The following is a 115,343-nucleotide window of genomic DNA, read 5'->3' as shown; positions in this document are numbered from 1 at the left end:
TCATCACAGATGCAGGGATCCGAAGCCTTGGCCTTACGGAGCGTCTGGAACAGACGCTGAAGCGAAGTTGCATCTCTTATCATATCTACGACAAAACCGTTGCCAATCCAACAACCGTCAATGTAGACGACGCTCTTCACATGTATCTGGATAATGACTGCCAGGCGATCATTGGTTTTGGCGGCGGTTCCAGTATGGACTGTGCCAAAGCCACAGCAGCCCGCATTGCCAAACCGCATCAGTCTCTTGCTCAGATGAAGGGAATCCTGAAAATCCACAAAAAGCTTCCTCTTCTCATCGCTATTCCTACAACTGCCGGAACCGGAAGTGAAACAACACTTGCAGCCGTGATCACAGATGCACAGACCCGGCACAAATATGCCATCAACGATTTTCCGCTGATCCCACGCTACGCAGTCCTTGATCCAAAGGTTACCTTAAGCCTTCCACCGTTTATCACAGCTACAACCGGAATGGATGCCCTGACCCATGCAGTGGAAGCGTACATCGGCAACTCCACCACGCCAGGCACAAGAAAAAATGCCCTGGATGCTGTCAGACTGATCTTCGAAAACCTGGATACCGCCTACACAGATGGCAATAATATTGAAGCAAGACGAAATATGCTCCGCGCTTCCTATTTCGCAGGCTGCGCCTTCACCAAATCTTACGTTGGATATGTCCACGCAATTGCACATTCCCTTGGTGGAAAATATAATGTTCCACACGGACTTGCCAATGCAGTGATCCTGCCTATGGTGCTGGAAACATACGGAGATTCCATCACTCACAAGCTCCGCAACCTGGCTGTAACTGCAGGTCTCTGCGACAAACATGAGGATGATAAAACTGCTGCACAGATGTTTATTGATGCTGTAAAAGATATGAAAAAACGCTTCGGTATCGGTGATCACATCCCTGAGATCCAGGAAACAGATATCCCGGAACTTGCTCATTATGCAGACAAAGAAGCCAATCCGCTGTACCCGGTTCCTGTGCTGATGGATGCCGGTGAACTTGAGACATTATATTATCGCCTGATGCCGCCAGTCAGTAATTCCTGAGTATCAACTCACACAACATTTTCAGAAAGGAGCTTCAATCCATGGAAAAAGAACAGATCACCCGGCTTTTAGATAAACAACGCCAGTACTTCTACTCCGGCGCAACTTTAAATCTTGATTTTCGTATCAGCGCCCTGAAACGTCTTCGTGCCTCCATCCGAAAACACGAGCATCAGATTCACGCTGCTCTGAAAAAAGATCTTGGAAAAAGCAATTTCGAGAGCTACATGTGCGAAACCGGTCTCGTGCTTTCTGAGATCACACATATGCTGAAAAACATCCGCTCCTATGCAAAAGAACAGACCGTTCCCACTCCTCTGGCACAGTTCCACTCCCGCAGTTTCCGCAAACCATCCCCATATGGCGTGGTCCTTATCATGAGTCCATGGAACTATCCGTTCCTTCTCACAATCGAGCCTCTGGTCGATGCCATTGCAGCCGGAAACACTGCCATTCTGAAACCAAGTGCTTACTCACCGGCTACAAGCGAAGTGATCCGCCTTCTGATCCACGAATGCTTTGATGAAAAATATGTTGCTACTGTCACAGGCGGACGCGCGGAAAACACCCATCTTCTCAGCCTGCATTTTGATTACATCTTCTTTACAGGAAGCCAGGCTGTAGGAAAAGATGTTATGCGAAAGGCTTCTGAATACCTTACCCCAGTTACTCTGGAGCTCGGCGGAAAAAGCCCCTGCATCGTGGATAAAACCGCTAATCTCCGCCTTGCAGCAAAACGTATCGTATTCGGCAAGTTCCTGAACTGCGGACAGACCTGCGTAGCACCGGACTATATCTACTGTGATCCGGAGATCAAAGATGCCCTGGTTGCAGAACTCCGCAGACAGATTACTCGTCAATATGGAAAAGAACCGCTCAAAAACCGGGACTATGGAAAGATCATCAATGAAAAGCATTTCGACCGTATCAACAGCCTCATTGACCCGTCCAAAACAGTGTGCGGCGGCAGCTCCGACCGTAAAACCCTCCAGATCGAACCAACGATCCTGGATAATGTAACCTTCGATGATCCGGTCATGCAGCAGGAGATCTTCGGCCCGGTACTCCCTGTCCTCACCTACGACTCTCTAGGAAGTGCTGTCACCAGGATCAACTCCATGCCCCATCCCCTGGCTCTCTACATCTTCACCAGCGACGAAAAAAACGCCCGGGAAGTAACTTCCCGGTGCGGTTTCGGCGGCGGCTGCATCAATGATGTTCTCATTCATCTCGCAACCAGCAATATGGGCTTCGGTGGCTTCGGAGAAAGTGGCATGGGTTCCTACCACGGAATCGACGGTTTCCGGACTTTCTCCCATTACAAGAGTATTGTAGATAAGAAAACATGGATTGATCTGCCTATGCGGTATCAGAAATATCGGAAGATCTATGAAACAATGGTTAGAATGTTTATGCGGTAACTATGTTCTTTCATATAAAAACTGCCAGAGTACAGTACCTGAAAATACTGTCCCCTGGCTTTTTTTTAATTACCGCTTCCTGTGCGGAAGTTTACTTTCTTCTGTATCTGATGAGCCATCCCATAACCATAAGTTCCATAAACGCCCGTATGCCAGCCCTTCGCCTGGCCTTCCGGATCGTAATGATAACTATGTCTGGTATATCCATCCCAGGCTCCGTCATCTGCTTGATAACGGGGCAGCATTCTTTTTGTGTCCTTTAAATTATTTTTTCTGTAATTTCAATACTTCCTCAATCGGTAATCCCGAGAACTTGGAAATATCTTCTGTAGAAAATCTTGGATTTTCCAACATTGACTGTGCGGTAAGCAAAGCCTGTTCCTGAAGACTTCTTGGAGCTGTCCAAGAGTCCGTTCCGAAATATACGACTACCGTTATGACTGGTATCAGCCGATCATTACTGTAAAATCCGGTAAGATATTCTCCGGAAGTAGGGGCCCGTTGATCGGCTTCTCTGTGTGATCTTTGGTGATTGTATCCTCGGTACCCACAGGTTTCATCACCTTTGATCTTGTTATGTAATCAGATGCTATTTTCTATCTGATTCACATACAGCGTAACATAGTTTTCCCTTTCTGAAAAGGATAATATTTCCCAACCTTATCAGAAAATGATCGGTATTATATAGATTCCAAGTGCTATAACAGTTGCAATTACAGTAGCAATTTTCCAGATATTATATTCTTTGTCCATTTTGGCTTTTTCTTCTGGTGATGGCTCTTCGATGGTTCCGATTTCTTCTTCAATGCTTGGTATCTTATTTTCATGTTTTCTTGTAAAGATCGCCCAGTAAATGATTGCTGCGACTGTTACGACTCCTGATGTGATAAGAGCTACTTTGTCTGCAAAGATCAGCATAAATGCGTAGATCACAATGGTAAAAATACAGCCAAATTTTCCGCCTGGAGCTACATATGGACGTTTCATATCCGGGCAGTGTTTCTTAAGTCCCAGATAAGCCAGACAGCCGATGATGTAGCAAAGCGCCAGTGAGATCAGTGATACGGATGCAATATAGTTGATGGATCCTGTTGCAATCAGGATAATGTTGATGATACCTACAACAAGAACTGCCATGTACGGTGTTTTGTATTTTGGATGTACTTTGCAGAGGAATGACGGCAATGATTTATCTTCAGCCATTGTGTAAATGTATCTGGCCGGTGCTGCAATTCCAGGGTTAATGGTGGAAAGGTCGCCGCCAAATGCAATACCGATGCAAAGAAGAATGATCGGAAAACCGACAAGTCCGGCTGCTTTCAAGCCTTCTGCATAAGGTGCATCAGCAACTGCAAGCAGATGATAATAGTTATGCGGTACAAGACCTACAAGAAACCACTGGAACAGTGCGTTGCACACAAATACAAGAAATACGGAAATTTTTAATGCTCGCGGCAGTGTATACTGCGGATATTTTGTCTCGGCTCCCATGGATACGCAGGTTTCAAAACCTGTGTAGCACCACCATACAAGACCGAAAATGTACATCATTTCTTTGAATGGCGGCAGGGAATCCATTGCAATGCCTCCGAAATATTCCAGATGGATCTTCGGAATCATGTACAGGAACCATGCAATGGCACAGCCCCAGAAAAAGAAGATAAATCCTGTCTGAGCTTTGCCTGACATCTCAATTCCCTTAAAGTTCAGTACCAGAAAAAACAGTACCAGGATAATGGCAATGATACGAGAATCCACGCCTTCCAGGTTGATTCCAAACTGTCCGAACAGTATCTTGAAATAGTTGGAAAATGCAAGTGTCTCACCAGCTCCGATACCAACAACGGAAATGATGTAATGCCAACCTGCAAGGTTAGCCCATACACGGTTCAGGCCACGTTTTGCATAGTTGTAAGTTCCTCCTGCACAAGGCAGTGCAGCTGACATCTCACCGTAAATCAGGCATGGCCAGACTGAGATCAGAAGTGCCAGAAATGTGATCACGATGATCCATGATCCTACGTGTCCGATCTGAGCTGATCCGCATGTAAAAAGTCCTACACCGACAACCGTTCCGATGGTCATGCTGATAGATTCTTTCAGGCCCAGGGCCCGGACTAACTGTGTTTCGTTTTTTTCCATAATGTTGCTCCTCCTTTGTTCCCTCGTGCTTCAATAATAAAGTCTTTTTATATGAAGAAAAGGAGCCCGGATTTTTTTCATTCCGTGCTCCTTTGCAACCGTTACTCTGCGTTTGAAAATTCAACGCCGCTTTTCTTTTTTTCAAGGATCTGTGTGATCAGATCAACGATATGTGCTGCCGCCTCTACCGGCGGCACTCCGTGCCTGCTGATGTTGGAAACAACTGTGTATTCCGATTCCAGCATATCCGGCCTTGCATGATAGGCAATGTAAGCTGACATGCTTTCTGAAGTGAGAAGTCCGGGCCGTTCTCCAATTAAAACACAGGTAACTTCTGCTCCCAGAAGAGGCCCTATCGTCCTTGCGGTATTAACTCTGCAGTACCGTACAAAAAATGGTGTTCCCACTGTGATACCTCTGTCTTCCAGACCCATTTTTATGGTAGGAAAAAGATCCGGGATATTGGCTGCGATAGATGGTGAACAGAGTCCGTCACCAAAATAAATCTGGACTTTTGGATTATGTACACAGTTTTCGGAGATCTTTTTCCGGGCATCCGGAAGAAAAATCCTTCCCCAGTCAGGCCGCAGCAGCATCTCGTGCTTGTCAGAACATTTTGTACGTACTTCAAAAACTCCCAGTTCTTTTACAACTTCCTCGGGTACTTCATTGAATACTGCATCATTGGCAGCTGCATGAGAAGCCAGAAAACGAAGCTGTGCTTCTGTTGTATATCTTGGACCGCAATGGCCGATTCCAATTCTTGCAGGAGTGGCATGTTTCATTTTCCACATTTCCTTGAGATTATGGGGATGATCTACCTGCATGTAATCCATAATATCTGTTGCTGTAATATCTCTTAAACATCCTGCTGCACTGCTCATATCCTGCACCTCCTGTTTATTCTATCTCATATCAAAAAACATGGACGGGTCTCCGGCATTTTTTCCCAGATGACCGTTTTCCCAGAATCCTCTTTTTTCCAACCATTCCCTGAATTCCGGAATGGGCTGTTTTTTCAGAAGCTGGCGTACACTTGCCACGTCGTGATAACTGGTAGACTGATACATCAGCATAATATCATCTGCCTGCGGAAGTCCCATTACATAATGGACACCTGCTGTTCCAAGAAGCGTAAGGATCGTCTCCGAATCGTTCTGGTCTGTTGGCATGTGGTTTGTATAGCAGACATCACATCCCATGGGAAGCCCGTGGAGATGTCCGCAGAACACATCTTCCAATGCTGCCCTTGTCAGCTGCTTGGTGTCATAGATGTATTCCGGTCCCATGAAACCTACTACTGTATTGATCAGAAATGGATGGTAATGTCTTGCCAGACCGTAGCACCTGCATTCCATTGTCTGCTGATCTGCTCCGAAAGCTGCGGAAGAGGAAAGCTCTGAACCCTGTCCTGTCTCAAAATACATTACATTCGGTCCTTTTGCATGGCCTCTGTCTTTAAAAAGTGCGTCTGCTTCTTCCAGCATGAAAGTCGTCACTCCAAATGCGGACAATGCTGCTTCTGATCCTGCAATGGACTGGAAACAGAGATCTGCACTTCCCTGTCCGGATCGTAATGCCTCCATCTGGGTTGTCACATGGGAAAGAACACATGTCTGAGTCGGAATCTCATATTTATCACGTATATCTCCAAGTACTTTCCAGATGGCCAGTGTGCTGTCCACGGTATCAATTGCCGGATTCAGACCGATCACTGCATCACCGGAACCGTAGCTTAAACCTTCCAGAGTACTTGCCGCAACGCCCTCTGCATCATCTACCGGGTGGTTTGGCTGAAGTCTTGCTGCCAGAACATTTTCACCTCCAATGGTTGTGTTGCAGGTAGCTGTGATATGAAGCTTGCTTCCTGCAAGGATCATATCCATATTTCCCATGATCTTGGAAATTCCGGCGATCACTTCACTTGTCATTCCTCTGGACGCCCGCAGGATCATTTCACTTGTTGTGCTGTCACTTAAGATCCACTCCCTCATTTCCTGGATGGTTTTTCCCTTGATTTCCGCATATACTTGCTCATCAATATCGTCCTGGATGATCCTTGTTACTGCATCTTCTTCATACGGGACAGAAGGATGATTCCGGATATCTGCCACTGTCAACTGTCCAAGAACTTCTTTTGCTGCAATTCGCTCCAACGTACTTCCGGCACATACACCGGCAAGTTCATCACCCGATTTTTTCTCGCTTGCTTTCGCAAGAAGTTCTTTTACATCTTTAAATTCATATGTCTGACCCAGCATTACTGTTTTTAATATCATTCTCAACACCTACCCGTTAAATATTAAAGTTTTTACAACTGCCGGAATTACAGTTCCTGATGCTACCGGCTCTCCCAGATCAATGAAGTCTCCACTTTCACAGTGGATCCCGTCAATACAGATAATATCCCGCTTTCCCTTCAGCCTGTGCCCCAGAGCCTGACCTACTGCTTTTCCGATGTCTTCTTCAAACACTACGATCAGCGGCTGCTTTTCCCTGCATTCTTTTTCATACTGGGAAACGATCTTCTCCGCGATTTCCTGTACCTGTTTAAAAGACGGGCATTTCAGACCTTTCATGGATATGGCTGTCTGGCGGTCTTCTGACTGTTTTTCCATGTAAAGCTGCATCTCTCTGTAAATGTTTTTGTCCAGATCCGGGATATCCTCCGGTCTTTCCAGCAACGGCCGGACTACCGGGATATTTTTCATTGGAAAAAGATCTGCCGTATATTCAATGGTACTGCCTGAAATATCCATGCTGTAATTTCCGGCTCCGATCACTGTAGCCCGCATGGTCTCTCTGGCATTTCTCACGTCCGCACTCTGAAATGAAGGATTTTTCCTGATGGCCTGAGCCAGGAGTATACCGATATCTCCATATCGGAAAACATCTTCCTCTTCCCCGAAACATGCTGCTACGCCTCCTGAAAAAGTAAGGATCTCCGGTTTCTTCCGGCAGCTGATCAGATGATTGGCTTTCATATGTTCCAGAAGATCCTGCTGTGTTTCGGATATTCCATTTATGCCTACTGACTGTGCCAGGATCTCTGCCATGGCATCTGTCAGAGTTCGTAAGCCTCTTTCTTCAGCTCGCTTTCCTTCTCTGATGTCAAGTTTCATTTTATCTGCCAGCCACCGGATCTTCGGTGCCACATATGTAAGAAACCCATCCTGTATCTGTACCAGCCTTCCGCCGATATCCAGACATGCGGTGTCAAGCATATGTCCGTTTTCAAAAAAACAGATGTTACTGGTTCCGCCTCCGATGTCCAGATTCGCCACAATACTTCCGGTATCCTTTGAAAGCTGTGCTGCACCTGAGCCTTTTCCCGCAAGAACAGATTCCAGATCTGCACCAGCCGTAGCAACTACGAAATCTCCTGCAATTCCTGAGATAGCTTTTACCACATCTTCCGCATTTTTCTTTCTGGAGGATTCACCTGTAATAATCACTGCACCTGTACTGAGATCTGAAGCCTTGATCCCTGCTTTTTTATATTCTCCGTCGATAATATCATGAACCTTTTCTCCGTCGATCTCATCTCTGGACAGAAGCGGTGTGAAATATACCTTGCTTCTGTAGAACACATCCTTCGATATCACTTTGATCTGCGGGATTCTGCCGAATCCGCCTGTATTCTGCAAGAGCATGCGGCTGAAAACCAACTGCGTGGTGGATGTTCCGATATCAATTCCTGCACTCAGGATTTCCTCTTCTTTCACAGTTTCACCTCCCTGATCTGTCCCAGAAAACCTTAACGCTGATCTTATACGTAAAAAGAGCACCAGCCTTAGGCTGATGCTCCGTTGCATATTCTCTGATTACTGTTCATTCATTTTTATGTCTTTCAAGAAAGTAACTGCATTATAGCATAGCATTTTCTAACCTGCAATTTGATTTTTTCACAAAATCAGAGAACATTTTTCATATTTTTTTGTAATATCATGACAAATTGTACTTTTTTATTAAATTATACTATTCCAGAAATATTTTCCGAATTTTCTCACTCTAGACCACGAATTGCATCCTTCATCTCTTTCACATAATCCTTGACTTTCGGCACACAGTCCTTGCCATAAGCTCCGCAAAGCTTTACAATGGCAGATCCTACGATGGCTCCGTCGGACTGGTCAGCCATCTTTTTTGCCTGCTCCGGAGTTGAGATTCCGAAGCCTACGGCACATGGGATGTCTTTCTGGGCTTTTACCAGCTTCACCATGGCTCCGATATCTGTGGTAATGTTGGTACGCATTCCTGTTACTCCAAGGGAAGATACGCAGTAAACAAAGCCTTCTGCTTCTTTGGCGATCATGGCGATTCTCTCATGGGAGGTCGGTGCGATCAGGGAGATCAGGTCAAGACCGTACTGTTTGCACACAACGTCGAACTCTTCTTTTTCCTCAAAAGGAACATCCGGAAGGATCAGTCCGTCCATTCCAGCTTCTGCTGCACGCTTGATGAAACGCTCTGTTCCGTAGGAAAATACTACGTTTGCGTAGGTCATGAATACCATTGGGATTTTTGTGTTTTTACGGATTTTTTCTACCATTGCAAAAACTTTATCTGTTGTCACGCCGCCTGCAAGTGCGCGGACATTGGCCTCCTGGATCACAGGCCCTTCTGCTGTGGGATCAGAGAACGGGATTCCAAGCTCGATCAGATCTGCTCCAGCTTCCTCCATTGCATAAACCAGCTGTTCTGTTATCTCCAGAGACGGATCTCCGCAGGTTAAAAAAGGAATAAATGCTTTTCCGTTTGCAAATGCTTCTGTAATTCTCTTATTCATGAATATCCTCCCCTCTGTAGCGTGCGATCGCCGCACAGTCCTTATCTCCACGTCCTGAAATAGTAACTACCATGATCTTGTCTTTTCCAAGCGTCGGTGCGATCTTTTTCGCATAGGCCACTGCGTGAGCACTTTCGATCGCAGGGATGATTCCTTCTGTTCTGGAAAGATACTCAAAAGCATCTACTGCCTCGTCGTCTGTTACAGGCACGTATTCTGCTCTTCCGATATCATAAAGGTGTGCATGCTCCGGTCCTACTCCCGGGTAATCCAGACCTGCGGAAATAGAGTATACCGGTGCGATCTGACCGTATTCATCCTGGCAGAAATAGGATTTCATGCCGTGGAAGATTCCAAGACGGCCGGTTGCAATGGTTGCTGCTGTCTCTGCTGTATTCACGCCACGTCCTGCTGCCTCACAGCCGATAAGACGAACATCTTTATCCTCAATGAAATTATAGAAGGTTCCGATGGCATTGGAGCCGCCGCCTACGCAGGCCAGAACAACATCCGGAAGTCTGCCCTCTTTTTCCAGCATCTGCTCTTTAATCTCCTTGGAGATCACTGCCTGGAAATCACGGACGATGGTCGGGAACGGATGTGGTCCCATAACAGATCCCAGTACATAGTGGGTATCTGAGATACGGTTTGTCCACTCACGCATTGTCTCGGAAACAGCATCTTTTAAGGTTGCTGTTCCACTTGTAACTGCATGGACTTTTGCTCCGAGGAGACGCATTTTATATACGTTCAGAGCCTGACGTTCCGTGTCTTCTTTTCCCATGAAAACCTCGCACTCCATACCCATTAAAGCTGCTGCGGTTGCAGTTGCAACACCATGCTGGCCGGCTCCTGTTTCTGCGATGACACGGGTCTTGCCCATTTTTTTTGCAAGAAGTACCTGTCCCAGAACGTTATTGATCTTGTGAGCTCCTGTGTGGTTTAAGTCTTCTCTTTTCAGATAGATCTTTGCTCCGCCAAGGTCTTCTGTCATATGTGCCGCATAGTAAAGACGGGATGGTCTTCCTGCATATTCATTGAGAAGCTCTGTGAGCTCACGGTTGAATTCCGGGTCGTTTTTGTAGTGGTTGTATGCTTCCTCAAGCTCCAGAACGGCGTTCATCAGTGTTTCCGGGATGTACTGTCCGCCATGGATGCCGAATCTTCCTTTTGACATGTTATATTTCCTCCTTTATATTCCTCACGGTCTGTACCGCTTTTAATATTTTATCCGGGTCTTTGTGACCGTCGGTTTCCACGCTGCTGCTTAAATCTACTGCCCAGGGGTGAAGCAGATGTATGGCTGATTCCAGATTTTCACAGCCCAGGCCTCCTGCCAGAAACCAGGGACGTTTGATCGCCGGTACCAGACTCCAGTCGAAAGTTTCTCCTGTTCCTCCTGCGCCCTGATCCAGAAGAATATAGTCTGCTTCCGAACGGATCGCTTTCTTTATATCTGCTTCTGTTTTTATGGAAAAAGCCTTTATCAGAAGCTGGTCTGTCATGGTCTTAAGCTGTCTTATATAATTCTCGTCTTCCTGTCCGTGAAGCTGTGCCAGTGCAATGGTTCCTTCGTTTAAAAGCTGTGCGGGAAGCTCCACCGGTGCATTGACGAATACGCCTACCGGCAAAATGCTCTCATCCAGTTCTTTCCGAAGAGCCTTCAGCCGGTCCACTGTGACGTTTCTCCTGCTTTTCGGGAATTCTACAATGAATCCACAGAAGTCCGGTTTAGCCTGGTTCACTGCCTGGATGTCTTCCGGGCGGGTGAGGCCACAGATCTTGATTCTGGTTCTGCGCCCATGTTTCAACTGTTGTTCTCTCATATTCAGCCAATCCTGCCCTTTCTGTCTGACCCTGCACCTTCCTGTTTCGTTACTGTTTGCTGCTGGTCAGCTCTGTTACTTATTTGCTCTATTCTTTCGTTTAACCTTTATACAAGTGCTCCGCCATTCAGCTTTTCCAGTGCCGCTTTCTTATCCGCGCTTCGCATCAGGGTCTCACCGATCAGGACTGCCCCTACCCGGTTTCTTTCCAGAATAGCGATATCTCCTGCGTTTTTGATTCCGCTTTCTGAAACGAACACTACATTATCCGGTGCCAGATTTCTCAGACGGATGCTGTTATTCATATCAACATTAAAGGTTTTCAGGTCACGGTTATTGACTCCAACGATCTTTGCACCTGCTTTTAATGCTCTTGCCACTTCTTCCTCGTCGTGGGCTTCCACCAGTGCATCCATTCCCAGAGCTTCTGCCAGCTCCCTGTATTCCAGGAGTTCCTGATCATTTAAGATGGCGCAGATCAGAAGCACTGCCGATGCGCCGAATGCTTTTGCCTGATAGATCATATACTTATCCACCGTAAAATCCTTTCGGAGTACCGGGATATCCACCGTTTCTGCGATCTCACGGAGATAAGCGTCGCTTCCCATAAAGTAAAATGGCTCCGTGAGACAGGAAATTGCAGATGCACCTGCTGCCTCGTATTCTTTCGCGATTTCCAGATATGGAAAATCCGGTGCGATCAGTCCTTTGGACGGGGAAGCTTTTTTTACTTCGCAGATGTAAGACATGCCCGTTTTTTTCAGTGCTTCCAGAAAGGAGGGCTGCTGCGGTGCTTTTTCTGCTAGGGCTTTCAGCTGATCCAGGGGAAACTGAAGTTTTTCCTTCCGGATACGTTCTCTTGTTTTTTCTGCGATTTCTTCCAGAATGTTTTTTTCGCTCATTCTTTGTTTCTCTCCTGACGCTATTATCTTTAAATCTCGTTACTTAATTTGATGAATTCCTCAAGTTTAGCTGCAGCAGCACCACTGTCGATCAGGTTTTCAGCCATCTTCACGCCATCTTCTATAGTCTTCGCTTTTCCTGCGATATAAAGTGCTGCGCCTGCGTTCATGCACACAGCCTGACGCTTCGCTCCTTTTTCAGTTCCGTTTACAATAGCTTTTGTAATCTCTGCGTTCTCTGCCGGTGTGCCGCCTGCCAGTTCTTCTTTGCTGCAGCGTGTGTAGCCGAACTGCTCCGGTGTGATCTCATAGGACTGGAACCATCCGTCCTTGATCTCGCATACAGAAGTCGATGCACTCATGGAAATCTCATCCAGCTTATCCTGTCCGAAAACTACCATTCCGCGGTTCACGCCAAGTTTCATCATAACCTGTGCAAGCGGCTCTACCAGAGACTGGTCAAAGACTCCCATCAGCTCCATATTTGCGCCAGCCGGATTGCTTAATGGTCCGAGAATGTTAAATACAGTACGGATTCCAAGCTCTTTACGGATCGGTGCCACATATTTCATTGCAATGTGATAATTCTGTGCGAAAAGGAAGCAGATATTGATCTTTTTCAGGAGCTCTGCACTCTTTTCCGGCGGAATGGTGATCTTTACGCCAAGTGCTTCCAGAACATCCGCTGCGCCGCTCTTGGAGGATGCTGCACGGTTTCCGTGTTTTGCTACCGGAACGCCGCCTGCTGCGATCACAAGAGAAGAGGTTGTGGAAATGTTAAAGGAGTTTGCTCCGTCACCACCGGTTCCTACGATCTCCAGAACATCCATATCGTGGAGAAGCTTGATACAGTGTGCTCTCATACCTGCTGCAGATGCAGTGATCTCATCAATAGTCTCTCCTTTCAGAGAAAGTGCAGTAAGGTAGGATGCCATCTGTACCGGTGTTGCCGCACCGTCCATGATCTCATTCATTACGGCTTCTGCTTCGTCATATGTAAGATCTTCTTTTTTTGAAAGCTTGATGATTGCTTCTTTGATCATTTTTGTTTCCTCCTGTTCTGTAACGATTCTGTCTTTTATGGATTGCCGTTCTCTGTCTTATCTTTCTCTGACAACTTTTATAAAGTTCTCGATCATTGTTTTTCCATCTGGTGTCATAACTGATTCCGGATGGAACTGTAATCCGAAGATCAGATATTCTTTATGTTCCAGTGCCATGACCTCGCCATCCTCAGACTCTGCCGTGACAATGAGCTCTTCTGGTAAGGTATCCCGGATTGCTGCCAGTGAGTGATATCTGGCTGCCGGAAAAGTTTCCGGAAGTCCTTCAAACATCCGGCTCTTTCCAACTTTATGTATTTCTTTCTGCTTTCCATGCATCAGCTCTTTTGCATAGGATACTGTCCCTCCAAAGGCTTCACAGATGGACTGATGTCCAAGGCAGATACCCAGGATCGGCAGCTTGTCTTTGAAATATTTTATGGATTCAATACAGATTCCTGCATCCTCCGGTCTTCCCGGACCAGGGGAAAGGATCAGTGCTTCCGGCTTCATGGCCTCCAGTTCTTTGATGGTCACTTCATCGTTTCTTACTACCTTGATATCCGGCTCCACAGAACCGATCAGCTGGTAAACATTATAGGAAAAGCTATCATAATTATCGATCAGTACTATCATTCCAGTCCCTCCTGTGCAGTTTCAATTGCCTGTACAACGGCTCTTGCCTTATTGCAGCATTCCTGAAATTCACTTTCCGGAACACTGTCTGCCACGATTCCGGCTCCTGACCGGATGCAGATCTCGCCGTTCTTTTTATAAACCAGGCGAATGGCAATACATGTATCCAGGTTTCCGGCAAAATCCAGATATCCGATAGCTCCACCGTAAATGCCTCGCTTGCTCTGTTCCAGTTCCTGGATGATCTGGCAGGCACGGAATTTCGGTGCTCCGGAAAGTGTTCCTGCCGGAAGAATGGCATCTACTCCATCTACAGCGTCTTTATCGTCCCGGATCCGGCCAGTGACTGTGGAACCGATATGCATAACATGGGAAAAACGCTCAATGCACATATATTTTTCTACGTTCACGGTACCGATCTTACTGATCTTTCCGATATCATTTCGACCAAGATCCACCAGCATGTTGTGCTCCGCACGTTCCTTCTCATCAGCCAGGAGTCCTTTTTCCAGTGCCAGGTCTTCTTCTTTTGTCTTGCCTCTTGGTCTTGTTCCTGCCAGCGGGAAGGTACTTAATTCTGTTCCTGCAAGCCTGGCAAGTGTTTCCGGGGAAGCTCCTGCAATCTCAATATCATCACTGGAAAAATAAAACATATACGGTGAAGGATTGGTAGCCCTGAGAACACGGTATGTATCAAAAAGACTTCCCTCCGCTTTCGCTCTCATCGGATTGGAGAGCACCACCTGGAAAATATCTCCTTCGTGGATGTAATGTTTCGCTTTCTCAACCATCTCACAGTATTTTGCTTTCGGAAACTGGGGTTCAATGGAAGATTTCAGCTTCAGTGACGGAAATTCATCCTGCTTTCCATTGCGGATCAGATCTGCCATCTCTTTTAATTTCGCTTCCGCTTTCTGGTAGGAGTTTTCCAGATCATCTGTCATCACTCCTGTAATGAGAAGCACCTTTTGTCTGTAATGGTCAAATGCAATTACCTGGTCAAAAAGCATCAGGTCCATATCACGGAAATCCTGTTCTGTCTCATCTGTAAGATTCAGCTTCGGCTCGCTGTACTTGATGTAGTCGTATGAAAAATATCCTACCAGACCGCCGGTGAAAGTAGGCATATCTTCCAGCACCGGGCTTTTATATTCTTTCAGGATCTTTCGGATGGCATCTCCCGGATGCTTCACCTGCTGTACGGTTTTCTCTTCAGTTCCGTTCTCGTGGATCTTTCGGATCTGAAGCTTTCCATCTGTACAGGTAATTTCCATGGACGGTTCATATCCCAGGAAGGAATACCGTCCCCATACCTCTGTCTGGCTGGCACTTTCCAGAAGATAACAATGTCTGCTGGCTGTGCGTAAGGTCCTCATCACTTCTACCGGTGTGTAGCGGTCGGAATACAGTTCTCTGCATACGGGGATGCGCCGGTATTCGCCTGACTGTGCAATAGTTTTAAGTTGTTCTAATGTTGGATACATATACAGGCCCTCCTGAGTTCTTATCATCTCACCTGCCGGAAGGAAACAGAACATAACGGAAAATTTACATACAAAAATCGCCCGTCTCCGGCAGAATCCAGTTCTGCCAGGGACGAGCGTCAAATTCAAAATCACCCGCGGTGCCACCCTGATTCACGGTTCGATCCGTGCACTTGGCGGAATACCTTCATATTCCCGGCAACTGACGTATGCCTTCACGTCACAGAATACTCGGTATCTACAACACCTTTCCCTGTGCCCTCAGCGGTCCATTTGATAAACTGCCTCTCGATCCGGCTCTCACCCTCCCGGACTCTCTGTGCGCGCATGAATATCTTTATCTCCGCTTCAACGGTTTAATGGTTTACTCGATTAAATTTTTTATATAAAATAGCATAGCTTTTCTGATATGTCAATACAAAAGTTGAAAAAAATGTTATTTTGTCCTATAATTATGTTAGTAAACTTGTCATAAAAATCACAAAAGAAAGGAGCCCTATCGTAAAAATACTATGGCTGAAAATAACAAAAACACCTGGCTGGACACACCTGATCCACAGGTTTTTATCAAAAATTCCGCAAGATTCAATGATTTGATGATGATGTACCGCTGTACTGTCCGTGAGGTACGCACCAAGCTGGAAGTCCTCAACGACGAATTCTCACTGGAATATAAACGTAACCCTATCTCCTTCATCAAGACAAGGATCAAAAAACCGGAAAGTATTTACAAAAAGCTCAAAAAACTCGGCTATGAGTTTACTGCGGAGAATATTCAGAATCAGCTGAATGATGTGGCCGGCATCCGTGTTGTCTGTGCCTTTATCGATGATATCTACACCATTGCAGACCTGATCACCAAACAGGATGACATTACCGTCATTCAGGTAAAGGACTATATCAAAAATCCAAAACCAAACGGCTACCGCAGCTATCACATGATCGTGGAGATTCCTGTGTTCTTCTCCAAGGGAAAAACTCCCATGCGTGCGGAGATTCAGATCCGTACCAATGGAATGGATTTCTGGGCTACTCTGGAACATCAGCTGCGTTACAAACAGAATATTGAAGAAATGGACGGTTATGAAGAGGTCAGCAATGAGCTGCTGAACTGCGCCCGCGCTGTGATCGATATGGATAACGAAATGCAGCGGATCAAAAACAAAATCGGACAGTTCCATGATATTTAAAACAGGTGAGGCTGTTACAGCCTCACCTGTTCTTTCTCACTGTTTTTTACCCTAAATGCCCGCGGTGTCATGTGATAATGTTCCTTAAATACCCGATGAAAATAACTGTTATTTTCATAGCCTACGGCTGCAATGATATCGCTGACAGGCAGATCTGTTTCACACATCAGCTCTACAGCTTTATTCAGTCTCTTTCTCTGAAGCAGCTCCTTGAAATTAAATCCTGTCGTTTTCTTGATCATTTTGCTTAAAACATGCATAGGCAGGTGAAGACGGCTACACAGCTCAGTCAAGGTAGCTGTCCGGTATTTCTGCTCAATGTAATCCAGCGTTGTCATGGAGATCATATTTTCATACTGATTGGGAAGTCTCATCTCTACATACTGCACAGATTCCACCAGATACATAAAGATCAGGCCCATTGTGGTCTGATTGATCCGTTCCCGGTCCTCCTCACCATTTACAAGGGAATAGATGATGTTTTCCAGAAGATTCTGAATCTGCAGCACCTCTGCAACTTTAAAGTGCAGATACTCTCCTCTCTCCTCATCCTGGCGGAGAACATTCACCAGAAAATCTGCCAGCATATTGTCATTGCCTGTCATGGAATAGGCTACGTCAAAAAACTCCGGAAGCACCATAAAATTGATTGCAATATCATTCTGACCCGCTTTCAGGATCTCATGCTTCGTAAACTGATTGAGAAAAAGCAGCTCACCTTTATTCACTACGACCCTTTTTCCATCGATGATATTAGTGAGGGAGCCCTCGCACACATACAGCACCTCCACAAAATTATGCCTGTGCGCCGGAAAATATACGAACCGGGTGTGAGTACGCACTGCAATCAGTCTGCCTTCCTTGAGCATCTTGCGACTGTCCACAGTAAAATCCCGGCCGGATGTATAGAGATCTTTGTCCACCTCTGCCTCTCCGTCCAGGATTCTCCTCTCTTCATCTGTAATTTTTCTCAGCTGATCCAGTAATGCCTGCTGCATGTATTTTGCTCCTTCATCTGTTCATGGTTTTCTGTTCTGCTGTCCTCATTTTAACACTGCAGCCATAAGAGTACAACCAGAATCAGAAGGCTGAGATTTTTTCGGAAACCTTCTATACACGAAATCCAAATATACGAAACAAGGCGGAGTCCGAAGACTCCGCCTGTTCTGAAAGGATTTATCATATGATTATACAGTCAATCTGAGGATTGATTAGTACAGTTTAGCCATCTCCTCGATGTTGCTTGTATCGAATTTCAGAGGTGCGCCAAGAACAACTTCTGTACCGCCGTCATCAGCATCTGTTACTGTGTAGTCACCAAGGTCACCAGCTGTGAACTTGTCATCTTTAGCACCTGTGATGTCACCGTTGATCAGAGAGATTGTTGTGTAAGCACTGAGTTTTCCAAGGCCCTGCATATCCCACAGATAGAAGTATGGGCAGGAATGAGAATCATCATCACCTGTGTACTCCTGCATCTCAGATGGAAGTCCAAGTCCTGTCAGCTTGCAGGAAGATCCGTTATCCTGAAGATATTTAGCTGCTGCTGCGATACCAACTGTTGTAGGTGCGCAGATAACTTTCAGATCTTTGTAGTTCTGAAGAAGAGCTGCTGTCTGGTCTGTGGATTTCTGCGGCTCATCATCACCGTATACAACGTCTACAAGCTCAAGCTTGCTGTATTTGTCATCGCCTTCCATGATGGTCTTCATTGCATCGATCCATGCATTCTGGTTAGCGGACTGAGATGTAGCGGAAAGGATAGCAAACTGTCCCTCACCACCGGAAATATCAAGAACTGCATCCATAAGTGCCTGAGCAACTTCTTTTGTACCAGCCTGGTTTACGAAAATCTCACGGCTGTCTTTGTTCGGAGCGGAGTCGAAGGAAGATACTTTGATTCCCTCATCCATAGCTTCCTCAAGCTTAGCCTGAAGAGCGTTAACATCGTTAGCGGAAATACAGATTGCATCAAAGTCCTGGGAAATCAGGTTGTCAAGAACCTTGATCTGTGCATCAGCTGTAGCTGTCTCAGGATAAACGACCTGAACTTCGCCGCCTTCAGCCTCTACTGTCTCCTGGAAAGATTTAGCTGCGATCTCGAAGAATGCGTTGCCGGCTGCTTTACCAACCAGAGCGATCTTTTTGCCTTCTGCGGAATTTCCAGCTGCTTCTGTCTTAGTATCTTCGGATTTGTCATCTGCTGCGAGAACCGGGCAAACTGTACCAAGAACCATTGCTCCACAAAGGATTGCGCTAATTACCTTTTTTTTCATTGTTGTTCCTCCCTATAAAAATATAATTTTTTTATATGCTGCTGCCTCCGCTACACCACTGGAGGCAGCTAACAATCGTATTGGGTTTCAAAAGTAATATTTAGTTTTTCTTCATTGCTACTGCTTTTTTCACATCGCCGATGATATTCGGGAGAGCTACTGCTGCTACCAGAAGTACACCAATAATGAGAAGGATTACCTGTGCATTTACGTTCTTCTGTCCAAGACCAACTCGTAAACATACGATGATGAATGCGGAAATGATACCGCCGGCCAGATTACCTTTACCACCTGTAGAGGAGATACCTCCGAATACTGCCATTGCGATGGCATCCATCTCAAATCCGTTACCGGTTGTTGTGTTTGCACCGTAAGAAGATGATACCAGGAACAGTGCACAAAGTCCGGACATAAGTCCCATAACTGTGTAGATGATGAAACGGATCTTCTCTACATGAACGCCTGCATAATAAGCTGCCACACGGTTTGTTCCGATCGCGTAGGTACGACGTCCGAATGTGCTCTTTCCAAGGAAAATTGCGAAGATCACACCAAGGATCAGTACCAGGAAAAGAATGTATGGAACATTTCCTACTTTTCCACCGATAGCACGGAAACCGTCTGTGTTTGTGATCGCGATACTTCCGCCGGCTCCAAGTGTTACCTCAGCAATACCACGGAAGATGATCTGTGTTGCCAGTGTTACGATCATTGGAGGAAGCTCTTTGAAGCGGGTAAGGATAAATCCGTTAACCGCACCGCAGAGGCCGCCAACAACCAGTGCTGTAAGTGCTACTACAATAAACGGAGCGTTTGTGTTGCAGACCATGCAGCTTAATGTTGCGGAGAGACACACGATCGCACCTACTGAAATATCAATTTCGCCTAATACCAGGATGTACGCCATCGGGAACATCATGAATACCTCTGCAAGGTAAACCGGCATCTGACGAAGGACACTCTTCAGATTATAAAACTCAGAAAATGATGCGCAGAAAATATTTACCAGGATAAAGAGAACGACCAGGATGCCTTCCCAACTGAATATGATGTGTTTCATCGGATTTTCCGGCACATTGTTAATACTTCTTCCAGATTTTCCAGCCATGATTTACATCTCCCTTCCCTTTAATGCGTTTTTGTCTGCGATTCTCTGCAGGATAACATTGATCACAACTACTACCAGGATGATAACACCCTTGATCATATTCTGCCACAGGGAACTGATACCTACAAGCGGAAGAGCTTTTGCGATCGTTGCAAGGATAATGGAACCAAGGAACGCACCAACTACTGTTCCACGTCCACCACTCATGCTTACACCACCGATAACACAGGCTGCGATAACATCCATCTCACCGCCGTACTGCATATCAGGCATTGCAGAAGCATAAACAGATACCTGAAGTGCTCCGCCAAGACCTGCGAGGAATCCCATGATCACATATACAAGAAGGTTGATATTCTTCGCATTGATACCGGAAACCTGAGCTGCACTTGCATTACTTCCTACTGCATAGATTCTTCGTCCTGTTCTTGTCCATTTCATAAAGAAGAAGAATACCACATAGCATACGATAATTACCCAGATAACCTTGTTGATTCCAAGGAAGTTGGTTGTTGCAAAATTTTTAAACTCACCAAGAGCTGCGGCACTTGCCCACTCACCACCGTGGGAAACAAGATAACCCATTGCTCTGTAGATGTACATAAAGCCCATGGTTGCAATGATTGGCGGTACGTTTGCTCTTGAGATCACAAGGCCTACAACAAGTCCGCAGGCAATACCGATTGCCATTGCAATGATGAAAGCAAGTAATGTGCTTGTGATATGTCCGTATTTCAGCAGCATACCGATTGACATACCGGAAAGTGCCAAGGTTGACATAATGGAAATATCGATTCCGCCTACCAGCATGACACATAACATACCAAGTGACATTACCATTGTTACTGCATTATTTTTCAACATCTCCATGAGGGACTTCGGCGTAAGGAATGACGGACTGATCACTGTGACAACTGCAAACAGCACGATCACGATAATTGCCAGCAGAGCCTCTCGGGAGCCTGTAATCTTCTTGATGACAGATTTCTTTTCCATTATTTAGTCCCCTTTCCGGTGCTCTTTTCCATGGACAGTTCAAGGATTCCTTCCTGTGTAGCCTCTCCTCTGTTCAGTTCACCTGTCTTACGGCCGTTGCACATAACGATAATACGGTCAGACATTCCAAGGATCTCAGGCATCTCGGAAGAGATAAGGATGATAGCATAGCCCTTCTTCGCAAGATCTCCCATGATCGCATAAATCTCGGCTTTCGCACCAACATCAACACCCTTTGTCGGCTCATCCATGATAACGACCTTCATTTCCTGAGCAAGCGCCTTGGCAACAACAACCTTCTGCTGGTTACCACCGGACAGTGAGCTTGCCGGCTGGAAGATATCAACAGCCTTGGTATCTACTTCCTCAAGAAGCTTCTTGGAAAGCTCTCTTTCTGCCTTCTCATCATTGAATCCGGATTTTGCATATTTGCTGATGATCGGAAGTGTTACGTTTCTTCCAAGTCCCCAGCTCATGACCAGACCCTGCTTCTGTCTGTCCTCTGGAAGAAGGATGATACCTTTTTCCATTGCTTCGGAAGGAGTCTTGATATAAACCTCTTTTCCCTCAAGGAAAACCTTTCCTTCGTCCGGACGGGTGATTCCACTGACAGCTTCCATAACCTCTGTACGTCCTGCACCAACCAGACCGGTAAGACCTACGATCTCGCCTGCACGTACATTGAAGGAAACATCCTTGAAAAATCCTGTTCTGGAAAGATGTTCGATACGAAGCATCTCATCTCCCAGCTCAACCTCCGGCTTCGGGAACAGATCATTGATCTCACGTCCAACCATTGCTTTGATCAGATCTGCGTTTGTGATTCCGTTTACATCGTAGGTTCCGATATACTGTGAATCACGGAATACGGTAACTCTGGAAGCCAGACGGTACATATCCTCAAAACGGTGGGAAATAAAGATAATGGAAACACCATTCTCTTTCAGCTTGTCAACCAGTGTGTAAAGCTTCTCAGACTCGTTTCTGGTAAGTGCTGCTGTCGGCTCATCCAGAATGATGATCTTTGCATTTGTGGAAAGTGCCTTGGCGATCTCAACCATCTGCTGCTGCGCAACGGAAAGTGTACCCATCTCTGCTGTTGCATCGAAATCTGCATCCAGCTCACCTAAGTACTTGTTCGCCTCCTGGTTCATCTCTTTCCACTGGATCATATGATGTTTGATGATCTCATGACCCATAAAAATATTTTCTGCAACTGTGAGGTGCGGATATGATGTCGGATGCTGATATACGGCTGCAATACCTGCCTCCTGGGCATCCTTCGGACCTTTGAAGTCAACCTTCTGTCCATTCAGGAACATCTCACCCTCTTCTGCTTTATGTACTCCGGTAATAACCTTGATAAACGTAGATTTACCAGCACCATTCTCACCCATCAGCGCGTGAACTTCGCCAGGTTTGAGCTGGAACTGTACATTATTCAGAGCTTTGACACCGGGGAATATCTTCGTAATACCTTTTAATTCAAGAACATATTCTGACACGGCTCTTTCTCCTCCCTTTCCTTTAATCTGATTATATTCTATCATCCGGCCCACAGGTTGATAATGGGAATATTTTTGGATAAGGGTAAAATATTCTTCTTTTCCCTGTAAAATATTACTCATAAACCATTGCCACATTCTCGTATTTCTATATACTTTGTGCTATAATAGTAACGTTGACGTTACGGTTTTCTGTGAATATAAACAGAACTTTAAACGTCCGATTTACAAAGCTATGAAGCTATGCTCGATTGGAGAATTGTATATGAAATTACTGATCGTTGATGACGAAGAACTTACTCGTACCGGATTGATCTCATCTATTGACTGGGATTCTCTGGGAATTACCGAGATCCTTCAGGCAGACGATGGTGTGAATGGACTGGAAATGGCCAGACTGTATAAACCTGAGATCATTCTCTGCGATGTTCGGATGCCGCGGATGACAGGCATTGCCATGCTGGAACGACTGGAGAAATTCCTGCCGGACAGTATCCCTATCTTTATGAGCGGATATTCTGACAAAGAGTATCTGAAAGCTGCCATCAAATTAAAAGCCGTCAATTACATCGAAAAACCTCTGCATCCCGAAGAAGTACGGGCAGCAGTTCTCGAAGCAGAAACTCTTTACAAGCAAAAGCTCCGCTCCCATCGTGGCGAAGCGATCCATTCCCAGGAAATCGCTACCCGGCTGGCACAGCAGCTGACGCTTCCCCCGTCCGACAGCACCAGGATCGCAGATCTCTGTCTGGAGCTGGAACAGCCGGAGCTTCTTGAACCCGGTATGAATTTTACTTCTGTAATTGTGAAGCTTAATGAATCTGTGGAAGCCTCCGGCATTTTCCTGGAGGATCTCCTGACTGACATTTCCCGTTTTCTGGAACATTATCATCTGAAATGTCTTTTTGTGGAAAAAAGAGTTCAATATCTGGTCCACCATATATATGGAACAAATGCTCTTTCCCCGGCAACACTTTCCGCAGTAGGAAGCTATATTTCCAGACAGTATGACAGCTGCGGAAAGCATCTGATCGCAGCCGGAACTACTGTAACAGATATTTCCATGGTTTATCAGTCCTATGCTTCCGCCGTGATTCTTCTGCAGAACTGCTTTTTCTTTCCGGAAAAAACATTTCTCACAGAAAATATCATAACCCAGCTACCTTCAAAAGGGCCGGTTCCGGACTCCCTACAGTCACCGGAAAATACCTTTTCCAACTATCTCCTGGCCGGCGAGGAAGAACACTGTTTTCAGTTTCTTGAAGAGCTTTTCCGGTATTACAGCTGCAATCACACATTTATTCCTAATCAGATCCGTGATCTTTATTACCAGCTGTTTAATGCACTTTCAGCTTCCCGTAAAAAAAATCAGATAGGATCGGAGCTTCATGAAAAACAGGATCTGATCATGGATACTCTGAACAACGCTTTTACCTACGAAGAGCTTCACAAAGCTCTGAAAGAAAAAGCCGCCCAGTATTTTGAAGATGCCAAAAATTCCCAGCCGGAAAATTCCACTATCTTTATGATCAAGGATTACATCAGCCGGAACTACATGAACGATACTCTTTCCGTAAAAGATATCAGCGGACATGTATACCTTTCCACCTCTTATGTATGCACCTTTTTCAAAAACGAGACCGGACAGACTCTCAATCAGTATCTGACAGAGTACCGGATGGAAAAGGCCAAACAGCTGCTTTCCGATCCCAGATACAAAATTTCCGAGATTTCTTCCAAGGTGGGCTATACGGATGGCAATTACTTCGGAAAAAGCTTCAAAAAATACTCCGGCTTTTCCCCTTCTGAATACCGGGAGAAAATGTCATGAGGGCCCTCTGGCGCCGTTTCAAAAACGGCTACCTGAATCTAAGCCTGCAGACCAAATTCACCATTGCCCTGATCAGCATTGTGATAGTTCCTGCATTTCTTACTGTCTTTCTTTTTTATGGAAGACTTTATAACATGGTGGTTTCCAATACCATCCGGCAGGAACAGGACGCCTCCGCAAAAACTGCACCTCTGATCGAACGGACTATGGATACGATTCTTGCTACCACCCGGAATATTACAGGACAGAATTTTTTTCAGGAGCTTTTTTATATGCCGGTCAGCGATTCAGCAGAAAAGCTTGCCACCTCCAACCATGCCATTGATTTTAAAAATGCCGTTCAGCGTCTGACCACAGATTCCATTGTTACCGATGTACGGATCTATGTGGATTTTCCTGATGATCTGAAAGAACTGGATACTTATCCCAACACAGCGAATATCCTTGCTCCCTTAAGTCAGGCGAAAGGCACCTACTGGTACGGTATCTTTCAGGGAAACCGGAACGCCCAGGAAATGTTCTGTCCTTCCTTCTATCTTGGCTCCAGGGAAAAAAAGAATTATGGTGATATGGCATATATCTGCCCCTTAAGCCTTTATTATCACTCCACTGCCTATAAGGCTTATCTTGCAGTGTATTATTCCGATGACAAGCTTACCTCCATTCTTTCCGACAATCTATCTCTGGAAGGAAGTGTTTCATATATTGTAAACGAACGTGATGCCATTGTTGCTACCTCAGATCCGTCATTATCCGGAATCTACCAACTGGATTACGACACCATCAAGGCTTCCTTTATGTCTTCCAATAACTTCATTGAGCGGAACATTCTGGACACAAAGGTTTATGCCGGTTTTTACAGTATTTCCAATACGGACTGGTTTATGGTAACAGTACTGCCTTCACCGCCGCTAATCCATGAGAGCAACCGGCTGATGATCCAGATTGCGCTTATCTACGCCGTTTTTCTGGTTCTGGCTCTTATTTTTGCCAACGTACTGGCTCACTCCATTACCGGAAGACTCTCTTCTGTGATCCGGCAGATGCAGACCGTCCGCCACGGCCCGCCTACTCCCATGGACAGTCCTTCTGCCCATGATGAGATTGGTGATCTGATTGACACCTATAACTATATGACCCGAAAAATGGATGAGCTGATGAAAACGCAGGCAAAGGCCGCCGAAGATCTCCGGATTGCGGAATTTAACTCCCTCCAGGCACAGATCAATCCACATTTTCTTTATAACACCATGGATATGATCAACTGGATGGCACTGCAGGGACAGACTGATGAGATCAGTCACGCTGTGCAGAGTCTTTCCCGTTTTTATAAGCTGACCCTGAGCCGCCAAAAAGGAATCTCTACCATTGCAAGGGAGCTGGAGCATGTAACCATCTACGTGCAACTCCAGAATATGCGCTACCATGACAGCATTGAGCTGATCACGGATATCCCGGATGAGCTGTCGGAATACCAGATCCCGAAGCTGACTCTTCAGCCCGTTGTGGAGAATTCCATTCTTCACGGAATCCTGGAAAAAGAATCCAAGTCCGGTACGATCGTAATTACAGGATGGATGGAAAATGAAGATGTTGTTCTTCTTGTTTCTGATGATGGTGTTGGAATTCCACCTGAGATCCTTTCCACTATTCTCTCCGGAAACGGAAACAGCCAGTCCGGAGGCACAAATATTGCTGTTTATAATACGCACCGGAGACTTCAGATCCTTTACGGAAATGATTACGGACTTACTTATTCCAGCAAGCCTGGAGAGGGGACGGAGGTTGAGATCCGTTTCCCTGCACATCGCGAAAAGTAATTTACAGACTTTTTATATAGATACTTTTCCTGTCCTTTAAAATACAAAACGTTCCAGAAAAATCTATATTCAGAAATGAGGTATGACATTATATGAATACACAGCCAGCTGCACTTTTATATAATTTTAATGATCCTGAACGTCTTCGCCAAATCCGCCGCTATCTGAACCGTCAGAAGGTTAAGACACGAATCATCACAGCACCGGAATTTCTTCATCCGCTGGGATATCTTTTTGAGATTCCGGGATTTCAGCCCTCTTCCCGGTTTAATCTGGGAAGCAATTTCACCGATGAAATGATCGTACTGAAGGATTTTTCCAGTGAACAGATGGATGATTTTCTTGCTTTTTTCCGTGAAAACCAGATTCCCTCTGTTGCACTGAAGGCCATGCTCACACCTGTAACTCAGCACTGGTCTTCCATTCAGCTGCATAATGAGCTTTCCATGGAGCATACACTTATGCATAAAAAATAAAAATTCAAAGCTTTGATCTGCCGAATCTGCCAGCTGCATTTCCGGCAGATTTTTTATTTTTCCAATGAAAAAGGAGACCGCTCCGCGCAGTCTCCTTTTCTGAATATGTTTTAGGTTGAATATATAAGAAAGAATTTATCTTGTCACGATATCTACCGGTACGTTAAAGATTTTTGCAACCTTCAGGATCGTATCGATGTGTCTTCCTGTAGCAGCTGCCATATGATGTGTCGGGCCAGCCTCACTCCAACGGTTAACAAACTCTCTTGCTCCGCATGTGAAGCGTGTTCTCATGTTTGTATCACCGAAGGAAAGGATTGGTCCTTCCTCGTTTACGCCCTCAGCTACAACGAATTTGAAGTTTCCGTCTTTATCCTGAGTGATTGCAAGGTAGGTCACCGGACCTGTGTACGGATAGAACTGTGTCAAATATCCGCCACCTGTTTTGCCATGGAATACTTTTACGATCTTCATGGTTGGCTTCTTGTCAGAGATGTCAGCGTCGCCGCTTCCGGAATGTCCGATGATGCAGATATCATCATTGAAGTCAATGGAGTACATCTCAGAAAGCTGACCTGTACCAGAAATTGTCTTTAAGATACTCATTGCCATGGCAACCTTCATGTCACCCTCTACAGCACATGCAGTACCCTGTTTGATCAGCATGGAGAATGCCGGGATCAGCATACTGTCAAGGACACCTGCTTTACCCTGTGCAAATCCATCGTAATGGGAAGCGATCATTCCAAGATGCTCGTCTTTTACCCATTTCTCAAAAGCAACAACGTATTTAGCCATATCCCATACTTTCTCGATTGTGCCGCCGCCCTCAATATCGAATGTATCAAGGATATCCTGTGCCTTTGCACGGATTGCTTCCTCGTCTGTGATATCATCAGCGATCGCCCACATCTTCTCCCAGTCGAACTGTTTTGTGTAGAGGAACATTCTGTTATAGAGGTTTGTCTCATCAATATACAGATCCATCATACCCGGATATGGTCTTCCGATCTGTGCAATGTTAGTCTCACGGAATCTTCTTCTTACCTGAGCAGCCTTGCACCAGTCTTCGATCTCAGCCTGAACTGCAGGATCTCCGCCTTCTACAACGCCTGTGATAACCGCATGTCTCTTGCCTGCTCTCTCAAGGTCAGCAACTGCCTCGCCTACAGCACCGCATGCATAGCCTTCACCCAGCCAGGAGGCAATGTCAGTGTGCTCATAATCCAGCGCTTTGATCTTCTGAACGTTTACAAGAACAACCGGAACATCCAGATCACGGATCGCAGGAAGCATGTTGTAGGATGTAGCATATGTCAGCATCTGAAGAAATACAAGATCAACATCTGCTGCACGGAACTTATCTCCTGCCACCATTGCCTGCTCTTTTGTTGTCACCATTCCGCCGTCAACGATCTCTACTGTATCCGGGATCGTTTTCTTGAATGCGTCGTACTGTGCCTCAAATTCCGGCACCAGTGACGGAAACTGCGGAAGATATGCGCCTAAAGCAATTGAAAATACACCAACTTTTGCCTTTGTGTTAACTAACATAATAAAACCTCCAATTATTTATGCTTTGTATACTTTGATACCGAAGGACTCATGGATGGTTGTACGAGCCTCCTCGATAGTTTTGAACTCCTCGGCCTTCAGCATCTGTGCTGTGATATTACCGATTGCAGTAGCCTCACCAGGGCCTGCATGGATTTCTTTCTTTGTAGCTTTTGCAGTCAGCTCATTTAAGTATCCTGCATTGGAACCACCGCCTACGATATGGATACGGCTGTAGGTTCTTCCTGTCATCTCCTCAAGCTCTTTGGCTATTTTTGCATAGCACTCTGCAAGGCTTGTGTAGATAACAGTTGCGATCTCACCAAGAGTTTCCGGAACCTTCTGTCCTGTTCTGCGACAGTAATCCTGAACCTCTTTTGTCATATTCTCAGGAGAAAGGAAACACTCATCGTTTGCGTCTACTCTTGACGGGAAATCTTTTGCCTCCTCAGCCATCTCGCAGATCTGAGCAAAGCTGTATGCATCATCAAACTCATGACGTACGGACTGGATCATCCAGAGACCCATAATGTTCTTCAGGTAGCGGAAACGTCCTGCATATCCACCCTCGTTTGTAAAGTTCATCTCACAGCTCTTCTCTGAGCAGTCTGCTTCTTTTCTCTCGATTCCCATCAGAGACCATGTTCCTGAGCTGATGTAGATGAAATCGTCATCATTTGCAGGAACGGCAAGTACTGCTGAGCCTGTATCGTGGGTAGCCGGTGCTACAACCTCAAGGTCAAATCCAACTGCCTCTTTTACTGCGTCTGTTAAATGTCCGATGCTTGTACCAGGCATGATCAGCTTCTGGAAGATCTTCTTCGGATATCCCAGCATGTCGATCAGCTCGTAATCCCAGTCTTTTGTTGTCGGGCATACAAGCTGTCCTGTTGTTGCCTCAGTGTACTCACAGGTCTTCTCTCCTGTAAGAAGGAAATGGAAGTAATCCGGTACATGAAGAAGTGTCTCGGCCTGCTCCAGATACTCCGGATGTTTCTTCTTAACTGCCATCAGCTGATATACTGTGTTGAAGATTGCTTTCTGGATACCGGTTCTTGCATACAGATCTTTCAGGGAAATTGTCTTGTAAACTTCCTCGTCCATTCCCTCTGTACGATGATCACGGTAGCCTACTGTGTTTCCGAGAACGTTGTCATCTTTGTCAAGAAGTACAAAGTCAACGCCCCATGTGTCAACACCCATGCTTACCGGAATCTTGCCGATTTCTTTACATTTCTTAAGACCGTTTACAATCTCGTTGAAAAGGCGGTCAAACTCCCAGCAGAGTTCTCCGTCTTTCTTAACCATACCGTTCTCAAAACGATAGATTTCTTCCAGGATCATTTTTCCGTTTTCCATATGTCCCAGAATGTGACGTCCACTGGATGCTCCGATATCTACTGCCAAATAATATGTTGCCATTTTTAAATCCTCCTCAATATGTAAGCTTCTGATCACTTTCATATCTGATGTTGTATTTATCATACATCAGGATCCTTCCGGTGATAAGAACCTCTTTTGTCAAAAAAAGTGTCTTTATTTGCAATAAAGCAGCGGACATTCGCAATCCACTGCGTTATTTATTTAAAAAATCCGCTGACTGAATCAGCCAGCGGATCTCTTATTTTTACGTTCGTGAACGCAATCCGCGTTCATTACAACTTCACGATCTGATCGATTATATGATTAGTCATAAAGGTTAGGAGCGATATTCTCGTCTTCCATATTTGTTGCATCATACCAGTAACCGTCTGTAGGAACATCCTGAAGCTCCTGGCCGTTTGCTGCTGCTGTCAGAGCGTAGATTGCATAGTATCCCATCATAAGAGGAGACTGTGTAACAGCACCAATGAATGTGCCATCTTTAACAGCTGCTTTGATGATAGAACCAGCATCGAAACCAACACCAACTACATCACCGTTTGCCGGGTCAGAACCAAGAACGTTAAGGTTAGCATTTGCTGCAAGAACACCCTCTGCAGAAACCTGGTTGGAACCGAATACTGCGATACAGTTCTCCTGGGAAAGGATTGCCTGTGCCTCTGTGGAGCAGAGCTCTACAGTTGTCTGTGCCGGAACAGCTACCTGGATAACAACGTCAGCGTCTTTAGCGTCTGCGTCAGCACCCTCTGCTGCGTTTACATAGAACTCGTTACCGCTTACTGCAACTGTCTTGCCATCAGCCTGAAGAAGCTCGATCATCTTGTTGATGAATCCAGTACCACGCTGCTGAATGTTCTGAGCTGTTGCATCCTGGTTAACCTCACCGATGATAACCTGTCCGTCAGCATCTTTAACAACGTCTTTAATGGAGTTGTACATATTCTCAGCTGCTACTGCACCAGCCTGTGCGTTGTCTGTACAAACCTCGCATACTACAGATCCTTCCGGAGCATCAGCGATACCTGTATCGAAAGTTACAACCGGGATACCTTTTTCTGCACATGTCTTAAGAGCATCCTGAACAGAAGATGTATCGCAAGCTGCAAGTCCTAATCCAACAGGATTGGAGCCGATAGCTGTGTTGATCATGTTAACCTGGTCGGCGATATCGGACTCACTGTTCGGTCCCTGTGCTTTATAAGTAACGCCCAGCTCCTCAGATGCTTTCTTCATACCTTCCTGAGCTGCATCCCAGTATGTAGACTGGAAAGATTTAACCATCATCGGGAACTCATAAGCTTCGTTTGCTTTCAGTCCGTCGAACTGTGCGGTAGGATCCTCAGCTGCTGTGGAATCTGCGGATTCCTCTGTTGCTGCATCTTCTTTCTCCTCAGCTGCAAAAGCTGCTGTTGCGCTCATGCTTGTTACCATTGCTGCACAGAGCATTAATGCCATAACCTTTTTTGCTTTCATATAATATTTCCTCCTTAAAATATATTATATAGTTTTTTATGTTCATACGCCGTTGCTACCCCTTGGCGTTTCACATCTTTGATTATCGGGTGCTGTTCACATTTCTCTGTAAACAGCACCCTTACTTATTATACACACTTCTTAATATCAATGTGCTGCTTTTTTCTCTTTCAAGATATCGATCAGAACGGCTACGATCAGAACGATACCAGTGATGATCTGCTGCCAGTTTGCCTGCAGGCCGATATATGGAAGACCTGTTTTCAGAAGCATGATGACGAAGATACCAACGAATGTACCGATCACGGAACCATATCCACCAGTAGCTGCTACACCACCAACGAATACACCACCGATAGCATCCATCTCAAGTCCGGCACCAGTACCAGGCTGTACAGTAGGTGTTACTGCTGCGTATGCGATTGCTGCAAGACCTGTAAACAGACCGCAGACAACGTATACCATTACGTGATAGAACTTTGTATTGATTCCGGAAAGGGCTGCTGCCTCTTTGTTGGAACCGATTGCAATTGTGTAACGACCGAATTTGGTGTGGTTCAGGATGTACTCCATAAGAAGAACCAGAATGATCATCCACAGGAAACCGAGCGGATAACGTGAAGCACTTCTTCCTGTACCAACGGTTACTTTAAAGATTGTGTGGAACCATCCACCGTCCTGTGTAAGTCCCGGCCAAGGTGTCGCACTGCAGAGAGATCCGGCACCACGGGTGATCATACAGGTACAAAGTGTTGCCAAAAATGGCGGCAGGTTCATAACACCGATCAGTACACCGTTCAGTGCACCAACTGCGATACCAAGAACAATACAGATCAGCATTGCCAGAGCTACCGGGCAATTGTTGTTTCTGATCAGTGTTCCGGCGATCAGTGCGTATGCTACCATACCAGTTCCGATTGACAGGTCAACACCACCAGTGATAAGCGGGAATGTAACTCCGATCGCCATAAGAAGATCGTAATATGAGAAATCCAGCATACTCAGGATCGTGGTGTACTGTCTGAATTCTTTACTCAAGCCTGAGAATATTGCACACAGGACAATGATAACGAGCAAAACAATAAATCTCTGATCACTTAAAATACTTTTTTTCTTCTTAGTCATGACTTTCCTCCTTAATCGATATTCCGTGTGGCCTTGTCCATGATGTTTTCCTGGGTTGCCTCGGAGATATCAATACATCCGGTAACTTTACCCTCACACATGATGATGATACGGTCACTCATTCGGAGAACTTCCGTCATCTCAGAAGAAATCATGATAATGGATTTGCCTTCTGCTGCCAGTCTGTTCATTAATTTGTAGATTTCGTTCTTGGCACCAACATCGATACCTCTTGTCGGCTCATCGAAAATAAGGATATCGCTGTCTCGTGTCAGCCATTTAGCAATAACAACCTTCTGCTGGTTACCACCGGAAAGGTTTACTACCAGCTGATCTGTTGTAGGTGTCTTTGTTGCAAGTTCGTTTACATATTTCTCAGCAACTTTTTTCTCTTTTGCTTTATTGATAAAGATACCATTGGTAAACTCTTCCATTGTTGCCAGTGTTGTATTCTCTGTTACAGATTTCTGTACAACACAGCCGTATCTTCTTCTGTCCTCTGACAGATAACCGATACCGTATTTAACAGCATCCTGCGGGCTGTTGATGGTAACTTCGTGAAGCTGTCCATCTTTACCCATAACAGAGATCTTACCACTCTGTTTCGGGTCTGCTCCGAACAGTGCTCTGGCTGTCTCGGTACGTCCTGCCCCCATTAGTCCTGAGAAACCAAGGATCTCACCTTTCTTCAGTTCAAAGCTTACATCTTGAACCATCTTTCCTGCGTTCAGATGTTCAACCTTAAGAACTACCGGTGCATCTGCCGGAACTGCACTCTGCTGTTTCGGATCTTCATAAATAACACGACCAACCATCATGTTGATGATATCTTCTTTTGTACTGTCTTTTGTGATCAGAGTTCCTACATATCCACCATCTCGCATAACGGTTACACGGTCTGTGATGGTCTTGATCTCATCCATACGGTGAGAGATATATACGATACCAAGATTCTTCTTACGAAGGTCACGGATGATCTCGAACAGGTCCGCGATCTCTTTCTCTGTCAGTGCTGCGGAAGGCTCATCAAAAATGATAACCTCAGCTTTATGGGAAATTGCTTTTGCGATCTCACACATCTGCTGTTTTCCGACTGTCAGGTTTTTCATCTTTTCTTTCGGATTGATCTCAATGTTCAGATCCTGAAAAAGCTTTTTGGAATCCTCGATCATCTTTTTGTCATCAATGCGGAAACCCTTCTTCGGCTCACGTCCGATGAAGATGTTCTGAGCAACAGTAAGATCACCTACCATGTTCAGCTCCTGATGTACGATTACAACGCCGGCATCCTGTGCCTCACGTGTATTGTGAAATTCTGTTTCCTTTCCTTTGTAAACGATGGAACCTGAATCCTTCTGATAAATACCGGTAAGAACCTTCATCAGTGTTGATTTACCGGCACCGTTTTCTCCCATAAGTGCATGTACTTCGCCGCGTTTTACTTCGAAATTAACGTGATCCAGAGCATGAACTCCAGGAAAGGACTTATCAATGTCCTTCATAGTTAAAATAACTTCACCCATTGTCGCATCCTCCCTCTAAGATCAGTTCTTTCTGCGTCTTGCAGAAACGTCGATATAAACTGCAACGATAACAATGATACCTGTGATGATCATCTGCTGTCCTTTACCAAGACCAAATGCCATGATGCCCTGCTGAAGAAGAGAGATGATGAATACGCCGATTACAGTACCGCCGATGGAAGCAAGTCCACCAACCATGGATGTACCACCCATAACGCAGCCTGCAATAGCCTCGTTGTTGTACTGATCGCCATAGCCAGGCTGAACAGTTGTGTATGTAGCTACAAAGAAGAGTGCTGCAATACCTACCAAGAATCCGCAGATCACATAAGCAAGCATTTCCCATTTCTTTGTGTTAACACCGGAAAGACGGACAGCCTCTTTGTTGGAACCAAGGCAGAGGATGTAACGTCCTTGTTTTGTGTTGTAAAGAACGATACCGCAGATAACTGCCATTCCCAGGAAGATAATGATTCCTACAGGGAAACCGTTTACGGAAACGATATTACGGAACCAGCCGTTTGCCTCACTGGCTGCCGGCCAGCTTACTGACTGTGTTTTTGTGAATACAGAAGCAATACCTTTTGCAATGTTCATGGATGCCATGGAAATAATGAATGGTGGTACTGACATGTAAGAAACCATCCAGCCATTGAAAATACCAAAGCAGAGACCGATCAGAATGCAAAGGATCATGGCAACTGCACACGGAACCTTGTAGGATGTCATGCAGTAACCGGATACCAGTGCACAGCAGAACATTACAGGTCCGATGGAGAAATCAATTCCTCCTGTAGCGATTACGAATGTAACGCCAAGTGACAAAAAGCCCAGGAAGTACACATAGTTCAAAGTAGATCTGATACTATCAACAGCCGGAAACTTGTTTCCAAGAACTACTTTAAAAACCAGGAACATGAGAATCAGAACACAGACAAGAAGTATTCTGTTCAATCCGAGCTTCTTAACGATTGGATTTTGTTTTAAGTTTTCCAATTTTTACCCTCCTCACGTTTTGCACGTATCTTGTGTTTTCTTGGTTATTATAATACCGTCAAAAGTCAATAATTGTAATAGAATATCTTGCAAAAAAAGGTTAAATATTTACTGTACGGTAAATATTTAACCTTTTTCTTTGTGCATTTACAACTATTTACGGTGTAAGATCGCCATGTGTTTTTAACGTATTAAACGGAAAAAGCAGTTTTTCGATCTCACTGGTATACATATTATCTGGGGTTACCAGCTGACATCCGGAATTAACATTCTTTTTATATTCCTCGCCACGCAGCATCTTAATGGTTTCCCTAACACCTACATACCCCATCTTAAATGCCTTCTGCACAACGATCCCCTGGAATACTCCGTGTTCCATCAGCTGAACAGCCTCCTGTGAGCTGTCTACTCCCACTACCCTGATCCGATTCTCTGCTTTTGCCGCTTTAACTGCCCTTGCAGCACCTACAGAGGAATATTCATTCATTCCCGCGATCATCTTGAGGTCCGGATATTTTTTCATCAGTTCTTTTGTGAGTTCATAGGACTTGTCATACTGAGAATCACAGTATACCACATCTACGATATTCTCCTTCAGACTGCCAAGTCCTGTACGGAATCCTTTTTCTCTTTCAACTGCCGTAGATACACCTTTTACATGTGAAACGACTGCGATCTGGTCATCCTCCTCCACAAGCTCCTTTGCAAATCTGCCAAGAAGCTGCCCTGCTTCCAGATTATCGGTCGCAACAGTGAGATCCTGGACAGCTTCCTGGGTATAGGAATCAATAAATGCAATATGTATTCCCTGTTCCTTTGCCCTCTTCAAAAGCTGGTCCGATTCAGTAAAGCTGGATGGAGAGATCAGGATCGCATCCGGTTTTTCTTCTGTTGCTCTTTTGATCAGCTTATTCTGACCATCCACATCATTCTCTTCCTCAGGTGCCCATACGCGGATATCTGCATTATATTCTTTTGCGGCCATCTCCGCTCCCTGGATCAGGGAAGTCCAGAAATCATTGCTACCATCCACAACCTTCGGAATATAGATCAGTGATAAATTTCTCTCTTCCTCTGTCTGTTTATAATAGAAGATTCCGGCCACAAGTCCTGCTGCAAGGCAGATGACTACTCCAAAGGTCAGGAGTTTTCTGTGTTTTTTCATATTGATTCCTCCTGCATTCCCGGAATGGTGATCGTGGCAGTTGTTCCGACACCTTTTTCACTTTCATAGGTGATCCCGTAACTTTCTCCATAATAAAGCTGCAGACGTTTCTGTACATTATAAACCCCCACGCCATTGGAATGATAATTCACCTTATGCTTATCATAAATATGTGCCAGTGTTTCCTCATCCATACCTACTCCGTTGTCGATCACCTGAAGAACTGCATTTCCATCCTTCATAAACCCTTTTACCTGCAAAAGCCCCTTGCTCTCTTTATATTTCAGGCCATGATATATGGCATTTTCAATGATCGGCTGGAGAACCAGCTTGATCAGCGGGATATTTAATATAGAAGGTTCTACATTGATCTCAAATTCCAGCTTGTCCTTGTAACGCATCTTCTGGATCGTAAGATACCCCTTTGCATACTCCACTTCCCTTGCAAGAGGAACCACTTCATCCTCATTGCTGATACTCTGCCGCAAAAGACGTGCCAGAGATGCTGTCATCAGGACAACCTCCTCGTATTTTCTGCCTTCTGCCATCCAGATGATCGAATCCAGAGTATTGTAAAGAAAATGCGGATTAATCTGAGACTGAAGAGCCTTCAGCTCACTTTTTCTCTTTGCTTCCTGTTCCTTCACATTCTGTTCCATCAGATCCTGTATCCGATGTGTCATCACATTAAAAGATTTCGTCAGACTTCCGATCTCATTCTCCGAATCAATCTCCACATCCGCTCCGTCAAAATGCCCCTCCTGTACCCTGGACATGGAATCCCTGAGACGCTGAAGGGGATAAGTAAGACTCTTAGCCAGAAAGCTGGAAAAAAGCAGCGCCACGATCATCAGAAATGCGGAAATAAGCACATAAATGCTCTGTGCCTGATTGCTTTTGCGCAGGAGCTCACTGACACTCATGCAGCCCACAACAGTCCATCCTGTTTTATTAGATCTGGAAATGGAATACAGCTTTCCTCTGTTTCCCTTTCCGGTACGCACCGTATCTTCTTTTGAATTCACAATCAGGTCGATATTTTCGGTCTGCAGTTCATTATAAAGCTGCTGCTGCTGGGGATGGTATACAATATTTCCGCTTTCATCCAGAATGAATGCGTATCCTTTTTTTCCAATGGTATTCTGATCACAGAGCTCACTGATGGCGCTGTAATTCAGGTCAATAAAAAAAACGCCCTCTTTTTCACCTTGGTTGGAAAAATTGCGGATCCCCCGGCTTAAGGTAATTACCCACGGACGATCTCCGCTGATAATGTGCTGTACATGGGAAGATGTAAGAAGCGGTCCTTCCGGCTTCTGTAAAGCTTCCAGATACCATTCCTGGGTGGAAAGCTTCAGATCCGGGTTCACAGACTGCTTGCCATCATTGATCAGCTTACGGCCATTAATTCCAATGATCCCAAGATTTCTGATATCACTTCGCCCGTCCAGTATAGTCTTAAACTGATTGATCAGACGTTCTCTTGTTCCATCGTCCACATTGTCACCAAAAAGATATTGCTGTACATCCTCATTGCTGGAGATCATATAGGCAATATTTTCCATATAATCAATATAGGAATCAATATTCTGATTCATCTGCTGTACGATATTCTGTGTGTAAACAGAGGAATTTTCAAAAATAGAATTCCGGGTATACCTCATAGAAACACCTGTTATGACCAGCACCGCACTTAAAAGCAGCACCGTCACTACCGCAAAGATCGCGCTCTGGATGCTTTTGAATTTTCCTATGATCCTTGCAGCAAACCGGATATCTCTCATTTACGTTTCTCCCTCGCATATTCTGTCGGCGTGCAGCCGGTCATTTTTTTGAAGGAAATTCCAAAATAATGAGGGTCTGCAAATCCGACTTTCTCGGCAATTTCATAATTCTTCATAGTTGTATTCTCCAGAAGCTCCTTCGCCTTCTCCATACGGGTACGGATCAGAACCTCTGTAAAAGTCTCTCCTGTAAGCTCCTTAAAGATCGTACTGAAATAGCTGGTGCTGATATTCAGATAAGAACAGATGCTGTTCAGGCTTAAATCCGGATCCATATAATTCTTCTGTATGTAATCCAGGGCAAGTCTGGCCTGCCGCTGTCCGCTGGAGCTGTTTGCATCGGAGAGTTTCCGGAAAATTTCTCCGACATGATTCCTTACCAGTGCAAAGGCACTGTCAAAAGAATTCTGCTCTGTAACCTGCTGCAGAAGTGCATCTCTTTTTGAAAAAAGCCTGCTGTCCGGAACCATATCCTCACATGTCTCATCTGCCGCACGGATGATCTGCTGAAGATATACGCAGGCACGACTCTTATCCACACGCGCTTCCTTGATCTCGGACGAAATCTGTTCCAGGACATGCTCTGAGTTCTCCTTTTTTCCTGCCTTCAGAGCAGCTACCAGCTTCTCCACATGGTTTTTGATAGAAAGACTATTCTCCTCCGGACGTTCTTCCATATTGATAAGAAGGTTTCCGCCAAGAAGATAACGGTATTCAATAGCTTTCTCCGCAAGCTCATGGGATAACTGGAGCTCCTGCTGGGTTCTGGCCCAGCATCCCACACCGATAGAAATATCCAGTGACATCAGCTCCTTCAGCTTATCCTGGATCGTCCTGCAGATCTCCATGATCTTCTGGTCAAATTCTCTGGTCCGGTTTCCCATGAAAAGAGCACCGACCTTGTTATTTCCGGCCTGATATGCCACTCCTGCTTTTTCTTCACTGATGATCTCATCACTGATATTAAAAAGAACAAAAGACATCAGTGCACTCTCCTGACGTTTCTCCGCAGTAAGCTGACTGCTGTCCGAATACAGATCCAGTTCAAAAACAGCCACACGATAGCAAGCTGCCTCAAGGTCGATTCCCAGTGCTGCAAGCTCTTCCAGGCTTTCCTGCCGTGTCTTGATATTATCCACAAAGCCCTGCAGTGCTCTGGAACGGATCACAATGGCGTTTTTCTGATAATTCTCGGAAGTCTGTGTCAGACGTTCCAGCTTTTCTTTTTCTTTTCTTCGCTGGTCCACCTTCTCTTTCATTTTTTCGATGACATTTCTGAGTTCCATTGCTGTCACCGGCTTCAGCATATATTCACTTACATCGTACTGGATTGCCTTCTTCGCATACTCAAATTCTCCGAATCCGCTGAAGATCACGATCACAATATCCGGGTAATTGTCATGGAGAAAACGGCTCAGTTCCATACCATCCATATATGGCATAAGGATATCCGTAAGCACGATATCCACCGGATGTGTCTGTACAAATTCCGCTGCTGCTTTCCCGTTATCACAGTCTCCTACCAGCTCACAGTCCATTGCTTTCCAGTCAATGTTCTCCCGGATCGCATCGCGAACAAGTATTTCATCATCTACCAGTAAAATACGATACATAATCTCTGTCATCCCCCTCTGATCAGTTTCTGCTGCTCTTTTTATACATCCCCCCGGCAGTCTCCTCTCACCATTTCTGCCATTATTTGTTAAAAATCACTGCTTTCTATGTGAACAATAACTGTTTATACCTCCTACATGGTAACATGTTTGGTGATAATTTACAACAGAGTTTCTTAGTCCATTTTACACGGTGAAAAAAGCTCGTTGCTGGTCACAGAGCGAACAGTAACAAAGGCCCCATGTTCAATATATCGAACATGAGGCCTTTGTACTGTGATATCTCACACAGAATTTTATTATTTTACGATCACGCCATCTTCATCCCAGAGGTCATGCCAGTCATTTGCACCATGCCACAGGAATACCTGGCCTTTTACAAGACGGTTGCCTTTTTCCAGAGTAGCAATGGTTGCCATCTCTTCATCTGTAAGCGGATCCTCTGTCACACATTTCAGGTTGCTTGCATAGTTGTGAACAGAAAATGGGATGGATATCTCGCCTCTCTGATGAGCCCATTTCAGAGCGATCAGAGCCGGATGAACACCGTGTGCTTTTGCAATTGTCTGCATCTCCGGTACTTCCAGATCAGCAACATCTTCAGGACAGATATCTCTCTCAGGTCTGCGAGGAGAACCGATCGGCATATAGCCTACAGGCTGAATGTTGTGAGCTACCAGATAATCGTAAAGCTCCTGCTGCTGGAAGCATACATGAAGCTCAAGCTCACAGGTTGCAGGTTTGATCTTCATCAGAGGAAGAACAGCCTCAAGCTTCGGAATGGTCATATTGGAAATACCGATATAACGGATCTTTCCTTTTTCTACCAGTGCCTCGCACTGACGGTAAGTGTCCATAAACTCCTCAACACTGAACGGCTTGGAATCAGGATTTCTGGAGTCTACATCACATCCCGGTGCATGGTAGTTCGGAAATGGCCAGTGGATATAGTACATATCTACATAATCACACTGAAGATCCCTGATGCTCTTGTCACATGCTTCCTCTACTCTTCTGTGCATGTCGTTCCATACCTTTGTCATGATGAAGAGATCTTTACGCTCTACAACACCTTCGTCAAAAGCATCTTTGAACACCTGGCCAATCTCATGCTCGTTTCCGTAGCATGCAGCACAGTCAAACATACGGTAGCCGCTGCGGATCGCGCCTGCAACAGCTGCGGATACATCCTCTGCGGATACACGGTCAGAACCGAATGTTCCCATTCCGACACATGGAACCTGCTCGCCGGATGGAAGTGTCACTTTCGGCACGATTGCCGGATTGATAACTTCTGCCATTTTTACATCTCCTTTTTATGAAAAATTTTCTTATTATAAGCTGATCTTATAAACGCTTGATCTCAATCTTCGGAAGAAGTGCTTCCATATCTTCCATTACAAAGAAGCCTGTCTCCTCGCGCATGGCTGCAGCTGCTGAGATTGCGCTGGCTCTGCGCAAGGTCTCCTCCAGGGAAAGTCCTTCGCTTAATCCCAGTGCAAAGCCTGCAATCATGGAATCGCCACATCCTACAGTATTCACTGCATCGATCTTCGGGACAACAGCACGGAAAATTCCTTCATCACCAACTGCCAGGGAACCGTCTGCGCCAAGAGAAACCGCTACGATCTCCACACCGCCTGCGTGGATGGCTTTTGCAGCCTCTATGATATCATTGATATCGTTGCAGTGCTTGCCTGTAAGCATACGGATCTCATCAATATTCGGCTTGATCAGTGTCGGAGCAGCTTTGATTCCTTCTTCCAGAAGTTTGCCGCTGGTATCCAGAATCACCGGCTTTCCTGCATCTTTAACAATCTTCACAAGACGCTGATATGCAGTTCCGTCAAGCCCCTTCGGTACGCTTCCGGACATTGCCACAACGGAGGCGTCTTTTACAAGATCGCGGAATTTTTTCTCAAATCCCTCAAAATCTGTCTCTGTAAGAGTAAATCCCGGCTCCAGAAATTCTGTCTGTACGTGATTCACTTCATCCCAGATATTGATACAGGAACGGCTCTCTGCATCAACATGGTAAAAAGCACTCCTGATACCAAAAGGTTTCAGGGCATCTTCAATATAGTTGCCTGCGTGGCCGCCCACAAACCCTGTGGCAACCACTTCAGCACCGTAAATGGACGCCGGCTTGGAAACATTCAGTCCCTTTCCGCCGGGAACATAGGTACATTCACGCACACGGTTTACTTCGCCCACTTTAAAATCATCCACTACATAACGCTTGTCAATGGCAGCGTTTAAGGTTACTGTCAGGATCATATCAGTCTTCCTCATTGGAAAGAAGGATCTTTCCTTTTACAAGGCCCGGTGTCTTGAACAGCTGGAAGGCCTCCTGAGCCTGGCTCATCGGAATTTTCTTATAGATGAAGCCCGGGTCAAATTTCAGCTGCCCTGTTGCAAAATAATGAGCTGTCAGATCCCACTCTCGTCCCGGATACGGTGCACTGTAGGACATCCAGGAACCGGTAAGCTTGAATTCTTTACGGTTCATATTTTCCCACTGCTTCGGTGTGAAAGTAAGGTTCTCATGAGGAGTACCGATGAAGCATACATGTGCTTTGTTTGCCGCAAGCTCGAACGCCATGTGCATGGTCGGAACCTGTCCGGCTGTCTCAAATACGAAGCCGTATCCCTTGCCGCCTGTGATGGCCATAGCTTTTTCTATATATCCTTCTTCTTTTGTGTTGATCACTTCATCTGCACCGAGACGTTTTGCAAGAGCAAGTCTCTCATTACTGATATCAAAAACTACGACTTTCTTGGAGCCGAAGATCTTTGTCCACTGCATGGTGAACATACCAACTGTTCCGCCGCCAAGGATCGCCACATACTCGCCACCGTGATAATCATTCTGGAATACACCGTGGATAGCCACTGTTGCAGGCTCAAACATTGCGCCCTGCTCATACGGAACATTGTCTGCAAATGGTACAGCATTTTTCTCCGGAACTACTACATAATCTGCATTCGCTCCCTGCTCTCTGGAACCGATGAAGCTGTAATGTTTACAGAGGGAGTAATTACCTTTCTGGCAGTCGTCACATTTCATACATGGAAGAAGCGGTGCACCGGATACACGGTCTCCGACCTTTACCTTTGTAACACCTTCTCCGACTTCCACAACATCACCGGAGAACTCATGTCCAAGTACGATCGGATAAAAATGTACGCCGTGGTTTAATACACGCGGGATATCTGATCCGCAGATTCCGGAATATCTTACTTTGATCTTAACATGGCCAGGAGTTACCTTAGGTTCTTCCACTTCCTGATACTGAACATCTTCATTTGCTACTACTACTGCTGCTTTCATGATTACTTTTCCTCCTCATTTCTCATCATAGGTTCAAGAGATTTATAGAGATTTAAATAGGTTTTATAGGTTTTATCATAAACAACCCTGTTTTCAGGGTTCGGTTCATGTCTTCTTGTTTCTTTTACAGTAAGGCTGATAGCCTCATCATAATCTTTATACATTCCAACACCAATGCCTGCCAGAATCGCTGCACCAAGTGTTGTAGCTGTGTCGGATGACGGCACTACGATCGGTTTGCCGGTGATGTCGGATTTGATCTGTGTCCAGAGTAGAGAGTTGGCTGATCCTCCCATTGCCCGGAGTACTTCAACTTCTGCCCCTGCTTCTTTTGCAACCTCAAGATTATGCTTCAGGGAAAGTGCCACACCTTCCATGCAGGCGCGTACCATATGGCCCTTGGTCTTTGCAAAATCCAGTCCATAGAAAACGCCTTTTGCATTTGGATTCCAGATCGGTGAACGCTCACCGGACATATATGGAAGGAATACAACACCGTCACTGCCTGGAGCGATTTTTTCTGCAATCTCATTAAGCTGATTCAGGGAAGAACCTTTTCCCTCGCCTGTCATCATGCGCTCATAATCTGCAAACTCACGCTCAAACCAGCGCATCACACCACCGCCACCGGTTGTGCCACCCTGAAGGAGCCACTGACCCGGAACAACATGATATCCAAGGATCAGTCTTGGATCTGCCTTGTACTCATCCATGCAGATGCTCATTCCACCAGCCTGTCCGCCCTGCTCCTGTGTCTCACCAGGATGGATAACTCCAGCCCCCAGTGTTCCGCATGCTGCATCCAGACCACCCGCAACAACCGGTATTCCTGCTGCAAGTCCTGCTTCCTCTGCTGCCTTCTCTGTGACAGTTCCTACTATATGGTCGCAGTCGCAGATCTCAGGAAGAAATCCCATGGGAATTCCAAGCCTTCTGCACATATCCTCATCCCATACAGCTCTTCGCATATCAAAGCAGTGCAGACCGTATCCCTGTGAAACATCCTGACTCATAACACCCGTCAGCTTATATGCAATAAAGCTGTTGGACTGCAGAATCTTGTCTATCTTTTCATAAACCTCCGGCATATTTTCTTTATACCAGAGGATCTTCGCTGTTGTATAAGACGGCTGCAGTGAATTGCCGGATACTTCAAAAATCTTATCTGCTCCGATCTCCTCATTCAGCCTGTCACAAATGGACTGTGCTCTTGTATCCATCCAGATCGGTGTGTTGGTCAGAACATTACCATCTTTATCCATGGCAATCGCTGACCAGCTCTGTCCGTCAATACCGATGCCTGCGATCTCATCCGGTACAATACCTGCTTTCCGGATAGCTTTTTTTACTGCACTGCAGACTGCGCTCCACCATTCCTCCGGATTCTGTTCAGCCCAGCCTTCCCTCGGATAATATACCGGATAGTCGCCGTTGGCTGCTGCCACTACGTTTCCGGATTTCTCAAAGATCGCAACCTTACAGGCACTGGTACCAATATCAATACCAAGTAAATATGGTTTCATTGTGATTTCTCCTTCTCCTTATATAGCACGCACAGATTTCCCCATAATAATCTCTGCGTCAAGCTTCTCCGCAATCCGCTCCGTATTTCCAGCATCTCCCTCTTCCAGTCGTTTCAGCATAATGCCGGCCACCTCTCTTGCAATACTTGGTGTAGGCTGAGCAACGATAGTCAGCTTGGGATTACATGCCCTTGCAAACTGCAGGTTATCGAACCCGATCATGGAAAGCTGCTCCGGAATTTTAAGTGCCAGCTCATTGACACCGATCACCGCCCCCATGGTCATCTCATAGTTGGTGACAAATACAGCTGTCATATCCGGATTGTCCGCCACAAGTTTCTCCAGACCCTTCACGCCACCCTGAATGGTATAGTCGCCGTGATAGATCAGAGATTCCTGTACCGGAAGATTCTCTTTTTCATATGCGCTTCTGTAGCCCTGGAGACGTTCCTGCGCTGTGGATATCTCCTCCGGGCCGCCGATGATCCCGATTTTGCGGTGTCCTGCCTGAAAAAAAACTCTCATGGCATCTTCTGCCGCCTTCTCATTGTCCACAAGAACACTGTCACAGGAAATCTCCTGGATCTTACGGTCAATGAGCACGATCGGTTTCCCGGTTTTCTGAAATTTTTTCAGGTGATTGCCTTCTGTGTCCACCGGCATGTTGATAATGCCATCCACACGTTTCCGGCTTAAGAATTCCACTGCGTCCCGCTCCAGCTTCTTATCTGTACGGCAGTCACAGACAATGGTCGCATATCCATGACTTCTCAGGACATCCTCCATCTCTGTGATAATCTCCGCACAAAAGGTATTGTTAAGCTCCGGAATCACCACGCCGATGGTTTTGGTGGCATTGGTCTTAAGTCCTCTGGCCACCTCATTTACCTCGTAGTGCAGCTCCTCGATGGCTTCCTCGATCTTTACTCTGTTTTTTTCTCTTACGTTTCCCCCATTAAAATAGGAAGAAATCGTTGCAAGCCCAAGTCCCGTCCGCCTGGCGATATCTTTCATGGTCGCTGCCATACTTATCACCTCATTATCTGCATTTTACCGCAATACTTATTCTGCCTTTCCGTCGCAGCCGCAGACTTTCATACGAGCCTCAACAAGCTCTTTTACAGCCTGGATTGCTTTTTTTCCGTATGCTTTCGGATCGATGGTGTTCTCATTCTCTGCGAATGTCTCCTTAACCGCCTTGGAATATGCCGCACGAAGCTCTGTTGCAAAGTTTACCTTGCAGATACCACGTTTTACACAGTCGCTTACATCCTCATCACTGAGACCGGATGCTCCGTGAAGAACAAGTGGGATATCAACAACTTCACGGATCTCGCTTAAACGTTCTTTATCAAGAACCGGAGTTCCTACATAAAAACCGTGTGCTGTTCCAATTGCAACTGCAAGGGAAGTAACACCTGTGCGCTCTACGAATTCTTTTGCTTCCTGCGGATCTGTGTTGGTGTCTGCCTCTGCCTCAAGATCATCTTCCTTACCGCCGACTTTACCAAGTTCAGCCTCACACGGAATGTTCAGGGCAGCAGCTACATCAGCAACTCTCTTTGTCTCTTTAATATTGTCCTCAAAATCCAGTTTGGAACCGTCGATCATAACAGATGTGTAACCTGCATGCATTGCCTGCATAGCCAGCTCAAAGCTGCTGCCATGGTCAAGATGAAGGCAAACCGGAACAGAAGCCTTGGCAGCCTCAGCTGCAACGATCGCTGCATAGGTCTCAACAGTACCATATTTAACCGTAGATGGTGTCGTCTGGATCATAACCGGAGCTTTCAGCTCCTCAGCAGCCTGGATGATTGCTTTCACCATCTCCATATTCTCTGCATTGAATGCTCCTACTGCGTATCCGCCTTTCTGTGCTTTTAACAGCATTTCTTTCGATGTAACCAGTGGCATAATCTTTTTCCTCCTTGGAATATTGTGTTTATTTTCTAAATAATATCTATTGTCGGTCCATAAACCGAAACGTTTCTGTTTGAGTTTATCATAGCTCTCCGAAACGTTTCTGTCAACCATAAAATATTCATCATTTAAAGGAAAATATTGCCTTGAAAAGAAGATAAAATACCGTTAGATTAATCTATAAAAGATATAAAAACCTGTGGCCGGGCAGGAACGTCTGATATGACCGGCAGATATGGCAACTGCATAAATTATTCTCTGAGCAGCTGAATCTTAAGCCTGACCTGATGCAATAATTTCTGCAATGCTGTAAATGATCAATTTATCTTAGGAGGATATGAACTATGTTAAAAGGAATTCCAGAAATCTTATCACCAGAATTACTGAAAGTATTATGCGAGATGGGTCACAGTGACCGTCTTGTAATCGCAGACGGCAACTTTCCTGTAGAATCCATGGGAAAGAACGCTATCACCATCCGCTGCGACGGACACGGTGTTCCGGAGATCCTTGATGCGATCCTGAAGCTGTTCCCGCTTGATACTTATGTAGAGCATCCGGTAAACCTGATGGAAGTAATGCCTGGCGATGATGTTGAGACACCGATCTGGGATACATACAAAGAAATCGTGTCCAAACATGACGAGCGTGGCGAAAAAGCAATTGGAAATATCGAGCGTTTCGCATTCTATGATGAAGCTAAGACAGCTTACTGCATCATCTCCACAGGTGAGAAAGCTCTTTATGCAAATATAATGCTTCAGAAAGGTGTTGTTATCAACAACGACTGATCTTCTTACGTAACTGCCTGATATATACACATACACATATTCAACCAAAAACTCCCAGCTTCACTGTCTGATAATTTTTATCAGAAATGAAACCGGGAGTTTTCTTTTTATATAGCACTCATCGCTTCGCAGATTTGGCTGCGTAGCTTCCGCACCGCACCTTGCCTGTGGATATTTTTACACCGGCACGCACTGCGTAATAATAAGTTGTTCCCTTTTTTGCTGTCTTATCCTCAAAAGAGGAAATTTTCCCTCCGGAAACTGTTCCGATCTTTTTCCAGGAGGTGTTCTTTGTCTTTCGGTAAATCTGATAGCAGTCTGCTTTCGCCTGTTTTTTCCAACAGATCCTGAGCCCGCAGGCAGTTCTGACAATTTTTGATATTTTCTGCTGTGAAGGATAGGAAAGAATCTCCTCTCCCGGAACATAGCTGCTGAAAACTTTTTTTCCATCAACAAGACAACACGCCCTGACTGCATATGTGTACGAAGTAATTCCCTGAATATCAAAATCATGATAGGTATTCCGGGTATTCTCTACCTCCTTTATACATTGAAAACTGCCACTTGCTGTTTTTCTATAGATCCTGTATCTGCCGGCTCCGGAAACTCTGTTCCAGGAAACTACATTGCATGGACCGCTTCTTGCTTCTGCCACTGCTGTAACTTTTCCCAGCTCTGCTTTTGCAGATACTTTGTCTGAAAGAGCTCCATATACGGTTGTCTTACCGCTGCATACATAGGCAGCCCGAACGCGGTATGTATAAGTTCTTCCTGTTTTTGCAGATGTATCCAGCCAGTTGTTTATATCAGATTTTACTGAAGTGAGCTTTGTTTCTTTTCCACCATTTTCAGAACGGTAGATGACATAGCGGTTGCAGCCTGGCACCGCTGACCAGGCGATCCTTATCCTGTTGTAGGCTCTGCCCGCTACTTTTATCCCTGTAGTTTTTTTCAGCTTCACGATGATCTTACAGGATGCCTTGATTCCTTTCGCACCATTTCCGTAACAGGATATCATTGCAGTTCCCGGATGTTTCGCTGTGATCACACCACTCTTGCTGACTGCCGCCACATTCGTATCAGAACTCACCCAGGTGATTCCCTGGGAAGTCATCTCTTTTCTTGTGGCAAATGCTTTCAGTGTCCGTTTCTCTCCTACATACAGGCACAGGGAAGAGGATGATAAGCTCATCCTTGCCGCACTGTCCAGAGTCTTTGTATGAACCTTGATACGTGGCGTGATAGCTGGCCCGAAATTTTTGGTATCCGACCATTTTTTACCGGAACTGCGATAAATATAACTCTGTCCAGACGGGATCGAAGCTGAAAAGCTGCACCATCCGTAATCCACACTGGCCTCCACATAATATTTCGCAGTTTTATTTGCCGCATTCGTCACCACAACAGAGTACAGACTGTTCTGGCTTATCAGCACCTCCGGAACCTTAAATGTCTGAATCCCCGCCATTGTCTGTTTACAGGAAACTGGTTTCGAATAAGCCGGCGTTCCGCTTGTAGGGTCACTGGCCTTCTTCAGATTGGTATATATCTGCACAGTAAATGAACTGTTTGCAGTCATGGACGCAAGCGTTACCTCGCCCAGAGTCTCTGCCTTTCCTTTGCCTGCAGTTGCCTTAAAAACGCTGGCAAGCTTTTCCCCTGAATACAGGCTGATCGAACCAAGACCAGAAGTTCCGTCATAAAAATAGTTATTGGAGTATTCCGGCTGATCCGTCGCCGTTGCTGCTACCAGCTCGCAGACAGATTTATCCCCATAAGACATATAAAAATAACCATCTTTTCCCCAGTCTGTTCCCCAACTGTTCTTGACGATCCATGCACCGTCAGAGGTTACTTTTGATGCAGACCTGAAATTTGCAGCCTTGTAATCATCATCCCAGCCAACAACTGTTACCACATGGTTCACACTCTTTGTTCGCGTCGGATAAGAATAAGCACCTGTACTGGCGTTATAGTATTTATTCTGGGCATTATACATAACAGTTACAGAATGGTTGGCTGTAAGAAGCTTCTTCATGGCAGAAACCGAATAATCCGAAAAACAAGCATTTTTCAGATATGCTGCTGCGTGATACTCGCTTGATCTTGACGGCAGAACCCCGGTTTTCTGGGTATGGGTAGCATCAGTAGCCAGCGGCACCTCATCTTCCGTAGTCATTCCAGACCATGTACTGAGAAACATTGATGCAAGAAGATCGTTTCCACCCTCATGATAATCAATATTTCCATAATCATCCGTTCCATAATGATGATTTACATCGCCGGCAGTATTTCCCAGAGGGTCATTGCTTCTGTTTGCAAAAAAGTACGCTAAATGTTCCTCAGACAGATCATATGTCCCAAGGCCCTGCGCCAGAAGTGAGGTTTCCAGAAGAGACGCCATGCCGAATGCCCAGCACATTCCATACGGATCCTGGTCTTTAACTGGAGTTACATATCCCTGCTCTGCTGCATTATAGTAAGAAGGATAAGCAACAGCCCTTCCCATCGGAATCTCATCTGTATCATTGCCGATCTCCACAGCTGTAGAATAAGATGTCAGTGTATCAAAAGGAGCCAGCTGCTCCTTCTCTTCCTCCTCTGTCAGGGGCCGCCCCTTGATATAATCTATTCCATCGTCAGTGATATCTGCTTCACTGTTTCCGTCACCGAACAGTTCGTTTTGAGAATCTGCCAGGTTCTCAGTATTTATTGTTTCCCCAGTATTCTCTCTTTCATCCTCTGCTTTATCTTCTTCGGAAATCTGTGAGAGTGTTTCTGTATCTGAACTGTCTGTATCTGAAATGTCTGCACCCAAACCATCTGTATCCGAAATATCTTCTGATGTCCCGAAAATCTCTGAAGTATTATCTCCTGTTTCACTTATATTTTCAGACGATGAGCTGCTCCCGGATATACTATCTCCGGATATATCATCTATATTTCCAGCCTGACACTGCACATCATCTTCCTGTCCGTTTTCACTGACAGCCAACGTATCACTGAAATCTGCAGCTGCCACTGAAATCTGACATCCAGCAACTGCTGCACTTATAAATAATGGAAGTAATTTTTTTCTGATCAGCTGTAATCGCTTCACATATAAGCCTCCTGTTTCTCTTATGTATCTGAACTGTTTTCTGGTATCTTATCAATGTTTTCTCAAATGATACCCTAAAATTCCAAGCACTGCAAGTACTGTCGCAGCTCCGATCCAGACAAAAGGATTCCCGTACCAGGTTCTGTCCTCTTTAAAGGACTTTGCTGTTATACCATTTACAGGCTTTGAATCTGTAGGTTCTGCTTCCTCTTCTGTGGTTTCTTTTATTGTGGAGTCTGAGGATGCAGCTGAAGTTTCCGTAGCATCTTTCTCTGAGATAGAATCTGTGCCATTTCCCACTTCGGATGCTTTCAGTTCATTTTCTGTAGACGGCCTCAGTTCATCCAACGGCACATAACCATGTGTGCCGTTATATTCTGCATATCCCCAGGTCTCCCCATTCTTCTCAGTCTCACCTTCAATATGCAAAACCGTTCCATCTTCCACCGTTTTATTATTAATTTTTTCACTTTTATCACTGGTTTCAGGATAGATATCCACTCCGATTCCTCCCGAATCCACAGTCATATAATAATCCGTGCTCTCCTGCGGCAATTCTCTCTTAACAGATTTATCCGCGTAAACAGATGTACTCATGGACAGCATCAGCAGTCCGGCCAGCAATATCCTTGTTCCTTTCCTCATTCTGTCTTTCTCCCCTTCCAGTTTCCGGCGAAATCTCCCTATAGACAAAATCCCCCTATATTTCCTTACACGATCTGAAATATAAGAGGATTTTATCATTTGTTATGTCTTTTGGATCTGTTAATAATTAAGCAAGTTCTTTCTCGCACATATCCAGTGCTGATGCGATAACTGCATCCATGTCGTAATACTTATACTCGCCAAGACGGCCGCCGAAGATCACTTTATTCTCTTTCTCAGCAAGTTCCCTGTACTGTGCATAAAGCTGTCCATTCTTCTCATCATTAACCGGGTAATACGGCTCATCACCAGGCTTCCACTCTGAGCTGTACTCACGGCTGATCACAGTTTTCGGCAGATCATTGCCGTCCTCATCTTTACCAAACTCAAACCACTTGTGCTCGATGATACGTGTCCACGGTGTCTCCACATCTGTGTAATTCACAGCTGCATTACCCTGGAAATTCGGTTTATCAAGAGTCTCATTCTCAAAACGTACAGAACGATACTCCAGTGTACCAAGCTTATAATCAAAGTATGCATCAATGGCACCTGTATAGATAACTTTATCTGCCATTACATCATACTCAGCCTTCTTCGCAAGATAATCCTCATTAAGGCGTACCTCGATGCCATCCAGAAGATTGGCAACCATCTTCGTATAACCGCCAACCGGGATTCCCTGATAAAGTGCATTGAAATAATTGTTATCAAAAGTCAAACGAACCGGAAGTCTCTTGATAATAAAGGAAGGAAGCTCTGTGCACGGACGTCCCCACTGCTTCTCTGTATATCCCTTGATCAGTTTCTCATAGATATCTGTACCAACAAGGCTGATAGCCTGCTCTTCAAGGTTCTTCGGCTCTGTGATACCAGCATCCTTACGCTGCTCCTCGATCTTCGCAGCAGCCTCCTCCGGTGTTACAACACCCCACATCTTATTAAATGTGTACATATTGAACGGAAGGCTGTACAGCTCCCCATGATAATTGGCAACCGGGCTGTTTGTAAAACGGTTGAACTCAGCAAACTGTGTAATATAACTCCATACTTTCTTATTATTTGTGTGGAAAATATGTGCACCATACTTATGAACGTTGATTCCTTCAACCTTCTCTGTATATACATTTCCAGCAATGTTCGGGCGTTTATCGATTACAAGAACAGACTTGCCCGCCTTCTTCGCCTCATGAGCAAAGACAGCGCCGTACAAACCGGCACCTACGATAAGATAATCGTACATTTCGTTTTTTCTCCTTATTACTTGATGATGCTATTCTAACACCTGTACTGCATATCTGGCAAGTGTTCTGCAAATTTTGAGTAAATATTCTATGTTTTTCAACTATTCGTGGTCACAAAAGTGGTCAGACTTTTGCTATAATAGTGCGAAAAGGAGACTACGATTATGCCGAGAAAAGGGGAAAATATCAGAAAAAGAAAAGACGGAAGATGGGAGGCACGATACGAGAAATGCCGTGATAAAAACGGACGTATTCAATATGGATATCTGTATGGACATACATATGATGCTGTCAAAAAGAAAAAAATTGCTGTTTTATGCCAAAATAATCCTCAAAAGTTATCCGGAAATCGATATATATTCCACACTCTCAGCCAGGAATGGCTGCTTTCCATCCGTTACACAGTAAAAGTCAGCACATATGCCTGCTACGAAACTCTGATAGAAACGCATATTATTCCTGAATTTGGAAATGTTCCGGTAAAGTATATTTCATCTGGTTCCATATATGCTTTTTCTGAAAAAATGAAACAGGAAGGACTTTCTCCACGTACGATCAAAAATCTCCTGATCCTGTTCCACAGTATTCTTCGATATGGCGAAAAACTGGGATATCTTAGTATGTCACAGCTTGAATTTCGATATCCCAAAATAGCAGACAGATCTTTTAATCTTATTTCTCAGGAAAATCTGGCAAAACTGATTTCTGTTCTCTCAACAGATACATCCGCATTTTCCATGGGCATTCTGTTATGTATCTATACAGGAATCCGCGTTGGCGAACTCAGCGGAATCCGATGGTCAGATATTGATTTCAATAAAAAAATTCTTCATATAAGGCGCACGATCTCACGAGTAAAAAACCTTGACTACACAGGTGAGTCTGATGAAACCCCGAAAACAATTTTAATGATAGGTTCTCCTAAATCCACCTCATCTCTCAGGGATATTCCAATCCCTGATTTTTTATTGGCCAAACTGGAGCCGATCGCGTCCATGCCAGATGCATATTTGCTTACAGGTTCCAGTACAAAATGCATGGAGCCAAGAAGTATACAGCGAAAATTTCAACGTCTTCTGGAACAATGCGAGATTCCCAATATCAATATCCATTCTCTGAGGCATGCTTTTGCAACAAGGTGCACAGAGATGGGATTTGACAGCAAAACTTTGTCTGAAATCCTGGGACATTCTTCCGTTAAGATCACCATGGATATCTATGTCCACAGCAGCATGAAACAAAAGCAGAAATATATGGAAAAATTATATTATTAACAGTCAGAATTCTGGTTACAAAAAGCAGGCACCTCCTCAGAGCTGCCTGCTTTTTTTCATCTCTCTATGTAATTAATTATTCCTCATATCCATTCGGGTTCTGGCTCTGCCATTTCCAGGAATCTGCACACATTTCGCGAATTCCGTTCTCTGCTTTCCAGCCGAGTTCTTTCTCTGCCTTAGTTGCATCGGAGTAGCAGGTTGCGATGTCACCTGGGCGGCGTGGTTTGATCACGTATGGGATCTTAACACCTGTAGCTGCCTCGAAGTTCTTAACGATGTCAAGAACACTGTAGCCTTTACCTGTTCCCAGGTTGTAGATGCTTAAGCCGGAGTTATCCTCAAGTTTCCTGAGAGCTTTTACATGTCCTTTGGCAAGGTCTACTACGTGGATGTAGTCACGGACACCTGTTCCGTCCGGTGTGTCGTAGTCATTTCCGAACACGCCAAGCTCTTTCAGCTTTCCTACTGCAACCTGTGTGATATACGGCATCAGGTTGTTCGGGATTCCGTTCGGGTTCTCACCGATCGTTCCGCTCTTATGAGCACCAATCGGATTGAAGTAACGAAGAAGTACTACGTTCCATTCCGGATCTGCTTTCTGGATATCTGTCAGGATCTGCTCCAGCATGGATTTTGTCCAGCCGTATGGATTAGTGCACTGTCCCTTCGGGCACTCCTCTGTGATCGGGATCATAGCCGGATCGCCGTATACAGTTGCTGAGGAAGAGAAAATAATATTCTTTACATTATGTTTTCTCATCACGTCCACAAGTGTCAGGGTTCCTGCGATATTGTTCTCGTAGTACTCCCATGGCTTGGCAACAGATTCACCTACTGCTTTCAGTCCTGCAAAATGAATACAGGAATCGATCTTCTCGCTGTCAAAAACCTTATTCATTGCTTCACGATCCAGAATGTCTGCCTTATAAAATTTCACCGGCTTACCTGTGATCTTGGATACTCTGTCAAGAGCCTTCTCACTGGAATTAGCCAAATTGTCAACTACTACAACATCATATCCTGCGTTCTGCAGCTCTACAACTGTATGACTTCCAATGTATCCTGCTCCACCTGTTACTAAAATTGCCATAGTTTTTCTCCTCCTCAGATTAGGTTTATAGAGTTCGTGTTTATTTTAACACTGCTGCCTGTTTTCCACAATAGCAGAAAACCAGGTTTCGTACATGACTTCCTCTCAGATCTGTGAAAATCACTTAGTCCCACAGTCCCTGAGGATAAAGGCCCTGATCCTTCAGGCTCTGAATCGCAGCCACAACTACCGGCTTATCCTCTTTATAAGTTACGCCGTACCATTTATCCTGTGTGGTAAGCACTTTTACTGTAGCTTTCTTTTCTTTAAGAAGTTCATCTACTACAAACGGAAGGAAGTACTCGCACTTCAGCGGATTGACCGGAATGTTTTTCTCAAGGAATACAGGAAATCGCGCTTCCAGCTCTTTCATGAATCCGCCGGTGAAGCCCCACATATTCATGGATACCGGTGCGTCAACAGGAAGTGCTGTCCATGTTTTTCCATCGTCCTCTGTGTAAGCTGCTCCGCCGTCACGTTTTTCAATGTGAGTTCTCTCATTGATATCTGCAAGATATCCGTTCTCGTCTGTCTCGCAGACACCGCGGGATACATAGCCATTATCTGTCAGCGTGTTCTCCAGACGGTATCCGACCATCATATACTGAGCCGGAACACTTTCTTCCTCAGCATGGATCAGGAAATCATACGCCATTTTAAATGCGTGAGTTCCGTAATAATCATCTGCATTAATTACAACAAACGGTCCGCCTATCTCATTCAGGCAGCTTAATACTGCATGTCCTGTTCCCCATGGCTTCACACGTCCTTCCGGAACTTTGAATCCCTCCGGAATGTTATTCAGATCCTGATGCACATAAACGAGCTCCACCTTATCGCTTAAACGGTCACCAATGGCATCACGGAAATCCTGCTCATTTTCTTTCTTTATAATAAAGATAACTTTCTTAAAGCCTGCGCGTACAGCGTCATAAATGGAAAAATCCATGATAATATGGCCTTCCTGATCTACCGGGTCGATCTGCTTGAGACCACCGTATCGGCTTCCCATTCCTGCTGCCATTACTACCAGAACCGGCTCTTTCATAATCTTATTCCTCCTGTTATTCTCCGGGTATCTCCCGATCTGCATTCATAAAGCCGGTCAGATCCTCATCCAACCGGCTTTACGAACCTTATACTTTATTATACTACAATTCATCACGGAATCCTATCAGTTATTTTCCCATTTTCTCCGGAAAAACAATCTCCATTCTCGTTCCCTGTCCCTGCTCGCTTTCCACATGGATCTGCGCATGATGAAGCGTCGCACCATGTTTTACTATGGACAGACCAAGTCCTGTTCCGCCAGTCTGTCTGGAATGGCTCTTATCTACTCTGTAAAAACGCTCAAAGATCCTGCCCTGTTCACTCTTCGGGATTCCGATCCCGTCATCCACAACACAGTAGAACGGATGTCCTTTACGGTTTCCTACCATAATGCGAACATGTCCGTCATTTTCTGTGTAGCGCACTGCATTATCTGCAATATTGAAAAACATCTCATAAAGAACGTGTCGCACGCCCTGGATCTTCTCAGAATTTCCGGCCAGCTTCAGGGAGATATTTTTCTTTTCTGCCGGATGCTTCAGATTGCTTTCCACATCCTCTGCCAGTTCGTAAAGATCCACTTCTTCAAAAGGAACCTCGCTGTTGCTCTCATCCAGTCTGGAAAGCTGAATGATATCTGCCACAAGATTGGATAACCGCACTGCCTCATGATAGATTCTTCCTGAAAATTCCTGTACATGATCTGAAGGAACCATTCCATTCATCATAAGTTCTGCATAGCCGGAAATAGACATCAACGGTGTTTTCAGCTCATGGGAAACATTTGCAGAAAATTCCTTCCGGATCTGTTCTGCCTCTTTCAGTTCTTTTACCTGCTGCCTGATCTGGCGGTTCTGTTCATCCACCCGCACAAGAAGCGGCCTCAGTTCTTCATAACACACATTGTTCAGCGGATGTTCCAGATCCAGATCATTGATCGGCCTGATAAGATCCTTTGTCTGCCTCTGTGCAAAAATAAACTCCAGGACCAGTACAAGAAGCATCAAAATCCCCAGAACAAGCAGGCTTGATATCCAGGTGGAATATACGGAATCTATGGTTTTTCCTACACGAAGCACGTTTCCGTCATTCAGTTTTACCGCATAATAAAAAGTCTTTTTTGCAAAAGTCTCCGAGTAGCGGATACTTTCACTTTGTCCTTCTTTTTCTGCCTGGATAAATTCCGGACGATTACTGTGATTCTCCAGTTTCTCCGGTGACGCTTCAGAATCAAAGAGAACAGTTCCGTCTTTTCCTATGAGCGTCACACGGCTTGTAGATACTGTTCCCAGTTTTTTCGTAAGAAAAGCTTCTCCGTACTCTTCCATCCCAAAACAGATATACCTGGTTTCCTCTCTCACTCCACGCTGCATATAAGTGTTGAATTTACTGTATGTCACCACGCTTGCAGCCAGAAATGTTACAAGGACAGCCAGAACGATCATTACACTTGTATGATTCAGGATCTTTTTTTTCATAGATGATCTCCTATCCTGTAGCCGACTCCGCGCACAGTTTCAATAAGGTTTCCCGCTTCACCCAGCTTCTGGCGAAGGGTACGTACGTGGACATCTACAGTCCTTGTTTCCCCGTCAAAATCATATCCCCATACATGGCAGAGGATCTGATTTCTTGACATGACAAGACCTTTGTTTTCCAGAAGATACTCAAGAAGTTCAAATTCTTTTCTGGTGAGTTCCTTCTCCTCCCCCTGGTAGCTGACCTCGTGGCGGGACACATTTACACGCAGCCCCTTGCAGTGAAGCTCTCTTTCCTCGCTCTGTCTTGCACAGCGGCGCAAAACAGCCTTAACTCTGGCCACGAATTCCATCATTCCAAATGGTTTTGTAATATAATCGTCAGCTCCGCCCTCCAGACCTTTTACCTTGTCAAATTCCGCTTCCTTCGCTGTTACCATGATCACCGGGATATCCCTTGTCCTGGTATCACTTTTCAATCGTTTCAAAATATTATATCCATCCTCGCCCGGGAGCATGATATCCAAAAGAATCAGCTCCGGCAGGCTCTTTCTCATAGCCGCATCAAGTTCTGCCCCGGTCTCAAATCCTTCTGCCTCAAACCCGGTTGTCTCCAGTGTATAAACAAGAAGCTCTCTGATATTGCGCTCATCTTCCACACAGTAGATCATTTACCAACACCTCTCTGTTCGTTTTCATTTTCCGGAGCAGAAGATACTCATCTGCCCGATATTTGTTGAATTTTTGTTTTCAGTATAACGATTTTCTTTTTACTGCACAAGCCCTGGTATCTGCGTCATCGCGGATAACCAGGGCATATGCTCATTTTTACTTATTTATTTTTTAAGCCTGCACAGTCTCTGCCTCAACAGTTAACGGAGGCAGCTGGTACTGTCCGCGGATTGCTTCCAGTTCATGGTAGAAGCTTGCATCTGTACTGTGCTTGATCTGTTTCAGATGCTGATGTGTATCAAACAGATCTGCATGTACCTGAGTTACACAGACACCAATGTTGGAACAATGGTCAGCCACCCTCTCCAGGCTGGTAGTCACATCTGAAAGGATGAATCCCATCTCAATGGTACACTCTCCGGCACGAAGTCTCTGAACATGTCTGTATTTCAGTTCTTTGCTCAGCTCATCGATCACCTCTTCCAGCGGTTCAATCTCACGTGCAAGCTGTACATCCTGATTCTCATAGACCTTATATGCAATGTCCACGATATCCTCTACAGCATGTTCCATGACACGAAGCTCCTCGAGGGCTTTTTCTGAGAATTTAAGGCCTTTCTCATGAAGCTCCTGGGCGGATTCCATAATATTCACGCCGTGATCGGAAATTCTCTCGAAATCTCCGATACAGTGGAGCATGATGGAAATACTGTGGCTGTCATGAACTGACAGATCCTTCTGGTTCAGCTTTACAAGATAAGTTCCAAGTTCATCCTCGTAGCGGTCTACTTTTTTCTCTGATTCCTCTACCTCCTTCTTTCCTTCTGCACTGAAATGCTTCAGAAGGTCAAGAGCTGTAAATAATGTTTTATGGGAATCCTCTGCCATTTTTTTTGCTGCATTTCTGCTCTGCTCAACAGCAAAAGCCGGCTTCTCCAGAAAACGGCTTTCCAGGATCATGAAATCCGGATCTGCTGCTTCCTCCTCCTTTTTGTCTCTGATCGTAAGACAGGCAAGTTTCTCCAGTGCTTTTCCAAACGGAAGCAGTACCAGTGTTGCACTTACATTGAATGCACTGTGCAGAATTGCGATTCCTGCCGGTGTTGCAGCCTGTGACATGAACGAGAAATGTACAGCTGCATTGACGGTATAGAACACTGCCATAAAAAGAATCGTTCCAATCAGGTTAAAATACAGATGAATCATTGCCGCACGCTTCGCATTTGTGTTAGCTCCGATGGCTGAAAGAATCGCCGTGATACAGGTACCGATATTCTGTCCCATAATAATAGGGAGTGCTGCACTGAACGGTACCATTCCTGTAAGACAAAGTGCCTGCAGGATACCGACGGATGCGGATGATGACTGAATGATCGCTGTAAGCACTGCACCGGCAACAACACCAAGCAGCGGGTTGGAAAATTTCACAAGCATTCCTGTGAATTCCGGTACATCTGCCAGCGGCTCTACTGCTCCGCTCATGGCGCTCATTCCATACATCAGGATTGCAAATCCTACAAAAATCGTTCCTACGTCTTTCTTCTTCTGGCTCTTTGTAAACATGATCAGAACCACACCGATCAGAGCCAGCACCGGTGAAAATGATGTCGGTTTAAAAAGACGGATGATAAAGTTATCGCTCTGGATTCCGGTAAGGCTTAAGATCCAGGAGGTAACTGTTGTTCCGATGTTCGCTCCCATAATGATTCCCACTACCTGGGAAAGTTTCATGAGTCCTGAATTTACAAAACCAACTACCATAACTGTTGTTGCAGATGATGACTGGATCACTGCAGTTACGCCCATTCCCAGAAGAACGGCTCTGATCGGACTGGATGTAAGGGTTTCAAGAATACGCTCAAGTTTTCCTCCTGCTACTTTCGCAAGCCCGTCTCCCATTAAGTTCATTCCATAAAGGAAAATGGCAAGGCCTCCAAGCAATGCCAGTACGCTGAAAAAGTCCATGATTCTCTCCTTCACTTTCTCTTTTTTGATATGTTTGATTTCCTATTTCTCATTTCGACGTTTTTCATGATAACTGTCCTTTGTAAAGTTTTCCCCACCTGAATGTAAAATCTGTGTAAAAAAATAAAACAGTTGATCCTGTCCGGGAGATATTACCCTTATAAAGATCAACTGTCTTATTATATTTTTCGTTATTTTCATTTCTGATCATATATCCCACAAATCACATGTATCAGAATCCACGGATTTCCTCATCCTCGGATCCTGTCTTATCAATCGATCTGATCACAAGATAATAGCTGTAATCATCGTTGACCTTTACCTCAACACGGTCGCCAACTCTGTGTCCTCTTAAAGCTTTGCCGATAGGGGATTCAATACTGATGCGGTTCTCCATGGAATTTCCCCGGATGGAAGTGACAAGCTTATACTTTTCTACCTCATTGTCCTCCTCAAAAAGTACCTCTACGATATCATCCATTCCTACTTCATCAGCCCTGGAATTGTCGGATACAATGCTCGCTGTTTTCAGCATTCTTTCCAGATAACGGATACGGCTCTCGTTCTGATTCTTATGTTTCTTGGCTGCATAATATTCGAAGTTCTCACTTAAGTCTCCCTGGGCACGTGCTTCCTTGACAGCCTCAATGGCTTCCTTTCGTACGACCAGCTTGCGGTGTTCGATCTCCTGCTCTATTTTTTCAACATCCTTGCGGGTAAGCTGTTCTCTCATAATCTGCGGCATCTCCTTTTCTGTACTTTATTCCGTCACCTTCTCTGATATCCACACAGATATATCCCGGTGCCGGAGTACTATTTATTTACCAGAGATACCTTAGCAGATACACTCTGCTTTGTCAAACAGCGCAGGCTTGTTCTGTTTCTTCTCTCTGTTGTTTTATACGCTGTTTAATATAGTCTGCCATATGATCTTTGGGAATATCCAGTAACATGGAAAATTCAGAATAGAGGTGATCCTCTGCCATTTTCAGATACCGTTCATCTGTAGCGGTTGTTTTTTTGCCATGGGATAATCTGGTCTGTTTACGAATATAGATCGTCTTGATGATCCGGAGAAGATCTCTGCATTCACAGGTTCGGATACATTTCTTGTAGCTGTCTTCCCGGAATTTCTCGTTCTCAATACTCAGTGTTTCTATCAAAGGGATCTCATTGATCAGCTTCTCTGCCTCTTCCTTCGTGATAATTCCACGAAGCACCTGCTTGCCGCCTTCCACCGGTGTAAAGATCTTCCCTTCTGTCTCCCCTCCCGGCCTTAACACATAATAAAGTCTCTCACCGGAGGCACCGTCCATCTTCATTGTGGTAACTCCTGTCACCTTGCAGATTCCGGTACGGCCATACACAACATATTCGCCTGTTTCAAACATTTTTCCACATCCTTTCATATTTTTTGCTTTTATTTCCGTGGCGTCTATTGTGCTCTAATGAAAACTCCCTGTCAGGCATAAGATCCGGACAAGGAGTTTCTCACTGAGGATTCTATCCTTATTTTACTACTTTTCCCATTTATTTGCAAAAGAATTCAAAAAGTTTTTTTATTTTTGTGAAATATGCTCATAATAGTGTGCATATGTGTTTTGTGCAGTTTTTACAGCGTCTTTGATAGATTTTTCCGAAAATATAAAAACTGCACACCTTTCTCGAAGATGTGCAGTCTGTGAACGATAAATATTATATTTCTTCTTTTTTCTTTCTTCCCAGCCGGATATCCTCCATATGAGATCTCAGTTCCGGTGTCATGTTGTCAAACAGATAGTTCTTTGTGTTATCCCTGCGCTCGCTCCAGTCTTCACGAAGCTGCTTTTTCGCAGACTCGATCTCTTCTTTAAATCCCCGGGCCGAGATCCTGGCTGCGCCCTGGCCCATGATGATGATCTGTTCCAGGCCGTCAGAGGTTGCTACTGTTACATTATGTTTCCGTCCAATTTTATGGACAGTGCGCTCAATATACTGGTCCGCTGTCTCTGCTTCTTTTGTGTAGACAACGTGAATGTTGTGATACCGGAACGTTTCCTCCGGATGCCCTTCCACACGGTAGGCATCAAATACCAGAATTAAAATACAGCCCTTGATTCCCTGGTAATCGCTTAATATATCCATTAACTTGGACTGTGCCGCATGAAAGTCTGCCTGTGCAAGGTCTCTTAAGTCCTCCCATGCAAAAATAATATTGCATCCGTCTACCAGCAGATAGTCGTCTCTGTGGATCGCCGGACTGCTGTTTTTCCAGGCACCGTGGCCGGACTTTTCCGGAAGTCCGATACCTGATGAACCTGCAGGGGATCCTGCACTGCTGCCTGCGTAATCAGAAAAGCTGCTGCTTTCCAGATTTCCGAAGCTTCGGCTGTTATTATTATATTTCTTCGATTTCACAGGGCCGAAAGTTTTCTCAAATATCGCTTTCAGCTCTTTTTCTTCCTCATAGCTGCCGTACATGGAAGTGTATTTTCCACGGGATTTATTTCCAATCCCAGAAATCGTACTGTCAGAACCTCTGCCTTGTCCTACTGATGCACTTCTTGCACCATTTCCGACTCCCTCTTCTGAATCATCATATACATCATCCCATTCCTGGATCTCTGTGCCTTCCAGGTGCATATACTCCTCCACCTCATACCATGGAACCACAAAACCAGCTCCATGAGCACAGAATACGGAACCTGTAGGATTATCCAGATCCCTCTCGGAATCATAGCCGATCTCTTCTGCGATAGTTTCCTGATCCTGGCATGGTTCATAGCCTTTTAAAGTGCAGGTAAGGTGTCCGCGGCCTCTTGTGTAGGAGATTACCTGACTCTGATAGTCGCGCATTTTTGCCACAGACGCACTTCCTGTAATCACCGCCATCTCACCCTCTGTCTCCGGTCCCTGGAAGCTTCCCTGCATACGCTGGATATCTGTCATGGCTTTTCCCACATTCTCTGCCGGAAGCTCCAGCCGGAAGCTGTAGTATGGCTCCAGCAGTACAGTCTGCGCTTTTTTAAGTCCCTGTCGGACTGCACGGTAAGTAGCCTGACGGAAATCTCCGCCTTCTGTATGCTTCTGATGAGCACGGCCTGTAAGAAGCGTGATCTGCATATCTGTGATCGGAGAACCGGTGAGAACTCCAAGATGTTCCTTTTCTTCCAGATGGGTCAGGATCAGACGCTGCCAGTTGCGGTCAAGCTGATCTTCACTTGCAGCTGTAAAAAACTGAAGTCCGCTTCCCCGTTCTCCTGGTTCCAGAAGAAGATGTACCTCTGCATAATGCCGCAGCGGCTCAAAATGTCCCACTCCTTCCACCGGTGCAGCAATGGTTTCTTTATATACAATATTTCCTGTTCCAAACTCCACAGCCACATGAAAACGATCCCAGATCAGATGCTTCAGGATCTCGATCTGAACTTCGCCCATGAGCATGGCGTGGATCTCTCCCAGCTGTTTATCCCACATGATATGAAGCTGCGGTTCTTCCTCCTCCAGTTCTTTCAGGCTTTTCAGCATCTTGTGGGCATCACATCCTTCCGGAAGGATGATCTGATAATTCAGAACAGGTTCCAGAACCGGCATGCTGGATTCCGCTTCTGCCCCAAGTCCCTCGCCCGGATAAGTCCGGGTAAGTCCGGTAACAGCACAGACTGTTCCTGCCTCTGCTTCTTTTATCATATCAAACTTTGCACCGGAATATATCCTGATCTGATCAATCTTTTCCTCCCACCTCTCATCTTCCGAAATTCCTTTACCTCCGGCATTGGTAAGCGTTTCCTTTACTTTCAGACTTCCACCTGTAATCTTCATATAAGTAAGACGGTTGCCCTGATCGTCTCTTGCGATCTTGAAAACCTTTGCTCCGAATTTATCCGGATAAACCGGTGTTTCCATATAGCTTTCCATTCCGTGGATAAATGCATCCACACCCTCCATTTTCAGGGCAGAACCGAAGAAGCATGGAAAAAGCTTTCTCTCCAGGATCAGCTTCGCTGCGTCTTTCTTCCGGATAGTACCGGTTTCCAGAAATGTTTCCAGCAGTTCTTCATCACACATGGCGATATTCTCCAGAAAATCATCGGTTCCGTTGATCTCGTCAGAATCGTTCTTCTCTTCGGACATATGAGCTTTTTCTGCCCCACTGGCATCATCCTTCAGCTGCGTTCCTTCAGCTACCGGAGATTCCCCGGAGTTATCAACCGGCGCTTCTTTTTTCCCGGCTTCTTCTGCACCGGAGCATTCCAGTTCTCCACTGAAATCCACACAGTTTCCGCTTAATTTCTTCTTTAATTCTTCAAGAAGTGCCTCCCTGTCTGTTCCTTCCTGGTCCATCTTGTTTACAAAGAGAAATGTGGGGATCTTATACTGTGTCAGCAGTCTCCACAGAGTCTGCGTATGTCCCTGCACGCCGTCCGCTCCGTTGATCACCAGGATCGCATAATCCAGCACCTGCAGCGTACGCTCCATCTCTGCGGAAAAATCCACATGTCCCGGTGTATCCAGCAGAGTCACTTCCATATCTCCCATGGAAAAAACTGCCTGCTTGGAAAAAATCGTAATTCCTCGTTCCCGCTCCAGCTCATAGGTATCCAGATAAGCGTCTTTGTGATCCACACGCCCGATCCTGCGGATACGTCCGCATTTAAAAAGCAGGCCTTCCGATAAAGTCGTCTTTCCTGCATCTACGTGGGCCAACACACCCAGACTGATATGTTTCTTTTGTTTTATGTTCTGAGGTTTTTTCCCCATGAAAATACCCCTTTCCTGTCTTATAGTGATATCTACTATCATAACATAGAAAGGGGTATAAGTCGAATCCTGTTTCCTATATCTGACGATACTTTACTCCACTGCCTGGTATTCCGCCTGCCTGAAACACGGAAAAATTTATCCCGGCCTCGGTTCCATATCAGTGCAGGTATGCTCTCAGCTGTTCCAGATCTTTCTCCATATCACTTCTTCCCATCTGGTAGATCCGCTCCAGATTGTCTGCATCCCTCTCGATCATGGCTGCTTTGACAGGCTGGCTTGGGCGGATGATATGGACACGGCCTGCTTTTTCCAGAGAGCCTAGTTTCTCCAGAGTTTCATTATAATGAATATGGCGTTTCTCCAGATCTTCTAGTAACGCCGGATATTTATGTAAGACAGCTTTCAGAAACATCATCATCCTGGGGTTGGCTGTTTTCCGGTAATTGATGTCTCTTGTAAGTACCACTATGTTCTTCTCATAGCCCTGTTTCAGCATCCATTCAACAGGGATCGGATCAGACACACCTCCATCCAGCAGCTGCTTTCCCCCAAGTTTTACAGGGCGGGAAACAACAGGAATAGACGCTGAGGCACGCATCCACTCAATATCCTCCACATCTCCGTTGGGACACTGGTGATATACCGGTTTTCCTGTGTTGATATCCGTACATACCACCGTAAATTTCATAGGATTCTCCTTATAAGTTCCCCTGTCAAAAATATCCAGTTTCCAAGGAAGCTCGTTGTATCCGAACTCCTTGCTGTAGATATCACCTGTTGTGATCCAGTTGCGTATACTTGCAAGCCGCTTGTCCTTACAGTATTTTTTATTGTAACGGCGAACTCTTCCGATCTGTTCTGACTTGTAATTGCAGCCAAAAACAGCTCCTGCCGATACGCCTACTGCACTGTCTGCGTAAATATCATTCTCCATCAGCACATCGATCACTCCGGCTGTATAAAGACCGCGCATCCCGCCGCCTTCCATCACAATGCCGAATTTTTTCAGTTGTGTTTCTTCCATTTATTCATCCTCTGTATTTCTGTCCGGCAGACTCTGCTGCCCTTATGCTGTCATCTTTTATGTCTCATTTATTGTACTTTTCGAATTATATCTGTCTTTTCTGCCATATATCTATATCCATTATCAGAATATCTTGGTTGTCCACTTGCTCATATCCCAGACTTCATTTACCACATCCTGATAAAATTCCGGCTCGTGGCAGATAAGAAGAATACTTCCACGATACTCCCGGAGAGCTTTTTTCAGCTCGTCTTTCGCATCTACATCCAGATGATTGGTAGGCTCATCCAGAAGAAGAATGTTGGTGTCACGGTTCACCAGCTTGCAGAGACGCACCTTTGCCTGCTCACCACCGCTTAAAACCCGTACCTGGCTCTCAATATGCTTGGTTGTCAGGCCGCATTTTGCCAGCGCGGAACGTACTTCATACTGGGAAAATGACGGAAATTCCTGCCAGAGTTCTTCGATACAGGTAGTTCGATTCTCACCCTTAACTTCCTGCTCAAAATATCCAATCTCAAGATTCTCACCCTGTTCCACATTTCCGGAAATCGGCTTGATCAGTCCGAGAAGACTTCGAAGAAGTGTAGTCTTACCAATACCGTTAGTTCCTACCAGAGCAATCTTCTGGCCGCGTTCCATTGTAAAATTCAGCGGTTTGGAGAGTGGTTCATCATATCCGATCACAAGGTCATGTGTCTCAAAAAGCATTTTTCCCGGTGTGCGTCCGTAACGGAAATTAAACTCCGGCTTCGGCTTCTCTGCTGCCAGCTCGATCACATCCATCTTATCCAGTTTCTTCTGACGTGACATGGCCATGTTTCTTGTGGAAACACGTGCCTTGTTTCTGGCTACAAAATCTTTCAGCTCACTGATTTCCTGCTGCTGTTTACGATAGGCAGCCTCCAGCTGAGCTTTTTTTACTGCGTAAACTTCCTGGAAGTGGTCGTAATCTCCTACATATCGGTTCAGTTCCTGGTTCTCCATGTGGTAGATAATATTGACTACTGAATTCAGAAACGGAATATCATGGGAGATCAGGATAAAAGCATTCTCATAATCCAGGAGATATCTTTTCAGCCATGCAATATGTTCTTCATCCAGATAGTTGGTGGGCTCGTCCAGAAGAAGAATATCCGGTTTCTCCAGAAGAAGCTTCGCAAGAAGTACCTTGGTTCTCTGGCCACCACTTAAGTCCGTAACATCACGGTCCAGGCCCAGGTCAAGAAGTCCCAGTGCTCTGGCAACCTCCTCCACTTTCGCATCAATGGCATAAAAATCATGAAGCGTCAGTTCATCCTGGATAGTTCCAAGCTCTTCCATCAGAGAATCCATCTCATCAGGATCTGCTGTTCCCAGTTTGTCGCAGATCTCGTTCATGCGCTCTTCTTTTTTCAGAAGAGGATCAAAGGCAAATTTCAGCACCTGCCCGATGGTCATACCTTTTTCCAGGACTGCATGCTGATCCAGATAGCCTGCGTGGACATTTTTTGCCCATTCTACCTTACCTTCATCCGGCATCAGTTTTCCGGTTACAATACTCATAAATGTGGACTTTCCTTCACCGTTGGCACCGACAAGTCCGATATGTTCTCCCTTCAGGAGCCGGAAAGATACGTCCTCAAAAATCGCTCTGTCTCCAAATCCGTGAGTGAGATGTTCAACGTTTAAAATACTCATCTGTTATATTCCTTTATCGTAATTTTATTGTGATATTTAGTCTGCGTTCAATGTATTATACTTGATACCAACCCATGATGTAAAGCCAAATCTGCCACCTGTTTTAGCCTGAAACCTCCACCATCAACACAGCGGCTGAAAATAGGTATGACTATATTTCCATTGCTGTTGTTTCAGTAGCGTAAACTATGGAAAAGATCAGATGAGAATGATTTCATTCAGTATTCATTCCCTCCTGATCTTTTTCTATCTCTTAATATTTTTTTACATACTGATAATTCCCAGCACATTGGCAATAGAGCTTAACAGTACAATGATCAGACAAACAGGTGCCAGATATCTGATAAAAAACTTATACAGTCCTTTTCTGCGGAATCTGGATGACTGCTCGATCTCTGCTGCGATCCTGTCATATCCAACAACACGTGTCACCAGGAAGCAGGTTGCAAGTGCTGCCAGCGGCATCATCACGGAGTTTGTCATAAAGTCAAAGAAATCCAGGAAATTCATTCCGAAGATCTTCAGAAAATCCAGAATTCCGTATCCCATAGAGGATGCACTTCCGAATACAAGCATGATCACAGCCATAATGATACAGCATTTTGCCCTGCCCCAGTGAAGTTCATCCATAAAAGTGGATACGCTGGTTTCCATAAGAGATACCGCACTGGTCAGTGCAGCCAGAAGAACAAGAAGGAAAAACAGGATTCCTGCTCCAGTTCCAACGCCCATGGTTGCAAAAATCTTCGGCAATGTAATAAACATCAGGGATGGACCCGCCTGCAGTGTCTCAGGATTTCCGCCGGAAAAAGCAAATACTGCCGGAATGATCATCAGGCCTGCAAGGATCGCAATACCCGTATCAAAGATCTCTACTTGGGTGGTTGCCTGCTCCACATCCATCTTTTTATTCATATAAGAACCATATGTGTACAGGATTCCCATAGCAATAGACAGAGAATAGAACATCTGTCCCATGGCTGCAACTACTGTCATCCAGGAAAAATTTTCAAAATTTGGAATCAGAAAATATTTCACACCGGTCATTGCCCCCGGACGTGTGATAGAATATACTGCCACGATCACTGCCAGAACCACCAGAAGCGGCATCATGATCTTGGACATACGTTCCACACCGTTTCTGACTCCTCCAAGAATGATTGCAAACACCAGAACAGCAAATACAATAAACCATATCTCTACCTGCCAGGAATCCGCAATAAAGCTTCCAAAGTAACCTTCTTCAGAAACCTTCTGAACATTCCCTCTGAAATATTCCACCAGATATTTAATGACCCAGCCGCCGATGGTACTGTAATACGGCACGATCAACATAGGGATTACTGCATTCAGCCAGCCGCCAATCTTAAACGGTGCACTCTTTCCAAAATGTTCAAACGCTCCTACCGGACTCTTTCTCGTCATTCGTCCAAGTGCTGTCTCGGACATGATCAGAACATATCCAAATGACACTGTCAGAAGAATATAAACCAGCAGGAACATTCCTCCTCCATATTTCGCTGCCAGGTACGGAAAACGCCAGATGTTTCCCAAACCAACAGCAGATCCGGCCACTGCCAGCACATAACCGATCTTCCCTGAAAAACGTCCCCGCTGATGGCTGTGACCGGATTTTTTTGCTTCTCTCATCCGTTAATCCTCCTTAAATTTCATGTGTAAAAAACCTCCCACAGGTTTATGCCTATGAGAGGTCTGCATGATGATATAGTATCAAAAAAATATAAAAATGTCAAAAAAAAGAGTATACTTTTTTTCCTTTTATTTTTTCGTTAATCCTGATACAACCCGGGAGTTTGACAGTTGAATAATTAAAAATCATCTTCATGTATTTATAAAAAACTTGGGAAATACAATGCTCTTCTGGAACAGTTCGATGGCGATGAAGACAAGTTGATGGCATGGACAAAAAAACAGACGGCTAAAGAAACGGGACTTTATTATCCGGCTGCAATCCGTTCTCTCATGATCATATTATTTTTCCTCCTGTGCACAGATCATCTCCCATGCTTCATCATCAATTTCTTCATTGTGAAACAATTTTCTCCTGTCCTCATCTGTTATTTTTCTAATCACACGACATGGATTTCCGGCTGCAATGGACCAGTCCGGAATGTCTTTTGTTACAACACTTCCTGCACCAATTACCACATTGTCTCCAATATGTACTCCAGGACACACTACTGTATTTCCTCCCAACCATACATTATCCCCGATGGTAACTTCTTTTCCGTATTCAAAAGCAGAATTGCGCGTATCTGGGTAAATTGGATGTCCTGCCGTATAAATAGATACATTGGGTGCCATCTGACAGTTATCACCGATTTTTACCTTTGCCACATCTATAATTGTACAGTTATAATTTGCAAAGAAATTTTTACCTACTTCTATATGCGAACCATAATCGCAGTAAAAAGGTGGGTTAATCCATGCACCTTCCGATTTTCCCAAAAGTTCTTTTACTATTTCTGCAATCCCATCAAAATCCGACCGATCTGCAAAATTAAGTTTTTGCAGGATTTTTCTACCTATCCTCTGTTCTTCCATAACCGCTTCATCTGAAATGTAAGCAAGCTGCATATCTCTTCTTTTTTTCATATCCATAATTTAATTCTCCATTTCTGTTAAATTTTTTAACCATTTATATTGTTTATAATGTTTAAATACTGCCGGAAGTTTTACCAGTTCATCCAGATTTAGGACAAAATACACCATCATTACCGGCAATTTAAATACAAATGCTGCGATACATCCCAGTGGAACTGCAAAGCACCACATAGTAACCACATCACATATTAATCCAAATTTTGTATCTCCCCCTGCAGGAAAAATACCACCTATTGTCATAGAATTGATCGATTTTCCTATTACATAATAGCTGCTTATAAACAGCATATTCTTTAAATATCCTGTTGCTATATCAGTCAGATTCGTAAAATGCAGGATTACAGGTGTCGCAAGAAAAATCACTCCAGCCGTCACCACGCCCAAAAATACCGAAGTTTTGCATAAAATATTTCCGTTTTTCTTTGCTTCAGATAAGTTCCCTTTACCAAGCAGATTTCCAACAATAATACTTCCACCATATCCAAAGCCGGTACAACCACAGATTAAAAGATTCTTGGTTATATTTGCAATAGAATTGGCTGCGATAGCATCGGAACCAAGATGTCCAAGTATGACAGAATACATCGTAAATCCACCGCCCCAGGCAAGTTCATTAAAAAGTACCGGATAAACATGTTTCCAGAATTTCCTCGTTATATGGACTTCCCTGTTTTTTATGTCTTTTACTCCAATCCAAAATTCCTTTTTCAGGTGCAAAATATAAATCGTAATAACCAGACCAAGTCCATTTGCAATGACAGTAGCCAGTGCCGCACCTGCAATCTCCATTCTTGGAAAGCCCATGTATCCGTAAATCAGAATAACATTCAGTATAATATTAACACAGACAACAACTGCACTTATTATGGTACATCTACCTGCATAACCACAATTTTTCAAGATTCCCTGCAAAACCTGCAGAACTCCTGAAAAGATATAGGATAATCCAATCACTTTCAAATACTTAATACCATAATCAATCAGTATAGTATCGTTTGTAAACAGTCGCATGAGCGTTTCAGGAATAAAGAATGTTGCAAGCAGAAAGAGAATGGAAATTATGAATACATATCTTAATACAAGTCCTGCTGATGTCCGTAATCCATCAAAATCTCTTTTTCCATAATACTGTGCAACAAACATATTTTCCCCTATTGTAAGTGCTGTTAAAATCAAATTGAAAACAAAGGTGATCTGCGAAGCCAGCGAAACTGCTGACAGAGAGTTCTGATTTAATCCTCCCAACATAAAAGCATCGCATGCACTTACAAGTGCTAACATAAATTGTTGTGCTGTAATGGGCAGAGCAAGTTTCAAAATCTTATTTGTGAATTCGTTTCCCATCTACAATTTTTCCTTTCTGTGCACAATATAAAAATAAACCAATTTTATTGATTTTTATACCATAATCAGCCATAATAATATAACAAACGTTCGAAAAGGAGATTATTTTGATGGAAGTATGTCCAAGCATTGTTTTAAATTCAGATGCATCTGAAAATGTTGCCTATAACAATCCAGACTTTCCTGCATATATAAAAAAGGAACAGCTTTCACGCTATCCTGATTTTCGTGCAGTCAGTCATTGGCATGACGATCTGGAATTTATTCTGATTTTAGAGGGACAGATGTTTTATGATGTGAATGGTCAAAAGATTTCTTTGCAAGCAGGTGAAGGAATTTTTGTAAACAGCCGCTGCTTTCATTATGGCTATTCCGATACTCATACAGAATGTCTCTTTATCTGTATTCTGTTATCTCCGCAGTTGCTTTCTGCAAATACTTATTTTGTGGAAAAATGTCTAAATCCCCTGATACAGAATATTCATTTTCCCTATCAACCACTGAATCCGTCTATCCTGTGGCAGAATTCTATTCTTCGTGACCTTGAAATGCTTTACAAAAAAAATGTGGATGAAATACAGCCATTTATTACGCTGGAAAAAACCGTTCATATTTTTCGACTCCTTGCTGAAAATATGAATTATTTCCCAGATTATGATAAAGATACAGAGGATACTCTGGCTCTTACTACAATGATCGGATATGTGCAGAAAAATTATCCCCACAAAATTATGCTTAAAGATATTTCATCCTCAGGAAATTGCTGCAAGACAAAATGTACTTCCCTTTTTCAGAAATATTTGAATACTTCCCCAATGGTATATCTAAATCGCTATCGTTTGGAAAAATCTGTTTTTCTTCTTCAAAATACTACAATGTCTGTTACTGAGATAGCATATACCTGCGGGTTTTCAAATAGCAGTTATTTTTGTGAACTTTTTCATAAGTATTATAATACCACCCCTGGGAAGTTTCGAAGCAGTAATAGATAAACACTATTCATATTCTTTGACTTATAATTATAATGGATATTTTTTAACAGTTTCCCTGTTTTTCCGGCCAGTCTTTCACATAACATCTGATCTCCTGCATTGTTTCCCTCTGCATTGTTTCCCTCTGCACTGATTTCCTTTGCCCGGACAGAATGGGGGATCTCTGTGACGAATACTTTAATCTTGCTGCCATAGGTCTCCCGCAGGAGCGCGGAAATCTCTTTGGCAAAGTTGGTTCGGCTATCCACCATCGTCAGCAGGATACCGTCGATCTGGAGCTTGGGGTTGATCTGCCGCTTTACCTTGTTTACGTGGAGAGGAGCTGTTCCAGCCCTTTGGCGGACAGATACTCCGCCTGAACGGGAATGATGATCCTGTTCGCAGCGGCCAGCGCATTGACTGTGAGCATACCCAGGGAGGGCTGGCAGTCGATGAGGATATGGGAATATTGCCCCTTCAGCGTGTCCAGATATTGCCGCAAGATAGTCTCACGACTCATGGCATTTACCAGGGATACTTCCATTTTGATCAGATTATGCCAAACTCTCCAGCGAAAAATCTGGTGAACCACTAAAAATTGGGGGAAAACGGCTCTCGTTAGGTCAAATGGGGTCAAACTATATCAGCCCATTTAGGTATAAGAAAACCCCGGAAAACCTTGATTTTCCGGGGTTTTTGAACTATTTTGATATAGTCTGAGCAGTCGATTATCGCTTGCTGAACTGCGGAGCGCGACGAGCTGCTTTGAGACCGTATTGCGCGAGTTTTTGAGCTGTTTTCCCTTGATACTCCGGGCTTTTCCGGCTTTCTGCCTCTCAGTTATCCGGTGTGCGGACCATAAAAAACGGCCTTTTTCATTCAGCAATAGCCTGATGAAACGCACCATTTACTACCCCAAATAACTCCTCTGGTTTATTATACTTCACTTTTGCATAGATGTCCATAGTTGTTTTGCTGTTTTCGTGTCCGGCAAGGTATTGTACTGTCTTTGGATCAACGCCCGCATAGAGAAGATTGGTAATGTAAGTGTGCCGCAGCTGATGCGGGGTTACATCAAAGTCCAGCGTATATTTGATTTTGGGTTGATTCTTCTGGGTCATACCCAGCGTTGGAGTAACCGTATATTTGATACTCTCCCCATTTACATACTTATAATAGTTCCGGGGCTTAGTGGAGCGGACAACGACATACTGCCACACTCTTTGGAACTGCGAGGCAGCCAGTGGCTCTCCTTTGCTGTCAGCGATCACATAATCTGATATGGAATTTTCTTTCGTTTCTCTCAGACAATCTACCAAACACTTCGGTATCGGAATATCCCTTTTTGCCGCTGGAGTCTTTAGCACCGTAGAAACCACGGGTCTGTTATGCTCTGTACGCCATGCCCGCCTCACCGATAGATAAGGTGTATCCTCGTCCAGAAATACACAATCCCATTGCAGTGCAAGAATTTCTTCCCGACGCAGACCGGAATACAAACCGAGCATAATAAACAAATATGGAGGAAGCCCCTTGACTGTATCCAGAAGCACGGCTACCTGCTGATCTGTCAATGCCTCCTTCTTTTTTGTCGGTTTTCCGCCTTTACCGGATATTCCCGCACAGGGATTGTGTTCAAGAATTTGGTTTCTCTCTGCCGCATAAAAAATGCACTTGAGCAGCATATTGACCTTATTGTATAAGCCTTCCGATTTCTTTGACAATGGAACAAGAGCCAGCCGAATATCGTCAGCAGTCACTTCTTCCATATACATCTCTCCCAAAGGTTTGATGATATAGTTTGTCATATCCCTCGTATAACCTCTGAGTGTAGACGCAGACACCTTTGCCGACTGCATCAGCAGCCACTTCTCGCCATACTCGGCTACTGTCGGGTGCTGCCGGTGAAAGATAATTTCTTCTACCTGCTTCCGGGCCTCTAACTGCTTCTCATACAATTCTTCACAAGTAGCGGCATACAAACTCAACTCTTTGCCATCTGCATCCGTAATCCTGGTTCTGTAATACTGAATTCCTTTCAATGTAATGGTCCCATACTTCGGGATCTGTGTTTTCTTTTTTGCCATCTTTGATCGTCCTTTCTTGATAATGTGTAGTTTCCGTATCTACACTCTCTTTTTATCAGAAAGCCTCGATTTAATCAAAGATACGGCTGATGTAAAACAAAGAGCGAGACATCCTTGCCTCGCTCCTGCTTTACTTCCTGTTTTATTATTACTGTGCTGCGTCCCAGCTTGCAAACGCGCAACTCATTGATCTGACCAGCTCATCTGGTCTGTTGTACTTAACCTTTGCATAAATGTCCATGGTAATCTTGCTGCTTTCATGGCCTGCCAGGTATTGAACCGTTTTGGGATCTACCGATGCATGAATGAGATTGGTAATGTAAGTATGCCGCAGCTGATGGGGTGTTACTTCAAAGTCCAGACTGTAAACCACTTTTCCGTTATGAGCAGCCTTTTCTCCCAAGACAGGTGTGACAGTATGCTTTACTCTTTTTCCATCTTCATACCGATAATAGCTCCGCTCCTTGACCGTCCTCGTAACAATATACTGCCAAAGTCGCTTAAACTGCGTGTAGGACAGCGGTTCGCCGTCCCGGTTTGAAACCACATACTCCGAAGTCGATGTTTCCTTTGCTGCTTTCAAACACTCAGCCAAGCAAACAGGAAGAGGGATATTTCTCTCCGCAGCCTTGGTTTTCAATTCGTCTGAGATTACCGGTCTGTTGTGTTCTGTGTGCCATGCCCGCCTTACCGTCAGATATGGAGTATCCGTATCCAGATATACTGAATCCCATTGCAGAGCAAGAATTTCTTCCCGGCGCAGCCCTGCATATAAACCAATCATGACAAAGACATAAGGCGGCAAATCTCGGATAGCATCCAAAAGGCGTGCTGCCTGTTCATCTGTCAAAGCCTGACGATCCTCTTGTGGAACACCGCCACCTTTTGTCGTGAGATAAATCGTCGGGTTATGGTCAATGATCCTGCTTTCCATCGCTGCGCGAAAGATAGATTTGTAAAGGATTACCACAGATTTATAAACCGATGCAGATTTCTTGGAAACCGGAACAAGGGCAAGCTGAATATCATCCAGGCTAACCTCACCCATCCGTTTATCTCCCAATTCCGCTATAATATGCCGCCTGACCTTTGAGGTGTAATCCGTCAAAGTAGTAGCTCGTACATGAACCGACTGCATCAGCAGCCACTTTTCACAATACTCTGCAACTGTGGGCGTTTTCCGATGAAAAGTGGCATTCTCAATCTGTTCCAACGCAAGCGTTTCTTTGTTGTATAGTTCTTCAGGTGTTTTTGCGTAGATAGCTACGAGCTTACCATTCGTGTCTTTGATTCTGGTCCTATAATATAGGACACCTCTTTTCATAACTGTGCCATATTGAGGAAGCATTATTTTCCTATTTGCCAATTCCTCCACCTCCTAAGAATATACTCCAGCGCTGTATCTATGTTTTATCAGACCATTATGATTTCGACAAGGATACGGACCGGCTCACACTCCAGCTCTGCGAGGTTTACGATAAGTTGCGTTCTTTTCTGCTGGCTTTGCTCTGTGGGTGCATTTTGCGATATACTCCTGAAGGCCCGCTGAGGTAAAGTACACACAGCCATTCTGCACATATTGCACATAAGAAATAAGACCATTGTTACGGGCCGCGTCCAGCGTTGCAATGCTGATACCCAAAATTTCTGCTGCTTCTTTTCGCGTAATAAGTTTTTCCATAAAGCATATTTCCTCCAATCCGTCAAGTTTGTCATCGTGTTTGTTCAAAATCACATGAATACGCTGGCAGCCGAAACCACCAGCGCATGGTATCTGATTTTGAACAGAAAGCGGCAAACGCTTCCTATTTATATTTCTCAGCTTTCGTCACATTTGCCACGCCCCCTGACGATGGGAACACAACAGGTCTCCGCTGGCGCGGATGTCATAACTCCGCAGCATCGTTCGTATCGTGTGCCGCAGGGTTCCCCCCAAGTCTTTGGCGGGCCGTGAGGAAGTATCTTTAAGCCCCCATGTAGTCATCGCGCCAAATCTGCCACCATTCTTTTATGAAATCGTAGATCGCTCCGAAGCAGTGCTTTCATCACCTCCCTGACTGCTCCATCCTCGCGGCGTTTCATATTCGCTCGTACATGGGTTATGTACCTGTTGTGCTGTCTATTCGATTGTCAATGTGCAGATGAAGGAGGAAAACTTGTCCTTCTTATTAACACTGACAAAAAAGGCAAAAAACAGGCGCATCAAACGAAACTTTATCAAAAATATTTTCCGAGCTGCTTTAAGCCGCGCCGGATACTGTCTCGGACACGGCTTGGGTCTACACCTTCTACCCCGGCAATTTCATTTACCGTCATTCCCAGGTAATATCGGGCATAAATCCTCTTTGCCTGTTTTTCCGGTAAATTCATCACAGCAGAATAGACCTGCTCCTGAAGCTGTTTTTCCTCCAGAAGCATCTCCGGTGTTTTCGGCTTCAACAGCACCGCATTTTCAATGCCATTCTCGCAATCCAGAGAATACTGTGCTTTATAACGATACATCTTTCGCTCATACGCAGCCTCCGCACGTTCAGCTGCTCGAATAGTCTCCATTACTTCCTCTGTCACATCTACAAAAAAGTCTGTTGTATAAACATCAGGATAAAGTTCCCGAAGGTTAATTTTCTTCATTATGTACCTCCATTTCGATTCACGGGTGATTGACGAGTGAATCGAATGGAGGTGGGGAACGACACCGGTATACAGCCGGATTATCTCCGAAAAAAAGGCAGTCAAGACCACCCGCTTAGCGGGTGGCTTGCTCTGTCCCTATAAGGGACTATTCCCTGCTTGCGCCCGGAAGGCGCACTGACAGTCTGCCAACTGCACCACATTTACAGCAGCCCCTTCCAGGGGCTATTTCAGTGCTTCCTTATTCCGGCGCTGCCCCAAAAGGGGCTTGCTGGTTTGCTTTGATTTCCTACTACTGCTCCAAGCAGTTTATTTCTTGTTTTTCTTCACTGGCTCACCCGTAAACGGGTCGATATACTCTACTAATGACATCTGGTCATATTCTAAATCTTCTTTTAATTGATTCTGAATATACTCTTTTATTGCAGCTGTATTTTTTCCTACTGTATCTACATAATATCCTCTACACCAGAAATGTCTATTTCCATATTTGTATTTCAAATTTGCATGTTTTTCAAATATCATTAGTGAGCTTTTTCCTTTTAAATATCCTACTATTTCTGATACCGAATATTTAGGTGGTATTCTTACTAGCATATGTATATGATCCGGACAACACTCTGCTTCTATTATTTCTATTCCTTTTCTTCTGCATAATGATCCTAATATTTGTCCTACATCTGCTTTTATATCTTTATAGATTACCTGTCTTCTATATTTTGGTGCAAAAACAATATGATACTTGCATTCCCATTTAGTATGAGCTAAACTATTTACGTTCATTTTATGAACCTCCTGTGATTTAATATTTGTGGTTTGCAGACCTACATTTATTTTAACACAGGAGATTACTTATATCTAAAGATCTTCCCTCCCCCTGCATAGCAGGGGGTTTATTTTTACTGTCACACAACAAAAAACGCCAGATTCCCGCAATGGGAAACTGGCGCACCAAGAACAGTCATTATTATGCTGAATCACATGGAACGATAATGCCGATGCAATGCTATACTTGCCCGGAGGAGGGGCAATGCTTTTTTTAATTGATGTAGATCATGGGAGCTTTGAAAAAGCAAAAGAGACACGGCAAATTAACCTCCAAGCGGCTACCGTGTCCCTGCAAGTCGTCATTAGTTTGTGTAAACGCAAAGAAACGGCGGCTCTGAAATTGTCCTTCAAAACCGCCGATTGAGTTCAAATCTTAAAATAGCGCACGAAATTATCTGCCCCAGTCAACGGTTTTTTTCTTTCCCCGGACGGGGCAGATAACTTATTATGCAGAGCGGAGCCGATGTGCGCTAATCGGTTCCTTGTACTTTCTCCTTCAGCTTTCGGAAAGATGTATCACTGATGGCGTGTTCAATCCGGCAGGCGTCTTGTTCCGCTGTTTCCTGATCGACGCCAGCAGCGATAAACTGCTCCATAAAAAACAAATGGCGTTCATAGATTTTCTCGGCAATCTCCCGACCTATGACGGTCAGATGAAGGAACCCATCATCCACGGTCAGAAAACCTCCATTTTTCAAAACGCCTACCGCATGGCTGATACTCGGTTTGCTAAAGCCCATGTGCCGGGCAAGGTCAATGGAGCGGACCATGCCCATTTTCTTTTGTAGAACAAGGATAGCCTCCAGATAATCCTCCCCAGACGCATGAATCTTCATCAGTTCCTCCTTTATGCTTATTGTTGAATCCTCCAGCCCTCAGCCTGTTCCCGAATCTTAATAAATTCCTGATAGGTTCCCCTTTGAGCCAGCAATTCCTTATGGGTTCCTTTCTGCACGACGGTTCCACCATCAATGACAAGAATTTGATCCGCATTTTCAATCGTCGCCAGTCTATGGGCAATCGTTATGATTGTTTTACCATGTGTCAGTGCGGAAATAGCCTCTTGAATCAAATGCTCATTCTCTGGGTCAATGCTGGCCGTGGCCTCGTCCAAAATGACAATCGGCGCATCTTTCAGCATGGCTCTGGCAATCGAAATCCGCTGCTTTTCACCGCCGGAAAGAGAAGAACCGCCCTCCCCAATGACGGTATCATATCCATCTGGCAAGGCCATAATAAAGTCATGGCAGCGCGCTTCTTTTGCAGCGGCAATCATCTGTTCCTCCGAAGCGTCCGGGCTGCCGAATTTGATATTGTTACGGATTGTATCCCGGAACAGATATACATTCTGGAACACCATACTGATATTTTTTAGTAAGCTGTCACAGGTAAATTCTCGAATATCTGTTTCTCCTAAAGTGATTTTTCCGGCGTCAACATCATAAAAGCGTGCAATCAGGCTGCACAGGGTAGACTTGCCGCTCCCGGAGGGACCTACAATCGCTGTTGTGGTATTCTGCGGAATCGTGAAATTCACATCATGCAATACAGTCCGTTTATCGTAACCAAAGGATACATCCTGAAAAGTAATGTCATACGAGGTCGGTGTAATATCTTTTCCGTCTTGGTCGATATATTCTGCATTTTCCAGAGCTTCCAGCTTATTCATAGCGGAATCTATAAGACCCAGCATATGAGCCGCGTCGTTAATGTTTTCCACACTTCCAAAGATTACGAAAGAAAACAGAACAAACATCAGGAAATAAGCAAGACTCATTTGCCCGTTAAGTGTCTGCCATGCACAGATAAACACAATCCCCATAGATGCCAGTTTTAAGGAGAACAGATGCAAGCAGTTAAATGGCGTATAGCCTTTTTCTACTTTGATATGAATATTTTTCAAATCCGTATTTGCCTTGCGGAAACTTTCGATAGAAGCCCCTTCCTGTCCGAACGATTTAACGATGGACAGCCCGCGGATATATTCAATCGCAGAGCCAGACATATCCTCCATGGCCTGGTGCGTGATAGCAGCGGTCTTTTCACTATGCCTGCTGATACCATGTAAGGCCAATGAGGAAAAGGCAACGCCGACAACAGAAATCACTGCTGCGGCTGGACTCAGGAAAAGGAAACACAGGAGAATTGCAATAAACTTTGCATATCCGTTGATGATGATGTCGACCATCTTCATTCCCTGCAATTCAAGTGTGGATAGCTCCGTGGTAACACCTGTCAGAATATCGCCCACGCTGTTTTTAGAAAAATATCCCAGAGGAACCCTTTTCAGCACATCGCCTAAATGGATTCGCTGCCCTGCGGCTACTTCATAACCAATGCTTTCCTGCAACACCGCCCGCAAATAAGAGAGTAGAAAGTTAAGCGCAATCGAGCCAACAATAATCCAAAGCGTCTGCCAGATCAGGGAGGATTCTATTGTGTTGCCTGCCCAATAAGCTGCGATTGCTTTATCAAGGGCATAAGCGGCAGCCATTGTAGGGATCGCCGTAGACAGGCTGCTGAAAAAGGAAAAAACAGAGCCAAGATAGAGGCGTCCCTTATATTTCCCCGCCCATTTAATGATCCGTTTCATAGACTTAAACATGAGCGGCCACCTCCTTCTTTTCACTCACAGACCAATTCTTCGCCCCGATGTGGGCTTTCCACATATCCGCATAAAGCGGACACCGCTTCAACAATTCTTTCTGCTTTCCGCAATCCACAATCCGGCCTTTTTTCAACACGACAATCTGATCTGCGTTCTGAATGGTGGAAAGGCGGTGGGCGATCACAAGAAGAGTTTTACCCTTTGATAACGCCATGATAGATTTCTGAATTTTATCTTCGTTCTGCGGGTCAGTAAATGCTGTCGCTTCATCCAAAATAACAATCGGGGCATTTTTGAGGATCGCCCTCGCAATCGCAATTCGCTGTTTTTCGCCGCCGGACAGCCTCTTTCCGGCATCACCGGCAGGGGTATCATATCCTTTGTCCAAACGCACAATAAATTCATCACAGCAGGCCGCTTTCGCCGCCGCATATACTTCTTCATCTGTGGCATTTGGATTTCCAAGACGGATGTTTTCTTTCAGGGAGCAATTAAACAGGAAGTTATCCTGCGTCACAAAACTGACCAGTTCGGAAAGCTGGCGTATAGACAACTCTTTGATATTCTTCCCCCCAATGGTAATGTTGCCGCCTGTCACGTCCCAAAACCTTGCAATCAGACGGGCAATCGTTGATTTACCGCCGCCAGACGGTCCTACAAGTGCCGTAAAACTTCCCTCTGGCAATTCCAGGTTCACATCATGCAACACTTCATTTTGCTCGGAACCGTCATAGGAAAAGGTTACATGCTTCAACGCAATATCATTGTGAGGAATAGATACGATTTTCCCTGAATCCGGCAGTACAGGCAGGTTCAAAAGTTCATTTGCCGCCTCTACTGCATATTCCATAGACTTTGCTTCGTTAATGAAAGTGGTTGCTTTCATCAACGGTCCAACAATGCTGAGGGAAAGGATAATCCCCATTGCAAGCTCCGCAGGGGAGATACTTCCATTCTGCACCAGCAAAAGGCCGACAGGAAGAACCCCCAGGAGCGTTGTGGGCATAATCGCCATCATAAGGTTCATCGATTTCCATGTACTCTTAAACCATGCCAAGGTAAACTCTTTGAACGACTGGACAGCATTAACAAATTTTTCATAGGAGCTTGTGCTTTGGTTAAAGGCCTTTACAACCTCGATACCTTCCACATACTCGATAATAATACTGTTGACGTGGTTATTTGCCTCCATATAAGCGGCGTACTGGCTGTTATAGTTCCTCATAAGGAAAAACATAGGAATCATGGCCAGCACCGGAGCAATCAGAACCGCCAATCCCATGCGCCAGTCGATAACCAGCATCCAGATAAAAATTGCAACAGGGAGTAGGAGGTTAGAGGTCAATTCCGGGATCATGTGTGCCAAAGGCGGCTCTAAGTCCTCAACCTTATCCATGATGATATTTTTCAGATAGCCGATCCGCCGCCCCATCACTTCGCCAAGGGGAGCTTTCATCAGCCGGTCTGCAATTTTAAGCCGGATTCCTTCCAAAATGGTATAGGCTGAAATATGCGCCAGGATCGTAGAGATTCCATGGCAGGCAACCCGCAGCAGGTAGCCCGCTGCTCCAACCAGACACCAAATCAGAATGCCATTCAGGGTCACATTCTGATTGATAAATGCCAGCAGGATTTCATATACAGCCCAAAAAGGAATAAACCCTCCTGCAACGCTCAGAATGGCGCAGAATACCGAAAGAGCCATTTTCCCCTTGCATGGTGCGGCGAAGGAAAACAGAATTTTCACCCAATTATCTTTTTGCTGCTTCATTACAATCACCTTCCTTCTTTTTAGTCAGCAAAGAAAAAAGGATGGGTAGTCTTTGCTAACCATCCTCATTGTAGCAGTATTCAATTCTTCTTTCCTCTCCAAAACGGCATTTATGCACCGTTTAGAAAAAAGATTTTCGATATTCCATCGGCGTCTGCCCTATCACCTGCCGGAAAGCTGTTGCAAATTTACTGGGGCTTTCATATCCCACAACTCCTGCAATTTCCGCAATCCCTTTTTTTGAATCCTGTCGGAGCATTGTGGCAGCAACGTTCATCCGATAACGGCGAATATAGGAATACATGGAATCTCCGTATATTTCCTTAAAGCAGGTTTTCATCCCCGTCAATGAAATCTGGAATCGTTCAGCTAATTCATCCATCGTGTAATGCTCCTGCAAATTTGCCGTAATAAGATCATGGATCGCTTTGATTTTTTCTACCTGCCCTTTATAGAAATAAGGGCGATCTTCTTTGGAATCAGAAAACTGCAAAGCGTCCAGATATAAAAGCAGCTCCAGGGCTTTTACTTTATAGTAGTCACCTTTGATCTGCTGCGGGACAAAGTAAAGCTCTGAAAAAATATGTTCAATTCCTGGCTCATTATGAATCACAAACGGTTTCTTGTCATTGCAATATTTTTTTTGAAGCTCGTACAAATCAACAGAAAATCCGCCAAAAAAGTCTTTCAGCGCCGGCACAGCAATGTCCAAATCAAATCCCAGGGTCACCCCATGATAGTGGCAGAGTGGAAAGCAGAACCGTCCCGAATGGGAACGCCGGTCATCCACACGCATCTCATGCTCTTGCAAATAGCTATACGCATGATTGCCAATCTCGCTTTCGATCCGTCCCTCCCTGCAATGGTCTATATAGAGAAGCGAACTGTCCGTACTACTCTGAAAGTAGGAGGTACATTCTTTCAGGTGCATATCGCTATACATCACAAAAGCGCCATCAAAAATTTTGTGGGCTGTCATGGTTCCCTCGCCGCTCTCGTCAAAAAGCTGCAGGACAACGCAATCCTCAGTTTCAATGACATTTTTAACATTTGAGCCGCAGTTTATTTTACCATCAAACAGTTTGATTTCCGCCGCCTCCTTCCATCATAAAGAAATTAAATAACCGTTCTCGTCCTTCCGTATCCTGGAGGAAATAGTTTTCTTCCAATCTGCCGTTTTCCAGATGGATCACATAATTGCAGCACCTGAGTATAAATTCAGGATCATGGGTCACAATCACAATGGTTTTTCCTGAATCGGCAAGTCCTTTGACCGAATCGGCCACCTGCCTCATGTGAAAGAGATCAAGGCCGCTGGTAGGTTCGTCAAATAGTATAACCGGACGTTCAGAGGCAATCGCAGAAGCAATCGCCACACGTTGTTTTTGCCCTCCCGAAAGCCCCATCGGATGGCAGGCTTTGTACGGGAGCAAATCCATTTCTGTCAAGATAGCCTCTGCCTTTGCCACATTTTCAGGCGATTCATCGGAATCTTTCCCCGGCATACTTAACAGGACTTCCTCTAAAACGCTCTCCGTAAAAAGCTGATGATTTACATCCTGCATGACCATATAGCATAGCTTCAGCCGCTGTTTGCTTGAATAGGAAGTACCATCTTTTTCGAGGATACCTTTACATCTTTTTTCCAATCCGCATAAGCAACGGGATAGTGTCGTTTTTCCGGCTCCATTGTGCCCGATGACCGCCGTTACATTTCCGGCAGGAAGCTCTATATTTTCCAGAGAAAGCGTTTCCGGCTGTTTCTTGTATGCGAAATGGAAGTGGTTCAGTTTCCATATCCCCTGCCCTGAATGTAGACTGGCAGGCTCAATGTCTGCAAACTCACCCAGGCCAAGAGGCCGTAATCCCATTTTAGCTTTTTCCGCCGCCGGAATCAACTGAAATTCCGGCAAAGTATAATCCCCTTGTATTTCCCCGTCGCTTAAATATATGATCCTGTCTGCCAGATCATAAAGATAGTAGAGCCGGTGCTCCGCAATAATAATTGTTTTGCCCTGTGACTTCAATATTTTTAACAGTTTCCGAAAATCAGCGATGGAATAGGCGTCAAGGTTGGAAGATGGCTCGTCCAAAACAAATACATCCGGTTCCACAGCGGCGGCAGATCCACAGGCGATTTTTTGCTTTTCCCCACCGGAAAGGGAGAAAACACTTCTGTCCAGCAGATTTGTAAGGTTCAACTGCTCTGAGACCAGCTTTACCCGCTTTCGGATTTCTGCTTCTTCCAATCCATGGTTTTCACATCCAAAGGCAATTTCGCTGGTCGTATCCACATTAAAAAATTGAGAACGTGGATTCTGAAAAACAGAACCCACTTTTTTTGATATATCAAACAGGGAAAGCCCGCTCATATCTTCTCCATCAAGCATGACAGTGCCTTCCAGCTTTCCATCGTAATAATGAGGAATCAGTCCGTTAAACAGCCGTGTCAGTGTGGTTTTACCGCAGCCCGATGTTCCGCAGAGCAGTACAAAATCCCCGTCGTTAATAGACAGGTCAATATTTCTTAATGTTCCGTGTCCTTTCCTGTCCCCAATGTCAGTTTCATTTGGAGGGTAGGAAAAAGAAACTTTTTTACATTCGATCATAGGCCTACCTCCCTGTAATCATCGTGACAATAGGAATTGCAAAAGCCACCACACATAGCAGCAGGAAAAAAACATCCTGCACATGAAAGCCGATTTCGCAGATGTTTGTCCTCTTGACCGGACCGCCCAATCCTCTTGTCAGGGCTGCCGCATTTAATTCTTCCCCGATCTTGACGGAACACATGATAACAGGGACAAGCCTGTATTCCAGCATTGCACTGGCTTTGCCCCCGCCAAAACGGATTCCTCTCATTTTCATAGCGTCCCCTATGGCATTATATTCTTCTACAACCGTAGGGAAAAATCGGAATATCACGGACATAGGAATGATGATCTGCTCCGGTAAATGCAGCTTCTTCATAGAGGCAACAAACTCGCTGACCGTCGTTGTCCTGACCGTGATGTATCCCATCATAATCCCCGGCACAAACCGCATAAAGAAACCGCAGATTGCAACAACAAGAAAGTTAGGAAGGCCGGACAGGTGGGGGAGCGCCCATAGTTGCAATATATAGCTGCCGCCATATAAAACAAAATAGATAACCGATCCCTTCCACGATTTTTCCGTGAGCAGCAGGATCAATGGAACAGCAGCCAAAATAGGAGCAAACTGTTTAGAAGCAGCCCCACCTCCGCCGCTCAAGACAAAGAGGGCAATCGTGACAAGCAATGCCAACTTTGTCCGAGGGTCTAACGACAGGCCGGTTTCCTTTTTTTTGCTTGCTAACAATTCACGGCGCATTATGCAATACCCGCACGCTTAAAGTGCTTTTTGAAAATTTTCTGGCCGATCACCCCGCCGATCACGCCGCAAACGAACCCGGCAATCAAAAGAAGGGGGAGCGTATATGCCGAGATATAGCTCATAATGGAATCTGCATACTCTTGTCCATAACCGCTGATTAGCTGCTGATAGTAGCTGTCCCGTGTTGCAACAATGGGGATGTAGTTTCCGATGATCCACATAGAAAAAACACCATGCGATATGATTCCTTTTTTTGCACTCTTATAATCGCCGGATTTCAAAACAAGATCAGCCAGGACACCGAACACGGCACCGGTAATAATGCTCCAATACCCCATGCCGGTCAGCAACATTAAAATACCGCAGATCAGTCCTGTCAGCGATACCATTCCAAACTTCTGGATTTTAGAATAATACAGCATCATTACGATTCCGCCAATCAGCGGAACCAGCACGATCAGAAGCGGAAGAAAAATAGGGATAAATCCCAGCATGGCAATCGCCATCATCACCACAAAATAGATCGCAGTGAAGATTCCAACATTGATAAGGTCTTTTCCTTGTAGTTTATTCATTATTTGGTCCTCCTGTTTGCTTTTGTGTTAGCACGAACTAACCGCATTTCAGTATAGCAGATATGTCTGTATGTTTCTTCTCCAAAAAGGCATTTTTGCTCCAAATAGACAATTACTTTGCTTTTGCTATCTTTACGGGGAGTGATTGCCTGCGTGTGTGCGTGAATATAGAACTATTCAACATTGAACAGAGGCGGTTCTTGCATAATTTGAAATGGAAACAGCCAAAATCTCCGCTCCAAATTGTAGTATTAGTAGAGGGAGAAATAGAAGGTAGGGTTTCGATAGCAAGCACAGCAAGCGAGTACCCGCTTGCGATTTTTCGGATTTTCAGGTCCCTTGCCCGAAAATGAAAAATGTTTGTTGGGATAATCTCAAACTCTTATGAAGAATGGAGGCAGCGCATGGCGAACCGAAAACGGAATATCCAGATGAATTTTTATGTCACAGAGAATAAAAAACGGCTCATAGATGAGCGAATAAAACTGATAGCCTCCCTACCGCATTCTATATCATTCTCGTTTGGCAACGAACTAAAAGCTGAAATCTGCAATTCATCCTCATAGTTCAATTAGCAGCCGGAAACGCCATAATCATGGAGCAACCATGTTATCAAAAAGGAATCAGCATAATCAGTCCTGTTCTCAAGCACAATAAGGTTATTCCTTTGTGCAAATCGGAACGATAAAATATATTTGAGGTGAACGATTATGCCGATTGATGATTTAACTGCTTTAGGGCGAAAAATGCGGGAAGCCAGAAAGAATAAAGAACTGACACAACAGGAACTTTCCGATCTAAGCCATGTTTCTGTAAAGCAAATTGCCAATATCGAAAAAGGGAAAATGAACCCGTCCTATTTGATTTTGAGAGCATTGGCAAAGGTCCTGCACATCTCTTTAGATACGCTTATAAATCCAGATATTTCTCTGGAGGATGAGGGTGTCAATCAGATGAAAATGCTTTATTCCAGCTGTCCGCCAGAAATGCGCGACACCCTGTTGCATCACACACAGGAAACGGTGAAAGAGCTAACAGAATTGTCCGAGAAATTTGAAATGAATTGAGCCAGTGAGTGAAATTTAACGATTTTCTCACTGGTTCTTTTTATTTCCAGAGAAAAGAGGCAAGCAATGCCTGTGTTAATACACACAGGCCCGCAGAGAAGAAAATCCCTTTGTGATTTTCCTCTCTGCTTGCTTGTTGAGGGCAGCGCCCCCAAGCCCCTTTGAACACAGAATTTCATTCTGTGGCTGCGCGTTCTGCGAACGCTTTTGACCAGAACCAGCTTACCGCTGGCCGTGGTCTTTTTCTTTTTCAACATCCTGTTCTACCTCCATTTTCAGCACTCGATCTACATTTGCCTTTGCCGTTAAAAGCTCCCGCATTTCCTCACGGGAACGCCGGTACTCGGCATAGGTCTTTTTCTTTTCTTCCAGCAATTTCGCGTACTCCGTCTGCAACTCTTTGACCTTGGGAAGCTTCTTGACTCCCATCTCATCAAAGGCATTCTTAGCAGCCTGGTGGAGCAGAATTTCTTCCTCATATTCCCCCCGGAATTTCTTAGAGTAACCCGCCTTGCGGTATGCCACATAGACCTCACGGGTCTTGGCATAATTTACGATGTGAGTACGCAGAACAGCGATCTCTGCCATGCGCTTTTCAGCCGCTTTGATCTGCGCCGAAAGTTCATTGTGATGTGCCGTGGCAGCCGCAGCCTTTTCTTCCAAAACCGCATACTCCAGCAGGTTGTGCTCTGACAGGTAATTCATGGTCTGCGCCATCTGCTTGAGGTTGAACACCTTAGCCCATCGAGCATAGCCAGCGCCTTTTCCAGCCTGCAATTTTGCCTGAATGTCCACCAGCAGATTGACCTTCGGCGGTTCTGCCTGTGTGACTGTTTTCTTTCGCGGGGTATGTGCTTTCTTCCCGGAGAGAACTGCCCGCAAATCTTCCAATCCATATCCTTCGCCCAGACTGTCCACGCGGGCGGCTTTCTCCCAACCAGAGAGCTTCAGTCGATACGATTTTCCGCGCTTTGAGACTTCACAACCATACTCTTGCAACAGCTTCAGCAGTTCTTCAAAGTCAGCAGGACTTTGTGATAATGCGTTGTCAATCGCCACACGAAGCAGCTCTCGGTGAGAGGGCTTTGCCTGATTGCCCAGCCATCTGTTATAGCTCTTTCCGTGAGGTTTCGGATTCTCTACAATGGACAGTCTATTCTCAATACAGATGGTGTCACTTAGCCGACGAACCGCCTTGGTGCTGCCCCAAAAGTTTCGGAACTTCCGGTCATATTCTAAGCTGACCGATGACCAGATAATGTGATTATGAATGTGCGACTTGTCTATGTGAGTGCAGACTACAAAGGCATGATTGCCTTTAGTAAAACGCTTTGCAAATTCTACGCCCAGCCGGTTAGCTTCTTCCGGAGTAATCTCGCCGGGGCGGAAGGACTGGCGCACATGATAGGCAATCACATCATCCGCACCGCGCACTCGTCCGGTAGCAACGATATACTGCCTTTTTGCTAAAAGAAACTCCGCATCAACCGTTCTGCTGTCACACGCAAATCCTGCGATGAGCCTTCCATTATCTGTTTTCTGTGGATTTGCTACATAGTCGATGATGTCACTGATCGCCCGACTCTCTGTGCGGCCTTTGCCGACATGAAGTGGCATGATTCTTGTAGTTGCCATAAAAAGCCCTCCTCTCAAAATATTTTCTCTGAACTCTTTGTGCCTATCGTTGAAATAAACTCTCCTTATGGGTATAATATAAAGAAACTACCAATACCTCAAAGGAGGGATTTTATGATAGAACAGCTCATTGCTGAAGCAACCGAATGTGATTTCAAAGTTGCTCTCGAAATAAAAAAGCCAAAAAGCTGGTTAAAAAGTGTCAGTGCCTTTTCCAATGGAATTGGCGGCACTCTGTTTTTCGGAGTCTCCGATGACCGGGAGCCTATCGGCTTGTCCGATGTTCAAAAGGATGCTGAAGCGATCAGCCGCTTAATCAAAGAACGTATCACACCATTACCGCAGTTTATCTTAAAGCCATTGCAGGAAGATGGTAAAAACCTGTTGGCTCTGGAGGTTTCTCCTGGCCGCAGCACCCCATACTATTACAAGGCAGACGGAGTAATGGAAGCATACATCCGTGTTGGAAATGAAAGCATAATTGCCCCTGATTACATTGTGAATGAACTGATCTTAAAGGGAACCAATCAGTCCTTTGATACCCTAACAACAGACGCGGTAAAAAAGGATTACAGCTTTACACTTCTGGAAGCAACCTATCTGGAACGGACTGGTCTCCGCTTTGAGCCATCCGATTATGTCTCATTCGGTTTGGCTGACAAAAATGGGTTCCTGACCAATGCCGGAAAGCTCATGACCGATCAGCACACAGTTTATAACTCCCGTATGTTCTGTACCCGGTGGAATGGCTTGGAAAAAGGCTCTATCTTTGATGATGCGCTGGACGATAAGGAATACGAGGGGAATTTGATTTATTTACTGAAAAGCGGCAGTGAATTTATTCGCAATAATTCCAAAGTCCGTTTTGTCAAAGAAGCTCAGTATCGGGTAGACAAGCCGGATTATGCTGAACGAGCTGTAACAGAGGCTCTTGTCAACGCTCTCATCCATCGTGATTATATTGTGCTTGGCAGCGAAGTCCACATTGATATGTTTGATGATCGGGTGGAAATCACATCTCCGGGCGGTATGTTTGGCGGCGGCTCAATTCAGGAATACGATATTTACAGTATTCGTTCGATGCGACGAAACCCTGTGATCGCTGACCTGTTCCACCGCATGAAGTACATGGAACGCCGTGGAAGTGGTCTGCGCAAAATCGTCAGTGAAACTGAAAAGCTGCCTGGATACACAGAGGCATATAAGCCCGAATTTTCCTCAACAGCGACAGATTTCAGAGTCATCTTGAAAAATGTAAATTACCATCATGGTCCTTCTATCATAGAAACGACCCATGATAAGACCTATGACGCAACCCATGATGCAACCCATGATAAAATCCTTGCATTTTGCATAGAACCACATTCAAAATTAGAAATCGCAGAACACTGTGGATACAAAAACACAAAAAACTTTACACAAAAATATCTGCGTCCGCTATTGAACAATGGAACACTCAAAATGACACTTCCCGATAAACCGAAAAGTAAACATCAAAAATATATTACAGTTCGTTCCGAATAAACAGAGAAGCAGGGCATTGGGTCTCATTTCCCATTGTCCTGCTTCTTTTCATTCCAAATTATATTCACATCATTTACCCATACACCCAATCCTGGATCGCAAATTTCAAACTCTGTACCTTGCCCAGCAGCCAGATCGCAGCCAGCGGCAGCCCCATCGGGCTAATCAAAAATGCCATAACCAGCAAAATTGCACCATTCTGCGGGGAATAGGTAATCAGCACAGCCACGCCAAGCAGAGCAATTACCGTGCTTAGTAGACCAAGCACCAGACCGGATATGTAGATCAGCCCCGTGCAGAGCCAGACAAAAAGCGTCAACGCCAAAATGACCGGTGCAGTTACGATCATCAGCAGACATTTCAAAATCTTCATTTCTGTTCCTCCTTCCAACGCTCCAGATACTGTTTGCATAGGGCATCCGCTTCTCTCTCATCATCTTCCGTCACTTCCCGTTTTCCTTTGGTCAGTTCAATCTCCAGATAAGTCCGGTAATCATCGGCTAAGAGGTCGAACAGTTCCTTGGGAGTATGGCACACCTCGCCAGAGCAATAGTGAAAATCTTGGTCAAATTCAACTCTTACACATCCATGGCGGCTGATATAAACTTCTATGGTCTCGTCTGCGGTTAGGTAATCCGCAAAAATCTCCAGCACCTTTTCAAAGGTCAGCATCTGTTTTCACTCCTTTGCTACGCTTCTTATTCTACTCATATTATCCGGTACAGACAGGCAAAAGACAAGGATACAGACAAAAAGAAAAAGCGGAGGAAGGTGCGGCGAAGAAACGCCGTTCCTCCCTCCGCAAATGGAGTATCTATCCCTGTTATGAAAGTTTGGAGAGTTGGGTAAGGATTTCCTTCACACCCTCCCACAGTTGTTCCTGCCGCTGGGATATATCCTCCAAGTCAGCATTATAAACCCGCCCGGTCTCATGCACTTTGCGAGTCAGCTGGTTCAAGTTGTTGCTGCTTCGGCGCATCAGGGAGACCAACTCCTTCATCTCTGGCAGTTCCAGCTTGACCACATAACCATCCAGCGCCATTTTCCGCAGATAAGCGCTCAAATTCTCTGTCCCGTATTGCTGCATCTTTTGATGGATCAGTTCCAATTCTTCTGCGGACACCCAAAACAAAACCGGCACATCCCGCTTGCGCTTTGCCATGGTTATCGCTCCGGCTCCCGTTTTTTCGGGGCGGCAGACTTATGGGCGGGCAGCTCCTGTTTGAGCTTATCCCGTACTGAGGGACGGGACGGTTCCAGTTTTTCTCTCTGGGTACGGCTGCGCTGCTGTTCTTCACGCACCAGATCAATAAAACCATCCAGCACAGCAGGGTGGCTGTTTAAGGCATAACCACAACGGACGGTTTCGGGATTATCGTTGGGAATGGTCTTGGCCCATTCTTTGTTGCGTCGGGAGTAACGCCCATCCCAGTCCTGAAGCTGGACCGTGTTAGACAGAACCATGGACACACGCTCCATGCCATAGGTCTCGATCACACCCTTTGCCGCATCGTGGCTGAGATACATTCCGTCGAAGTGCTCCCGCACCGCCGCTTCAATAGACTCTTTGCATTGGCGATTTACATTGTTGGAAGCTCGGTACTGCTCCAGCTCCCCATGTTCTCTCGCATAGGCAGCTGAATGGGGATAGATCGGTGTTGTTCGCAGTTCCTCTTTAGCTCTGCACACATCGTCGGCACGGTTCTCAATACTGTCCCGGATCACACCCATATAGCCGGTCTCCAGCTTTTCAAAATAGCGGTACACATCCGCCAGCGGAGAGGGAGATTCCAAAAGTGCCTGAGCCTGGGTGTCGATCAGCTCCAGTTCCTCCATTGCCATCACGATGTCCTCGCGGATGGTGTACTCATAGGCATGGTTTAAGACTTCTTCCGGGGGCTGGCTTTTCAGCCAGTCCCGGAACTTGTCCTGTTCGGCAGCCATCTTTTCATAAAGGGCTGTATTCAGATCGTTAGTATTCATGTTATCGCACCTCCTCATGCTGTTTTGGTTTCTTGTCTGTACTGCGGGGTTGCACCGGGCGTTTTAGGTTATCCAGCACCGAAGGCCGTGTGCTTTTGGCAACAACAGACTCGGTGTGTGCCTGCCCCTTTCCGTCGATGTTGAGCAGGGTATCCAGCTCCACCAGACGGGCGTTTTTGCTTTTTAGTTCTTCTTCATAAAGGAATGGCTTTCCAACTTCCTCCTTTGCCGCAGCCTGCTGCTGATAGAGGTTATCCATCTGGGCCTTTGCCGCCTCCAGACGCTGCGGCATCTGGGCGAGGGCATTGTCGATACGGGTAAGATTTCCGCGAGGGTCTGTACCAAGGGTTGCCCTGTGGGTCATCTGTCCTTTTAGCAGGAGCGTATATTCTTGTTTCCAAGCGGAAAATTCCACAGACATGGCATAGCCCCGGTAGCTGCCGATCTGCACCGGATCGGAGGTTTTGACCTCCTTGCAGGCATCCAAAAGGGCAGCACCGGCGTTCTCCTTATCGGTCAGCAGATCTCCACGGATCTCCATACCGGCAAAGCCGTCCTCTGGGTGCGGGTGAGCTGCCAAAACCTCCAGGTCAGATTCAAAGCCCTTGATAAAGCCCTTGTGCTTTTCAATCTCCTCCGGGAAGTATTTGAGCAGCTGGTCCTCCAGACGATACTGCTTGCTCTGGTGGTCGGCTTTCATCAGCTTCAGGCGGGATACCTCCACATCCAAATCCATACGCTCTTTGATACGGGGATCTCCGGCACACAGAGCCTTGATCTCGGCAAAACTGAGGGCGGTTTCATCCACATCATCGCAGGAGCGCACCGGCGATTTAGAAGTCATGATCTGGCTGATGAATTTCTGCTTGTTCTCCACCGTCTGCCAGAGGTATGCGTCAAAGGTTCCCTCGGTCACATAGCGGTACACATGGACAAGGGGATTCTGGTTGCCCTGGCGCTCGATACGGCCCTTGCGCTGGGCAAGGTCTCCTGGCCTCCACGGACAGTCCAGGTCATGAAGTGCCACCAGACGGTCCTGCACATTGGTGCCTGCGCCCATCTTGGCGGTGCTGCCCAAAAGGACACGAACCTGACCGGTACGGACTTTAGAGAACAGCTCCTTTTTCCGCACTTCGGTATTGGCTTCATGGATAAAAGCGATCTGGTCGGCAGGCATCCCCTGGACAATGAGTTTCTGACGAATATCGTCATATACCGTAAATGCCGGTTCCTGCTCCGGCAGAGGCACAGCGCCTTCCAATGCGTGAAGCAGTGGATTATCCAGTGTTTTCGCCGCCTTGCTTGCAGGAGCTTTTGCCTGTGGTGTAGAAATGTCGCAAAACACCAGCTGGGTCAGCTTGTCAGCTTCGCCATCCCGCCAGATCTGCATGATGTTCTCTACGCACTGATTGACCTTTGTGCCAGGTTCATCCGGCAGCATCTGGTTGACGATCCTCTGGTCCAGCCCCAGCTTGCGGCCATCCGAGGTAATCTTGAGCATGTTATCCTGGGACGAGTCAACAGTTCCGCTGTGTACCAGCGATGCACGCTCCGAAAGAGCTTTGACCATTTCCTGCTGATGTTCGGTGGGCTGCGCCACGATGTTGTGGTACTCCACTTCCGGGGTAGGGAGATTTAACTGGTCGGCAGTCTTAATGTCCGCCACTTCTTTGAACAGGTTCATCAGCTCCGGCAGATTAAAGAACTTGCTGAATCTCGTTCTTGCCCGGTAGCCGGTGCCTTCCGGTGCCAGCTCCAATGCTGTGACGGTCTCCCCAAAGCGGGAAGCCCAGCAGTCGAAGTGGGTCATGTTCAGCTCTTGCAAGCGTTCATACTGAAGGTAACGCTGCATGGTGTAAAGCTCGGTCATGGAGTTGCTGACCGGGGTGCCGGTGGCGAAAATCACGCCACGGTTTCCGGTGATCTCATCCATATAGCGGCACTTGGCAAACATATCGGAGGATTTCTGCGCGTCCGATGTGGAAAGACCAGCCACATTCCGCATTTTTGTGTATAGAAACAGGTTTTTATAGTTGTGGGCCTCGTCCACAAACAAACGGTCCACACCCAGCTGCTCGAAGGTTACCACATCGTCTTTTCGCCCCTCGGCTTGCAGCTTTTCCAGTCTGGCTTCCAGAGACTTTCTGGTACGCTCCAGCTGCTTGACGGTAAAACGCTCGCCGCCGCTGGCCTGCACCTCTGCGATGCCCTCGGTGATCTCGTCGATCTGTTCATAGAGAAGCCGTTCCTGACGCTCCCGGCTGATGGGGATACGCTCAAACTGGCTGTGTCCCATGATGATGGCGTCGTAGTTACCGGTGGCAATACGGGCGCAGAACTTTTTGCGGTTATGGGTCTCAAAGTCCTTTTTGGTTGTGACTAAGATGTTGGCAGAAGGATAGAGGCGCAGAAACTCCGACGCCCACTGCTCGGTCAGGTGGTTTGGAACCACAAAGAGAGATTTCTGGCATAAGCCCAGGCGTTTAGCCTCCATCGCAGAGGCCACCATCTCAAATGTTTTGCCTGCGCCCACTTCGTGTGCCAGCAGAGTATTACCGCCATACAGCACATGGGCAATGGCATTCAGCTGATGTTCCCGCAGGGTAATGGCCGGGTTCATGCCCCCAAAAGTGATGTGGCTGCCATCATACTCGCGGGGACGGGTGGAGTTCATTTCCTCGTTGTACTGGCGCACCAGAGTCTGTCGGCGCTCCGGGTCTCTCCAGATCCAGTCCTTGAAGGCTTCCCGGATAGCCTGCTGCTTTTGGGCAGCCAGGGTGGTCTCCTTGGCGTTCAGCACGCGGCGCTCTTTTCCATCTGCGTCCTCTATGGTGTCATAGATACGGACATCCCGCAGGTTTAAGCTGTCCTCCAAAATCTTGTAGGCATTGGCACGGCTGGTTCCGTAGGTGGTGTTGGCAGCTACATCACTATAAGGAACAGAAGTTTTTCCTGTGATCTGCCATTCAGCGGTAAAAGACGAGTACTTGACCTCGATATTTCTCTGGAGATAATACGGTGTACGAAAGGTTTCGTACATAAACTGCTGGATGTACTCCTTGTCGATCCAAGTAGCGCCCAGACGCACCTCGATCTCCGACGCATCCAGGTCCTTGGGCTGGGCGGCGGTAAGAGCTTCCACATTGACTGCATAAACCGGGTCCTGCTGTGCCGCCCGCTGTGCCTGACGCAGTTTGCGGCGTACATTGCCGGAAAGGTATTCATCGGCGGTCACATAATGGGGCGATCCGTCCTGCTCCAGCTGTCCCGGTACACGGAAGATCACACCTTGCAGTTCTCCGGCCAGTTCTTCTTTTGTTTTTCCGGTAAGCTGGCTCATATAGCCCATATCCACGCAGGCTTTTTCCGAGATGGACACCGCCAGCGCTTCACTTGCCGTATCCACCACAGCCACTGCCTGATGGGGCTTGATGGTCCGTTTGGTGAACATATCCGCCTTGCGCTCCAGCTTTCCGTCCTCATCAATGACTTCCAGCGCACAGAGCAGGTAATAGGAAGAATCGTCTGCATAGGCCAGACGGTTTGCACGGTCATTGATGAGACCGTATTTGCCAGAAAAGCTGTCATAGAGCCGGTTCAGCTCTGCCTGTTTCTCCTGAATAGCGCTGTCCGGAACCGCTGCATCCATCTGAAGGTCGATCAGTTCCTGCACACAATCACGCAGTCCCACAAGACCTTTCACACGGGCTTCGGCGGTAGCGTTGAGGTCAGGGCGCACCATGCGGCTGTTTTCCCGGTAGTACACCTGCCCGTCTACAATGGCATAGGAATAGTTCTTCACATTAGGGTCGGCAGGAATGGAGGTGTCAATAGCTTCGCCTTCGCCCAGCTCCGGCAGCTCTGCCTCCTGATAAGTTCCATGAATATACTTCACCGCATCATGCAGCTGGTCGGAAAGCTCCAGTCCCTCGATAGGGTTCACGGTGTAGTCCATACCATGAGCGGTGCTTACCGGCTCCTGTCTGCCCAGCACCATTTCCGGGTGGTCGATAAAATACCGGTTGATGGCAAACCCGTCCTCCGTCTGTCCGGTCTGGGTCCATTCCGGCACGATGTCCAGCGGGCGATCCCGCTTTTGGAGGAAGATGATGTCCGATACCACCTCGGCACCGGCATTCTTTTTGAACGCGTCATTAGGCAGACGGATAGCTCCCAGCAGCTCGGCACGCTGGGCAAGATAGCGGCGCACGGTGGAATCCTTGGCGTCCATGGTATAGCGGGAGGTTACAAAAGCTACCACACCACCAGGACGCACCTGGTCCAGTGCTTTGGCAAAAAAGTAGTTGTGAATACTGAAACTCAGCTTGTTGTAGGCTTTGTCATTGACCTGATACTGACCGAAAGGTACATTGCCGATGGCAAGGTCAAAGAAGTCACGCCTATCGGTGGTCTCAAAGCCGCCTACTGTGATGTCCGCCTTGGGATAGAGCTGCTTTGCGATGCGCCCGGAAACAGGGTCCAGCTCCACGCCGTACAGACGGCTGTTTCGCATTTTCTCCGGCAGCATACCAAAGAAATTGCCCACACCCATAGACGGCTCCAGAATATTTCCGGTCTCAAATCCCATACGGTCCACCGCTTCATAGATGGCCTGAATGACCGTAGGGCTGGTGTAATGGGCGTTGAGGGTAGAGCTTCTGGCGGCGGCATATTCCTCCGGGGTCAGCAGTTCTTTTAGCTGGGCATACTCTAAAGCCCATGCCGGTTTCTCCGGGTCAAACGCATCAGAGAGACCGCCCCAGCCCACATATCGGGATAGGACTTCCTGCTGTTCCGGCGTTGCCTGTGCAGTGGTTTCCTCCAGGTATTTCAGCAGCTTGATTCCCTCGATATTTGCCTGGAACTTGGCTTTCGGACCGCCTTCGCCCAAATGCTCATCGGTAATGCGGAAGTTTTTTGCATTGCGGCGCAGGTTAGCCTTGTATTCCTCATAAGATGCTTCCTCGGCAGCTTTGGCATTGGGAAAGGTCTGCCACTGGCCATTGACCTGAATGGAAACCGGGTGTTCATCCAGCACTTCCTCAAAGGTTTTCTCCGGCTCAATCACAGGGGCTGGTGGCTCCGGCTCCTCGATATGCAGTCGTTCCACCACCACATCATAAGGCAGATTGTTCTTATCGCCCGGATAGACGGCCATGGTCTCGGAATGGAAAGTCGGGGATTCGGTAGCTGGTTGGGGCTGTTCCTGTCCAAAACCGTCCTGCTGACGGGCATACATCCCGCGCAGCAAAGGCGCAACCTCATCCCAGCGGAAATACAGCATAGCCAGACGCTTTTCCTCTGCATCCATGACTTCCAGTTCTATGCCCTGTGCCGTGGTACGGTAATCGGCAATATCGCCGGTCTCCAGATTCAGTGTCTCGATCTCACCGGAATAGGCTCTGCTCAGCCAGTAGGCGATCTCGCTGTTGCTCCTGCCGGATTGCAGCAGCGTGGAAATCTGCTTTTTATCCGCTTCATCCATCAGTCCATGAGCCAATACATCCCGCAAGTCCTGATCTGCCTTGTCCGGGTCAATAGGAAGAAACTCGGTATAGTAAGCATTGCGGCGGTCTGCCCGAAGCAGCTGCTCGAACTGTTCTTTGCGCTCTGCCCGGTAGATGGGATATACCATCCCGGTGGGCAGAAGCTGTACGGTGTCCTCCCGCAGCTCGGTGATCTGATAGGCGTCATCCTCGATATACACGGTATCGCCCACGGCATAGACCGGGGCGGCTGGGTCATAGGAGGTTCTTTGCGGAATTGGGCGGCGAACTGCGTCATATTCCTCATCGGAAATGGAAACTTCGGAAGTCTGCTCTGTCTCGGCATCTGCGATCTGCTCTGCATCTGACATCACCTGTTGGATAAACGGGGCATTGTCCAGTTTTTCCGGGTCTGCCACCTGTCCGTTGACGATCCCTCTTTCTTCCAGAGCTTCCCGGATGGCGATTGGGTCGATGTCGTCAAAACGGTTCTGTTCTTCTTCGGTATAGAACCGGTCCTCCTGAATGAGCTGGGCAAGCCTGCGCTGTACCTTCGGCCAGGGCAGCTGCGTTTCCTCCGGGCTGCCGGCACGGACAACGAACAGGCTGTTGCTGTTACTGCCGCCGTATTCCTGAGCCAGCCATGCGGCGGTATCTTTTTCTCTTTCATGGTCTTTCATATAGCGGACAACAGCGTGTTTACTCTCGATATTGCCGTTCCATGCACAAAGGGCAGTATCAATATCTTCCTGAGAAAGAGGGCGCAGAAGCTCATGGAGCTTTGGATAGGTCTCGTCGATCACTTCCCGGTGTAAACGCTGACGGAACTCCGGCACATCCGAATAGAGTCGGATCAGCTCCATATCCTTAGAACCAAGAACCGCACGGCGCACAGCGGCATTACCCTCGATGACAGCATTTTCACGGTCAGAATGACCGCAGGCATTGCGATATGCGGTATCCTCGGAAATGGCGGCAGTCACCACAGGCTTATACTGCTCAAACTGCTCCCCAAGGGTAGGCTTTGGTGTTTCTTCCTCCATCTCCGGCTGCTGGGCATGAATGGCATCTTCTTCTGCCAGATCCTTTTCAGCCTGGATCTTGTCATACTGCGCTTGTTCCTGTTCGGTAAGATAGCGGCCTTTCTGGACAAGTAAAGTAATGCGCTTGGCAACCTTTTCCCAGTTCAAGTGAACATCCGGGCAGTCCTGCTTTTTATAGTGCAGTCCTTTCCCATCGTGATCTTCGCCGCTGTGTGTTGCGCCGGACAGGGCATGAGAGCGTCCGCCAATGCCATACTCGTCTTTAAGGAATCTCACTTTTTCCTTATCCGTATGGTTTTCCATGAAGAACGCATAGATACGGCCCTTTCCTCCGGCAAAACTGCTGCCGCCGGTCATGGCGGCGTCGATCTCATCCTCGGTAATGAAATGCTGGACGGTTGGCACTTGGGAAAGGTCCGAAGAAAAAGTTCTGCGTGGCAGGTCAAGATCCTTCAGGTTCTCCCAGATCTCCCTCGGTCTGTGATAGTGAAAACGCAACAGGTCACGGTCCTGCTGATAGGCCGCCCAGAAGGCGGCGTATTCTTCCTTGAGTGTCTGGCGGAAAGCCGGGTCACTCAGCTGCTCCGTCAGGCGGCGGGTCTCCTCCGGGAAACCATTGCCTTTGATCTCTGACAGGCAGGACAAATATCCGGCTTCTCTGGCACCCTCACTGAGATCGTGATACAGATGCCAGAGCTTTTCCGAGAGGAGGGAGCGTTCATAGCCTGCCGCTTCTGCAAGCTCCACATTGGAGGCAAACTGGCCGCTCTCCAAAAGCTCCCCGATACGCTCTGCGGCGCTCTCCCAGGAAATGACCTGGGCAGACCTGTCATAACGGACAGACTTCCCGTGGGAAAGATGGATACCATCCTCGGCATACCATGCGCTCACACTGCCAAGACCATTGCCGCCGTGGTACAGCGTTTTCAGTATCTCGGCAATCTCAGCGGTGGTTTTCTGCTTTTCAAAGGCTGCAACCACACGCTCCCTTTGACGGTCTGTATTGCCGCCCAAACGCAGCACATGGTCGATGTCATTTTGGGCAAAAGAAAAAGCAGAGGATGTATGCGCTACATACTCTGCTTCATCTATGGATTGGATCTGTTCCGCTTCGGAGAGGAACAGGTTTAGGGTCAGCTGTTGATAAGCTCCGCCATCAGAATCTCCTCTGCCTGAGCTTTGCAGGTGTTCATCAGCCCCACCCACTTCATGGGATCGCTGGCTTTCAGTTCCTCGGTGGCTCCCGCTTCCTTCGCCAGCTGGGGCATCATCTGCTCCAGTCTGTTCTGGGCGGTCTCGTCGATCTCCAGAAGGTGCTGGTACAGCTTCTCGCTCAGCAGCATCTGGTTGTAGAGGATGGGACGGTGTTCCTTCAGGTAGGTTTTCCTCATCCTGCCGTATTTGCCCAGAGGTTTCTCCGGCTGCTGGCTCAGCTTCAGGTCGGGAATCAGATAGTCTCCGTTCTGGATATAGGTCATGGGATTGTTCATCTTGTTTGCTCCTTTCTTGGTTGGCTTCGCGCTCTGCATTTCGGACGGTGACGCCGATCTGCCGCAGCACCTGCTGGTTGATCTGGCTGACCGCTGTTCCCAGCGCCCCGATGGTGGACGGGGTGTTGAAATCAAAGATCGCCATGAAATCTTCGTGGTCGAAGTAGCGTTCCGGCTCCAGTCCGCAGCGGGACATCAAAGCGTAAGTGATGCTGACGGTGGCGGCTGCCTTGAACTGTACTCCGATGTTAAACTCATCATATTCCTCCAAAAAGGAACCGTCAACGATATAGAAGAAGTCCTGCTGATGCTCCGTCCAGTATTCCTCAGCCAGTTTTCCGGCTACCTCGGTGAGCTGTCCGGCAAGGTCATCACCGGAAACATCATAGGTGCGCTCAAGCATGGCCTGCACCGAATCCAAATGGCGCTCCTCCAGCTGCCACAGCCAGGGAGTGCGGGAATGTTCACGGGTTCCGGTGTCGGAAATATCAAAAACATAGCGCAGGTGGGGCCTGTCCCCGGAATCGTCCACCAGAGCAATTCCCTTGGAGCCGCGCCTTACATACCGGCCCATCTTTTCATTCCACAAATCGTACTCTGCACAGGCGGTGGCGTCCGGACGCTGGGCGTAGATCATCAACTGCTCATGGAACGGGTACTTGTAAAGGCGGGAAGCAGTGGTGAGAAACCCTGCCCATTCCTGCCAGCTCCCCGTGAGCTGCGTTGTCACCTTCTCCGCCATCTGTGCATATAGTTCAGCTTTGGTTGGCATAGTGTTCTGTCCTCCTTTCAGTTTTGGGGTAAAAAGGTGGGGTGGCATATTGCCACCCCATCCCTGCGATTATGGTGTTTACTGGTCAAAATCCGGATACAACTCCAGCTCGGCAAACTCGGCATCACTCATGGCCTGGAGCTTGCCCAGTGCGCTGTCTGTCAACTCCTGCAGCTCGGTTTCCTCCGGGGCCAGCTCGCCGCGCATCTCACGCAGGCTGTCGATCAGTCCGGTGCGGCTGCCGGTATTGTAAATGCACATCAGGTTCATTTCCTCAAAAGTAAAGTTTCCCATATCAAATCTCCCTTTCCGCACTCTTTTTGGGTGCTGTCTTTTTGGGTTCCGCTTTGGGCTGGCTTTTCAGCTGATCCACAACGGATTTTTTCTTATCCCGTTCCTCCCGATGAACGGCATTAGCCAAGTCCATGAGGGAGATAGGCTGACCGCTTCGAGCCTGCTGTTCCAGCTCTGCCACCGTAGGCTCTTTTGCGCCATTGTTGATGATACCGTCGATCATGCCGTAATCGTCCTCCACGGCCATCTCTGCATTTTTCAGCGGATTTTCCGGCAGGAATCCGGGGATCTGGGTAAAACCAACACTGTCACAGTAATGACAGGATACCTTACCGTCCTGTCTGATCGCAACGATGTCGCTGACGCTCATGGAGGGACTGTGAAAGTCCACGGGCTTTTCCAGATTGAATTGCTGATAGAGTTTTTCCAGCTGCTCCGGCACAGTGCCAGACTCCCTCAGAGGAGCTGTGTAAATGAGGTCATAATTGCTGCGGTCTATGGAAATGTTATGGGACTTTAACCAGTCCAGATTCATAAAGCGCACATTCTGCGAATCGTCACGGCTCACCTGATAGATGGCAAAGCAATCTCTGTTCTGGGAGAGAAATGCCTGTTCGCGTTCCTGCTGATGTTCCTGACGCTCCATGACCTTTTCGTGGAACTGAGGGCTTTTCTCCCATTCCTCATGGTCCACACCGAAAAGACCACCATGATCCATGATTTCCTGCGGGTCAAACACCATGCTCTCCGTATTGTCCTCATACAGCACATAGACGGTCAAACCGGCGGCATCCAGTTCCAGCGCCCGTTCTCTGGTAACAGGGAGCATCCCATCATAGGTGTAGCCATATTCCTGCATATCCGGTGTGGATACCTGCTCATCCGGCATGGGGTATTCATCCAGTGCCTGCTCCTGCGCTTCCGGCAGCTGGGAAGAGGCAGTCATCTGACTGGTCTCTGCCTGCATCTGCTGATAGGCCGCTTCCTGCAAGGTCTCAACCATAGACAAGGGAGCGCGTCTGAGCGAAGTGCTGTCCAGATCGTTATCATCACAAATCTGGAGGACTGCCTTCATGCAGGAAAGCTCCGACATATCCAGCTGACCACCATCCAGCTCTTTCATGGACGCAGCATCGTAAAGAGTGTAGTCCCATCCGCTGTCACAAGGTTGGATATGAAGATAGGTAGTATCGTTGATCAGAAACAAAGCCTCCTGCTGGTTGGCATCCGCCCCCAGTACCTCCATTTCCGGCATGGTCGCAGCCAGTTCCTTTACCGCTTTCTGTACCAGCGGATTGTCACGGTAATAGTCGATTGCCTGAATAGTGTCCAGGTCAATGGTCTGCCCGGTCAAAATCGGAAACGGTCCTTCATAGTCGCTTCCGTCTTTCAGCTCAAAACCAATTCCTTTGATCCCGTTCATTCGCTCTGCCGGAATTTCCTGATAGATGCGGACCGCCTCCTCCAAAGACAGGTTATCGTGGTATTCTCCGAGGTTTGGAAACTCCATGCACTCTGCCACATAGTAAGTCAGATTGCCGGTTGGCTGCTCTATCGGGGCGGTTTCCGGCTCTGCCTTTGCATGGGGATCAATCCCACGCTCTTTGCAGATTTCCTTATAGTGACGCTCAATGTCAGAGATCAAAGTACCGGAGGTCTTGTTGATGGTTTCCAAACTGGCTCTCAGTTCTTTCAGCTCCTTGCCCTGACTCCAGCTTGCAATATAGCCGAAGCTGTTTTCTCCGGTCTCGATGCCAAAATATTTGCAGACTGCGTAGGAGATGCTTTCAGCCTCCACTTCCTCCGTGTGGCGATCTTTCCTCTGTTCCTGCAAAAACTGGGTGAGGGTAGAAAAGCCACCAACAAAATTCAGCCCTTCTTCCTCGGTCAGCATCAGGCGTCCATCTTCCGCCAGCTCCAGCGGCTCTGTCAGCAGAACGGAACCTGCATGGTTTACAACCACTTGTTCTTCTACACAGACCGGCTCTCCGGGGTCGTAGTCAGAACCGCGCAGGTCATAGCAATAAACGCCCTCCGGCAGATTATCACGGACAATCCGCCCATTGGAGAACAGACCGGGTTTATCAAACAGCTCGATCTCCTGATATTGCTCGTCATTGGCAATCTGAATCTTTTTCTGATTGTGGAGCTTGCTGTGGGCAATCTCGTGTACTGTGGCCGAAACCGTCTGCACCTCGCTCATGCCCTGACGAATGGCAATTTTCTGATGATCGGCAGAAAAATAGCCGTCCGTATCGGCGGCCATTGCTTCAAAAGTGATCGGCACCGGCGCACTGCGGCGCAGAGCCTCCATGAATGCCTCATAATTTGGCACATTGCCGGAAAGGGAGGAAGCAAGCTCAGGCAAAGGTTTCCCGTCGGTCTGGCTCACATCAAAGACCTTGACCGGGCGGAACATGGGAATCTCGATTTCTTTTTCCTCTGTGACGATCTTTCCGTCTTTATCCAAAATCGGAGCCTTGGTATCCGGGTCCAGCTTCTGCTCCTCGATTTTCTTCTTATATGGTGTGGGAGCAATGATGGTAATGCCATGCTCGCCCTTTTTTACATGACGCTCAAACTGGTCTTTCCACTTATTGTATCCGGCTACCAATGTAGCGTCCGGCTTCTGCATATAGATGAGCATGGTGTTGTTTACCGAATAGCGGTGGAAGCGGGACATGACGGACAGATAGCGCATATACTTTTCACTCTCAAACAGTTCTTTGATCCCCTGCTCGATGCCATCTGTAATTTCCCTTAGCCGCTCTCGGTTGGTGGGTTTGTTCTCAGCCATGATTTTCAATCTCCTTTCCAAGTGTGTGATTTCTGCTGTGTGTTCTGCAATCCATGCCTTTTGTTCTTCTTCACTTTCATAAAGAAAAAGGTCCAACAGGTACTCTACATAGGTTTTCTTCTGGATTGCTTCCACAAAACGGGGGTGCGGTTCTTCCTCCGGTGTCCGGGGAGAATTGTCGGCCTCCCATTTTTTCAGCAGATAGTAGTAATCGGACAGTACGCGATAACACCGCTGCCGGTCCTCCCGAAACTTTTGTGCCTCTGTTTTCTGCCGGACATATCTCCTGCGGGGAGGGGCCTGACTGTCATAGATCAGGCCAAAGTCCTGTGCCAGTTTCTCTGCCGCTTCTTTTGGGGAGAGGTCAAAGAGCTTTGCGGTAAAGTCGATCACATCCCCATCTTCACCGCAGCCAAAGCAGTGGAACCGCTGGTCTACCTTCATGCTTGGGTTCTTATCATCGTGAAAGGGACAGCAGGCCATGCCATTTCGTTTGACCTCGATCCCATAAAACGCTGCCGCATCTCTGGTGCTGACCGACTGCTTGACTGCTTCAAATACATTCTCTGTCATGTGCCTTTAACTGCCGGACTTTCTCACAGGGGGCTGGTATCCGGCAGCTTTCGCACGCTCACTGGCGGCTTTGCGGCGTTCTGCGCTATATGGCTCCCGGACTGATACACACCGCTTGGGGACGATAAAGTTATGGGCGTCCTTTCGGGTGATCTGGTCGGGGTGCTTTTTGGCCAGCAGTTCCAGCTTCTCCATCAGACGGGGATCGTGGGTATAGACCTCAGCCATTGGTTCTGCCTGGTTATAAAGGAGAATGGTTTCCCGTTCCACTAAAGAGAGCTTCATCGGCTGCCTCCTTTCCGCTGGTCAAATTCCAGCTTGAAGTTGGCGTACTGTCCATCGTCCTCCAAAACCACAGTGGCATCGTAGGTCTTGCCGGTTTTCTCCGAATATAGGCCCGTTACGCGGACACGGCCATCTTTCAGCAGTGCAGACACCACAGCCTTGGTCGGCTGTTTTTTCTTGGCATCCCACCATTTGTTGTTTTTCCAGATTGCAAATTTGCAAGAATCATTCTGACAAAAGAAGCCTTTTTGCAGTTCTGCAACTTCACCGCCACAGCGAGGGCATTTACCCACCACCTCATGGGGCGGGGTGAACAGGTACTCGGTTCCCTTGATGACCTGATAAGTCCCCACCAGATCTTTCAGCATGGTGCTGATCCCGTCCAGAAACTCCTCTGGGGCAAGCTGCCCGCGCTCGATCTCGCCCAGTCGGTACTCCCACTCGGCAGTCAGAAGCGGCGATTGCAGTTGTTCCGGAAGAACGGTGATCAGGGAAACTGCATCGTGGGAAGGGAGAAGCTGCACCGTTTTCCTGCTCTTTTTTCGTTCCAGAAAACCGGCAGATACCAGCTTTTCCAAAATACCGGCACGGGTGGCCGGTGTCCCCAAACCTTTTCGCTCGGCATCCTCCGGCATATCCTCTTTTCCGGCAGTCTCCATCGCGGACAACAGGGTGTCCTCCGTAAAGTGCTGGGGCGGACTGCTTTTGCCTTCTTTGACGATTGCCGCAGAAACCGAAAGGGTCTGTCCTTCGGTCAGCTCCGGCAGGGCTTTCTCTGCGCCCTCTTTTTTCGGCTCTGCATCCTTCATTTTGGCACGGTAGGCGTCCTCCAGTGCTTTCCATCCGGGGTGCTTCACCGTTTTTCCTTTGGCAGTAAACTTCCTACCGGCACACGTTGCAATCACAACGGTTTCCGAATAGATATGGGGCTGGGCCACGGCACACAGCAGACGCAGGGCCACCAGCTCCAGCACCGCTTTTTCTCCCGCAGGAAGGGCAGAAAGGTCTGCATCCTTGAGATTTCTGGTAGGGATTACTGCGTGGTGGTCGGTTACTTTCTTGTCGTTGATGACCGTCTGCGGATCACAGGTAATGGCGATCCCTTTGCGAAATGGCATAGCATTGGCAACCAGATTCACCAGCACCGGCAGGCTGTCTGCCATATCACCGGTCAGATAGCGGCTGTCAGTACGGGGATAGGTGCAGAGCTTCTTTTCATACAGGCTTTGCAGATAGTCCAAGGTCTGCTGGGCTGTAAATCCAAGCAGGCGGTTGGCATCTCTTTGCAGAGTAGTCAGGTCATAGAGAGCAGGCGGCTTTTCGAGCTTTTCCTTACACTCCACCTTTTTGATTGTGACAGCTGCATCCTGGCAAGCTTCTTTCAGCTGCTCTGCGCTTGCTCGGTCACTTATGCGCTCCCCGGATATGGTAAGACCGGGCAGCTCCAGCGCCACGGTATAAAAAGGAACCGGCTTAAAGGTGTCGATTTCAGCTTCTCGCTGGACAATGAGTGCCAGCGTTGGAGACATCACGCGCCCGATGTTGAGGGTGCGGTGGTACAGCACGGAAAAAAGCCTTGTGGCATTGATTCCCACCAACCAGTCGGCCTTGGCACGGCAGAGAGCAGCATCCCGAAGTCCATCATAATCTACACCTGGGCGCAGGTTTGCAAAGCCCTCCCTTATGGCGGAATCCTCCATCGAAGAAATCCAGAGCCTTTTCATCGGCTTTTGGCAGCCTGCCAGCTCATAGACGCTGCGGAAGATCAGCTCGCCCTCGCGTCCGGCATCACAGGCATTTACTACCTCCGTCACATCCGGGGCGTTCATCAGCTTTTTGAGAATATCAAACTGCTTTTTCTTATCCTTTCCCACTACCATCTGCCAATGCTCCGGCAGAATAGGCAGGTCATCATATCGCCACTTGGCATACTTGGAGTCATAGCTGTCTGCATCCGCAAGACCGGCCAGGTGGCCCACGCACCAGCTGACACGCCAGCCGTTACCCTCCAGATACCCATCCTTACGAGCAGTTGCACCGATTACCGTAGCCAGACTTTGTGCAACCGATGGTTTTTCAGCAATCACTAAATTCATAATCTTCAGCCTCCCATTCTTCCCGCACAGGCGTGTGCAGTTTTTTCTCTATGCTGTTTTCCTCATCCAGTAGCAGGTTATAACCAAACCGGTAGTCATAGCGGTACAGTTTCCCCAGCAGGTCATTGATGATGATACGACAAGCCAAAATGACACGGGTTTTATCCACCTGCATCAGCTGGTAGCGTTGATAATTGCTGTAATATTCTTCGTGACGGCGGGTATTGCAGGCGGCATCTTCAAGTAAACTATCTACTGCATCCTGACAACCATCTTCTTTTTCCCCTTCCATGCAGTTCAGAAGTTCCATCATCAAGGGAAAGCTCTGTTCATCCATAGGAGCTTCTACTGCAAGAAAACCGATCAAAGCGGATAAGAGCAGATGAGCCGCCGTCTGTTCTTGTTCCGTCAAAACGGCCATTGTTTTCTCCGCATTTGGCAGGATCTTTTCTTCCACAAAATCTGCCGCGTCACCGGAATAAAGCTGACGGATAGAATCTATGGACAATGAAACTGTCATGGTATCTAAGGAGAAATCAAAGGGGTCATCTTGCTTTGGCTTTCTCCAAAGTTTGTTTAACATGGTAGAAAGAATGTCGCCGCCAAAATACACAGCAATTACCAGCAGGTCAAAAACAGCAATCAGCTTGATAAATGTAATCAGAACACTCATTTTTTTCGTTTCCTTTCTTTGAGCCAGCGTTCCATCTCACGATGGCAGATACCTACGCAGGGACTTCCATAACTCCCGCAACCATAGCAGGGGTGGTTGTGGGATAAAGAATGAGGACGGGAAGTTTCCCTCCCGCCCTCCGGCCTGCGTGTCATCATGCGTTCATAGGGACTGTCTGTGAAACGGGTCATTTCACGCTGTCCTCGTCATCTTCTTCTGTGCTGCCCCCATCAGCGTCCGGTTCGTCCGACTCCTCATCCTCGGTTTCCCATTCCTCGGAATCTTCCTCGCCATAATCATAATCGTCCAGACTGTCATTGCCCTTGGTCTTAGGCTTGTTCTTAACAAGCTTCAAATAGGCAAATACGCCACAGCCGCCCAGCAGAGCCAGCAAAAGGACTATCGCAGCCGGGTTCAGTCCGGCAGGCTTCTCTTTTTCCGGCTCCGGTGTTTCTGCCGGAGGTTCCGGTGCTTTGCCCGTACATTTACTCTTATCAGTTACACAGACCGGGCAGGCCGTATTGACTGCCCCTGCTTCACATTTTGCCGTGCAGCTGCATACCGCAGGCGGCTCCTCTTTTGCTTTTCCATCTTCCATCAGTGCCATCAAATCCGCTTCATCCACCTGATTCAGAAAGTGAACAGCAGTCTTTTTATCCTCATTCGCCCTGTCAATCAGGATGTAAAAGTAATTTCCAGCTTTGGTCGTAACAGTAATAAGCTGCTTATTGCCTCCAAAATCATCCACCAGTGCCGCATTCCCCTCCGGTGTAAGTGCCGGTGCTGGTTCTGTTTCTTCCACAGTAACATTGCTGTCATTGGTAGAATCCTCTGCCGGTGCCGCCGGAGCCTGTTCTGACCCCTGTGCAAAAGCAGGGATCGTAAAGCCAAATGCCACAACCATTGTCAGGCAAAGGGCGGAAAGTGTTCGGAGCAATCGTTTATTCCTCATAGCTGTTTTCCTCCTGTTCGTTATTGTCATCAGCCAAACTGCCGGGAACTGTGCCACCGGAAAGCATAGCGTTCAGCTGTGCTGGAGTCATGCGTAACGCACGAACCATCTGAACGATCTCCAAATTTTCTGCCTCGGTTTTCTGTGCTTCCAGCGCCTTGAGCTTTTCCTGATACTCTGCGATCTTCTCGCGGACCTTTGTAATCTCCTGGTCTATGCGCTCAATTTTGTTCTTTGCCATCGTCTATCACTCCTTCTTAAAAATCTCTGTTACCAGTTCATCAGCCCGTAGCCCTTAATGCTTTGATAATTCAGGTAATAACTTTTGATCTTGCAGGCATCGCCGGAATTTCCCTCCACGGTATAAACACGGCTGCCATCCGTACCGATCACGATACCCACATGGTCTGCTGTCCCATCCAAATCCCAGTCAAAGAAAATTGCATCTCCGGGAGCCAGATTGTTATAGCCTCTTGCACCCCATTGTCCATGAGACTGGAACCACGGAACGCCCTGCCACTCACAGCCTGCAAAGCGCGGTTCACTTTTTCCTGCCTGGTTATAGCACCAGGATACGAAGCAGGCGCACCATTCCACGCGGCTGTCAAAGCCGTACCAGCTCCAGTAGGGATAACCGCCCACATTGCCCACCTGACGCTTGGCCAGTTCCACCAGTTGAGGATTGCCGGGGCGGGTACCGTTAATGAACTGCACACCGGACAGATCTTCCGAACCGCTGGTATCAGGGGAGCCGCCGCCAAACAACAGCGGCTTATTGCCCATGGTCTGCCGGTAAACCTGATACATTTTCATCTGCTCCGGGGTCAGAAGTTCCGACGCCACAGCGGAAATGGGCTTGCTGGCGAGTTTCACATTCAAAATGTAATACTCATAGGGAACTTCTTCTGATGTGGTCTCGCCGGTCTCCGGGTCGGTTGAGGTCTCCGTGCGGTAGCGAATCTCCACTTCCTCAGTAAGCGTTAGCTGATACTGTGCTGCAAACACACGCGCCAGCTCTGCCTGAGCGCTCTGCCGGGTGTAGCCTTGCAAAACGGCAGACAGAAATGCTGCCAGCTCATGAGGGTCATGACCGATCATACCAAGGTCATAGCGATACTCGTCATACCCTGGGTGGCTGCTTTCTATGTTGTCGATTTCCTCCTGCAACTGGGCTTCTCTGGCTGCATAATCTGCCTCCACCGCCAGCATTTCCGGGTCATCCGACGGATAGGTGGTGCCGGAGAGAACGGAACCGATGCTCTGCGCCATCATGGAGCAGGAGGACATGGTATTCATCAGCATACAGGTAATGAGGAACAAAACCCCTGCCATCAGGAAACCCTTCTTGTGGCGCATGACGAATGCCCCTGCCTGCTGTACCTTTTCTTTTACCGTCCTTGCGGCTTTTCCGGTTTTGGATGCAGCCTGGGCGGTATTTCCGGCAGTCTGACCGGCGTGTTTGACGGCGGCATACTGCTTTTTGATGACCTGCTTTTGCTGCCAGCGGGAAAGAGGGTTGCTGGCAAACTGGGGATTTTCCTGCAAAGATTTCTGGTACAGAACATTTACATTTGCCTTTTCCAGTTGACGCTCTGCCTGGGCTGCTTTGCGGTACGGCTTCAGCTTGTGGCTGCGATAGCCCTCCCGCACCAGATAAGCGCCGGTCTCCACCGCTTCCTCGGACTTGTGGGCGCTTTCCACGCCCACATTGTCCTGCTCTGTTTCCCGGATCTCTTTGTGGAGCTTGCCTGCGACCAGATGGACGGGAGCTTCCCTGACTCCTTGAGAAACTTTGGAAGGTGGCTTTTTCTTGTCCTCAAAGGTCAGCTTCGAGGTCTTTTTTCCGGTATCCGGGTCAATGACCGTCTGCCTGACCTTTTTCTTTGGGATATTGGCCTGCGCCTTATCTGCTCTGGCCGCAGCTTTCTCCGCTTTACGGATCGGCTTTTCCAGTGCAGGATCAGACCGTTCCTCATCAGTAAAGCGCAGGCGCGGCTCTTTATTCAAACCATTCTCCCAGCATGAGGGAGGACATCATGTAGTGCAGCTCTGCATAAATGGCCATTCCCACAGGATCGTTGAACATACAGCCGGACAGGTAGGCATAAAACTGTGCCACCACATCGGACAGGATTTTCGCTTCGGTTCCTTCCAGAACCAGACCACCCATACCTTCCTTGGCACGGATGGTGCTCCAGACCTCTGCCAGACGAAGCAGCCCCACCTGACCGGTCTCATTCAGTTCGGCTGCCTGATCTGCCGCCGTGCGGCACTCACTTACCGCATCGGCCATGACCGTAAGCAGCTGGCTGCGCTTGGCATTTACCGCCCTGTCAAAAAACATCAACGGGTTTTGATTCAAAATGTTGGGGTTCATAATCATTCATCCTCCTTTTTCAATTCTTGAGGTTTGGTGGTCATAATGCGGTAAAGTTCGGTGTTCTTCGGGAAGTGGTCTACAAACGGCAGGATCGTGGAGCCATAGAACAGCAGGCCCTCACCCTCACCGGAGTGGGTCACATAGCTAAGCTGGTGCGTGGAAATGCCCAGCTGCTTGGCGAGAATCTGGCGGTCTCCGCCTGCCTGGTTGAGCATATACACGAAGTCGGAGTTTTCAAAGATGTTCTCTACCTCGCGGCTGCTCAAAAGGTCTTTGACATTCTGAGTAATACCTGTCGGAATACCGCCCCATTTACGGAATCGCTTCCAGATTTCCACCGTATAGGCAGCGGTCTGTTCCTCCTTCAAAAGCAAGTGCATCTCGTCGATGTAGTAACGGGTAGACTTGTGGGCAGCGCGGTTAATGGTAACGCGGTTCCACACCTGATCCTGTACCACCAGCATACCGATTTTTTTAAGCTGCTTGCCCAGTTCCTTGATGTCATAGCAGACAATGCGGTTGTTGATGTCCACATTGCTCTGGTGGTTGAACACATTGAGGGAGCCGGTTACATAGATTTCAAGAGCCGTAGCGATATACTGGGCTTCCTTTTCCTCCTGTTCCCGAAGCAGATTATACAGATCCTCCAGTATGGGCATATTCTCCGGGCGCGGGTCATTGAGATAGGTCTGATAGACCAGACGCACACAGCGGTCAATGATGGTTTTCTGCACCGGCTGTAAGCCCTCCTTACCGCCCACGATCAGCTCACACAAGCTGAGGATAAAATCAGATTTGAGGGACAGTGGGCTTTCATCATCCGAGTAGTCCAGGTTCAGGTCCATCGGATTGATGTAGTTGGCAGAGGTAGGCGAAATCTTGATGACCTGCCCATGCAGACGCTCAACAAGAGGTGCGTACTCCGCTTCCGGGTCACAGATAATGACATCATCACTGGTAAGCAAAAAGCAGTTGGCGATTTCTCGTTTTGCGCTGAAGGACTTACCGGAACCCGGCGTACCCAAAATCAAGCCGTTGGGGTTTTTCAGCAGCTTTCGATCCACCATGATGAGGTTGTTGGACAGGGCGTTGATGCCGTAGTACAGAGCCTCTTTGCCGTTCTGGAATAATTCCTGTGTGGTGAACGGTACAAAGATAGCCGTAGAACTGGTGGTCAGTCCTCGCTGGATCTCAATCTGATTGAGTCCCAGGGGCAGACAGCTCATCAGCCCTTCTTCTTGCTGGAAGTCCAACCTGGTCAGCTGACAGTTATACTTCTGGGCAATGGAGCCTGCCTGGAAAATGTTGTTGCCAAGCTGACGGGGATTGTCCGATGTGTTCAGCACCAGAAAGGTCAAAAGGAACATTCTCTCGTTGCGGCTCTGCAAATCCTGCAAGAGTTTTTTCGCTTCACTGCCGTAAGTAGCAAGGTCAGATGGAATGATGTCCATGTCGTATCCGGCGCGGACTGCTTTTTTCTGTTCCTCGATCTTACTGCGGTCCAGGTCGGTAATCTTGCGCTTTATCGTTTTGATGGCTTTCACCTGATCCACCGACTGAATGTGCATACTCACAATGAGCGAGCTTTCCATATCCAGAAAATCAGCCAGCAGACGGTCATTCAGCTCCGGTGCGAGAATCTGCAAAAAAGAAACAGCCCCGTATTTCTTGCCCATACGGAACTGCTTGCCGGTGCGGAACTCAAAGGAGCTTGGTGCAATAAAATCCTTTGTGGACAGACCGGAAGGAGCCAGCCAGTCCCATTCAAACTGAAACGGGAGTTGTTCATCCATGTGGAATACCGCATGAAGCTGAGAAAGCCTTTCTTTACCGTCCAGCGTTCTGGCAGCTACACCAAGACGCTTGAAGTTATTAAGTATATCGGTCTCAATACGCTCCAGACGGGGCTTGGCGGCTTTGATGCTGTCTGCGTCGATACCAAAGGTCAGGTATTTGGTCTTGATGAGGCCGTTGTTACCTCTGGCCAGCTGATTTTGCAGCATTGTGGTATATTCCTCGCGGATACTGTCAAAGGCATCCCCCTGGGGCGGAATGAAAATGGAGTTAGCAAAGGTCTCCTCCGATGCCGCAAGGTTCAAAAAAGACAGCTGGAAATGAATCGAGCTGTCAAAATAATTGAGGAAATCACACCAACCCTCAAAGATTGCCGTCTTATCTTCGTTTTGGGAGAGCTGATAGTTGATATCCTGAAACTGAATGGTCTTTGTGTAGTGGCTGTCCGATACGCGGCAGATTCCGTCCGGCCACATCCGTTCATAAGGGATACTGTCCTGCGCAGATTTTCCTTTTTTGTCCGTGTGGTTGGCGCGGACAATGGCCGCGTCGATCTGTTTCTTATCGGCGCGGGACAGCTTTTTCTTTGTCTTTACCGGCTGCACAGTTTTTTCCTCGGTTTTCCCGAACATCCGATGCAGCCATTTTTTTATTGCGGTGAACAATGTCATACACCTCCTTATCGAGCATTTCCTGCCGCTTTAATACGGCATAAAAGTTATTGGTCTGGTAGGGACGCTGCTTGGGACGGATCACAGCTACTTTGAGAATGTTGCCCACGATCTTTTCAAGGGGCTGTCCATGCTTTTCGTACATAGCCAGCATAAAGAAGGGCAGCATAACCAGCATCATACACATAGCCGCTACACTGTTTCCGGTAGGTTTTCTGAGCAAAAAGAAAAGCGGTACGCCAATAAGCGCTCCGCCCGTGAAACAGATAAGCTGCCGCTTGGTCAGATTGAACATGACCTTTGTTTTGACTTTTGTTAAGTCCTTGGGTACGGGTACATAAGCCAATGTGGAAACCTCCTTCCGTTTTAATGCGCCTGAAAGACTGATTTGGCGAGACTGCCGGTTTTGAACAGCGTAAAACATAGCAGTACGGTGTAGCCCACGCAGCTCCAGATTGCCATGATGATGTCATCTTCCAGAGCGATGTTCTGCACCAGCACAGCATAAATTGCCACGCAGACGATAATGAGAAACGCCTGAAAGCCCAGCGCCAGCAGGGATCGGAGGTAATTCTGGCCCATACCGCCCCATTCTTTACCCATCATTGCAGCCATTGGAACGGGAGCCACCGAAGTCACAAGGTAGATTTCGATCATACGGCCATAAATAACGATAAAGATACAGATATATAACGCCCACATAGTAATGCCAATAAAGAGGGATTGGAACCACAGTCCAAACAGCGGTCCCAGATCCATTTCCATCAGCCTCGGTTCCAGATCGGTCATAACTGAGGAAATGTCAATGGACGCATCCGAATTGATAACCCCTGCCGCCTGCGCCACTACGCTCTGCGCCATATCAAAGACGCCCATCACGATATTCCATGTATTTGTGACAATGAGGATGGCAGCGGCTGATTTGAACACCCACTTGAAAATCATCCAGGTGTCCACATCATGCAGGTTGTTCTTGTCTGCGATCATCTGGATCAGGTCTACGGTCATCACGATAGCCAGGATCACGCCTGCAATCGGCACCATGATGGAGTTGGACAGATTCTCAATCATGCTGAAAATACTGCCATTCCATCCCTGTGGGGTCTGGCCTACCTGTACGGATATATCCGCGACCTGCTGGTTTACACTGTCAAACATCCCCGAAAGGTTGCTCATAATGCCGCCCACCAGCATTTCTTTCAGCCAATTTGTCAGGGCTTCAAGTAAGAAATCCATGCGGTGTCAACCTCCTTTCCGCCGCCCCCGCAAAGCTGCGGGAGCGGCAAGGATTTCATACGGAGACGCTTAGACAGAGAAAAGCCCGGAGAGCAGAGGTACAAGGACCATGCCGACCACGGCTACACCAGCACCGGCCATGAGCTGTTTTATGTCTTTTATGAGAAAATATTTGCTCGAAATGAGCCTTGAAAAGATTAAAATAGATTAAATTTTGATAGATTTTTCTTATTTATGGGAGCCGGAACCTCTTTCGATGGTTCCAAGCTCCGGTATTGGTTTTAAGTTGAAATGAATTTCCATTGTGACCGTTTCAGGAGTACGGCAGTAATTTTCTGTTCCGTCTTTCTCCTGCGGTTCTGAGATAACGATTTTACTGATCAGCCGGTTCAGAAGATTGGCATCCAGTTCTTTGATGTCCGCATACTCGCTAATATCGTCAATCCACTGCTGGGACTGTGCATCCAGTTTTTCTTCCGTATTCAGCACACTCTCATTCTGGAAAAGTTCCTTTTTGATATCTGTCTGCTCCTTCTGTGTCTTCTCCAGCATCTTATCAAAAACAGATTCTGTAATCTTGTCATTGATAAGGTCATCATACAGTTTTGCAATCAGCCGGTCTAACGTTTCCAGGCGGTCTTTCTGCTTTGATACCAGCTTCTCCAGACTTTCCCTGTGTCCCTGTGTATCTTCCTCGCATAACTCCTTTACCCGGTTTTCCAGTTCTGTTCCGTCTCCGGTAACTGCTTTTGCACATTCCTGGATTCTGGTAAGGACTGCATCATACAGGTCATCAGCGTCCACCCGGTGCTGGGTACAATGTGCTTTCCCCTTATGGATATAAGTGGAACAGGTATAAACTTCATGCTGGTCTTTGGTGTGCGTCTTCTTCAACGTCAACGCACCGCCACACTCTGCACAGCGGAGTAATCCGGCAAACATGCTGTATTCTCCCTGTTCTGTCTGGCGTTTCCTGCCTTTCATCTTTGCCTGTACCAGATCAAATACATCCTGCGGAATGATTGCTTCGTGGGTATCCCTGACTGTGATCCAGTCCTCCGGAGCTTTATCTCCCTGATTGCCAATCTTGAAACGGTAGTACCTTTTCTGGGAAGCCATGTCACCACAGTAAACGGGATT

At 46.5% G+C, this 115,343-nt stretch carries 95 protein-coding genes and 1 pseudogene (2 of these 96 cut by a window edge); 13 read left to right on the top strand and 83 right to left on the bottom strand.

What is annotated here, in order from left to right:
• Both AC04Q4_RS16325 and AC04Q4_RS16320 read left to right on the top strand, forming a co-directional pair.
• Positions 1-1,064, top strand: partial view of an iron-containing alcohol dehydrogenase gene (locus AC04Q4_RS16325; RefSeq protein ID WP_173738258.1) — the 3' portion only. The gene continues 151 nt to the left of window position 1, outside the view; only the last 1,064 of its 1,215 coding nucleotides appear in the window; the start codon falls outside the window, past its left edge; it ends in the stop codon at positions 1,062-1,064.
• Between the two features lie 41 nt (positions 1,065-1,105).
• Entirely contained in the window at positions 1,106-2,485 is a 1,380-nt protein-coding gene (locus AC04Q4_RS16320) for an aldehyde dehydrogenase (RefSeq protein ID WP_173738259.1), read from the top strand.
• A gap of 65 nt (positions 2,486-2,550) precedes the next feature.
• Here the strand turns inward: AC04Q4_RS16320 and AC04Q4_RS16315 are convergent, their stop codons facing one another.
• The 12 genes from AC04Q4_RS16315 to trpE all read right to left on the bottom strand — a co-directional run bounded on the left by AC04Q4_RS16315 (position 2,551) and on the right by trpE (position 15,307).
• Positions 2,551-2,730 carry a hypothetical protein gene (locus tag AC04Q4_RS16315; protein WP_173738260.1) on the bottom strand — a complete coding sequence of 60 codons (180 nt, stop codon included), beginning with the start codon at positions 2,728-2,730 and terminating at the stop codon, positions 2,551-2,553.
• 418 nt (positions 2,731-3,148) lie between these two features.
• Positions 3,149-4,627, bottom strand: coding sequence for an APC family permease (locus AC04Q4_RS16310; protein ID WP_173738261.1), 1,479 nt, complete (start codon positions 4,625-4,627; stop codon positions 3,149-3,151).
• Positions 4,628-4,728: 101 nt separating this feature from the next.
• Positions 4,729-5,511 carry an ethanolamine ammonia-lyase subunit EutC gene (gene eutC / locus AC04Q4_RS16305; RefSeq protein ID WP_173738262.1) on the bottom strand — a complete coding sequence of 261 codons (783 nt, stop codon included), beginning with the start codon at positions 5,509-5,511 and terminating at the stop codon, positions 4,729-4,731.
• A 21-nt stretch (positions 5,512-5,532) separates the two neighbouring features.
• Positions 5,533-6,906 (bottom strand): ethanolamine ammonia-lyase subunit EutB, encoded by a 1,374-nt coding sequence (locus tag AC04Q4_RS16300; protein ID WP_173738263.1) that lies wholly within the window; start codon positions 6,904-6,906, stop codon positions 5,533-5,535.
• A 9-nt stretch (positions 6,907-6,915) separates the two neighbouring features.
• Positions 6,916-8,352, bottom strand: a complete 1,437-nt coding sequence (locus tag AC04Q4_RS16295) for an ethanolamine ammonia-lyase reactivating factor EutA (protein WP_173738264.1) — start codon at positions 8,350-8,352, stop codon at positions 6,916-6,918.
• Between the two features lie 281 nt (positions 8,353-8,633).
• The gene (gene trpA, locus AC04Q4_RS16290) at positions 8,634-9,416 is read right to left on the bottom strand and encodes a tryptophan synthase subunit alpha (protein ID WP_173738265.1); all 783 of its coding nucleotides are present in this window, start codon (positions 9,414-9,416) and stop codon (positions 8,634-8,636) included.
• Positions 9,409-10,593, bottom strand: a complete 1,185-nt coding sequence (trpB, locus tag AC04Q4_RS16285; RefSeq protein WP_173755949.1) for a tryptophan synthase subunit beta — start codon at positions 10,591-10,593, stop codon at positions 9,409-9,411. The genes trpA and trpB overlap by 8 nt, the downstream gene beginning before the upstream one ends.
• Before the next feature lies 1 nt (position 10,594).
• Positions 10,595-11,242 (bottom strand): phosphoribosylanthranilate isomerase, encoded by a 648-nt coding sequence (locus AC04Q4_RS16280; protein WP_476389299.1) that lies wholly within the window; start codon positions 11,240-11,242, stop codon positions 10,595-10,597.
• A gap of 107 nt (positions 11,243-11,349) precedes the next feature.
• Entirely contained in the window at positions 11,350-12,144 is a 795-nt protein-coding gene (gene trpC, locus AC04Q4_RS16275) for an indole-3-glycerol phosphate synthase TrpC (protein WP_476389298.1), read from the bottom strand.
• A 29-nt stretch (positions 12,145-12,173) separates the two neighbouring features.
• The gene (gene trpD, locus AC04Q4_RS16270) at positions 12,174-13,187 is read right to left on the bottom strand and encodes an anthranilate phosphoribosyltransferase (protein ID WP_476389297.1); all 1,014 of its coding nucleotides are present in this window, start codon (positions 13,185-13,187) and stop codon (positions 12,174-12,176) included.
• Between the two features lie 57 nt (positions 13,188-13,244).
• Positions 13,245-13,823: an anthranilate synthase component II gene (locus AC04Q4_RS16265; RefSeq protein ID WP_226843103.1), complete on the bottom strand. Its 579-nt coding sequence runs from the start codon at positions 13,821-13,823 to the stop codon at positions 13,245-13,247.
• Positions 13,820-15,307: an anthranilate synthase component I gene (trpE, locus tag AC04Q4_RS16260; protein WP_476389296.1), complete on the bottom strand. Its 1,488-nt coding sequence runs from the start codon at positions 15,305-15,307 to the stop codon at positions 13,820-13,822. Before trpE ends, AC04Q4_RS16265 begins: the two co-directional genes overlap by 4 nt.
• Positions 15,308-15,819: 512 nt before the next feature.
• Between trpE and AC04Q4_RS16255 the strand changes: the two genes are divergently transcribed.
• Complete coding sequence (locus tag AC04Q4_RS16255; protein WP_119238747.1) at positions 15,820-16,497, top strand: GTP pyrophosphokinase; 678 nt, start codon at positions 15,820-15,822, stop codon at positions 16,495-16,497.
• A 14-nt stretch (positions 16,498-16,511) separates the two neighbouring features.
• Here the strand turns inward: AC04Q4_RS16255 and AC04Q4_RS16250 are convergent, their stop codons facing one another.
• The 5 genes from AC04Q4_RS16250 to AC04Q4_RS16230 form a co-directional block, all read right to left on the bottom strand.
• Positions 16,512-17,495: a helix-turn-helix domain-containing protein gene (locus AC04Q4_RS16250; protein ID WP_476389295.1), complete on the bottom strand. Its 984-nt coding sequence runs from the start codon at positions 17,493-17,495 to the stop codon at positions 16,512-16,514.
• Between the two features lie 213 nt (positions 17,496-17,708).
• The gene (locus AC04Q4_RS16245; RefSeq protein ID WP_119238746.1) at positions 17,709-18,773 is read right to left on the bottom strand and encodes a substrate-binding domain-containing protein; all 1,065 of its coding nucleotides are present in this window, start codon (positions 18,771-18,773) and stop codon (positions 17,709-17,711) included.
• Positions 18,774-18,873: 100 nt separating this feature from the next.
• A complete protein-coding gene (locus tag AC04Q4_RS16240; RefSeq protein ID WP_173738273.1) occupies positions 18,874-19,881 on the bottom strand; it encodes an ABC transporter permease in 1,008 nt (335 codons plus the stop codon).
• Between the two features lie 3 nt (positions 19,882-19,884).
• Positions 19,885-20,877, bottom strand: a complete 993-nt coding sequence (locus tag AC04Q4_RS16235; protein WP_173738274.1) for an ABC transporter permease — start codon at positions 20,875-20,877, stop codon at positions 19,885-19,887.
• Complete coding sequence (locus AC04Q4_RS16230) at positions 20,877-22,382, bottom strand: sugar ABC transporter ATP-binding protein (RefSeq protein ID WP_173738275.1); 1,506 nt, start codon at positions 22,380-22,382, stop codon at positions 20,877-20,879. The genes AC04Q4_RS16235 and AC04Q4_RS16230 overlap by 1 nt, the downstream gene beginning before the upstream one ends.
• 265 nt (positions 22,383-22,647) lie before the next feature.
• Between AC04Q4_RS16230 and AC04Q4_RS16225 the strand changes: the two genes are divergently transcribed.
• The 3 genes from AC04Q4_RS16225 to AC04Q4_RS16215 all read left to right on the top strand — a co-directional run bounded on the left by AC04Q4_RS16225 (position 22,648) and on the right by AC04Q4_RS16215 (position 26,509).
• Positions 22,648-24,213, top strand: coding sequence for a response regulator (locus AC04Q4_RS16225; RefSeq protein ID WP_476389294.1), 1,566 nt, complete (start codon positions 22,648-22,650; stop codon positions 24,211-24,213).
• Complete coding sequence (locus tag AC04Q4_RS16220; protein ID WP_476389293.1) at positions 24,210-26,033, top strand: histidine kinase; 1,824 nt, start codon at positions 24,210-24,212, stop codon at positions 26,031-26,033. Before AC04Q4_RS16225 ends, AC04Q4_RS16220 begins: the two co-directional genes overlap by 4 nt.
• Positions 26,034-26,125: 92 nt before the next feature.
• Entirely contained in the window at positions 26,126-26,509 is a 384-nt protein-coding gene (locus tag AC04Q4_RS16215; RefSeq protein WP_173738278.1) for a DUF3783 domain-containing protein, read from the top strand.
• Between the two features lie 135 nt (positions 26,510-26,644).
• Here the strand turns inward: AC04Q4_RS16215 and AC04Q4_RS16210 are convergent, their stop codons facing one another.
• The 15 genes from AC04Q4_RS16210 to AC04Q4_RS16140 all read right to left on the bottom strand — a co-directional run bounded on the left by AC04Q4_RS16210 (position 26,645) and on the right by AC04Q4_RS16140 (position 45,893).
• Entirely contained in the window at positions 26,645-28,063 is a 1,419-nt protein-coding gene (locus AC04Q4_RS16210; RefSeq protein WP_118368701.1) for an arabinose isomerase, read from the bottom strand.
• Positions 28,064-28,081: 18 nt separating this feature from the next.
• Positions 28,082-29,485, bottom strand: coding sequence for a rhamnulokinase (gene rhaB, locus AC04Q4_RS16205; protein WP_173738279.1), 1,404 nt, complete (start codon positions 29,483-29,485; stop codon positions 28,082-28,084).
• Between the two features lie 264 nt (positions 29,486-29,749).
• Complete coding sequence (locus tag AC04Q4_RS16200; RefSeq protein ID WP_476389292.1) at positions 29,750-30,919, bottom strand: substrate-binding domain-containing protein; 1,170 nt, start codon at positions 30,917-30,919, stop codon at positions 29,750-29,752.
• Positions 30,920-31,066: 147 nt separating this feature from the next.
• Positions 31,067-32,044, bottom strand: coding sequence for an ABC transporter permease (locus AC04Q4_RS16195; protein ID WP_021977851.1), 978 nt, complete (start codon positions 32,042-32,044; stop codon positions 31,067-31,069).
• Between the two features lie 11 nt (positions 32,045-32,055).
• Positions 32,056-33,567 (bottom strand): sugar ABC transporter ATP-binding protein, encoded by a 1,512-nt coding sequence (locus tag AC04Q4_RS16190; protein ID WP_173738280.1) that lies wholly within the window; start codon positions 33,565-33,567, stop codon positions 32,056-32,058.
• A gap of 21 nt (positions 33,568-33,588) precedes the next feature.
• A complete protein-coding gene (locus AC04Q4_RS16185; protein ID WP_021977849.1) occupies positions 33,589-34,563 on the bottom strand; it encodes an ABC transporter permease in 975 nt (324 codons plus the stop codon).
• A 157-nt stretch (positions 34,564-34,720) separates the two neighbouring features.
• Positions 34,721-35,728, bottom strand: a complete 1,008-nt coding sequence (locus AC04Q4_RS16180) for a substrate-binding domain-containing protein (RefSeq protein ID WP_476389291.1) — start codon at positions 35,726-35,728, stop codon at positions 34,721-34,723.
• Positions 35,725-37,512, bottom strand: a complete 1,788-nt coding sequence (locus AC04Q4_RS16175) for a cache domain-containing sensor histidine kinase (protein WP_173738282.1) — start codon at positions 37,510-37,512, stop codon at positions 35,725-35,727. The genes AC04Q4_RS16180 and AC04Q4_RS16175 overlap by 4 nt, the downstream gene beginning before the upstream one ends.
• Complete coding sequence (locus AC04Q4_RS16170) at positions 37,509-39,125, bottom strand: response regulator (RefSeq protein ID WP_476389290.1); 1,617 nt, start codon at positions 39,123-39,125, stop codon at positions 37,509-37,511. The genes AC04Q4_RS16175 and AC04Q4_RS16170 overlap by 4 nt, the downstream gene beginning before the upstream one ends.
• A 299-nt stretch (positions 39,126-39,424) precedes the next feature.
• Positions 39,425-40,426 carry an aldo/keto reductase gene (locus AC04Q4_RS16165; protein WP_173755932.1) on the bottom strand — a complete coding sequence of 334 codons (1,002 nt, stop codon included), beginning with the start codon at positions 40,424-40,426 and terminating at the stop codon, positions 39,425-39,427.
• 46 nt (positions 40,427-40,472) lie between these two features.
• A complete protein-coding gene (gene pfkB, locus AC04Q4_RS16160) occupies positions 40,473-41,402 on the bottom strand; it encodes a 1-phosphofructokinase (protein ID WP_173755931.1) in 930 nt (309 codons plus the stop codon).
• Between the two features lies 1 nt (position 41,403).
• The gene (locus AC04Q4_RS16155) at positions 41,404-42,456 is read right to left on the bottom strand and encodes a galactitol-1-phosphate 5-dehydrogenase (protein ID WP_173755930.1); all 1,053 of its coding nucleotides are present in this window, start codon (positions 42,454-42,456) and stop codon (positions 41,404-41,406) included.
• A 2-nt stretch (positions 42,457-42,458) separates the two neighbouring features.
• Positions 42,459-43,979 (bottom strand): xylulokinase, encoded by a 1,521-nt coding sequence (gene xylB / locus AC04Q4_RS16150; protein ID WP_173755929.1) that lies wholly within the window; start codon positions 43,977-43,979, stop codon positions 42,459-42,461.
• Between the two features lie 18 nt (positions 43,980-43,997).
• Complete coding sequence (locus AC04Q4_RS16145) at positions 43,998-45,005, bottom strand: LacI family DNA-binding transcriptional regulator (protein WP_173755928.1); 1,008 nt, start codon at positions 45,003-45,005, stop codon at positions 43,998-44,000.
• Positions 45,006-45,041: 36 nt separating this feature from the next.
• Positions 45,042-45,893, bottom strand: a complete 852-nt coding sequence (locus AC04Q4_RS16140) for a class II fructose-bisphosphate aldolase (protein WP_119238732.1) — start codon at positions 45,891-45,893, stop codon at positions 45,042-45,044.
• 350 nt (positions 45,894-46,243) lie between these two features.
• Here AC04Q4_RS16140 and AC04Q4_RS16135 point away from each other — a divergent pair, with 350 nt between their 5' ends.
• Positions 46,244-46,690, top strand: coding sequence for an RbsD/FucU family protein (locus tag AC04Q4_RS16135; protein ID WP_173738289.1), 447 nt, complete (start codon positions 46,244-46,246; stop codon positions 46,688-46,690).
• 118 nt (positions 46,691-46,808) lie between these two features.
• On the opposite strand, the gene AC04Q4_RS16130 is transcribed toward AC04Q4_RS16135, so the two are convergent.
• The 3 genes from AC04Q4_RS16130 to glf all read right to left on the bottom strand — a co-directional run bounded on the left by AC04Q4_RS16130 (position 46,809) and on the right by glf (position 51,678).
• Positions 46,809-49,790, bottom strand: a complete 2,982-nt coding sequence (locus AC04Q4_RS16130; RefSeq protein ID WP_476389289.1) for a C1 family peptidase — start codon at positions 49,788-49,790, stop codon at positions 46,809-46,811.
• 51 nt (positions 49,791-49,841) lie between these two features.
• The gene (locus AC04Q4_RS16125) at positions 49,842-50,435 is read right to left on the bottom strand and encodes a hypothetical protein (protein WP_173738291.1); all 594 of its coding nucleotides are present in this window, start codon (positions 50,433-50,435) and stop codon (positions 49,842-49,844) included.
• Between the two features lie 127 nt (positions 50,436-50,562).
• Positions 50,563-51,678: a UDP-galactopyranose mutase gene (gene glf, locus AC04Q4_RS16120; protein ID WP_173738292.1), complete on the bottom strand. Its 1,116-nt coding sequence runs from the start codon at positions 51,676-51,678 to the stop codon at positions 50,563-50,565.
• Positions 51,679-51,843: 165 nt separating this feature from the next.
• On the opposite strand from glf, the gene AC04Q4_RS16115 reads away from it, so the two are divergent.
• Positions 51,844-52,953: a tyrosine-type recombinase/integrase gene (locus AC04Q4_RS16115; RefSeq protein WP_173738293.1), complete on the top strand. Its 1,110-nt coding sequence runs from the start codon at positions 51,844-51,846 to the stop codon at positions 52,951-52,953.
• Positions 52,954-53,029: 76 nt separating this feature from the next.
• Here the strand turns inward: AC04Q4_RS16115 and galE are convergent, their stop codons facing one another.
• The 13 genes from galE to AC04Q4_RS16050 form a co-directional block, all read right to left on the bottom strand.
• A complete protein-coding gene (gene galE, locus AC04Q4_RS16110) occupies positions 53,030-54,046 on the bottom strand; it encodes a UDP-glucose 4-epimerase GalE (RefSeq protein ID WP_119238727.1) in 1,017 nt (338 codons plus the stop codon).
• Between the two features lie 124 nt (positions 54,047-54,170).
• Positions 54,171-55,094: a sugar phosphate nucleotidyltransferase gene (locus AC04Q4_RS16105; RefSeq protein WP_173755924.1), complete on the bottom strand. Its 924-nt coding sequence runs from the start codon at positions 55,092-55,094 to the stop codon at positions 54,171-54,173.
• Positions 55,095-55,224: 130 nt separating this feature from the next.
• Positions 55,225-56,574 (bottom strand): ATP-binding protein, encoded by a 1,350-nt coding sequence (locus AC04Q4_RS16100; RefSeq protein WP_476389288.1) that lies wholly within the window; start codon positions 56,572-56,574, stop codon positions 55,225-55,227.
• Positions 56,571-57,245, bottom strand: coding sequence for a winged helix-turn-helix domain-containing protein (locus tag AC04Q4_RS16095; protein WP_119238724.1), 675 nt, complete (start codon positions 57,243-57,245; stop codon positions 56,571-56,573). The genes AC04Q4_RS16100 and AC04Q4_RS16095 overlap by 4 nt, the downstream gene beginning before the upstream one ends.
• A gap of 172 nt (positions 57,246-57,417) precedes the next feature.
• Positions 57,418-59,211, bottom strand: coding sequence for a Na/Pi cotransporter family protein (locus tag AC04Q4_RS16090; RefSeq protein WP_195456280.1), 1,794 nt, complete (start codon positions 59,209-59,211; stop codon positions 57,418-57,420).
• Positions 59,212-59,443: 232 nt separating this feature from the next.
• Entirely contained in the window at positions 59,444-59,944 is a 501-nt protein-coding gene (gene greA / locus AC04Q4_RS16085; protein WP_173738297.1) for a transcription elongation factor GreA, read from the bottom strand.
• Between the two features lie 124 nt (positions 59,945-60,068).
• Positions 60,069-60,602: a CarD family transcriptional regulator gene (locus tag AC04Q4_RS16080; protein WP_226843711.1), complete on the bottom strand. Its 534-nt coding sequence runs from the start codon at positions 60,600-60,602 to the stop codon at positions 60,069-60,071.
• A 304-nt stretch (positions 60,603-60,906) separates the two neighbouring features.
• A complete protein-coding gene (locus AC04Q4_RS16075; protein ID WP_476389287.1) occupies positions 60,907-63,951 on the bottom strand; it encodes an NYN domain-containing protein in 3,045 nt (1,014 codons plus the stop codon).
• Between the two features lie 160 nt (positions 63,952-64,111).
• Positions 64,112-64,978, bottom strand: a complete 867-nt coding sequence (locus AC04Q4_RS16070; RefSeq protein WP_226843709.1) for a patatin-like phospholipase family protein — start codon at positions 64,976-64,978, stop codon at positions 64,112-64,114.
• A gap of 123 nt (positions 64,979-65,101) precedes the next feature.
• The gene (locus AC04Q4_RS16065) at positions 65,102-66,658 is read right to left on the bottom strand and encodes an ATP-binding cassette domain-containing protein (protein WP_476389286.1); all 1,557 of its coding nucleotides are present in this window, start codon (positions 66,656-66,658) and stop codon (positions 65,102-65,104) included.
• A 264-nt stretch (positions 66,659-66,922) separates the two neighbouring features.
• On the bottom strand, positions 66,923-68,308 hold the full coding sequence (locus AC04Q4_RS16060; protein WP_173738302.1) for a sodium-dependent transporter: 1,386 nt from the start codon (positions 68,306-68,308) through the stop codon (positions 66,923-66,925).
• Between the two features lie 342 nt (positions 68,309-68,650).
• Entirely contained in the window at positions 68,651-69,280 is a 630-nt protein-coding gene (locus AC04Q4_RS16055) for a DapH/DapD/GlmU-related protein (protein WP_476389285.1), read from the bottom strand.
• Between the two features lie 3 nt (positions 69,281-69,283).
• Complete coding sequence (locus AC04Q4_RS16050; protein ID WP_476389284.1) at positions 69,284-70,600, bottom strand: MATE family efflux transporter; 1,317 nt, start codon at positions 70,598-70,600, stop codon at positions 69,284-69,286.
• A gap of 137 nt (positions 70,601-70,737) precedes the next feature.
• On the opposite strand from AC04Q4_RS16050, the gene AC04Q4_RS16045 reads away from it, so the two are divergent.
• Positions 70,738-71,619 carry a helix-turn-helix domain-containing protein gene (locus tag AC04Q4_RS16045; protein ID WP_476389397.1) on the top strand — a complete coding sequence of 294 codons (882 nt, stop codon included), beginning with the start codon at positions 70,738-70,740 and terminating at the stop codon, positions 71,617-71,619.
• Here AC04Q4_RS16045 and AC04Q4_RS16040 read toward each other — a convergent pair.
• From AC04Q4_RS16040 to tnpA, 6 genes and pseudogenes are all read right to left on the bottom strand, one after another.
• Positions 71,577-72,142 (bottom strand): annotated as a pseudogene (locus tag AC04Q4_RS16040) (ParA family protein); the annotation flags it as partial. The gene AC04Q4_RS16045 and the pseudogene AC04Q4_RS16040 overlap by 43 nt on opposite strands.
• 331 nt (positions 72,143-72,473) lie before the next feature.
• Positions 72,474-73,685, bottom strand: coding sequence for a tyrosine-type recombinase/integrase (locus AC04Q4_RS16035; protein ID WP_118482290.1), 1,212 nt, complete (start codon positions 73,683-73,685; stop codon positions 72,474-72,476).
• Positions 73,686-73,833: 148 nt separating this feature from the next.
• Positions 73,834-75,051, bottom strand: coding sequence for a tyrosine-type recombinase/integrase (locus tag AC04Q4_RS16030; RefSeq protein WP_055224659.1), 1,218 nt, complete (start codon positions 75,049-75,051; stop codon positions 73,834-73,836).
• Between the two features lie 84 nt (positions 75,052-75,135).
• Entirely contained in the window at positions 75,136-75,366 is a 231-nt protein-coding gene (locus tag AC04Q4_RS16025) for a helix-turn-helix domain-containing protein (RefSeq protein WP_008728422.1), read from the bottom strand.
• Positions 75,367-75,902: 536 nt separating this feature from the next.
• Complete coding sequence (locus AC04Q4_RS16020; RefSeq protein ID WP_015518833.1) at positions 75,903-76,316, bottom strand: sigma-70 family RNA polymerase sigma factor; 414 nt, start codon at positions 76,314-76,316, stop codon at positions 75,903-75,905.
• Between the two features lie 309 nt (positions 76,317-76,625).
• Positions 76,626-77,099 carry an IS200/IS605 family transposase gene (gene tnpA / locus AC04Q4_RS16015; RefSeq protein WP_118609269.1) on the bottom strand — a complete coding sequence of 158 codons (474 nt, stop codon included), beginning with the start codon at positions 77,097-77,099 and terminating at the stop codon, positions 76,626-76,628.
• Between the two features lie 247 nt (positions 77,100-77,346).
• Here tnpA and AC04Q4_RS16010 point away from each other — a divergent pair, with 247 nt between their 5' ends.
• Positions 77,347-77,508, top strand: coding sequence for a hypothetical protein (locus tag AC04Q4_RS16010; protein ID WP_015529866.1), 162 nt, complete (start codon positions 77,347-77,349; stop codon positions 77,506-77,508).
• Positions 77,509-77,614: 106 nt separating this feature from the next.
• Here the strand turns inward: AC04Q4_RS16010 and AC04Q4_RS16005 are convergent, their stop codons facing one another.
• From AC04Q4_RS16005 to AC04Q4_RS15975, 7 genes are all read right to left on the bottom strand, one after another.
• Complete coding sequence (locus AC04Q4_RS16005) at positions 77,615-77,980, bottom strand: metal-dependent transcriptional regulator (RefSeq protein WP_110104174.1); 366 nt, start codon at positions 77,978-77,980, stop codon at positions 77,615-77,617.
• Between the two features lie 17 nt (positions 77,981-77,997).
• A complete protein-coding gene (locus AC04Q4_RS16000) occupies positions 77,998-79,749 on the bottom strand; it encodes an ABC transporter ATP-binding protein (protein WP_015518830.1) in 1,752 nt (583 codons plus the stop codon).
• Positions 79,742-81,523, bottom strand: a complete 1,782-nt coding sequence (locus tag AC04Q4_RS15995; RefSeq protein ID WP_044907619.1) for an ABC transporter ATP-binding protein — start codon at positions 81,521-81,523, stop codon at positions 79,742-79,744. The genes AC04Q4_RS16000 and AC04Q4_RS15995 overlap by 8 nt, the downstream gene beginning before the upstream one ends.
• A gap of 121 nt (positions 81,524-81,644) precedes the next feature.
• Positions 81,645-82,502 carry an AraC family transcriptional regulator gene (locus tag AC04Q4_RS15990; protein ID WP_182429159.1) on the bottom strand — a complete coding sequence of 286 codons (858 nt, stop codon included), beginning with the start codon at positions 82,500-82,502 and terminating at the stop codon, positions 81,645-81,647.
• A gap of 94 nt (positions 82,503-82,596) precedes the next feature.
• Positions 82,597-84,132: an ABC transporter ATP-binding protein gene (locus AC04Q4_RS15985; protein WP_044907623.1), complete on the bottom strand. Its 1,536-nt coding sequence runs from the start codon at positions 84,130-84,132 to the stop codon at positions 82,597-82,599.
• A 4-nt stretch (positions 84,133-84,136) separates the two neighbouring features.
• Positions 84,137-84,874: an energy-coupling factor transporter transmembrane component T gene (locus AC04Q4_RS15980; protein WP_015529861.1), complete on the bottom strand. Its 738-nt coding sequence runs from the start codon at positions 84,872-84,874 to the stop codon at positions 84,137-84,139.
• Positions 84,874-85,452, bottom strand: a complete 579-nt coding sequence (locus AC04Q4_RS15975) for an MptD family putative ECF transporter S component (protein ID WP_476389283.1) — start codon at positions 85,450-85,452, stop codon at positions 84,874-84,876. The genes AC04Q4_RS15980 and AC04Q4_RS15975 overlap by 1 nt, the downstream gene beginning before the upstream one ends.
• Before the next feature lie 710 nt (positions 85,453-86,162).
• Between AC04Q4_RS15975 and AC04Q4_RS15970 the strand changes: the two genes are divergently transcribed.
• The gene (locus tag AC04Q4_RS15970) at positions 86,163-86,519 is read left to right on the top strand and encodes a helix-turn-helix domain-containing protein (protein ID WP_476389282.1); all 357 of its coding nucleotides are present in this window, start codon (positions 86,163-86,165) and stop codon (positions 86,517-86,519) included.
• Between the two features lie 222 nt (positions 86,520-86,741).
• On the opposite strand, the gene AC04Q4_RS15965 is transcribed toward AC04Q4_RS15970, so the two are convergent.
• Positions 86,742-88,154 (bottom strand): relaxase/mobilization nuclease domain-containing protein, encoded by a 1,413-nt coding sequence (locus AC04Q4_RS15965; RefSeq protein WP_476389281.1) that lies wholly within the window; start codon positions 88,152-88,154, stop codon positions 86,742-86,744.
• Positions 88,155-88,268: 114 nt separating this feature from the next.
• On the opposite strand from AC04Q4_RS15965, the gene AC04Q4_RS15960 reads away from it, so the two are divergent.
• Complete coding sequence (locus tag AC04Q4_RS15960; protein WP_118043081.1) at positions 88,269-89,678, top strand: ATP-binding protein; 1,410 nt, start codon at positions 88,269-88,271, stop codon at positions 89,676-89,678.
• Positions 89,679-89,751: 73 nt separating this feature from the next.
• Here AC04Q4_RS15960 and AC04Q4_RS15955 read toward each other — a convergent pair whose 3' ends face one another.
• The 6 genes from AC04Q4_RS15955 to AC04Q4_RS15930 all read right to left on the bottom strand — a co-directional run bounded on the left by AC04Q4_RS15955 (position 89,752) and on the right by AC04Q4_RS15930 (position 99,668).
• Complete coding sequence (locus AC04Q4_RS15955) at positions 89,752-90,051, bottom strand: CD1845 family protein (RefSeq protein WP_117552929.1); 300 nt, start codon at positions 90,049-90,051, stop codon at positions 89,752-89,754.
• Positions 90,048-90,350, bottom strand: coding sequence for a hypothetical protein (locus tag AC04Q4_RS15950; protein WP_015529855.1), 303 nt, complete (start codon positions 90,348-90,350; stop codon positions 90,048-90,050). The genes AC04Q4_RS15955 and AC04Q4_RS15950 overlap by 4 nt, the downstream gene beginning before the upstream one ends.
• 151 nt (positions 90,351-90,501) lie before the next feature.
• Positions 90,502-90,840 carry a plasmid mobilization protein gene (locus AC04Q4_RS15945; protein WP_015529854.1) on the bottom strand — a complete coding sequence of 113 codons (339 nt, stop codon included), beginning with the start codon at positions 90,838-90,840 and terminating at the stop codon, positions 90,502-90,504.
• Between the two features lie 2 nt (positions 90,841-90,842).
• A complete protein-coding gene (locus tag AC04Q4_RS15940; RefSeq protein ID WP_118043082.1) occupies positions 90,843-91,661 on the bottom strand; it encodes a DUF3849 domain-containing protein in 819 nt (272 codons plus the stop codon).
• Position 91,662: 1 nt separating this feature from the next.
• Entirely contained in the window at positions 91,663-99,396 is a 7,734-nt protein-coding gene (locus tag AC04Q4_RS15935; RefSeq protein ID WP_476389280.1) for an SNF2-related protein, read from the bottom strand.
• Entirely contained in the window at positions 99,324-99,668 is a 345-nt protein-coding gene (locus AC04Q4_RS15930; protein WP_349101367.1) for a TnpV protein, read from the bottom strand. The genes AC04Q4_RS15935 and AC04Q4_RS15930 overlap by 73 nt, the downstream gene beginning before the upstream one ends.
• Here AC04Q4_RS15930 and AC04Q4_RS15925 point away from each other — a divergent pair.
• Entirely contained in the window at positions 99,667-100,434 is a 768-nt protein-coding gene (locus tag AC04Q4_RS15925) for a hypothetical protein (protein WP_195522107.1), read from the top strand. The genes AC04Q4_RS15930 and AC04Q4_RS15925 overlap by 2 nt on opposite strands.
• A gap of 96 nt (positions 100,435-100,530) precedes the next feature.
• Here the strand turns inward: AC04Q4_RS15925 and AC04Q4_RS15920 are convergent, their stop codons facing one another.
• From AC04Q4_RS15920 to AC04Q4_RS15850, 15 genes are all read right to left on the bottom strand, one after another.
• Positions 100,531-100,746: a transposon-transfer assisting family protein gene (locus AC04Q4_RS15920; RefSeq protein ID WP_118043207.1), complete on the bottom strand. Its 216-nt coding sequence runs from the start codon at positions 100,744-100,746 to the stop codon at positions 100,531-100,533.
• 1 nt (position 100,747) lies between these two features.
• Positions 100,748-104,116, bottom strand: coding sequence for an LPD28 domain-containing protein (locus tag AC04Q4_RS15915; RefSeq protein ID WP_476389279.1), 3,369 nt, complete (start codon positions 104,114-104,116; stop codon positions 100,748-100,750).
• A gap of 6 nt (positions 104,117-104,122) precedes the next feature.
• Positions 104,123-104,401 carry an immunoglobulin gene (locus tag AC04Q4_RS15910; RefSeq protein WP_118043159.1) on the bottom strand — a complete coding sequence of 93 codons (279 nt, stop codon included), beginning with the start codon at positions 104,399-104,401 and terminating at the stop codon, positions 104,123-104,125.
• Entirely contained in the window at positions 104,398-106,497 is a 2,100-nt protein-coding gene (locus tag AC04Q4_RS15905) for a DNA topoisomerase 3 (protein ID WP_476389278.1), read from the bottom strand. Before AC04Q4_RS15905 ends, AC04Q4_RS15910 begins: the two co-directional genes overlap by 4 nt.
• The gene (locus tag AC04Q4_RS15900) at positions 106,478-107,170 is read right to left on the bottom strand and encodes a conjugal transfer protein TraG (RefSeq protein ID WP_476389277.1); all 693 of its coding nucleotides are present in this window, start codon (positions 107,168-107,170) and stop codon (positions 106,478-106,480) included. Before AC04Q4_RS15900 ends, AC04Q4_RS15905 begins: the two co-directional genes overlap by 20 nt.
• Positions 107,167-107,361 carry a hypothetical protein gene (locus AC04Q4_RS15895; protein WP_003526245.1) on the bottom strand — a complete coding sequence of 65 codons (195 nt, stop codon included), beginning with the start codon at positions 107,359-107,361 and terminating at the stop codon, positions 107,167-107,169. The genes AC04Q4_RS15900 and AC04Q4_RS15895 overlap by 4 nt, the downstream gene beginning before the upstream one ends.
• Positions 107,358-108,122 carry a DUF4366 domain-containing protein gene (locus tag AC04Q4_RS15890; RefSeq protein WP_117801998.1) on the bottom strand — a complete coding sequence of 255 codons (765 nt, stop codon included), beginning with the start codon at positions 108,120-108,122 and terminating at the stop codon, positions 107,358-107,360. Before AC04Q4_RS15890 ends, AC04Q4_RS15895 begins: the two co-directional genes overlap by 4 nt.
• Complete coding sequence (locus AC04Q4_RS15885; protein WP_476389276.1) at positions 108,112-108,363, bottom strand: DUF4315 family protein; 252 nt, start codon at positions 108,361-108,363, stop codon at positions 108,112-108,114. Before AC04Q4_RS15885 ends, AC04Q4_RS15890 begins: the two co-directional genes overlap by 11 nt.
• A gap of 29 nt (positions 108,364-108,392) precedes the next feature.
• A complete protein-coding gene (locus tag AC04Q4_RS15880; protein WP_476389275.1) occupies positions 108,393-110,129 on the bottom strand; it encodes a CD1108 family mobile element protein in 1,737 nt (578 codons plus the stop codon).
• Positions 110,122-110,505 carry a DUF3851 family protein gene (locus AC04Q4_RS15875; protein WP_476389274.1) on the bottom strand — a complete coding sequence of 128 codons (384 nt, stop codon included), beginning with the start codon at positions 110,503-110,505 and terminating at the stop codon, positions 110,122-110,124. Before AC04Q4_RS15875 ends, AC04Q4_RS15880 begins: the two co-directional genes overlap by 8 nt.
• Positions 110,502-112,901 (bottom strand): VirB4-like conjugal transfer ATPase, CD1110 family, encoded by a 2,400-nt coding sequence (locus AC04Q4_RS15870; protein WP_476389396.1) that lies wholly within the window; start codon positions 112,899-112,901, stop codon positions 110,502-110,504. Before AC04Q4_RS15870 ends, AC04Q4_RS15875 begins: the two co-directional genes overlap by 4 nt.
• Positions 112,858-113,313 (bottom strand): PrgI family protein, encoded by a 456-nt coding sequence (locus AC04Q4_RS15865; RefSeq protein ID WP_009272665.1) that lies wholly within the window; start codon positions 113,311-113,313, stop codon positions 112,858-112,860. The genes AC04Q4_RS15870 and AC04Q4_RS15865 overlap by 44 nt, the downstream gene beginning before the upstream one ends.
• Positions 113,314-113,333: 20 nt before the next feature.
• Positions 113,334-114,203, bottom strand: coding sequence for a VirB6/TrbL-like conjugal transfer protein, CD1112 family (locus AC04Q4_RS15860; RefSeq protein ID WP_024724981.1), 870 nt, complete (start codon positions 114,201-114,203; stop codon positions 113,334-113,336).
• Positions 114,204-114,272: 69 nt separating this feature from the next.
• Complete coding sequence (locus AC04Q4_RS15855) at positions 114,273-114,344, bottom strand: hypothetical protein (protein ID WP_118736852.1); 72 nt, start codon at positions 114,342-114,344, stop codon at positions 114,273-114,275.
• A gap of 87 nt (positions 114,345-114,431) precedes the next feature.
• Positions 114,432-115,343, bottom strand: the 3' portion of a protein-coding gene (locus AC04Q4_RS15850) for a recombinase family protein (protein WP_015521926.1). 786 nt of this gene lie beyond the right edge of the window; 912 of the gene's 1,698 nt are visible here — the last part of the coding sequence; its start codon lies off the right edge, out of view — the gene reads right to left on this strand; its stop codon occupies positions 114,432-114,434.

This window comes from Blautia sp. HA8986, from assembly GCF_056504635.1.
The sequence above is the reverse complement of the archived record's forward strand: the minus strand, read 5'-3'. Positions and strand labels throughout refer to the sequence as shown.

What these genes read in the sequence shown, in the direction of transcription:
- AC04Q4_RS16075 (WP_476389287.1), bottom strand. Translation starts at nt 63,951, where the DNA reads ATGGGGAAAAAACCTCAGAACATAAAACAAAAGAAACATATCAGTCTG.
- AC04Q4_RS16195 (WP_021977851.1), bottom strand. Translation starts at nt 32,044, where the DNA reads ATGACTAAGAAGAAAAAAAGTATTTTAAGTGATCAGAGATTTATTGTT.
- galE (WP_119238727.1), bottom strand. Translation starts at nt 54,046, where the DNA reads ATGGCAATTTTAGTAACAGGTGGAGCAGGATACATTGGAAGTCATACA.
- AC04Q4_RS15945 (WP_015529854.1), bottom strand. Translation starts at nt 90,840, where the DNA reads ATGGCAAAGCGCAAGCGGGATGTGCCGGTTTTGTTTTGGGTGTCCGCA.
- AC04Q4_RS15905 (WP_476389278.1), bottom strand. Translation starts at nt 106,497, where the DNA reads ATGAATTTAGTGATTGCTGAAAAACCATCGGTTGCACAAAGTCTGGCT.
- AC04Q4_RS15955 (WP_117552929.1), bottom strand. Translation starts at nt 90,051, where the DNA reads ATGAAGATTTTGAAATGTCTGCTGATGATCGTAACTGCACCGGTCATT.
- AC04Q4_RS16055 (WP_476389285.1), bottom strand. Translation starts at nt 69,280, where the DNA reads ATGGATATGAAAAAAAGAAGAGATATGCAGCTTGCTTACATTTCAGAT.
- trpE (WP_476389296.1), bottom strand. Translation starts at nt 15,307, where the DNA reads ATGTATCCAACATTAGAACAACTTAAAACTATTGCACAGTCAGGCGAA.
- AC04Q4_RS16210 (WP_118368701.1), bottom strand. Translation starts at nt 28,063, where the DNA reads ATGTTAGTTAACACAAAGGCAAAAGTTGGTGTATTTTCAATTGCTTTA.
- AC04Q4_RS16070 (WP_226843709.1), bottom strand. Translation starts at nt 64,978, where the DNA reads ATGGAAGAAACACAACTGAAAAAATTCGGCATTGTGATGGAAGGCGGC.
- AC04Q4_RS16020 (WP_015518833.1), bottom strand. Translation starts at nt 76,316, where the DNA reads ATGAAGAAAATTAACCTTCGGGAACTTTATCCTGATGTTTATACAACA.
- AC04Q4_RS16145 (WP_173755928.1), bottom strand. Translation starts at nt 45,005, where the DNA reads ATGGCAGCGACCATGAAAGATATCGCCAGGCGGACGGGACTTGGGCTT.
- AC04Q4_RS16175 (WP_173738282.1), bottom strand. Translation starts at nt 37,512, where the DNA reads ATGAGAGATATCCGGTTTGCTGCAAGGATCATAGGAAAATTCAAAAGC.
- AC04Q4_RS16105 (WP_173755924.1), bottom strand. Translation starts at nt 55,094, where the DNA reads ATGAAAGAGCCGGTTCTGGTAGTAATGGCAGCAGGAATGGGAAGCCGA.
- AC04Q4_RS16235 (WP_173738274.1), bottom strand. Translation starts at nt 20,877, where the DNA reads ATGGAAAAGAAATCTGTCATCAAGAAGATTACAGGCTCCCGAGAGGCT.
- AC04Q4_RS16080 (WP_226843711.1), bottom strand. Translation starts at nt 60,602, where the DNA reads ATGTTTGAAACAGGCGAATATGTTGTGTATGGCCGTACCGGAATCTGC.
- greA (WP_173738297.1), bottom strand. Translation starts at nt 59,944, where the DNA reads ATGAGAGAACAGCTTACCCGCAAGGATGTTGAAAAAATAGAGCAGGAG.
- AC04Q4_RS16065 (WP_476389286.1), bottom strand. Translation starts at nt 66,658, where the DNA reads ATGAGTATTTTAAACGTTGAACATCTCACTCACGGATTTGGAGACAGA.
- AC04Q4_RS15960 (WP_118043081.1), top strand. Translation starts at nt 88,269, where the DNA reads ATGATAGAACAGCTCATTGCTGAAGCAACCGAATGTGATTTCAAAGTT.
- trpA (WP_173738265.1), bottom strand. Translation starts at nt 9,416, where the DNA reads ATGAATAAGAGAATTACAGAAGCATTTGCAAACGGAAAAGCATTTATT.
- AC04Q4_RS15925 (WP_195522107.1), top strand. Translation starts at nt 99,667, where the DNA reads ATGGGATTGTTCATCTTGTTTGCTCCTTTCTTGGTTGGCTTCGCGCTC.
- AC04Q4_RS16060 (WP_173738302.1), bottom strand. Translation starts at nt 68,308, where the DNA reads ATGAGAGAAGCAAAAAAATCCGGTCACAGCCATCAGCGGGGACGTTTT.
- AC04Q4_RS16155 (WP_173755930.1), bottom strand. Translation starts at nt 42,456, where the DNA reads ATGAAAGCAGCAGTAGTAGTAGCAAATGAAGATGTTCAGTATCAGGAA.
- AC04Q4_RS16280 (WP_476389299.1), bottom strand. Translation starts at nt 11,242, where the DNA reads ATGAGAGAACAACAGTTGAAACATGGGCGCAGAACCAGAATCAAGATC.
- AC04Q4_RS16010 (WP_015529866.1), top strand. Translation starts at nt 77,347, where the DNA reads ATGCTTTTTTTAATTGATGTAGATCATGGGAGCTTTGAAAAAGCAAAA.
- AC04Q4_RS16135 (WP_173738289.1), top strand. Translation starts at nt 46,244, where the DNA reads ATGTTAAAAGGAATTCCAGAAATCTTATCACCAGAATTACTGAAAGTA.
- AC04Q4_RS16215 (WP_173738278.1), top strand. Translation starts at nt 26,126, where the DNA reads ATGAATACACAGCCAGCTGCACTTTTATATAATTTTAATGATCCTGAA.
- AC04Q4_RS16250 (WP_476389295.1), bottom strand. Translation starts at nt 17,495, where the DNA reads ATGCAGCAGGCATTACTGGATCAGCTGAGAAAAATTACAGATGAAGAG.
- AC04Q4_RS15980 (WP_015529861.1), bottom strand. Translation starts at nt 84,874, where the DNA reads ATGCGCCGTGAATTGTTAGCAAGCAAAAAAAAGGAAACCGGCCTGTCG.
- glf (WP_173738292.1), bottom strand. Translation starts at nt 51,678, where the DNA reads ATGTACGATTATCTTATCGTAGGTGCCGGTTTGTACGGCGCTGTCTTT.
- AC04Q4_RS16035 (WP_118482290.1), bottom strand. Translation starts at nt 73,685, where the DNA reads ATGGCAAAAAAGAAAACACAGATCCCGAAGTATGGGACCATTACATTG.
- pfkB (WP_173755931.1), bottom strand. Translation starts at nt 41,402, where the DNA reads ATGATCCTGACAGTAACCTTAAACGCTGCCATTGACAAGCGTTATGTA.
- tnpA (WP_118609269.1), bottom strand. Translation starts at nt 77,099, where the DNA reads ATGAACGTAAATAGTTTAGCTCATACTAAATGGGAATGCAAGTATCAT.
- AC04Q4_RS16100 (WP_476389288.1), bottom strand. Translation starts at nt 56,574, where the DNA reads ATGAAAAAAAAGATCCTGAATCATACAAGTGTAATGATCGTTCTGGCT.
- AC04Q4_RS16310 (WP_173738261.1), bottom strand. Translation starts at nt 4,627, where the DNA reads ATGGAAAAAAACGAAACACAGTTAGTCCGGGCCCTGGGCCTGAAAGAA.
- AC04Q4_RS16220 (WP_476389293.1), top strand. Translation starts at nt 24,210, where the DNA reads ATGAGGGCCCTCTGGCGCCGTTTCAAAAACGGCTACCTGAATCTAAGC.
- AC04Q4_RS15915 (WP_476389279.1), bottom strand. Translation starts at nt 104,116, where the DNA reads ATGACAGAGAATGTATTTGAAGCAGTCAAGCAGTCGGTCAGCACCAGA.
- AC04Q4_RS16045 (WP_476389397.1), top strand. Translation starts at nt 70,738, where the DNA reads ATGGAAGTATGTCCAAGCATTGTTTTAAATTCAGATGCATCTGAAAAT.
- xylB (WP_173755929.1), bottom strand. Translation starts at nt 43,979, where the DNA reads ATGAAACCATATTTACTTGGTATTGATATTGGTACCAGTGCCTGTAAG.
- AC04Q4_RS16180 (WP_476389291.1), bottom strand. Translation starts at nt 35,728, where the DNA reads ATGAAAAAACACAGAAAACTCCTGACCTTTGGAGTAGTCATCTGCCTT.
- AC04Q4_RS15900 (WP_476389277.1), bottom strand. Translation starts at nt 107,170, where the DNA reads ATGAGTGTTCTGATTACATTTATCAAGCTGATTGCTGTTTTTGACCTG.
- AC04Q4_RS16000 (WP_015518830.1), bottom strand. Translation starts at nt 79,749, where the DNA reads ATGTTTAAGTCTATGAAACGGATCATTAAATGGGCGGGGAAATATAAG.
- AC04Q4_RS15920 (WP_118043207.1), bottom strand. Translation starts at nt 100,746, where the DNA reads ATGGGAAACTTTACTTTTGAGGAAATGAACCTGATGTGCATTTACAAT.
- AC04Q4_RS16320 (WP_173738259.1), top strand. Translation starts at nt 1,106, where the DNA reads ATGGAAAAAGAACAGATCACCCGGCTTTTAGATAAACAACGCCAGTAC.
- AC04Q4_RS16125 (WP_173738291.1), bottom strand. Translation starts at nt 50,435, where the DNA reads ATGAGGAAAGGAACAAGGATATTGCTGGCCGGACTGCTGATGCTGTCC.
- AC04Q4_RS16165 (WP_173755932.1), bottom strand. Translation starts at nt 40,426, where the DNA reads ATGGCAGAAGTTATCAATCCGGCAATCGTGCCGAAAGTGACACTTCCA.
- trpC (WP_476389298.1), bottom strand. Translation starts at nt 12,144, where the DNA reads ATGAGCGAAAAAAACATTCTGGAAGAAATCGCAGAAAAAACAAGAGAA.
- AC04Q4_RS16245 (WP_119238746.1), bottom strand. Translation starts at nt 18,773, where the DNA reads ATGAAAAAAAAGGTAATTAGCGCAATCCTTTGTGGAGCAATGGTTCTT.
- AC04Q4_RS15910 (WP_118043159.1), bottom strand. Translation starts at nt 104,401, where the DNA reads ATGAAGCTCTCTTTAGTGGAACGGGAAACCATTCTCCTTTATAACCAG.
- AC04Q4_RS15950 (WP_015529855.1), bottom strand. Translation starts at nt 90,350, where the DNA reads ATGCTGACCTTTGAAAAGGTGCTGGAGATTTTTGCGGATTACCTAACC.
- trpD (WP_476389297.1), bottom strand. Translation starts at nt 13,187, where the DNA reads ATGATCAAAGAAGCAATCATCAAGCTTTCAAAAAAAGAAGATCTTACA.
- AC04Q4_RS16315 (WP_173738260.1), bottom strand. Translation starts at nt 2,730, where the DNA reads ATGCTGCCCCGTTATCAAGCAGATGACGGAGCCTGGGATGGATATACC.
- AC04Q4_RS16170 (WP_476389290.1), bottom strand. Translation starts at nt 39,125, where the DNA reads ATGTATCGTATTTTACTGGTAGATGATGAAATACTTGTTCGCGATGCG.
- AC04Q4_RS16190 (WP_173738280.1), bottom strand. Translation starts at nt 33,567, where the DNA reads ATGGGTGAAGTTATTTTAACTATGAAGGACATTGATAAGTCCTTTCCT.
- AC04Q4_RS15995 (WP_044907619.1), bottom strand. Translation starts at nt 81,523, where the DNA reads ATGAAGCAGCAAAAAGATAATTGGGTGAAAATTCTGTTTTCCTTCGCC.
- AC04Q4_RS16140 (WP_119238732.1), bottom strand. Translation starts at nt 45,893, where the DNA reads ATGCCACTGGTTACATCGAAAGAAATGCTGTTAAAAGCACAGAAAGGC.
- AC04Q4_RS15890 (WP_117801998.1), bottom strand. Translation starts at nt 108,122, where the DNA reads ATGAGGAATAAACGATTGCTCCGAACACTTTCCGCCCTTTGCCTGACA.
- AC04Q4_RS15970 (WP_476389282.1), top strand. Translation starts at nt 86,163, where the DNA reads ATGCCGATTGATGATTTAACTGCTTTAGGGCGAAAAATGCGGGAAGCC.
- AC04Q4_RS15895 (WP_003526245.1), bottom strand. Translation starts at nt 107,361, where the DNA reads ATGACCCGTTTCACAGACAGTCCCTATGAACGCATGATGACACGCAGG.
- AC04Q4_RS16200 (WP_476389292.1), bottom strand. Translation starts at nt 30,919, where the DNA reads ATGAAAGCAAAAAAGGTTATGGCATTAATGCTCTGTGCAGCAATGGTA.
- eutC (WP_173738262.1), bottom strand. Translation starts at nt 5,511, where the DNA reads ATGAGCAGTGCAGCAGGATGTTTAAGAGATATTACAGCAACAGATATT.
- AC04Q4_RS16265 (WP_226843103.1), bottom strand. Translation starts at nt 13,823, where the DNA reads ATGATAGTACTGATCGATAATTATGATAGCTTTTCCTATAATGTTTAC.
- AC04Q4_RS15985 (WP_044907623.1), bottom strand. Translation starts at nt 84,132, where the DNA reads ATGATCGAATGTAAAAAAGTTTCTTTTTCCTACCCTCCAAATGAAACT.
- AC04Q4_RS15975 (WP_476389283.1), bottom strand. Translation starts at nt 85,452, where the DNA reads ATGAATAAACTACAAGGAAAAGACCTTATCAATGTTGGAATCTTCACT.
- AC04Q4_RS16225 (WP_476389294.1), top strand. Translation starts at nt 22,648, where the DNA reads ATGAAATTACTGATCGTTGATGACGAAGAACTTACTCGTACCGGATTG.
- AC04Q4_RS16090 (WP_195456280.1), bottom strand. Translation starts at nt 59,211, where the DNA reads ATGGACTTTTTCAGCGTACTGGCATTGCTTGGAGGCCTTGCCATTTTC.
- trpB (WP_173755949.1), bottom strand. Translation starts at nt 10,593, where the DNA reads ATGTCAAAAGGAAGATTCGGCATCCATGGCGGACAGTACATCCCGGAA.
- AC04Q4_RS15990 (WP_182429159.1), bottom strand. Translation starts at nt 82,502, where the DNA reads ATGACAGCCCACAAAATTTTTGATGGCGCTTTTGTGATGTATAGCGAT.
- AC04Q4_RS15875 (WP_476389274.1), bottom strand. Translation starts at nt 110,505, where the DNA reads ATGATTATGAACCCCAACATTTTGAATCAAAACCCGTTGATGTTTTTT.
- AC04Q4_RS16255 (WP_119238747.1), top strand. Translation starts at nt 15,820, where the DNA reads ATGGCTGAAAATAACAAAAACACCTGGCTGGACACACCTGATCCACAG.
- AC04Q4_RS16300 (WP_173738263.1), bottom strand. Translation starts at nt 6,906, where the DNA reads ATGATATTAAAAACAGTAATGCTGGGTCAGACATATGAATTTAAAGAT.
- AC04Q4_RS16095 (WP_119238724.1), bottom strand. Translation starts at nt 57,245, where the DNA reads ATGATCTACTGTGTGGAAGATGAGCGCAATATCAGAGAGCTTCTTGTT.
- AC04Q4_RS15965 (WP_476389281.1), bottom strand. Translation starts at nt 88,154, where the DNA reads ATGGCAACTACAAGAATCATGCCACTTCATGTCGGCAAAGGCCGCACA.
- AC04Q4_RS16240 (WP_173738273.1), bottom strand. Translation starts at nt 19,881, where the DNA reads ATGGCTGGAAAATCTGGAAGAAGTATTAACAATGTGCCGGAAAATCCG.
- AC04Q4_RS15940 (WP_118043082.1), bottom strand. Translation starts at nt 91,661, where the DNA reads ATGAATACTAACGATCTGAATACAGCCCTTTATGAAAAGATGGCTGCC.
- AC04Q4_RS15860 (WP_024724981.1), bottom strand. Translation starts at nt 114,203, where the DNA reads ATGGATTTCTTACTTGAAGCCCTGACAAATTGGCTGAAAGAAATGCTG.
- AC04Q4_RS16115 (WP_173738293.1), top strand. Translation starts at nt 51,844, where the DNA reads ATGCCGAGAAAAGGGGAAAATATCAGAAAAAGAAAAGACGGAAGATGG.
- AC04Q4_RS15885 (WP_476389276.1), bottom strand. Translation starts at nt 108,363, where the DNA reads ATGGCAAAGAACAAAATTGAGCGCATAGACCAGGAGATTACAAAGGTC.
- rhaB (WP_173738279.1), bottom strand. Translation starts at nt 29,485, where the DNA reads ATGGCAACATATTATTTGGCAGTAGATATCGGAGCATCCAGTGGACGT.
- AC04Q4_RS16025 (WP_008728422.1), bottom strand. Translation starts at nt 75,366, where the DNA reads ATGGAAAAACTTATTACGCGAAAAGAAGCAGCAGAAATTTTGGGTATC.
- AC04Q4_RS15930 (WP_349101367.1), bottom strand. Translation starts at nt 99,668, where the DNA reads ATGACCTATATCCAGAACGGAGACTATCTGATTCCCGACCTGAAGCTG.
- AC04Q4_RS16005 (WP_110104174.1), bottom strand. Translation starts at nt 77,980, where the DNA reads ATGAAGATTCATGCGTCTGGGGAGGATTATCTGGAGGCTATCCTTGTT.